The following is a 98,822-nucleotide window of genomic DNA, read 5'->3' as shown; positions in this document are numbered from 1 at the left end:
TATTTTTTCTGTGTTTTTTTTAACTGTTTTGAGGCATTTTTTGGAGCTTCTGCAGGTATGACATAAGGTTTTCCATATCCGAAGCCTAATTTTTTCATAATGCGTCGAATTTGTCTATCACTATAAACTACACCAAATTCTTCGATTATTTCATGTTTTACTTCACGAACACTTGTTAATTGTTTTTTTATAATGTTTTCTTTTAGTTGTTTGAATTGATTTTCAGTTAATTTTGTTTTTCGTCCAGATCCTTTTTTTCTGAGTAATCCATCAAATCCTTTTTCATTCCAAGCTTTTAACCATGCATGACCAGTTGGAATTGTTTTTCCACGTTTCTCTATAGCATATTTTACTGTTTCACCAGCATATATATCTTCAATGAATGTTATTTTCTCATAAAATTCTATGTAATGCTTTAAATCAGCTTTAACTTCATGAATTTTAGAAAGTGGGATATCTTTATTAATATAAGCATTTCTACTCATATTACTATTTTAGTCACATTTAATATAAATATTTTTTGTCTAAAACTATACTTCGGTTTACATTTTTTACTCATATTTATCTCACCTGCACAATGATTTCATGATAATTTGGAGACAATGCATTAGTAGTTTTAATATACAAATTTTTAGTGGTTAAATCATAATAATAAGAACCATTAACTAATTCATTTAAAGAGTTAACATTTTTATAACCACTTTTTCCATCTTCAATAACTCCAATGACTTCGTTTGGTTCATAAGAATAATAAGTGTTGTTTTCAGATTCACTCCAATCTCCTTTTAGACTACCTGTTGATAATTGAAAACCATATTCAACCCTAATATCCCCAACACTTGGATTAAGAAATGACTCATCTATTTTATCATAAACATCATGACTAATAAGAATATCACCATTACTTGTGCCTATCTCAGTAGTTCCAATCATTTCAGATACATTAAAAGAACCAATTAAAAGTATTTGCTTTTTTTGCAAATCAACTTTGGTTATGCACTTTTTCCTACTAGTTTCATGTCCTAAAGTAAAATCTGTTTTTTTAGGTTTATTTATCCCATCACCAATAACAATATATTGAATTGGAGAAAAATATTCATTTATTGCTCTGTTAAGAAAAAAAGATTCTCCTAATAAAGTTATAATATTTTCACCAGAGACAATAAATTCTTCATTTAAAAACATGTTTTGGAATTTAAAAGAAATATTATAAGTTCCTTTTATGTTAATCATATTAATTTCACCTTTTTATTATCTATTTTCAATAATGTGTGAATATCAAACACATTATTTTTTTGAATAGTTTCAGTTTCTAAATTTAAATGAATTTTCTTTGTTAAAGGCATGGTTTTTTGCAATCTATTTTTTAAATCATTCGCATTTTCTTTTGGAATGTTAGATGGTATACCAGTATAATCCATATAAATATCAAAGTTATTTGGCGTATAATCTGGTTCATGCCTAAAATATTTACAATTTTCAGTCATAAAAAAAAGAACTCCTTTTTTACATTTTTTTATTCTATTTTTTGGGTGATGCTAACCACATTACTATATGGATAATTCATAGAATTTGATGTGGCAATGAATGATAATTTACCTTCACCATAGTAATCTTTTAACGAAGTATAAGGCATTGTAACTGTAAGTTCACCATTATTATTAGTTTTACCTTCATGTATAAGTTCAGTTCCCCATAATAATAATTTCACAGTAGTATTAGGCAACTTAACAAATACATTATTCTCTAAACTTTTATAAAGAGTAATGACAAAAGTAATATTTTCTCCTTCAGATGCTTTAATAATATCCGAAGATAATTCTATTTTAGTTGCCAAATTAGAATTCAACACAACCCTTTCATGAACTTGTAAGTTCCTATTATTACATGTAACTATTGAACCCATATTCTGAATATCATGTATCACTCCACTTATCTCAGACAAACCTAAATGACTTGTCGGATCTGTTTGTTTAGGATTAACTGAAACTGGATCATAACCCTCCATCAATAAACCATAATAAGTATATGAAAAAACATGTCCTGAAAATGGAGTTAAAGTTTGATCTAATGCAGTGAAAAAAATATGAACCCTAGTATTATCTTGAGCAAATTTATTACTTCGCATATGCCAAGTAGTTAAATATCGTTCTTCATAATTAATTAGTAAATTATTACTCACAACACTCTGAAATTTAACATTAAACGAAAGATCTGCTTTAGTTGTTACTTTATAAACAAGTTTAGCTTCACCATTATCAGAAGTAGTAACATTTTTTAAAAATAGATCTTGATTATAAAATTCTAATGGAATATTTTTACAAATATTATTTTGAGTATCATAACATTTAGCAGTTAAGTAAACATTATTATTTAATAAAGCTCTTGAATTATTACTTTCTAATATTATAAAATGAGGATAATCAATTTTAAGAGAATTACTTTCTAAGTCTTCATATTTTGCAGTGATGGAAATATTTCCATTAATATTAAAGTATGTGAATAAAGCTTCACCATTATTGTCTGTAATAGTGCTTCCAAGTAATTCTTCTCCTTTATAAAATTGTATTTGTTTGCCTTGCATAACATTATTATTAGACCCTTTTAAAACTGCTTTAAATATTGTAGTTCCACTAGATGTCATATTATTACAAATATGAGTTAAAATTATATCTTGTGGAACAATAGCTGTAATAATTACTGTATTACTTGTTTTATCACCATATTTTACATGAAATTCAGAGACCTCATCAACAATAACATTATTTAATATTGCAATACCTTCAATATTAGTTCTTGAAGTTCCCAATAATGTGTTGTTTTTATAAAAATGAACTAAGTAATTATTAATAGGCAAATCTTCATTATCCGTTACTATAGCTGATAAAACATATTCTGCTCCATATTCACCTTGATTTATATTGCTTGTTAATTGAATATTATTTGGAATGATTGGAGTATTTATTGTTACATTCACCGATTTTGAATCCATAAAATACAAATCCATTCCAAGAAAATCTTGTCTGATAATGTGTTGACCTTCTTTTTTTATCTTAATTTTTTTCTCATAAGGCATTGTTTTTTCACCACATTTCTTGTAATTCATCATCCACATATGTTTTTATAACTGCATTATTAATTTCTTGATTATTTTCATCTGTTAATGTGGTATTTATTGTAATTTCTTCATCACTACTATAAGCGTCTTTGTCTAAAGTCATTGTGAGTTTTGAGTATCCTTTTAATATTTTCACGGTTTCATAATTGTATTCTTCATTATTTTGATTCGTGAAAATAACATGTTGACAAAAAAAATTGGCTGTGGAATATTTTAAATTAATATTAATTAATGATAATTGTAATTCATGAGCTCCTTGAATTTGGAAAAAAGCTGGGAATTGAGTTGTTATTTGTCCATTTGAACAACCCAAAATAGTACAGGATTTTTTAATTAAAACATCCCCCACTATATTAACATTTCCTTCAACAACAATAAGATTAGCTAAACCATTAACACTATTTATTGCTTTTTCTAATGTTTTAAACGGAGTATTTTTAGATCCATTATTATTATCATTTCCAGTTTCTTCATTAACATACCAATCTCCATTATTACAACCTTTTACTCGTATAATAATCATTTCTTCAGCTATAATCTCACCTAAACTGTTTTTAGCAATGAAATTAAAATGATTTAAATTTGCTTCATCTAAAATATCATAGTTTGCAATATAATTTTTACTATCATAATCTACTTCAATAAGATTATTATTTAAATTAATATCAATAGTGTAATCTGATTCTATCGATTCACCTAAACTATTTAAAAACATGAATGAAAAAGCAACATCTTGATTAATCACAGGATTAGTTGTGTTTGGAATGACAAAGAAATACAATCCTAAATCCAAAGCATTATCACAAAATTTATCTTTATGCTCCCATTTTTCAGCTACCCACTCATTAACTATTAATTGAGTATTTTTACCATCCGTTTCTTCATTAAAATCATGTTGTTTTATATTAAACATTTTAAGAAGTAATTTTTCACGATTAACTAATACAGCATCAATACTATAAGTTTTCCATAATTCTAAAACTGGTAATGGTATGTTGTGCAATTTAATAGTATAAGTAAGTATTCTATTCATGTAATGATAATCATCTTCAGTTAATTGTGTATTAAAAGGAGGTTCAGTATTTGGATAATAATCACTTTCTACTGTTATGTATGTTTTTCTTGGAATGTTATTAAGTAATCCAAATTTATCAAGACTATAATCATGATCAAATTCATTATTTAATTGAGTATCATTTTCGGGGAAACCTTTTTTAATAATTATTTCATTAAATGTTTCAACAATAACTATGAAAGTATCACTCGGAATTATTTCGGCTTCAACATCATCTTCTTCAATGATTGTTGTGCTTTCATAATTAAAAAAGAATGAATTATTATTAATATTTTCAGAATAAGTTTTTTCATGAATTAGAGTCTCATTTTGATAAATTTTTATTGTTTTCATTTCAGGATAATTTACAACAAAATGCATTATATAATTGTAAGGTTCAAATTGTTCTCTCCAGATTAGTACTCGTTTATTTATATGAAAACTTTCATAACATTTATTTAAATCATTGTACACATTTTTAAATTGATTATTAGTTACACTTTGACTTTTATAAAAATTTGATATTTCCCTTTTATCTAAAAAATAAGGATATTTATTCAAAAGTTTTTTTAAACTGTCTTCTGGCATTTTAAATCATCTCAATAGTTATATTGTTACTTACACCAATTTCTTCATCTAAAATTTCAATAAAATTTTCAGGAAAATCAAAAGAAATGCTTTTTAATTCATTAATTTCATTATCTAAAAAAACAGCTAATTTATGAGGAATAAAATCCTCCCCAATCAATAAACCCTGATAATATGATCCATCAGTACAATAACCTCCATCAATGAAAGTTTTGATCCCTGTTTTAATTTTTTGTGAAATAATTTCTTTTTCACTACTTGAAAATGGATTAATCCTATCAATATTCACACTAGCAACAGCATAAATATCAATATATTTTTTAGTTGGAGCAAAAACAGTTATATCCTCACTATACTGAGCAACATTAGATTGTAATTCATCATAAATTTTATTTAATAAAAAAGGAAACCCCGGATCAACAACAATTTTAATAGTTCCAGTACTATCCCAATTCGGAATTAATTTATAACCATCAATACCATCAAGATTATTAAAATAATTTTCATATGCTTCTTGTGAACCTTTTAATCGAATTTTAGTCCAATTCATTAATAATTGTCTATACTCATTATCATCATATGCTTCACTTCCACCACTACTAGATTGTGGATTAGTGCATGTTAAATTAATACTTAAATCAGAAAGAATATTGGTTAAAGTATTTTCAATAACTTTACTATCTACTCCTGGAATTACTGCTATTGCTGGAACAGTACATTCTTGACTTCCAACAGGAATATAAATTTCTTCAAGTAACTTGTATTGTATATTATTTTGAGTTGCAACTATTACCTCATCACTAATAAGAATATCTTCTTCATCAGATCCTGAAAATGTAAATAATAATTCACACATAGCATAAGTTGCTTGAGGTCGTGGAACACCAACAATAGCCCCAATATTATCTAAATCTTCCCCTTCAGCTATTTCAATATTTATACTATTATAAACATTAGTAATATCTTCATAAACAATACTAAACATTTCAGCTATCACAGATTTATCCATCACATAATAATTACTAATATCTTCTTTATTCGCAATAAATGATGGAAACTCTTCAGCATGAGAAATTAAACCTTTTTCTAATGAATCATTTAACATTTGCTCAAAAATTTCTTCATATTCTTTAGGAATATAATTCATAGAGTTACACTTCCTTCAACAAAACTATCACTAATACTTTTAACCTTAAAAATTACTTTATATTTCCCTGATTCATATTCAGTAACATTAATCCAATTGATTTCTTTTATTCTACGCATTTGTTCAAGAACATTTTCTATGAATAATTCAATTTTATATCTCACCATTTCTGATTGGTTAGCTTTAATTAGTTCATGAGCCCTACAACCAAAATTAGAATATAATGTATTCGTTAATTCTTGATAACGAGTCATTATTGCAATACAAATTGCATTAATCAAACTTTCGTTTCCAGTTACATTTTTATAGTCTTTATTTTCAAAGAGGATATCCCAACGATTGTATTCATCAGGTTTTAATTTTACATCTTCATTTAATGTTTTGAAAAATCTATAATCATCACTTTCAGTATCTATTTTTAACATGGTATTACCCCTTCATTTTTTTTTATAATTCAGTAATTATAATATTTCTAATTGCAGAAGAATTTGAAGGAATATTTAAATAAGTTAAAACATTATTTACTTCTAATTCTTTTGAATAACTCTGTCCATCATACTCAACAGTAAACAACCCATTTTCATCAATAAGATATTTAACATGCACCCATTGATTTCTAGGAATTGAAAACGGAGAAACACTATTTATACTCCAATTACCACTAAAACCTTTATAAAATTCAAATTTACCAACAGAATTCACTCCAATCATTGAATGAACACTATTATTAGCACCAAGATGAATATCAATATAACTACTATTATTATTACTTTGATACACATCAAATTCAATAGAACAACCCACAGGCAAAGAAATAGGATTCTTCAAATACATATTATTACCTGTAATACCAGTTTTACCAGCTAGAGTAACTAATTGCCCACTATTAAATAAATCAAGAGAATCACAAAGAATAACAATAGGTGGAATAGCAGGTTTACGAGGATAAAACAATGTACCATAAACAGTTGTACCACCACTAGCAGTATAAGTGCGTTGAGTTACAAAAAGTGTTAACTCTCCATTTTTATTTAATCTTATATGACCAAAAGGAACACCATTCTTCATATTATAAACAGGAACAGTAACTGCATACATAGGAACATACTTAGAAGGAATAGTGAAGACATAACTTTTTGGAAGATCTCCTGAACCAACATTAGACAACTGATGAACAACTACTTCTATAAACAAATCATTATACAAAATATCTATGCTACTATTCAATTGATAAAGTTCATAATTTCGCAAAGATAATACATACTCATCAATGTCAGACTCAGTATAATAACGCTCATCATGATTATGACTAACATCAGATTTAGTAATTAACAAATTATTAACTTCATTTTTCTTATAATAATTTTCTAAACTTATATTAAGACTATCTACTTGTTCCCATGCACCATTAACCCTTACATAAATATCAAACTTATTAGAACTAGTAGCGTTAGAATTTGGTAAGAAATACAATACTTTAGTATTAATATTAATAGTTGGCAACTCATTAACTACTTTAACTAATTCAAGATTACCTATTGCATTACTAATTACTAAATCAGTTTCACTACGATTGTAAACTTGAGATTTAACAAAGTATTTTTCATCATGACTATGGTTTAAATCAGATTTTTGATTTAATAAATTATTAGTTTCTATTTTAGTGTAAAACCATTGCCTACACAAGGTTTTTAAATGATTATACAATTCTGTTATAGTAGTCATAATTTATGCTCCATAATTTATTAATTCTTGAATAATATTATCCAGATTAGCTAAAAAATCAATATTATGTATTCCAGAATTTAGTATGTTGTCAATTTCTTTTTTTGTATAAACCTCTTCTTTATTAACATATTCTAGTTTTACAGATTCATTTTCTATTTCACCTACAATAGTTTCTGGTTTGTCTATAGAAGAAATTTTCAAGCCATCATAACCAAATTTAATGTAAAATTGATTTGTTCCACCCCTTGTTATTAGTTTCATGTTTCCTTGAGTTGCAGGACTTATTCCTATCAATTCATTTGGTTCATAGAAACCTAATAATAAATATTCTTCTGTATTGTCGTTAATATTTATTATTAAACAGTTTAGTTCTTCTCTTGGAAGTATACAAGGTTCTTTTAGTTTTATACAGTAATCTTCCTCTCCTGTAGGAGTATAATAATCAATTAATTCCCCTCCATAACGATGTAAAATTTTACAAAGAATTAATTTATCGTTTGATAATTTAACTTCTGCTTTATCCAAGTAAGGATAGAATTTAGTTATAACTCCCGTATTTATTCGTGTGTCTTTTACAATATTGTTCACTGTTTTTGAAATATCATTTTGAACTAATTTACCTAAACCTTTATCGTAAGCTTGTTTAAGTCTTCCTTGAGTTGCAGTAATATTATCTATTCTTTTCATTTAGTATTTTCCTCCCCAGACTCTTTTTTTGGTTCTCCTAAGCTTGGAGGATAATCTCTTAATGTTAAACTACAAATCCAATCACCATCACTATCTTCTTGAGACATTTTAGTAATGTACATATAATCATCAATACTAAACGACGGTAAATAAACACGACACCATGCTCCTGCTTTCCATTTTGTATGACCTATAACTTTAACTTCTAATATATGTCCATTATCTCTTCGTAATTTATTCCATTCAGTTCTAGCAAAACTTTCAGCTTCTTTCATTGATTTAACATTACTTGCACTAACTTGTGATTCTATTTTCCCAAAACGTTTCTGCAAATTTTTATCTTCAATAACAATGACCCTGTTTTTATAATTAACTTTTAAAGAATTCACAGTTGAAGGATTAACATCTGTAACACTAACAGAATCATAAATCACATTTTTCGATTCAATAATTTCTAATTTTGCAGTTGAAGGATCTTTAATTTTCCTCACATATACCGTATCTTCACGAACAAAACATTCCACATCTCCATCCCATCCTGACAACACTTCTTTTAATGCTTCTTTAATACTTGAAACTGAATCCTTATCAGAACTAGAATTAATATTGTTTGAACCTCCAATAGCTTTAACAAGATTATTTCCAATTTCTTCAGGAGTAGTGCCAAAAGTCACATTGCATTTCGATTTTATAATCTCATTCATTTGAGGAAATGTTTTTCCTGCAAGTTTATTACATGATTTACTTATACAATCACCAGGCTTATCTTTACTAATAGGTTTAGTTTTAAAATCCTTCATTGAACTCATACGAGAATTTCCTAAATCTCCTCTTATACCAAAATAAGTGTATTTAAATGAAATATTCCCATCATAAGCATCAGCAATTGATGTAATACCTGCAGCTATAAGATACACACCAATTTTACCTTTATTTGATTTTGAGTATGATGCATCTGCAAATGGTCCTGGAGCAATAGGTAAAACTTCCACAGTATGTCCTGCTTTTTTTAATATTTTTGCAACAGTATCACGACATTTTTTATCATTTACTCCATTACTGTCACAACCTAGAATTATATTTGCCAATGTTATTCCTCCCCTCATCTTTTTTTTAACAATCAGGTGTGTCTCCACATTTTTTTCCAGTGCTTAATCCTTTCCATACTTTATTGAAAGGTCTTCCATTATGAGTAGCATCAGATGCATATTCTTTACCTTTAATTGTTACAACTGTCCAAAAATGATATGCTCCATGAATTATTGTTGCATTTAAACCAGCACTTTTAAACATAGCACATGTTAATCTACTAGTATCCGCACAATTGTTTTTTAAACTTTTTAAACATTCACCTGGAGTAGATTTTTGACTACATTCATAACCTTTGTATTTATTATGAGTACTTAACCATTGATGAATTAATTTTGCTTTTTTTAACTCATCTGTTTCATTACCTATAATTTCTTTAACTTTAGCATCAATATCTGCGTCTCCACTACTTCCAGTTGAACTACTACTTGAAACATTAGTATAATCAATCACATCATCTTTCAAACCTTTAACATTAACATTTGCTTTCAAACCAGCTGTTTCAATAATTTTTTTAACAACTATGGATCGTTTAGTTTTAGTAAAATTAAATTCATATTTTTTTTCTAATAATTTAGTCATACCACTAATTTTTAATTCCACTTTATCCATTGAATATGTTTGTTCAGTGATAAAACCAGTCAAACAATTTTTTAAATCGCCCCATTTTTTAGGATTATACGCTTTCTTTAAACATACTCTTTTTCCTTTATAAAACTTAGAAGAATCCACATTTGGAAAAGAAACCTGAGCATTGCTTGAAATATCTTCATAATCATATTCAAAACTATTTTCATACATATCTGCATAATATGATATTTCTGTTGCAGTTCCATTTTGAAATACAAATCCTTCTGAATCTTCTTTTTTAGTTATTTCTTCTTTATTAGAATCTTTTGTTTTATATACTTCTAATCCTGAACGAACTATTTTAGTCATGATTTTATGACCTCTTTTTCTTTGAATTCAATTTATTTTTAGAAATAACTTTTTTACTATTTTTAACTTTAATCTTTTTAGGAGATGGAACAATGAAATTTTCACCAGGAATATTAGATTTCGATCCTGGAATTTCATTTACAGTAACATCTAACTTATAATGATTAGGTGATGCTTCTTCAAAACTTCTTTGAAAAGTTACTTCAGCTTTAAAAGTTCCACCCATATATGGGGATATTATTGTTACTGGTTTAGACATGATTTCTTTTAGTATTTTATCATGTGCATCTGGTCTTCCAGTTGGATGGTAAATAGTAGTAGTGAAACTGTAACTACGACTAATATACTTTCCTCGAGTTACATGTTCTGTTCCTGAAAGAATACTATTACGATTATATTCTCTACGATTAAAAGGTTCATCCCCTGTAATATTTTCAGCAAAAAAGGGATAACCCATTATTTCAATATTTTCACTTACACCAGTTACTATATCATCATACATCCCCATTTTATTTAACCTCCAGAGACATCTATATCTGTAATAGAATCAAAACTTTCCAATATAGCAATTCCTATTTGTTTTGCTTCTTGTTCAGTTTTATTTCTTGCATCAATAATAACTGCTCCTTCTTGAACCAATAAAGTAATTGACTTATTTATTCCACCACCAATTGGAGCATGACTAATACTTGTAGATAAACCACTTAAATTGCTTAAATTAAAAGAATCACCAACACTTAACTCAGGATTTCCAAAACTATCAACAATAGATTTAGCAAGACTGTAACTTGCATTTTTCAAAAAATATCCTGCACCTATAATAAAATCTTTTGTATATAATAATTCTTGTTCCATTGTTCTTGCAATATCTCCTGGAGAACCAACATTAATTCCACTTTTAAATGCTTCAACTACTTCTTCAGCACCATGTTCAGCTGCAGTTTTTGCAGCAGTTATTCCATTATCCACTGCGGTTTTAACATAACCCATCTCAGTAGACATTACTGTATGAAGATTTAACGTTGATTTAAAACCATTTGTTGTTGAAGTTCCAATACTTACTCCTCCAGTCCAACCAGCACTTGCTGCTGAACTAGTAGCAGTACTAACAGAAGATGTAACAGTTCCTGTTAATGGAGATAATCCTGATTTAATTCCTCCAACAATACTTGCACCAATACTAGTTGCTGGAGCAGAAAAACCCCCTGAAAAATTAGTTAAAGTATCTTTCAAACTAGTAATAGCTGAATTTATAGTGCCTAAAATTCCAGTAGCCCCCTCATCTAATGTTACTTCACTAAGTTTAGCTAATTGTTCTGCAGAAGTTCTAACATTAGTTACTGCAGTTGAAATAATAGAACTATCAAATCCTTCCATTGAAGGAAGATTCATCATTGACTTAACTGCTTCAGAAACACTTCCTAAAGCAGTAGACACCATTTTAACTTTACCCGTCGTATCTTTACTTATATCTGCAATATTAGATAATCCTGACAAATAAGTTGCAGCAGTTCTAATATCTGTTACAATTTGAGATAATGATTGACTAATATTTTGACCACCAAACAAACCTCCAACCCAATCATCCCAATTAACATCATCACGTAAACTTCTTAATGATTTCATTGCATCAGCAACACTTGTTAATGTATCAGAAGTACTTTTAATTTTAGTACTTACATCTTTAGGAATTTCAGTTAAACCAGTGAATTGTGATAAAGCAACACTTGCATCAATAATATCTTGTTTAACATTAGTTAGTGCAGTTTGAATATCTACTCCTTTACTTCTAAATAATCCTTCCATTAATTGTCCAAAAATATCATCCCAATTTTGACCATCACGAATGCTACGTAAAGCAGACATAGCATCACCCACACTTGCAAGACTATCACAAACATTTTGAATATTTTTAGCAACACTTTCATCTAAAGGAGTTAAACTAGAAAATTCTTGTAACTTTTGAGAGGATTTAATAATATCATTTTTTGCTTGATCTAAACCTTCAGTAACACTACTAAATCCAAGTGCTCCTGAAATCCAATTACTAAAACCAGTTGTGATATTAGTCCATGTTAAAGCACCCATAGCAGATGATACTGCCATTAAACTATCACTAATATTTTTAAGATTGGTAGGAATGCTTGGATCAATTGTAACAGTGCTTAACTCACTTAATAAATTAGAAGCATCTAATAATGCATCTTTAGCAATAGATAACGGACCAGTTATACCTAAAAAACCCCCAGTCATTACTGCTAAACCAGTCATAATTGAACTGAATGTCATTGAAGCCATGGCAACTCCAACCCAAGCTAAAGCTTCAGCAATAGACTTAATACCATTAACAGCACCATCTAAATTAATGTCCTCAAATTTCATTGCCTCCATAAATTCTCCCATCAATTTCAAGAAAAACATTGCTTCAGCAGCAATCACTGCAACAATCGGAATCATAATTATAATCACGGCAGAAATTGCTAATAAAGGAACAATCATTGAAGTAAAAGCAGCTGATAAACTTGTAGCTCCTGCTGCAGCTTCAGTACCTGCAGATGCTGCCGCCATTTCTGGACCTGCAGCACTAACAGATGTACCAACTTTCGCAACATCTTCAACAGCATCACCAATATCATCAGCAGCATCTAAACTTTTACTCGCCTCATTTGTTTTACTAAGCATAGATTCATAATCTTTAATATAATCTAATTTAGCATTATTAACCTTTTGATTAGAAATTTTAGCATCATCTAAAAACTTTAATGCGTCAGGTTCAATATTTTTTTGAGTTCCAGCATATTTCTCTATCTCATCTAAAGTACTAGTACCAGAATAACCAAATCCTGCTCCTGCATGAGCTGCTGCTGCACTTATCTCAGGAGTAACTTGTTGAGTTTTGAATAATTCCCCACTAATATCAGTTGTATCTCCTACAATTTGAATCCCTTCAGATACTTTTGAAGTAGTTTCAGTAGCTTTATTAAGATTATTTAACATACCCCATGCAGATTTTGCTCCATCTTTAACAGAACCAAGTGCATTAGCTAAATCTTTAATACCATTAACTGATGTAGAAATATTCCAAAAACCTTGATTCATTATTTCTATCCCACCACTTGCAGCAAGCATGGATGCAGTAAGATTCCCACCTAATTCATCATCTAAATCAAGGAATCCTTTTTTAATGTCTTTAAGTACAGGTAAAAATTCATTACCCATCTTTTTACCTGCACGACTAAATGATTTTCCAATTAATGCATCAAGACCCTGATTAGTTTCCATTAACTCTTCAGTCGAACCAGTTACATCTGAAACAGCTTTCATAAAACCTTCAACATCTTTTTCATCACCATTCCAATAACCAGTTCTTTTGAGCGATTCTTCTGTAATACCATATTGATCTAATGCTGCAAAAGCTCCACCAATACCTTTACTTAAATCCATCATAGCTCCTTGGGCTAAGTCAGTAGAGCCTGTTTGTGCTAATACAGCTGCACCAAAATTTGCCATGTCATCAGTAATGTTAATCATTTCTTTATCTGACGCTCCAGTAGCAGATTTAAATGCTTTCATTGCAGGAATTAATTCTTGCATACTAGTAAGACTAGAATCAGTTACTTTATCTACTGTATTATATAAATCTTCAGCACCTTTTTTAGTTTCAGTCATGTTATTAAGTAAAACTTTATTCGTTTCTGCTTTTGATGAAGTTCCAAAAATATTATCTAAAGCAGATTTACCACTTAATCCTTGCATAACATTATCTGAAACTTGACCTAGATTCATCATACTAGAATTAATATTAGATAACGCTGATGAAACACTACTAGCCATTCCTTTAAAATTACTATCAATTTTACCTGCAACATCAGAAGCATTATCTCTTGCTCCTAATGTGAGTAAAATTTCTTCTGTTGACGATGGCATCTTATCTCCTCATTCTTTTATTATTTTTTAAGCTTATTTTTTCGTGCTTGTTCTTTCATTTTTTTAATATTTTTTTGTTCGATTTTGATTTCTTCACCATACCTTCTCATTAGCATTATTATATCCCAATCATGTTTATAAAAACCGCGAATAACTTCTGAAATAGGAATATGTAAATGTTTACTTACTCTAAAGTAAACTTCTCCAACAAAATTATCTAATAGCTGGAAATAAATCAACTTCCAACTCCTCATCTATTTTAGCAATTTCTTTACATTTATGATAAATAAGAACACGTGTTCCAAGGTCTATGTTTTTCCAAAAAGTTTCACGTTCGTTTTTATCTAAATTTTCATCTCCTACTAATTCAACATGGTTAATTAAAAAATGAGTAATCATATCATTGTTTTTATCAACGTCTCCAAGTTTTTCAACTATTTTATCTTGAATATGTTGTTGCATTTTTTCTTCTTCAGGAGATAAGGGTATATTGTTAGCTGCTTTAGTGTAAATTACTTTTTCTGATTTAGTTAAATCACGGAATACTCTTGTTTGAGCATCTAATAATTCTATGTAATCTTTATCTGATAATGGTTTCATTCGTAGTTTTAAACGGAATAATTGTCCTTTTATTTTGTAATGCATGTCAAACCTGTAACGGTCTGGATCATCTAATAATCGTAATAATTCACGTGAAGTGTTAATAACTTTTATATTAGTGTCAATATTTTCTTCAATATTGTTAGTATTGTATCTGTTGAAAAATGGACGGTAATCTGCTAATAATTTTTTTAATTGAATTATTTCTTCATCAGTTAATGTTTCTTGATTTATACATTTATTAGCTAGTTTTTTTTCGTTTTCTGTTAAATATTCAAAAGGTAATAATTCACATTCTTGTGGAAATCTATTTTTTAGATTATGTTTATCTAAATGTTTTGTGTCCATTTGTAAACCTCCGAAAAAAAATAAATATCTTGGGATTTATTTAGGCATGTCAAAACCTAAAGCAACACCAGATATTTCAATACTTAAACCATCATCACCAAATGTTTTATTAACTTCAGTAATTTTAGCATGTTTTAAAGTTCCAGTATGAGTATAATCACCATCAGGTCCAAAATCAAAAACATCTACGGGGAATAATTTTTTCTTAAGTTTATACTCAATTAACATTTTATAATATTCTGGATCCACATCACTAGCACCCCAACTTACAGTATTTTTACTGCTCCCGTAACGTACTGGATCCATACTGTTAGTTACTGTTTTCGGATCACCACCATCTTCTCCAAGATCTACATTAAATTCATTTGAAACAAGTACTTCAGAGTCAAGTCTCATTTCAGCCATGTAATGACTGTTATCTGCTGGGTCTATTGTTATTGTCATATTATCATTCAACTCCTTATTTTTCTAATATTTTTTCTTATACATCTCCAAGATACATGTTAATACCAATACTATAAGTTGCATTAATAGGTACTGCTTCTCCAGTAATTTTCAGGTCGTATGGGTCAATGTCTGATTCTGCAACATCTAAATATGTACCTTCTTTCATTTCTCCAGCATCTTTTTTATTACTGATTAAAGTATCCACATCTGCTTGTGAATAAGATAAATATCCTTCAGTTTCGTTACGCTTTAATTGAGGATATAATGTAACATATGCATCACGAATTAACTGGTCAACATTTCTTCTTGCATGTAATAACGCATCTTTTGGTCTTGAATCCGGATCCTCTGCAAAAGCAGTGGAAGTTCCAAGACAAATTTTAGGATAAATATCTGCACCTGCCTTTTCATCTCTTCCAAAGATTATTCCACTATTTTGTAATTCTAATTCCTCTTCTTTAGATCTTTCAGTGAATTCTCCAGCTTTAACACTTCTAAATTTATAGTGTCCCGGTTCTTCAGAATATCTTGTAGTTGCAATTCTTGCTAAAATTTTTCCAAATGGTCCCGGTTCAATTAAAGCAACTCTACTGTTTTGAATATAATTTGAGTTAGAATTTTTAGTAAGTTCTTTTAATTCTGTGTCAGTTGCTTTCTCTACGGTGAAATATGCTATTCTTGGTTGGCACATTTTAACATATTCCTCTATTTTTTGATTTGCTGAAGCCATGATTCCAAGATAATCTGCTGCAGTATCTGTTGATTTGAAACCAACATAAATTTCCATAGTTGCATTTTGTACTGTTTTAGCTAATTTCATAGCATTTACCCATGGTGCAGATGAGATTGTTGCTTCACTACCACGAGCTCCTAAATCAATGACATATACATATGGAATTCCAATATCATCAGAATTAACTTTTTTAGCTTCTTCAAAGAAATCTTTAAGAGCAGCTAATAATGGATTAGTTGAAACATCTGTTCCTATACCATGTTCTGATACAGTTTTACGTGCATCCTCATACTTTTTAAATTTTTGAACTCCTGGTGTTGGATTATTGTTTCCTGAGATTCCAATAAATATTGGGATTTCTGCTCCAGTTCCATTTGCTTGTGGGTCTGTATCTACTTCAGAATATGTGGTTCCTGGTGTTTGTGTAATCGCCATAGTTTTCATTCTCCTGTATAATTTTTAATTATTTTATTTAATTCCGTGTCAGTTATTGTTGGTTTGATTTCTTCTGTTTTTGATAAATACACTTCTTTTTCATGAATGTACTGGTTAATCAAACCTGCTTTTGTTAATGCTCCAATTATAATGAAGTTTTCTGTTTTATTTTCTTGTACTGCTTCATAAAGACTCATCATTTTATTATTTTTATTTGCAGTAGTTGTTTTTTTATTTTCATTTTTCTTTGTCATATTAAATCTCCATCAATACTTATAGAGTTAAATGTTCTTCCTCCAATAGGGTAATACGAATAATATTCCATATTAAGTTTAAAAATAGTTCTTAAAACAGGTCCTGTAACATTTAAATCATCAAGATTAGTTACTCCTATGATTTTAAATGTTTGTTTTTGAATATGATTTTGTTTAAAAAAAGATTTGTAAATATTTAGATCGGGACATTGTTTTTTATTAGCTCTTCCACTAGTTGAAGTTAACGCTTCACATGTGTTTCCAGTTTCACTACATGAGGTTTTATTATAATTTGCACATGTTGTATAATGATTAGTTTCAGCTTGAAGAATGCGATTAGTCACATCCTCTATAATAGATTGTCTGTCTTCTTCATTATTTGCATAGATATTAATCCATATATCTACATCATAAAGCTTACGAAGATACTGGACACCTTCTAATGTAATATAATGTTTTCTAATAAAAGTTTCATCAACTAAATCAATTATAACTGCAGGAGTTTTATCATCTGGCGAAAACCTATTACCAATATAAACATCCGCATCTGGCACAATACTTATATTACCTCTTAGCAAATCTAAAAAACTTTTTTCTAAAACATGCAAAAATAACCTCCACAAACATTTTTTTTCTTATTCATTTATTTTGTAATACCATTTCTTTGAAATGCTTCCTTAACATATTTCAAAAATAATGGTTTAACTTTTTTAGCAGTACGTCTTACAAAAGGATTAGCAGGCCTGGCTGGAATACTTACTTCTTTAGTGTAAACTAGTTTCCCATCATGTCCTTCAAAAACCAATATTTTGCCTTTTCTTGCTTTAATCTTGTGTGCAGGAGTACCATACTCCACATAAACCCAATAATAAACATTAGTTCTTAAAATACCACTAAGTTTACCAGTTTTCACTTTACGAAAACTTCTTTGTAAATTACCAGTAGGTTCATAATATTTTCCTCTACCATGACCAGGTCTTGGAACTTCTCGTTTAATAATAGTATCTGCATCGTGTAAAGCATGATCAACAGAATCACTTAAAATATTTTCATATTCATTATTTAAACCTAATTTTTTATAATAAGAATCATTAAACTTAATATCCATACTAAAACTACTAGCCATTTTTTTAATGTTCTCCTTTACGATATTTTTGAAGTAAAATTCTTTTATGAGCTAATGGCCCAAAATTCCATTTTTCAACAGATCCTACAATTTCATAGCGAATATCGTTGATGATTATTTTATCTGTATCATAGACAGTTACATCTTTATCAATGAATACTTCAATTGTATCTTGTAATATTTTACCAAATTCTTTTAAACTAGAACTAGGTGTGTATGGTTGCATATCACAAGGTATTGTTTCACGATAAGTGTATGTGGTTTTTCTTCCATAATCATCATATTCACTTGTATTGCAAGTGTATAATTTTAATTCTTCATTAGCAAAAAATATTGACATTTATATCATTCTCACAATGCATGAATATTTATTTTTTAAATCTGTGATTAATGATTGAATTAATGCTCCTTTACTTAAGCTTGTATCATAAGTTAATGAGCGTTTACCTTCTGTGATACTTGAAACTTGTTTAGTTAAACTAGTGTCCTTTTCATATTCTACCATTAAATTAAGTAATGAATCGTATTCTTCTTCTTTTAGAGAATATGTGTATTCAACATATAATTTTCCAGCACGATTCTTGTTAAAATAGATTAATCCAACTTCTTCCATTAATTTGTAATCAGTTATATTTTTATTATCAATAGTTAATTGAGTGATAGAATTAATTGGAAAATAATCAAGAATTAAAGTATCATCGTTAAAATCTGGTTCATATTGTTTTACTGTTTTTGGGTTTAGAGGGATTCCTAATTCTAATTCTAATAGTTTTTTTAATGATTCTTTTAATTCATCTGTCATTTTTCTAGTAAACCCTCCTTTATTTTCAATTTTTAAAAAGAAAGAAAAAAAATTAAATTATTTTTTATGGTCCAGTATTCACAGCATAATACGGAGATTTAACTTCTTTAGTTGCATCAATACCTTTAATAATACCATTTTGGAACTCAGCAATATTGTTAGCAGTAGCAAATGAAACAACTGCATTTTTAGTTCCTAATTTATTAGTAGGTAAATTAGTCATTAAAGTAGGAGCTAATAGACGTTTAACCTCAATAGTAGAAGAATCAGCAAATAACATTACATCTTTATTGCTAATTTGATTTAAATTAGAATCAATAAGAATAGGGATTTCAGCACCATTAGGAGCTTCATAAGAAACAACACGATGTCCTAATCCAATATCCAATTTATCATTGAATCTTCTGTATGGAGCTACAAGTTTCTTTAATTGTTTAGCAACAGCATTAGTAGTAACTAAACAATCAACAGTTCCACCATTACCATCAATGATTTTAGTTAACATATCATCAATAGCATCTTCAGATATAGCTCCACCTGCTAAATCAGTAACATTAGTAGTTACTTGTTTAGTGAATCCTTTAAAATCTTTAGAAGAACTAGTTCCAGTACCTTGTAAAAGAGTACTGTCTAATTGATTAGTTACTTTAATGAATCCTTTATCTATTTCTCTTGCAAGAATATTAATAGCATTATTACCCATTTGAGCCATCAAAGAAACATCAATAGGATGAATCAATGTTTTCATTTTATCTACATCTTCATCATAATTAGAAGCAGTAGCTGCAGGAATATCCTCATTTTCCTCAATCCAAGAAGCCGCACTATTATCAGTTTCTTTGTAAAAACCTGCATAAGTAGAAGCAAATGTATCATCAACTTGTCCTTTAGATTCTAAGAATCTGAAGAAAGGTGCTTTTTCAAATACTTTACTTTTTAAAATAGAGGAATATGCAATTTGAGTAGATTGTGGTGCATTTCCAGTAGTCATCATGTCTTTTTTCAAATCTGCGTATGCTTTATTCAAAATAGCTAATTGTTCATTTTGAGAAGCAATTTTTGTTTCTAAATCGTTTATAGTTGTCATAAAAATTTCACCAAAAAAAAATTAATTTATTCTAATAATGATCTAATATACTCATCCTGAGATTGATTTTTAAAAAGGTTTTCAGCAATTTGTTTACTAGTTAAACCTTCCTTATCCTCATTCAATTCATTACTTCCAGTCTCTTCAGTATTGATTGATTTATCAACCTTGAATTCGGGTTCACGATTTTCTTTTAAATCTTTAAAAAGAGAATCCATAGAACCTTTTATAGCTGATTTAACAGCAGTGTCAATTAATGATTTTAAACCATTATTATCTTCATCATCTTTATTATCCACTTCTTCGTCTTCTTCATTAGTGGATTTGTTTAATTCTTCTTTTAATTTGTCCACTTGTTCTTTCACAATACTTTCTAATTCCTTACTTACTTGATCTACAGTTTCACGAGTAATTTCTGCTTGTTTATCACTCATTAACTCATTAAATAAATCTACTACATCCTCTTTAGTGAGGGTATTTTCAGAATTATTTTCTGTTTTTGTTATATTACTTTGCATATTATCACTGTTTATATTATTTTTTCGAATAACATGGCATGCACCATTTAAACATTTAGCTTTAACAATTCCTTTACTAGTAGTAACTGTTCCAAATGTATCCCAATTAGCAGGCATACCAGTTAAACTGATTTCTAAAAGAGATATGTCTTTTATTTCCCACCCATCTTTTGTAATAGTGTAGTCTTGAATAGCTCCTCCAATACTAAGACCTAGATTAATTCCAATGTCTAACATTTCTTTAATCTCTGCTGCAAATTTGGAACGGATAATTGCTTTAATTTTTAAAGCATTTTCATCACTATCCATTACTTCTGTTATTGCTCCAATGATTCCTTTGAATAAATCATACCTATGGTCTCCATGGAGATTTTTACTAGTAGATAGTAATTGCTTTTTCATAGAATTAATTGCTTCTGGAAGTACAACATCACCAGTTAGGTCTTTATTAGTAGTTGAAGCTACCCCTTCAATGGTAAGTGTTCCATCTTCGTTTAATTCATATTCTTTTTTTACGGATGGTGCATACAATGTAAATTGTTTCCTTATTGGTATTGGCATTTTTAAATCACTATCCTTTTTAAAAAGTTTTTTAGTTTTTTTTTGGAGTGGGACTAGGGATTTAAACCCTATTCTTTTAAAATGAAAAAGTAGCAATAATCTTTTTTTTATCCCACAAAATGATATATTTTTTATTTTATTCATATTTTTTTTAGAGGTAGCAGTTTAACCACAATACTTCCAGGTGGAATTTAAAGTAGCGAAATGAAAATAAATTATTAAAAACAATATAATAAAAAAAAGGAGGTGATAATTTTGGCTGATAATAAAAAATCAACATCTGATAAAAATCCTTATCCTGCTAATCCTGATGGTAAAGTTTTTATCAACAAAAGTGCTAAAAAATCTAAAAACACAAAATAGGATATAAAAAAAACTTTTTTTTATATCCTTTTAAAATCAAAGAGTACATACTAAAAAAACAAAGAAAATAAAAGTAACCCAACCACCATATCTTAAAAAAGAAAATCCTTTTTTAGCAATTTCAGTTTTATTTTCCGTGCTTTTCTCATTATCTTCTACACATGAACCATACAAACCAATCATATTTTTAACAATTTCATGTTCTGATTCGTCATTAGCTCCTAATTCCATTAAGAAACTAGGTTTAGGAGTAGCAGAAACTTTTTTAAATGTATAAGCTTTAATGAAATAGTAAATTGAGATCAGATACAATATTAAAGAAAATACAAATAAAAATATTAAACAATATTCTACTTTTGAAAAAGAAGATAATATAATTGTAAACAATGATGCTTGTAAAGTAAATATTCCGGCTAATACTGCAATCATGGAATTTATTTTTCCATCAACAGTTTGGAATCTTCTTTCTTCCTCTTCATATCTATGTTGTATGTGTTCCAAGATTATTTTATCTCTTGCTAGTTCTTCATTTATTTCAGATTTCAAGTTATTAATTGAAGGCATGATTTTATACTCCTCCATTGTTTAAAAAAAATTAGTGATGATTATTAAATTGTTCAGGGGTTAAAATTAAAACCCCATGTTTTAAAAATTAGTGTTCAAAAAATATAAGCAAACTTTATTAAAATGTTCAAATAAATAATATTATATCAATTGAATATAAAAATCATTTTAATTTAATATATCTATGGCTCCATCAAGAGTATATGCAGTTCCACCAAAACTACGTGGATTATTCTCATTAGTGAAAGTATCTTGCACTATATATTCTGAATTAAAATCAATAGTTAATGTAGATATTAATGTTGCTACTAAAACATCACCCCAATAATGACTATGTTTAACTTTGAATTCCATGAAAGTTTCATCTTTAACATATAATTCTGATTTAGAATATTTAGAAGATATTTCAATTTCTAAAATAAAATCGGGTAAATCTAAATCTAAATCATATTGTTTTAATAATTCTTTTAAAAGCATAATCTCCACTCATTATCATATTATATATTAATTTATCATGTTTAAATACCTAATGCTTTTTTAATCACTTTTACACGATTAGGAAATTTTTTACACCATTCATCATAATTTAATGTCTTCTGCTCAATATTAATTAAATTTCCCTTTTTATCATAAATAGGGTAAGTGACATGGATTAATGCAGAAGATTTGTCTTTTACATTTTTATAAGAAACCATACTTATAGCTTCCGCCACATCTTCTTCTAAAGAATTTGTATCTATATAACTCTCCAAAGCATATGTTGAAGATAATGTTGGCCCATCTTTTTTAAATGCTTCTATGTATTTTTTGTCAGTAGATAAGTGTAATCCTGTTTTATCATTTAAGTCTACTCCATGCCCCATTTCATGGAGCATTGTTCGATAAATATTATCACTTCCACCCAAATTATGGAGAAAATCAGTATTTTCATCAAAACCAGATTTCAAATAAATATCAATGAAATTATCCCCATAATATTCATATTCTGGATTAAGATACCTTCTATTTTTCCCAAGAGTTGCTCCTTTTCCAGGACCTTTCCGATTTAAGAAAGTTAAACTTTTATTATTTTTTTTCATAATGGCAGGTGCATCATAATATGTTTTAATCAATTTTTTTAAATCATATCTTAACTCCCCCGAATTATTCATACTAATTAATGCATTTTTACCTTTTGTTGCAGTTTTTGATATGAAAATAGTGAAATCATTATCTCTATCATAGAATTTAAACATTTTTTTATCATCATCATAAAATTCTAAATCAAAGAACTCTGCTGTTTCTTCAGGAGTTTTAAGATTTTTATACTTTTCATCCCTATTTAATTTATCTTTAAACTCTGTGATTTTCTCGTTTATTTTTTTAGGGATTAAATTCACCACCATAGGATTATCAGATGGTTCTCCTTTAGTTTCCCATACGCTTATATAAGTGCAGCGGCACAGGGGATGAAATGGGGGATATAATCCTCCTTTGATTAATTTAGAAATGTTATGTACTTTTTCTTCCCCCCTGTTTTCATATGTAACTTCTGATTCCTTGTTGAACTCATAAGCATATGTCAAGCAAGTGTAACAAACATTATTATCTTCAGCTGTTAAAATTTTAACTTCAGTATAACCTTCATTCACATAAGACTGTAACATTCCTGTATTTTGTGCTCTTGATACTTCTGTTTTAGCTATCATCACTGCTCTTTGTCGTGGTGTGAAAATAGAGTCTGTTAATTTTTCTTCAGCTATATTTAAAATTTTAGGAGTGATATTGTTTGGGTTTTCACCAGATAGTATTCCTGTAATTATTTTATTTTTTATTTCGTTTCTAACATCATCATCAATTCTTTGTATTAAATTAAAATTATAATCTTTGACAAATTGTAATGCTAATTTGTCTGTTTTAGTATAGTGGATATGTTCTCGCATATCCTTGTATCCTAATTCTTTACCTTTGTCATATATGGCATCTAGCAATTCATCAACATTATCATATGATCCATTTAATATGTTATCCCATGATGTTTCTAATTTATTGAAAATGTTTTCATGGTATTTTGCTTCACTAATGAAGTATTCTTTTGCTTCATTTGAATTAATCCATCGGATGCTTTCATCTAATTGACTACTAATCAAATCCATTAATTCATTATAATATTTCCTAGTTGCTTTATCATCAACACTAGTAATATCAAATTCTTTCCACAAATCAAGATACTCTAACATTAAAGCATTAGTAATATTGCGTTCATGTTGAATGTCAATCATATTAATAACCTTTTTTAAGCCTGTCAATAACTAATGATTTCATTAAAGACTTACTTTCACTTGGATCAATTGGAGTTACCTCTCCCATATCATTAGGATTACGTGCTATTCCATACTGACTATAATTCATCGGAACATTACCCCACTCCACAGGCTCCAAACCATAACCTGACCTTACTTCATTAATAAAAGTAGTACCATTACGCAATTGCTTATCTTCAATAGTTGCACGATTTAACTTATTCTCATGATCTTCACGAATAAATTCAAATATTTCCTGAAAACCACTACGACCAAGATTCTTATTAAAACCATCTTCAATACATTTACAATTACTATTAATTACTTTAGCAAAGTTTTTATCTTGAGATTCACCAGTACCTGTACCAAGACTAGCTGTTTCAATAATACCCACTTTCTGTGGAGGAACACCAAAGCAAGTTATAATACGATCACGACTATATTTTAATAATTCCAAAAACTCCATATCCTTATTACTATTATTAGTTCTTTGATAATTAGCTCCTTGAGTGATTATTGTTCCTTTTTTATGTTTTTCTCTTTTTAAACGAGTTATAGTGTCTTGAACAATTTTAGGTTTAACATCTTGCTCAAAATTAATTATTCCTCTTGGATCCAAACCATAATTATCAAATATTTCTTTATTATGATCAAGCCCTAACACTTCTAAACTAATATCCATTGCAACTGTATCAATAAGACTAGTACCCCATTTATTACCTCTTAAACTAATTTTAGGTTCATAAATATGTATGAGGTTTTCAGGTTCAAAAAGATAATTAGTGTTACGAATACACCAAGCATCTCTTTCATAATCATAACCTATTAATTCAGTAGGGATAAATTTAAATCCATTAATTACATTATCAAATATTTTATCATGATTAACTTCAATAAAAGCATCACCAGTTACTTTAAAAGAAGGAAGTACTTGTTTAATTAGTGAAGAAAATGTATCATCAACATATTTACCTGCAGGATTATTAAATAAATCAGTTAAATAATTTACTCTTTCCCAATTAACCTGGTCTGTGTGAAGATTGTTAATTTGAAATCCTTTGCTTAGCATTTCATCACATAATGCTCCACAACAACGACGCACCCAAACACAATTTTCATAAGCTTGATGATAAGTATTTAAATCTCCATTATTTTTATCAGGAGTTGTTGCAAACCATCCATAAGTATCCATGAATTGATCCATTAAACTATATCGTTCTGGTCGTCTTATTCCAGGTAATTTATGAATTGTTTTATTAATAGCGTTTATAATTCCCATCTTTATCTTTTCCCTCCCTTTTTTTATAAATCAATAATCTCTAAACTCAAAGCACCAATAAAGTTTTCTTTAATACAATTATAAGCATGAGCTGCAGCATCTACAATATCATCATGAGCACCATTAGGAAATGCTTTAAATTCATCAATGAAAATTTGTCTTAATTCATCATCTGTAATATCAACATATACTTTACCATCAAGAATCGCATTTCTTAATGGTGTTGCACGATCAGCTTTACTATTATTAGGAACAGCCATTGCTCTTTCAATAAAATAACCACTTAACTGTTCTTCCCATTCTTCAAATAATAATTTACCTGCTGCCGCCACACCAGTTTCAATAGCACTAATATTATCAACCCCATCTTCTCTGACAGTTTTTTTAATAATCGTATTCGTTTTAGAACCAAATTGACCATAAAGAAAATCAGTAATAAGAACATTATCATCTTCTAACAAGTACATAGGAACTCCCGCTGTATAATCATTTACTGATGGATCACTACTTGCAGTATCATAACCCCTAACTTTTTGTTCAACCTTGAGTTTTGGTCTTTCCCAATGAATCTTAGACAAATCAAAGAAATCACTTGACTCATCTATAGGTTTTTGTTGAAAAATAGCTTCAAATAATCTATCTCCCATTTCTTCTTTCTTCTGTAGCAAAAGCTCTACATTATATTTTTCAGGCCATAAACTAGTACCATCATCTTGTATTGCAGGTAGTTCAAGAAATTCATATCTATCTGGAAACTTTTTTTTTAAATACCCTTGCAAGTCATTTGTATGCCATCTAGTGTGAAGTATTAATAATTTACTTTCAGGTTCTAGACGCTGCAAGACAATTGTTTTAAACCATTCAATTTTCTTTTGAAGTAATGTTGGAGTTATATCCTTAAATCCTTTGTATGGATCATCAATAACTACATAACTAGCATCTTGACCGGTAATAGATCCATCTGCACCAACAAGCCGAATACTACCCTGATATAAATTTCCATCTTTATCTTCAAACTTCAAATGTGTACTTGAATGCTTTACATCAGATAAATAAACATTAAAATATTTCCCATATCTTTTCACATATTCCCTTAAACGAATACCAAAATTTTCAGATAATGAAGCTTCAGCATTGATAATGAGAATATGCTTATCAGGATCCTGAAAAATAATCCACAATGGGAAAGCTAATGTTACAATAGAAGATTTACTGAAACGCGGAGGCATTGACACATTAAGCCTCTCTATCTTACCTCGATGAATCTCTTCTAATTTTTTACTTAATTTGAAAATATGATACGCTTTCACATGAGGAGTATAATCACGAGCTACAATCTTATCATAAAATGAGTAAAGGTTATTCAGTAGTTTCTTTTTCTTCAAGGTATCTTCTTTCGAAGTCATCTAAATCAGTTAAAATTTCACTATCCTCTTCATCATCAAAAAATTCAGACAAGTCAACATTATTCACATTAACCTCAACATTTGTATCTTGTTTTTTAATGAAATCAAGATACAATTTATTTGCTTTATAACTAAGTTCAGCTACATCTTTCTCAGAAACTTTACTATCTGGATCACTAATAGCCGCCCTTACCTCTTTATAATCTCGTGGAAAATTCTTAGCTACATCTAAAATTCCTTCAAGATTCTCAGCACCTTGACTAATCACATAATTAGTAGTTTCAAAAATTTGTTCTTGAGTATCCACTTTTTCTTTAACTACTTTCTCTGTAGCTCTTCTATTAACCTCTTCAATAGTTTGCTCTTCAATATTAATGTTCTTTTTTTGATAATTGTAAATAGCACTATACCCTATGATTTCATCATATTCATTTTTCAAGTAATTAGAAATCCATCTTGGAGATTTACCTTTTAATAATAATTCATGTATTTCAACATAATGCTCTGATGATTCTACTTTCCCTCTTGGAGGCATGTTACCACCTATGTGCTATCATTTTTTTTAGTGTTTTAAAACAAGTGTTTTGTTTTATAATGTTTTGTTTTGTTTTAAAACAAAACAGTTGTTTAATTTTCTAGTTTTTTCATTGCTTCTAGTATTTTTTCTTCTGCTATTTCTGCTGCTCTTTTGTCAATGATTTCTAGTTCTTCTTTTTTCTTTTGTTCTTTCCATTTGTCTATAAGGGTTACTATGAGTATTGCGGATAGTATGCATGTGATTCCTACTATTATTCCGGTTTCTTTGTATCCATCGAATAGTGGGTGGTTGGTTATGCTGTTGAATAGTAGTACTACTCCAGTACTTATTAATGATGCTGATAATGTGGTTTTCAAGAATCCTGTCATCCAAACTGTTCTCCTGTATGGTATGAGTTCGGTTAGTTTTTTTGATTGCATTATATTTCATTCCATTATATTATCATCATCTTCTTCTTCAATGTTTTCATTGTTATTTTCTTGATAATTATTGAAGAATGTGTTTTTGTATTTTGCATCTACATGAGCTAATACGAAAAATAGTATTATACTTATAAGTTCTGTTAAGTATTGTTCTTGTCCTTGTATATTGAGTCCATGATTTGCAAGTATGGATATTGTCCATCCTGTGATTAACATGCTTGCGTATTTTATTATTGTTGAAATGTTTCCAACTGTCTCATTATTAATTGACATTATTTTCACCTTTTTTTTATATTTATTATTATAAATAGCTCTATTATCATAAAATTACACTTTAAAAAAAAGAGCTTTTTAAAAAAAAAGAAATATTCATTTTAATCTTTTTTTTGTTTTATCCCCAACAAGAAAAAAAAGTAAAAATGGAGTGAAAAAATATGTATTTGTGTTTATATATAATCGATTTCATGATAGTTTTATAATAGAAATATTTTTTTTAAGTAAACCTGATGAATTCACATTAGCAATGTTTCTTAAAACTGATAGCAGCTCTGTCAAATTTTTTTCTTGCTGAGGATAAAACAAAAAAAACCTAGTTTTTTTCATATTTTCTTTCCATAAGGAAGATTTATTTTCAGACCACCCACATAATCAAATGAAGTTCTCACTACTAATCCACATTTACTACAGTATTCTTCCCCCCAATCATTTTCAATGATTGTTTTTGTTTCACATTCTGGACACTTATATGATATGGTTTTATCTTTTAATTGTTGAATGAAATGAATTCTACAGATTTGAAGATATAAGTATGGATCACACCACCTGAGTTCAGCCATAATTTCTTGATCGTGAAAATGTTTTAAATAATAATTGATAGGGGATTCATGTTTTAATTTAGTATCATCACTAATTTTTTCATCACACAATTCAATATAATCCTCCTCTTACTATACTATAGAGGACAAGCAAGCAGAACTCATAAAAAAAAGTCATCGGAAAAATCTTTAAATTAAATTTAATTGGTTTAAAATACTTGAAAAATAAGGTTGGACTTACAAGCAAAATGCATTAATTTTAAAATAAAAAGAATAGTAAAAATATATACAATTAATCCTAAAAAAAAAAGTTGTATAAAAATTCACTTAAGTGTTTTCATCACTTAATCATCGATTATATTCCAACAATTTTTCAATTTTAATATTTCCCTCCATTTCGACTTAGTATTTCATGATTATAATTATTAGAATCAACTGGAACTATAGGAGTTCGTTTCATGAAATACTCACATAACTTACAAACAATAATTTCAAAAATATTATCAGTTAAACAATATTTAGAAACTATTTTATATTCCTTCAATTTAATTTTAGGTTGTTCATTAATTTTAATATAAAAGATAAATGCTAAAATTATTGTTTCTTTTTTAGATTTAGTATGAAACATTTTAAAATTATTACTAAAAATGTTCACTAAAAATTTAACTCTTTCTTTTTGATACTTCGTTAATTTTAATCTTTTATAATTATCACATTCAAAGAATAAATCATCACATATCTCATGTAATTCTTTTTTTCGATTTTCCCTTTTACGGATTTTATCATATTCTTTACCTCTTATTTCATAAGGGATTCTTCTTTTATCATAATGATTAATTAGAAACTCAATATTACTCATAAATATCATCATCCACATAATAAATCATACTTATAACTCGTTTTGACATCTTCTTTTAACAAATACACCAATTATTTGTCCAATACGAATCTTCTACCATCTTTAAGTAATATATATGCTTGACTATCATCCCCATGCCCACAGCAAGCTGCTGCAATATTATTCCCCAAATCCCTCAAACAATAATCATGTCCTTCTTTGGTTGGTGCATGATGACAATGGGTGCAAATATCATCTTCCAACTCAGACCATTTACCTTTCAACCAGTATATTATATTACCTCTTTTATACATTCTTGCAGCCATATTAATCACTTATTATTTTTGATTCGGCAATAGTAGTAAATGCCCTATCCTCTAAAACTATAACATCAAACACTTTCCCAGAATGTTTAAAAATCAAACAACACACATCATTGATTTTGTTTGAAGTGATTTCTACATCTTGTAAATCATAATTACAATTATACTCTTCTAATTTGTTTAATAATTCTAAAAATTTCATAAATTTTCATCCCCCATTTTTCACAATCATCATTCTTAATAAAATTTTAAAACATAACTATATAATCACCAAAAATATAGGAGGTGATTATATTATTTCAGATATTTATACCCAATTAGAAAATGGAAATCTTACTAATAAAAAACTCCTAGATTACATTATTTCAATCCAATTACAAAAAATTGAAAAATACAATAATGAAAAGATAAAACCAGGCCATAAAATAACTGAAAAAACTGAATTAGCCATGTCTAACCTTATCGAACTATTAAAAATTAGACATAACATTAATTCAGATCCAACAGATATTTCAACAGAACTAATTGACTTATGACACAATATAATTCCCTAAATAAGGCAAAGTTTTACCTTTAGAAGGCTGTGCATCTTTTCCAATTATAGTAAAATCTTTATTTTTTGTAAAATCCTCAATTGCTTCTTTGGAATTGAAAGAAACTTTAACATTTTTCTCAATGAAAATAACATAAGTTCCATCAGTTTCTAAAACAATTTGAGGATACTTTTCTTCTTTACCCATAAACTTATTCCTCCGAGTTATCTTTCAGTCCACATCACACAAGACCCAACAATTAAAATTAATTCATCTAATAAAGTACATTCATTATAACAACGATGCTTACAATTATTACATGTTTTATCCATTATATCCCCTCAATTTTTTATTTGAAGTAACACTGTTTTTGTATGAATCAACTGTTTCAAAAACATGATCCTTCTTTTACAGTAATCAATACGAAACTCTAATGATTTAATCTCTTTCACCATATCAGATAATTCATTTTTAACATGATTCTTACGAACACTTTCATTATTTTTACCGTACAATTCTTTAAAATCAGTACTTTCAATTATCTTTTCAGATAATTCATTGTACTTTTCCTTTAAATTATAATACTTAACTTCCTTATCCCCCAAGTCAGTAATAAGTTTACTCCATTCATACAAATCCCCTTCAACATCAGTCCCATTTAATTTTAACATTCTCATTTTTATCTCCTTCCTCTTGTTTTTATAACATTGTTATATTAATTCATTAATTAATTAAAAAATTATTAAATAATAATAATAATAATAATAATAATTCCCCAAATTAAATGTCATACACAAAAGTATGACAAAATAAATTTGGAATATAAGTCAAGTGTCCTACTTTATTATAAAAAAGTAGGACACCTACACAATAAACAAAATTTAAGATGTCCTACCTACAAGTATGACATCATTATAATAATCAAACAAACCCTCCATATACTCCTCCAAAGGACAATTCAATCCAGACAAATCACGAATAATACTATCCTGAACATATTTTCCCTGAACAAAATCTTCAAAAGATTCTTTAAGATTACCTGATTCATTAGCATTACCATACATACCAATAATACGTTGATAACTTTTAACACGTAATTCAGATAAATGTCCTTTATAAATTTCATCTTTATGTTTTTGAATTTCATCCAATTGCCTTTCTTTCATAATAAGATCCAACTTCAAATCTTCAATTTCTTTATTTAAAAAATACTCCTCAATACAAAGTAAATCAACTTCATTATTTGCAATCTTATTAAAATACTCAATAGCATGCCTAGCAGTATAACCACTTTTTTTAAGTTTTTCCTTTTCAGATTGATGTAACCTAGCAGATACTCTAGCATACTTATTAAATTCACTCATGATTACCACCAAACCTTTTAATGAAATCAATTAAATCTTTAAGATTTGCATCACCAGGATAATAAGAATGATACTTTTTATGACACCATTTACATAATACAATTCCATTACTTGGATCATCCCTTAACATTTCATATTTAGAATACCCAAAAATATGATGAGCTTGTAAATGTTTATCCCCACCACAACAAGCACAAACATTATCTTTCAAAACTTCATTTCTCCAACCATTCAAATATTTTCTACCTTGTTGCTTATTAGTGTAAGTCCAAATAACAGCTAAATTTAAAAAAAGCCCCATAACATCAATAATCTTAATTAAATTAGTAATGTAACTTTCACATTTTAGAAAATCTTTATCAAAACGCACAACAATATCACCAAATGTTTTAAAAGGCAATGGTGAAAATTCAAACACAATCTCATAAACACTGTATCCATCAAAAGAACCTTTATTCTTAAAAATATCATAAGCTTGATTAAGAAGAATAGAATTCCCTTTGTTAGAATGTAGATATTCTGGAATAACATACCTTCTAAAAGAACCTTTATCCATCTTTTGTATGCTTTGAAAAACAAATTTATTATCAAAATCTGTATGATTAACCAATTAAACCACCTGTAAAAACATTTTCATCAACAATATTTTCACTAACTGCAGCTGCTTTCATATGTTTACAGTAAGCTTTTCTGAAAAGGTGATGTGGGCAGTTACAAAACCACCCATCATCATGATTATATGCTACAGTATATTCAGTGTTTTCTTCACTTTCAGAAGAAACACTAAAAATATACCCTTGCGTATCCTTGATGACTGTTTTAGATGTAAGAGACATAATTTTATGCCCCCTCATCCATGTTTTTTAAGTAATGAATGCATTTTTTACGCACATCTGCACCCATACTTCCAAGATCAATGTGTCTTTCAATAGTTCTGCGATCTACCGGTACACCTTTCTTTTGTATTTTTTCTATTGCTCTTTGAATAGGAGCTGGTGTTGTTGTATCACTTGAAATAATTCTTTTTTCAGAAGATTTAGACTGGGTAAAATTTTCTTTTTTAGAAGTGATTAAAAAAGCATTTATTAATAATGCTTTTTTAAGAGTCTCATATTCAGTAATGTTTTCATGATACAGTCTAATGTTTAATTCTTTATTTTCACTTTCTAAATCACGTAACTTTAATATAGCTGTGTTTTCCACAAAAGTAAAATAAAACATTACTTTTTCCTTGACACATTCTTTAAAAATTAAAGGGATTAAAGTATCAAGAGCAGTACTCTTAATATGGATCCCCATTAAATTTTTTTGAACATTAACTAACTTCTGAGTCAACATGCTAAATCTCCTCTAAAATTTTAACACAATTAAAACCCAACTCCACTCCATCAGGTAATGTTTTAGCACCCTCAGGTAAACGACCACCCTTCAAGTACACAATATATGCAACATCCCCTACATTTAAAGTGATTGATTCACGATTATACTCTACATTTAATAATCGTGCTAGGTCTTTATGACCAATACAAGAAATCACATTATTATACCTAGTCTGCTCCAGGAATTCCTCCTCAGTTAAACTATGCCACACCAACAAACCTGATTCAGGTCTTGGCATGCTAAAACTAAAACCATTTAACAAATACTTAACCATTATCCTTAAACCTCCTCACAAATTGAATCTTCAAATTTTTCCCATAATAAACCTTTAGAAAGCACCTTTTCTTTTAATATATCAAAATTAACAGAAACAATTGATTTATGATTACCCTCATCATCATAATAACGATAATAATAAATGAATCCTTGTTTACAAGAATCACACTTTTTAATAGATACCCTTCGATACCCCGTATTGTTTCTTGCAAGACAAATTTTCCTATGTTTAGCATCATTTCCTTTATCATGATGAATTATATGTTCCCTTAAACTAAGCAATTCTAAATTCAAAATACAATTATTGAATTTATCACCATCTTTATGATGAACAATATAACCTTCAGGTATACCCCCATGAAATTTCTCAAAAATTAAACGATGTAATAACTTAAGATGATTACCTTCTCTACGAGAAGTAATACGATAATAACCACTAGTATCAACTTTCGCCCTACCAAAAGTAGTAATTAATAAAGGAGGATTCAATATAACTCCTCCTTTTCCCGTCTCCATTTAGTACATTCCACTTTAAAAGCAGACCCATTACGATAACACCTAAATTTCCAATCCACCATATTATTAATCATTTCTGCAAATTTAGATGAATCATTTTCCTCAGTAACAATTAAATCCTTTTGACCTATAAAAATAATATTAATATCACTATTTAACATACATTTCCAAATTTTTTTAAAGTTTTGAGTACGTAACAAATAAGCCCTTTGAGATTCTTTTATTGGTGGAATTAAAAGATTAGATAATGTTCCACAACCATCAATAATTAAAGTATCAAAATGTTCATCTCTTTGAATATCCCTGATGATTTCCTTCATTCCATTAACTACATCCCTATCCTGTTTCCAATCAACATCCACTCTAGGAACATCCGTATAATTCGTATCATCCATATCAACACATACAGGATGCAAATCCCTTTTCTTACAATATAATTCCGCCGCCGTAGATTTACCCGCACCATCAAGACCATAAATTAATGTTTTTAATTTACGTTCACCAGGTTTATCCATTTTAAAACTCAACATTTTTAACTACCCCCTAAATGGTAGTAATAAGTATTAGATTCAGTAGCACCAACACCAGTAACCACCATAACTAAAATAATTAAAAAAATAACAAAAACCAACACTACAGCAGGTAACAAATCCTTATTACTTGCTACAATATCTTTCCATGAATATTTACGATGTGTTAACGGTGCTTTAAGAACAGAAACATGATTACTATAAAAAATATAAAACACCACTGCAAAAATTCCCAAAAATACTAAACCTAAAAAGAAAGCAATCATACAATCACTCCTTCAACATCTACATAATCAGAAATAATCCCATTAGTAGTTAATTCCATAAGCCCCAACTGGTACTTATGATTTAACACATTAATGATCCCAATATCATTATCAATACCCATATTTAATAAGTCCTGAATATCATGAGGATAATGTAATTTCAACCAAACTTTAACATCTTCAATTGATTTAACACCATCCATTTTAGGATCTTCACCTTTGTTAGTGATTTGATCCACATATTCAACTACTTTAGAAATATTCCTGTTTAAATTAATTCCAGGAACACCCATAGTATAAGAATCTTTAATAGGCAATACTCCTACACCCAAATAATTGAACTTCTGAACTAACTCAGTAACACCCTCAAGACAATACAAAACTATAAAAGGATGTTCATTAATCCAGTCCAATTTAATGTTACATGGACCATAACCCTTATCATCTAAAGTTTTGATGACATAATCCATCTCAGAATCACCAGTACTAATCATATTAAACCCCCATCCTCTAAAAAATTAGGATCCTCTAATAACTTCTGAGTCAAAGTCAAAGTGTTCAAACCATGACTTAACAACCATTTACTAGACTCCTCAAAAGCCATACTATCTAGAAAATCATAAGTTTTCTTACAAGCAGAATGATAATCCAAACGACCATCATGCACACACTCAGCCTCGTGTAACTCCCAATAAGCCTCACGAGACTCATTATATGTTTTTGTTAATTCTAAAATTAGTTCTGGATCTAATTTTTTTAAATAAACTGGATCCACATTTTTCAACTCTACAGGCGTAATTTCATAAAAACTAGTCCAACCTAAAGCATCAGCAACTTTTCTCTGAGTCTGCTCATACTTATAATTACGACCCCTATAACGTGTTTTTAACTGTTCAACATTAACAGTTTGAGAATTAGAAAGTACACGATGTACTTTCCAATAATCATACCCATAACAACCACCATTACATGACTTTTCAGGGATGTATTCAGAATAATCTTCACCAATGTGTTCAACAAGTACATTTACACCAGTAGTAGCACTTTTATCAAAAACATGAGTAACACCATTAAAATCAAACTCACTAGTGGTGGTTGCCACTATTTGTCCCATTTGGATCTCATCAAAATCAGGATTAATCCAAACAGTAATTTCCTTAAGTTCAGTGTCATTACTCATTAATGACACCACCCTTAATTTTAGAATCCAAGTTCTTTTTAATTCTACTAAACTCATGACAAATAGCTTTGTATTCGTCACGTTCCAAGACTAAACGTTCATAGTCTTCTTTTTTGAGAGTAACAGTACCCTCACCCATTTCTACTATATCTAACATTTCTATTCATCCCGTTAGGACTTTTTTTAAGAGATTAACATTGAGCTCCAACTCTTTGTTAATTCTTTAATATATATTGTTGTATTAACTTATATATAAATATTTCTATTAATAAATATTTATATAGTTATCACTACTTTTTATATTTTTAATTACATATTATATATCTACCCAATAAAAAGGAGGTGAAAAAATGATTATGACACCAGTAAGTTCAAGTAATTTAGAATCTGTAGGCTATGATCCTTCAACAGAAACATTGAGAATTAAATTCTTAAAAAGTGGCCTTTATGAATATTACAATGTTCCTCAAGATGTTTATGATGGATTAATGGCTGCTAGTTCAAAAGGCAAATATTTCCATAATAACATTAAGGACAAATATCCATATACTAAATTAGAATGAACTCAATTGGAGGATCTCATTTTTGAGTCTCCAATTCTTTTATTTTTTCATTTATCATTTTTATTAATTCATTATAATCTAATTGGAAACTTTCATTAAATTCTAGATTATCTGCTGCATATAAACCTGTAATACATGTTAGTTCATGTTCTATTTTTTTTAATAAATTGACTGTCATAATTATTCACCTCCTATTTTAATTAAATTTTTATTCTTTAAAGAATAATATAAAGATAAGTTTAAATAAAAATTAAAACATATATATTTTAATAAAAATAAGGAGAATTTTGATATGAAATATGAAACAAAAATCCAAAAGGTTGCTGGGTCTTTAACAACCACAATTCCATCAACTGCACGTGACTTTTTCAATTTAAAAAAAGGAGACACATTAATTTGGGAAATTGATTTTAAAAATGATACTATGACAGTGTGTAAAAAAGAATAATTCTTTTTTATATTTTTTTGTAAAAAGTAATAAAATTTGTTTATAGCTTCCGCTAAGTATTTTAAACTTCGCTTTTCGTCAGCGACTATATAACAAAAAGTTATATAGTATTTTGACCATAAATTAATATTGGTTACTGAAATCATTTCATCCCGTTAGGTGTTCTGTTTTTTTGTAACCTGTGGTTTTGAGAAGGTGAGGTGCTCCAACACCAATGATCCTACTCATAATCACGAATGTTACATATTGCTAATTTTGTTCTTTCAAATATTTAATATTTATACTAATAATTATCTCCAAAAAGTTATATAGTATTTTAACCATAAATTAATATTGGTTACTTGAACTCATTTTATCCCTTGTAGGTAACTTGTTTTTTAAGTAACTGTACGAGGGCGAGGTATGCCAGTACCTACGACCCCTCGTATCATAATTACATTTATTTTTTCAGATATTTATAATATTTCAATTTCTCTTAAAAATTCTAACAATTTTATGCAACGTATCCCTTTTTTACTACAGACATAAGGTATTTTTCGTTGAGGTTTATTTCGTGAACTTTCTTCAGATATAATCACTAAATTAGAATCTTCCATTGCACATGCTACTAAATGTGGATCCGCCCAATGCCCATCATTTTCTTTTAATCCCCAATTTACAAAAACTGAAAATTCTTCTGAATCTAAAATTTCAGTAACATTTTCAGATTCTTTTTCAGTTAATTCTCTAAAACATTCTTCATAATCATCCCAATATTCTTGTGAATCTCTTAATTCTTCATAAACTTCTCTAATTGAAAATAGATTTCCATTTTCAAACATTTGATTTAGTTTAGAATAAATTGGTTCAAAAACAGAAATATCCATTGGATATTTATCTTCTAATTCATCTAACGAGGATGAATCAATGATATATTTACTCATTGTTCTCCTCCAAATAAAATCTCTTGTAATTTTGGGATTTGTTTTTGACCAAGATTAGTATATTTTGAGAATTCTAATGAACTTATAATCCCATAATCATAAGCCTCTAAAACTAACGAATAAAAAGGTCTTCCATTATATTTAACCATATTATAAAGGTAAAATCCTTTGGATTCGTCATCTGTATTAGTATTGAAATTAATGTAGTGGTCGATTTTAGAATCATATTCAGTTTTAGTAATCTTATTAAGGTCAAATAATCTTCTTAATATTACATATTCACTAACTCCATATGTATTATATAATCCTTTTAATGATTCATCAGATAAATCAGAGTTGTTAATATTTTCTAGTAAATCATGTTCAGGTACAAGGAATTCTCCTGCTACTGAATTGCAGAAGATTTCAATTGATTTATTCATATCATCTCCACAAATTGCACTTTCTCCAAGTAGCAAATGTGTTAATTCATGGAATAATGTGAATATTCTACCATTAGGTTCATCTTTACCATTTAACAATATAATTGGGATTTTATCATGTAGTATGCATAATCCTCTCATTTCTTCAATTTCCACACCTTCAGTTTCAAATATTAATATTCCTAATTTGTTTGTGATTATTTCTTTCCAATTATTTAAGAAAGAATAATGTTTTTTTTCTTTCATCCATGATTTTTGAGTTTCTATAGAAACATCTAAAATTTCACGAATGTATTCTGAAAATGCTTTTTTATTATGAGCTAATACAGGAACATTAAAACTGGATATATCTTCACCTAATTCTTCGGATAGTTCCATGAATATTAATCTCCTTGTTTCTGATTTATGAATATTTTCAATTAATGCTGGAGAATTTGATTGATAAATAGAATCTATGTCTAACTTTCTATAATTTATTAAATTAGGCGAATCATCAAACATGGGTGGATTTTTCATGAAAAAGAATGCTGTAGGTAAATTAAACTTTTTACTTGCAGTTCTTAATTGTTTCCATGTTGGTGAAACATCACCATTTTCCCATTTTTCATATCTATTTTTTATTTCAAGTGGTAGAACCTCTTCATAGCCATTTGTAAATCCTGCATGAAGTCTAGCCCATTCCATCATTTTTGGATTTATTTTCGCTCTGGCAATCATATTTCTCAACTCTCATAATATCTTAAGTATTTTTATTATTACTCTACATTGGATATTTATATATTTAAATTATATTAAATATATCTAAATTATCAAAATTTATAAATATCTTGCTTTGTATTTACGATGACCAATAACACTTCGCCCTCCATAATGACCAAAGTCATAATGTGATCTGTTCCATGACATATGGTAATCTCGCTAGATTAATCTTGGGATTGGTGCTTTTTTGTGGTTATCATAACTTGCAAAAATATATTTTGACATAGGCTTTTTCTTCCTTGATTAGTATATTAGTTAATTAAATATTTAAACCTTTTCTTTTAATTATTTTAAACATTATTCAATAAAATAAAATAAAAAATAGTTAATTGTATAGTGAAAAGTCCAAAAACACATGGTACAACAATTTAAAAAAAAGTATAAAAAATACTAAACTGTACAAAAAATGATAAAAAAAATAAAAGGAAAATATATTAGTGTAAATAAATAAAACTTCAAAAATAGTAATATTAATAATTCAATGAGAATGTAAGTATGGTTAATGAAAAAAATACTGATTTATTTATAGCAAGATTATTAGATAGTGCAAAAATAAATTTTAAAGCCAATGAAAGCAATATAAAAGAAATTAATGAAGCATTAAAAACAGCATCTAAAAAAGGCACTAACTCCGTAGGATTTCCAGAATTTGTTGGAAAATCCAATGATTTTATAATAGTTATTGAAGACAAAGCTGAAACAAATAAACAAGCATTATATTGTGAAAAAAATCCAAATAAATTAGATTTAAGAACAAAAGCAATAAATGATTATGCTGAAAATGGTGCAGTACATTATGCTAAACATATAATCAAAAATACCAATTTTAAAAAGATTTTTGCTTTTGGTTGTAGTGGTGATGAAAAACACCACATAATAAGACCCATATTTTTAGATGAACATGATTATCAATTACTTGATGAAGTTGAAAACTTTGAAAACTTTAATGAAAATAATATAGACAAATACTATAAAGAGATTATATTAAATGAAACTCCAGCAGAAGTTATAGAAATAGAAGAAGTGTTAGAAAAATCAAAAGAATTAAATGAACTTCTAACATCTAGAGGTAGTATAAGTGATTCAGAAAAACCATTAGTTGTTTCAGCAATATTACTCGCATTGAATGAAAATAAAAACATAGATCAATCACTTAATGCTGATGAAATTAATAATGATGGAAAAATAATAAACGATGCAGTATGTTGTAATCTACAAAGAATAAAAGTAGAAACAAAAATAGAAGCTATAATGCACCAATTTAATTTTATTAAAGATAGACCCAATCTTAATGAAATTGATGAAACATTAGGTAAAACACCTTTAAAGTATTTTACAGAATATATTAAAGATAAAATTTTTCCAGCAATCTCAACAATCCATGAAGACATATTAGGGTTTTTTTATGAAGAATTCATTAAATATAGTGGAGGTGATGGACAAACATTAGGAATTGTACTCACTCCAAAACATATTACAGAATTATTTTGTGAAATATTAGAAATAACTCCTAAAGATAAAGTTTTAGATCCATGTGCCGGTACAGGAAGCTTTTTAATCTCAGCAATGAATCGGATGTTAGAGGCAGTTGAAACTAATGATGATCGTGATTATATAAAACAAAATAATCTCCATGGTATTGAAATAAGAGAAAATATGTTTTCAATAGCAACTACAAATATGGTGTTAAGAGGTGATGGTAAAACAAACTTAATTTGTGCAGATTTCCTAAAACAAGATTCTCAAAAGTTAAAAGAAAATAAATATACAGTAGGTATGATGAATCCTCCATATTCACTAAGAAAAAATAAAGAGACTGCACATTTATCTGAAATAAACTTTGTTAAACATTTGCTTGATTCATTAGATGATAATGCACGTTGTGCCGTGATAGTGCCTCAATCTGCCATGGTTGGTAAAAATAAAGAAGATAGATCCATTAAAAAAGAAATACTTAAAAAACATACTTTGGAAGGAGTTATAAGTCTCGATGGAGACACTACATTTTATAGAATTGGGACTATACCCTGCATTGCAATATTCACTGCAAATAAAGCACATCCAATTGATAAAAGATGTAAGTTCATTAATTTTGAAGATGATGGCTACGAATTAAGTAAACATGTGGGAATTATAAAAACAGAAAGAGCTATCGAAAGAAAAGAACATTTATTGCAATGTTGGAGAGATCAAATTGATGCGCCAACTAAATTCATGGTAAAATCTACAATAGAACCAACTGATGAATGGTTACATTCATTTTATTATTTCAATGACAATATTCCCTCACAAAATTTTTTCAAAGAAACAATGCATGAATATCTAACTTTTGAATTTGAAATGATATTAAAAGAAAAAGATTATTTATTTAAGGAGTAACTATAATATGATTAAAGAACTAAAAGATAAAACATGGGGAGAATACCAATTAAATGACTTATTTGAAGTAACTGGAACTAAAACTACACCATTAAACGAACTCCAAACTAAAAATGAAACAATGTTTCCATATCCATATATAACTACAAAATCTAATTTCATGGGCGTGGATGGATTTTACAAATATTATACTGAAGAAGAAAATGTTATAGTTATTGATAGTGCTACTAATGGACATGTTCATTATCAATGGACTAAGTTTTCTGCATCAGATCATGTTGAAAAATTAATCCCGAAATTTAAAATGAATAAATATACTGGATTTTTTATTGTTGCATCTATAAAATCCGCAACAAATAATAAATTCAATTATGGTTACAAATTTAGTCAAGCTAGAATAAAAAAACAAAAAATACAACTACCAACTAATTCTAAAGGAGTGCCTGATTTTGAGTTTATGGAAAACTATATGCGCAATATTGAAAAAAAATTAATAAATAAATATAATGAATTTATCAATGAGAAAATTAATAAATTAGAAATTTCTGTTGAGGAAAAGGGGGGGGGGTGAAAAAATAGAAACACTTTGTAATAAAAAATGGGGTGTTTTTGTTCTTTCAGAAATATTTGAAATAAAATCCACATCTAGTGGAATTGATAAAAATAAACTCATAAATAAAAAAGGAAGAATACCATATATTACAAGAACAGATGAAAATAATGGTATAACTGATTTTATAGATAAACAAAGTGAAAAATATATTATAAATGAATGTAATGTTATTACTATTGGTTTAGATACTCAGACAGCTTTTTATCAAGGAAATAAATTTTATACAGGTCAAAATATACAAATTATTTATAATAAACAATTAAATAAATATAATGCATTGTTTTTAATCCATTTATTAAAAAAACTAATGGAAAAATTTAATTGGGGTGGAAATGGAGCCACATTAAATAGGTTAAATAAAAGTAAGATATTATTACCATTAGACTCTAAAAAAACCCCCGATTGGAATTTTATGGAAAAATATATGAAAAATTTAGAATACAAAAAAATTAATAAATATCTAGATTATATTAAAAATAGGATATAACTTAATTACAGTATTATGTTTTTAATCATATACAAAATTTAAAAAAAATATCAAACCAACAAATTATGGGGAAGTTTCATGGAAAATTAATTTTTGTAGAATTAATTTAGAATAAAAAAATCACATATATCTATTAAATAGGTCTTACAGGATTTCTATAAAATTCATCTAAAAGTTTAAGAATTAATTTAGCATTATTCCTAGAATTATTAACATCATATCTTTTTAATTTTACCCCATAATCTGCACGATTTCTAGAATTCCTTAATTTATGAAGATACTCCCCTAATTCTTGTTCTTCTTCATAAATTGAGTTTTCCAATGTGGCTATTAATATACTATGAGAATCCTTTGAAGGTAAAACACTCAAAAAAGCTTTTTCATAATATAATCTAGACTCGCCAAAACATGCATAATATAAACGTCCAATTCCTGAACGTTGATATTCCTCTTTATCAGAATAATCTAATAAAAAAATCCCAACATCATAAAATTTATTCCAATCAAAACCCATAAACTACCACAAATCCACTGAAAGCAATCTTTTCAACTGGGATGGAAACTCACCAATGTTTATAATTTCTTTATTAAGTTGTCTCAATAAAGCCCAATTTTCATCAAAAGAAGATTGTCCAATATGGATATAAATAACAACTTGATTTAAATATTGAAATTCCGGATCTTGGTTAAAATCTAAAATATAAACAAAATTGGGAAAAATTTTTTTAAGTAAGGGATTAATTTTATCAATTAATAATAATAAATCATCATGACTCTTAATAAATTCTTTTAATTCAGTATTATTTAACACAAGAAAATGATCATACAATTCATCGAATTTTTTATCAAAAAATCTATCATATTCCATTATAGATTCCTTGTATGAAATATCCTCTTGTGATGATGGGGATTGGAAATATTCCTCAACAAAAGAATTTTCTTTAATTTTATGTAAACTCATAATAAAATCTTCCTTAATAACTCTATTATAACAGGTCTAAAAATTTATATAAATTCGCTTCAGTTTCTGCATTAATTGTTAAAATATCATTTTTAAAATCATCAGATGAAGTGTGACCTAAAGAAATAAGATTTGAAGGTTTATCTCCTCCTATAGTTAATGCAAGCGTGATTAATGAAAAGTCATCGAAATTGGATTCTAATTTATCTAAAAATTCAGGATTTAATAAATCTTTGATTCCTATATTTTCAATAGAAATTTTTTTAATTTTAATCTTTTCATTATTTCTTATATTTTTATCCATAGTATCCCCTTTAAAAAATGTTGCATACAATAGTTAAATAAATATTATATAAATAATTATTATATAATACTTTTCAAATGTTCCATTATATTAGGAAAAATTTTATTTTAAATACTTTTCAAAGTAGTAATATATTTTATATCTAAGTTTTTTAAATCATTATTAAAATCATTTTCCAGTTTTTCCAAATTTTCATCAGAATCACTAATTAAATTCAAATCTAATTGATTAATATTTCCATAATTATTAGATAAACCCGATAAACTCATGCCACATTCAATGCGTCCAAATTGTCTTTTTTTATTAACAATATCCATAACCTTTTTTGAAGATTCATCATCTAACAAATAATTATTAGAAATAGATAATTTAATAGTTTTTTTAATAAACATGAATTTGCCTCCACTCATTTATATTTATTAAATTAGAAATCATCATATTAGTTTATATGTTTATATAATTAGTTTTTATGTTTTCAGCCATATATAAAATTATAGTACTTTTCAAATGCTCGCTTATATATTAAAAAAATTATTCAGAAAAAATTTTATTTAAGTCTTTTCTGAAATTTATTATGGATTCTTCAGCTAAACGTTTAGCTAAATCTTCATAATATTTTTCATCATAAACAATATTTTCATCAGTTTTTTCAGATAGATACGCCATCATTTTAATTAATCCTCCCTCAATATTATTTGTAATATAGTGGAATATTACATTTGGGACATCTTGCATGTTTTCCTGTGAATTTAGTTTTACAATAAGTGCATTCATATCTATTTGTGTCACAATTAATATTATTCCCACAATATGGACATTTATTTGTTGCGCCTTTAAATTGTTTTTGACAATACAGGCAAGTATATATTTGGTTTTTAGCTTTATTTTTATTATTGAATCCTTTAATAATATAATATAAAATAATTAAAGGGATACTGAATAATGCTAACATGAATGATACTGTCATTGTGGGTATTGCTAAAACTGTTCCTAGAAACATTATTATGATAATTGTTGCAAAAGCACTTGCAAACATGCTTTCTCTTTTAGCTTCAAATTTAACATTTCCTTGTTCGGCTGCACGTTTTTTTCTTTCAAGTTCTTCTTGTTCTTCTCTACGATGCCTTCTAGAAGCATACATTGTTGTCAGTTGTTGTCTACTATCCATTGTAAAAAAACACCTTCTCATCAATTAATAATTGGAATACTTTATTAATTATATTTATAATTGTTACTACTTTATAACAATTATTATAACATTATTGTTTCATGATTAACAATTGAAGATTTTAGTTATATTTTCTTTAATATTTAATCCATAACTTTTTCATTTAATTTTGTTGTTCTAGTTTAGTTAATCTTGCCATTATTTCATCCATTTTATTTAATTCTGATTTTAATGTGTGATTTTCAGTTTCAAGTTTAGTATACTCTGGACTTTTAATATTCAAATTATTCACATCTAAATTTATAGTTAAACAATCCATATGTTGAATATATTTTTCACGGAGTTTGTTTGGATCTTCAAAGAAATATGATTCATCTGTTGCATTTTGTGATTTACCTTGCATACTGTTTATATCTTCTTTGTTCATTCCATTATTTTGTAATGCACTTGCATGAAATTTGCGTAACATATGGCTACGGAAGCGAATATATGTTCCTTTTTTCCCTAAATCTAATTTATTGTTGATTTCGTTGAAGTAATTAATAAGTGTTACAGGATGTACTGTGAATAAAAAATCGTTGTTTTTAATATTTTTATTAATTGTTAGTAAGTAGTTTATTATTTCGGTTACTGCTTCTGGACTGCAAAAAGTATGATAATACTTATTTGTTTTAACACGTCTTATCTTAAAAGTAGGGATTATATCATCCCTATTTTTTAAAATGTTGATTACTTCATAAATATTATTACTGTTATGATAATCACTAGTTGCATTTAAGAAATCTTGAATAGTGATGTTTAATGTTTCTCTCCTAGCACAGCCACTGCTGGACATGAATAATATTATTGCTCTCATTAATGGATTAGCTATTTTTAAAGATTGTTTAATAATTTTTTTGTCAGGTAAATCTTTAAAAGTAATGGGTACTGGTTCTGTTAGATTTTTGTTGCTTTGTAAAGGTAGGTTGTGTATTTCTATTTCGTAGTGTTTATAGATGGATATTATTCTACCTAATGTTGATTTAACATAGCTTTTTAGGTAGTTTTCTGTTAAGAATATTCTGAATTCGATTAGTCTTTTTTTTATTTTTCTGTGTTTCCATCTTATGCCTTTTTCTTCTTCTGTTTCAGCTTCTTGTATTAGTTCTACCATGGTTTTTTCATTGTATTTTGCATATAATTCTATTGATGCTTGGTATATTCTTTTGGTGGTGTTTTTGATGTTTCTTGTTCTTGCGAAGTCCTCTAATAGTTCTTTGTCTGTTTCCATATTCATTATTTCTACCTTTATTTTTATTTTTTATTGTTGGTAGAGTGATTGAAAAGTATTAGTATAATGATAATGTTAATTATTTAAAGTCATTAATAAAATTAATGTTAAATAATTCCTCTTGAAGTAATTTTAAAAGCAACTTGTTTTCCTTCTGCTAAACTTCTGTGGCGAATTAAGGTAGCTACTCTCTCATTAATATTTTCACTTTTTTCTAATTGAATTATTACTTTACTCCAATATTGTAAAATAGTACCACCAACAGCTTTAATATCATTGTTGCCTTCATTATCAAAAGAACTATAAATTTGATTTGTTAAAAGAACTGCTACATCATATTTACGAGCAATACCAGATAATATTCCCATCTGCCTACCTAAAACTTTATTTAACTTCGAAGATTTCATATCATCTACCCTGTAAAGTGCAACAGCAGAATCCAAAACAACTAGATCTACTTGATTATTATTCCTTCTAAACCATGTTTCAATAGTTTTTAAGTCATTATCTTGTTCTAAAAAATTAGTTGGTTCAAAAACCATTATATTACTAGCTACCTTGTCAAAATCATAATTAGCTATTTGTTTAATCCTATTAATTGAAATACCACCTTCAGTATCAATATAAATGACTTTTCTACCACTTTTAGCTACATTAACAGCTAATGTTAAAGCAATGTTACTTTTACCCGAGCTTGGAGGTCCAAAAATCTGAGTTATAATACCTTTTTCAATTCCTCCATCTAATATTTCGTCTAAAGAGGAGTTAGATGGAATTTTAGAATTATCTTCAAAATTAGCTAATACTTTCATATGTAGTTATATTGTAATTAATAATATATAATTATAAATTTTTTAAATCATGCTTTCAAATCATTTAAATAATCACAAAATTATATTATAACTAACAATTAGGAGATAATTATGACTAAAAAAATTATTACATTATTTCTCGTGATAATCATATTAATGTGTTATTTAAGCTTTGTTTATGCTGATAATTTGAATGAAACAGATGATGATTATATAATTGCAAATTCAGGAGGTTCTAATGGTATTGAATTTAGTGATGGATATACCGGTTTTTTAATTGATTTATCAAAATTATCTACTGAAAAAGGTGAAAAATTCACAACCAGTTCAACTAGTGAATTACCCTCCGACTTTGAAAATTACTTAAAACTTGCAATAATTGAATGTTACAAAGCAGATGAAATAAATGAAATTGGAAATGTGATAAACATATTATCAGGTGATGATTATCAAAACAGTGATAATGAAATTGTTCAAAATGTCATTAATTCTGAAAAAAACATAGGAAATACTGCAATTGTAAATATAAACAATAAAACAGAAGCAACATTTAATTTTAAACTTTTAAAATCTAATGATAAACAAATATCGAATTATTTCGCATATACAGTATCATTTAAAACAATATACGCTCCTCAAGATGATAAAGAGGAACTTGATAACAACACTAATTTAAATAATAATGAAAATACCTCTTCAAAAGATAATACAATCATAAAAACAAATACCATCAAAAACACTAGTAAAAAAGTTAAAAATCAAAAAAACAACACCACAACCAATCCAAATAGAAATATTGAAAATAACACTACTACTAAAAATCAAAATGCCACAATTGTTCATAACCCCCTTAATAATACTACAAAAGAACACAACGCAACAATGACACACAACCCCACAAATAAAACCCAAGATCCAATATTGGAAAAACTTCTACAGAATACAGGTAATCCAACAATTATGTTAATTGGTGTAATTGTTATTATTTCAATTGTAGTAATTGTTAAAAGTAAAAAATAATTAGAGATTAATCTCTTTTTATATAATTCATCTTATTAGAAGTTAAATCAATAATTGTAGATGCTTTTGATTCGATTGGTCCTACATCAATGACCAAATCAACATCACAATTTAATTGTTTTAAAATATCTTTAGGATCATCTAAGACCTGTTCATTAGAAATATTAGCACTAGTAGTTGTTATTGGAAATAAACTAGCTAATTTACAAGCTATTTCATTTTTTGGAACTCTAACTCCAACAGTAGCTCTCCCTCCAGTTACATAAAGTGGAACAATCTTAGATTTATATAAAATAAAAGTATAAGGTCCAGGCAAATATTTATTTAAAACTTTTTTTTGAAGAATAGACACATTAGCCACCAAATCAATAGATTTAGTATTAGAAATTAAAATTGAAAGAGGTTTAAGAAAATTCCTATTTTTAATATCAAAAACTTTTCTAACAGCAGTATTATCAAAAATATTAGCTCCTAATCCATAAACAGTGTCTGTTGGATATAAAATAACACCACCATTAGCTAAAACTTCAATAGATTCATTAATAACATTTTCATCTAAATTATCATTTGTAGTTTTTAATATTTTCATTAATATTACCTAACAATTATATATGGATAAAAACTTTATATAAAAGTATGCTCGAAAGTCTAAGACCATTTTTAACAAAAATATTGAATCCAATTGCTCAAAATCTTAATATAAATCCAAACATTATAACTATTATCTCACCATTCGTAGCAATAATAGCTGCTTATGGATTTGCAAATCATATGTTAATCTTAGCTACAACAGCTATTTTAGCTAGTGGATTTTTAGATGTTATGGATGGAGCCATTGCAAGATATCATAATAAGTCATCTAAATTTGGAGCATTTCTAGATTCAACAATGGATAGATTTGCAGATGCAATAATATATATTGGAATCATATTCGGAGGATATTGTGATTGGTTTATTGGCATATTAGCTATTCATTCTGCAATAACAGTAAGTTATGTAAAAGCAAGAGCAGAATCACAAGGTGCAACATGTAATGTTGGAATAGCTGAAAGAGCAGTCCGTATGATTATTTTAATGATAGGTGCTTTAGTCGGATATTTCACTCAATCAATTTACTTTACATATATAATTATGATTTTAGTGATATTATCCTACATTACAGTATTTCAAAGAGTTTACCATGTTTGGAGGCAATTAAAATGAGTGAATTAAAAAGTCCAGAGAAGATAGCTATTGATATTAAAAAATTAGAGAGAAACTTAAAGCAAGTTGAAAATATTGAATTTATTGGAAAAGAAAAAGAAGTTTATGATAGAGCTATTGATTATTGGAATGATTCTAAGTATTATCTTAAAAAAGAGGATATGCGAACAGCATTTGGATGTATTGAATACTCACATGGACTACTTGATGCTTTAAGGATGATTCATAGTATTATATAAAAAAAATAGATTAGTGAATATTAATTTCACTATCCAATAAAGATTCATCATTATTTTCTAAAATTTGACCATCTAAAACTTCAATTACACGATCAGCTAATCTTGCAACATTCATATCATGAGTAACTACAATTAATGTAACATTATTTTCTTTATGTAACTTGTCAAGCTCTTTTAAAATTTTATTACTAGTTTTAGAGTCTAAAGAACCAGTGGGTTCATCTGCAAGAATGATTGATGGATTATTAGCTAAAGCTCTTGCAATAGCCACTCTTTGTCGTTCACCACCAGATAACTTATTTGGCATTTGATTAGCTTTATTTCTAAGACCAACAGCGTCTAATAATCCTAATGCTCTTTTAGTCATTTGTTGATTAGACCATTTTTTAGTGAACATTGGAATTTTAACATTTTCAACAACTGAAATATTTGGAATTAAATTATGAAGCTGAAAGATAAAACCTATTTTATCTCCTCTAAATTCACTTAATTTTTTATTTTTAAGTAAATTATATCCTGCAACTGATATTGAACCACTATCTGGCAAATCAAGAGCCCCTAACATGTTTAATAATGTAGATTTACCTGATCCAGAAGGACCTATTATCGATACAAATTCACCTTCTTCAATTGTTAGGGATATTCCATTTAAAGCTTTAATATGTCCATTTTCATAGCTTTTCTTTAAATCTTTAATTTCAACTACATTTTCCATATTATCACCTATTCATACCTCAATGCTTCGGTTGGTGGTAATTTAATTGCTTTAATAGCAGGATAAATCCCTCCAATAATACCAACAATAAGAGCTACAATGAATGCTTCTGCAAATATACCAAGTGTAAATACAGGAGTCATTCCACCTAAAAATTCCATTTGAGTTAATAGTTCAACTCCAATGACTCCAACAAGAGATCCAACAATTCCTGCAGTAATCGTAATTACAATAGATTCACCAACAATCATTAAAAGTATTCTTAAATCTGACCATCCAACAGCTTTTAACACTCCAATTTCACGAGTTCTCTCAAATACTGACATAAGCATTGTATTAATTATTCCAATTCCACCAATTACAATAGCCAAAAGTGAAATACCCCAACTAGCCCCATTGAGCATATCAACCATATCTTTAGCCATTGATACATCAGCTAAAGAAGTAATAACACTTAAATTATCACCATATTTATTTTCAAGCTCACGAGCTACATTATCAACATCAGCATCCTTATTAACTTTTACAAAGATAGATGAAATATTTTCGTCATCATCTACAATATCACGAACATTATCTAAAGTCATGAAAACTGACATGTCCTGAAATGAAGTACCAGATTCAAAAATACCTACAATCTTGAAGTTTTCATTATTAATTTTGATTTTATCTCCTACATCCACTCCTTCATATTGACTAGCAGTTACCTTTCCAACAATTACTTCTTTATCATCATTATCATTTGAAAAAAGTCTTCCTTCAGTTATTGTTAAATCTGCATAATTAACAGATTCTGGATGAATTCCAATAACCGTTAACATCGGAATATTTTCTGTCATGACTGTTGTTGAATAAATACCAATAGCATCCTGAACACCATCTTGCGACTTTATCTTATTTATCCAACTTTCATTAAAAGACGATGAGCCCATCATTGATGATGAAGAAGATGAAGTATTAGAACTTATAATCGTGATGTCTGTACCTCCAGCATGAAGTGTATCTTCAGCTGAAGTTATCAAACCTTCAGTTATACCACCTAATGCAACAATAGTAGCTATTCCTATCCCTATTCCTATAATAGCCAAAATTGCTCTACTTTTATTTCTAAAAGGATTCTTAATAATCAACGAAAAAAATGACATAAACTTAATTATTATTAAACTTTATATTAACTTTATGGATTTTAAAAATGAACTATTGGAAAATGTTGATAAAATTCACACGACAAAGCTTGGTATTGAAGGTGTTAAAAAGAATTTAGGAATCAATTGTAATAATGTAGTTGAATATTGTATTGATTTAATTGAAGATAATAACTCATTAATTACTCAAAAAGGTAAAAATTATTATGTAGAAATAGATAATAAAATAATCACAGTAAATAAAAGCAGTTTTACAATAATAACTGCACATAAAATAAAAAAAATAGAGATTAAAAATCTCCACGATTATTCCATATCTTCAAACCTATTTTCAAGTTTGCTCATTACACCAGGAAGTGAAGTATATTCCATTTCTTCAGCAGGTAATCTGTGAGGTTCAAATGGACCGTGTCTTCTAATGTAAGATGCAATTTTAGCAGCTTGTTCTCTAGTTGGGTCAAATGCAGGGTCATCGAATAAATCCACAGGACCAATTAATTCACCATTAGATACCTGGAAACCTAAACCAATTACTCTTGGTGGTCCATCAAATCTAATTGGATTTGCTTCTTCTTCAGAAACAGGCATCATTGGACCATTGTGAGATCCTCTCATCCATCCACTTACCATATGAGGAAATGCAAATGGATCTACACATTCACCATTAGCAGGAAATCCAGATTGAGCTCTTACAATACATGCAGGATCGTCTTTACCGACATATTCCCCCGCCATCAAGTTTAATCTTTCAGTACTGATAGATGCTGCGATTTCACCATTTTTTTTCCATACTCTTTTAATTACATATCTTCCAGTAGAACCGATTAAAGCAAGCAAATCATACATCTCTTCAGGACAGTTTAAGATAACTTTTTTATGTTCAATTACATCAAATACTTCAAATTTAAATCCATCATGTAAACTTGGGTCAATAACAAGCCCTGCAGTATTAAATGGGTCTGCAAACATTCTAAATACTGGTAAGTTAAATGCACCAGGTTCTGTTTTATCACAGCAGAATACTAAAACGGGATCAGAGGGTCTTTCTTTAAATTCCATTTCAGCTACACCAGGACCCATACCTTTGATGTTTCCAGAGAAAGTGTCACTTAATAAATCTTGACCTGCACCATATAATTTTAATTCACGTGCTCTTTCAGTAGCTTTCATAAATGCATCATATGCAGTTTTATGTACTTCTTCGTTTTCTTCACCATTATGATGAGTCATGATTAAATCAATGTCATCTCCACAACGGGAGATGTAATAATCAGATAAGATATTGCTTTCTAAAGCTTCATTTAAAACTTCATCACAAATATCCATTAATTCAGGGTGTGCTACACAGTGTCCAGACACACTTCCAATATCAGCTTTAATTACACTAACAGTAGTTTTCATTTTAATAACCTCAATTAGTAAATTAAATATTTACTATACAATAATAGTTTTTGATTTGTATACTATTTAATAATTATGATTTATTAAAAAACAAGGAAAATCAATTATTTAATTAACCTTTTCAAAAGCTTTTTGAATATACTTCTCTTGATTCATATCATCAATTGCCTTTTTAACTCTTTCTAAATCTGCCCTAGTTTCAGGATATTTTGGAACTGCTTTACAACCTCCATCATCAATTTTAGAAATTTCAAATGTTCCAATCTTACTTGCAATATCAGAAATCTCGGTTTTGTCCAAACCAATTAACGGAGATAAAATCGGCATTTCAACCCCATAACGAGTAGCTAAAATATTATTAAGTGTTTGAGAAGCTACTTGACCTACGCTACTTCCATCAACAATAGCCAGTGCTCCATATTTTTTAGCAACTCTTTCCGCTATTTTATACATTCCAGATTTACATAAAACACAAGTCATTTTCTCAGGAGCATAATCCTTTGTTGCTTGTAAGTATTCTCCATAATCAACAATGTACATTTTAATAGGGACTCCTTTCGCGTAATTTTGAAGTTTATCAACCAATTTACAAGCTAAATGAGTAACTTGAGATCCTGAAAATGGAGATGCATTAAAATGAAGTGCAATCACCTCACATCCCCTTTTCATCATCATATAAGCAGCAACTGGAGAATCAATGCCACTGGATAATAATACAACAACTTTTCCTTGTGTTCCTAATGGAAGACCCCCAGAACCTTGAATTTTTTCATGATAAATATAAGCATCATCATCCCTTATTTCGACAAATATTGTTAAATCAGGATTTGATAAATCAACTGGAGATTTTATTTGTCTTTTAACAACACCTCCACAATAACCAGCCATTTCTTGAGATGAAAAATCGTGTTTTCCAACTCTACGACATCTAATTGCAAATTTTGTATTTTCATCTAAAATTCCATCATTAATAAGAGTTTTAGTATATTTGCTTAAAACTTTATCAATATCTTCAAAAGTAGAATATGTTGAAACAGCAGGAGAATAAGAAACAACACCAAAAACCATTTTAAGCTTTTCTAAAGCATCAAAAAAATCCTTTGGAAAAATATAAATTCTTCCTTGATTTCGATCAACATCACAATCAGTTGCTGCTTTAATGTTCTTAATCAACTTTTTTTCAAATTTAGACCTTATTTTTGAACTTTTAAGTCCGATTTCCCCATATCTAACTATTATTAAATCATAATTCATTTAAAACCTCACTTAATAAAATTTAACTGTTAAAAAAATAATAAGAAAACTATAATAATTTTAAGCTTTATACTAATTAAAACTTTGTTTCATTATTCTAAACACCCAATCGGAATAACTTTAACTCTGTCTTTTCTTGTGTAAGCATATTTCCCACCAGTTAAAATAGCTAAAAATTTTGGTTCAGGAATTTAAACCTCATTTTTTTCTTTTGCTTCTTTAATTAGCTTATCCAATCTTAATAAATTTTTTGCAGCCTTTTTTCCTCAAGATTTCCTAATTTAAATTCTATTAATGCATGATCCCCATTACTTAATGTTAAAACACAATCTACTTCTAACCCATATCGATCACAATAATAACTAACTCTCCCATCATGCCCCATAGGCTTTAAAAGAATTTTAACTTTATCAGGATTTCTTTTAACACCATCTACACTAGACATGCCACTTTCACAAATAATATTAAAATAAGATTTGGCAATGAATAATTGTTGTTCAGTAGTTTTCTTATTCAAACTTTCTGGCCATCCTCCACGACAAGAAGCAAAAACCAAATCTTCAACCGGCAATTCAGAACTGATTCCATTAATATTTAAATTTGGATTCTCATAGTTCAATTAAAGATATTTTTCCATTAGATTCACCACTTTCATATAGAAACAAGATTAGACCAAATAGCTAGGATGAATGACATGGAAAAAATACAAGAATACATTAAAGACAACGAATTAGTAAATAAATATGATTTATCAGAAAAAGTCTTTGAGCTATACCAAAATGATATTAATAATGGTAAAAATCCATTTGTTGATAAAAATTATATGGAAACACTTGTCTATAGAACATATAATCACAAAATAAATGAAGGATACATCCCTAATGGAGTAGAAATCGAACCTGAAATATATGATGATAAATACAAAGAAATTACTCATAAAATTGATGAAGAATAGGATTATATAATGCAACCCAATTACAAATTATCAAAATCTCAATCTGACAAAATTAATAAAGCTCTTAAAGAATATACTGATAATATATGGCTTAATAAAGAAGAATTTGATGATTATAAAGTTAGAAAAATAATCTGGGATATTATAGAAAACGGATAGTCATATAATTAACAACCACTTATGATAAGAAAGTTTTTAACTTAACAAAACAAAAATAATATATGGATTATGTATATATAGATGAATCAGGAGAACTAGCAAAACAAACAAAATACTTTGTCATTGGAGCCATCATAGTAAAAAACCCAAACATATTAGATAGATTGATTAAAAAAGCTAGAATAATACATAAGAAGAAGATAGGTGGTTCTAATGAGCTTAAAGGAAATAGAACAGACAATGCAATCTTAAAAAAGCTATTAAAAAAACTCAACAAAAAAGATTATAAGGCTATAGTAATTACATTGGATAAAACAAACATTTATAAAATTTCTAATACTTATGATTATAATAAATTATATGATACAATAGCTTCACAACTAGCTAAGGAATTAAATATTACAGATTCGACTAATATTATAATAGATAAATGTAAACCAAAGGAAAAATATGTGAATAATTTCAATAAGATGTTTTTAGATAATTTGAATAATCCTAATGGTTGCAATGTTGACATTAAACATGAAGATTCAGTAAATCACAAAGGTTTACAAATTATTGATATAATTGCATGGTCTGTATTTCAATGTATGGAGCATGACAATTCTGAATTTATTGATTTACTTGATAATTTAATTGTAAAAAAAGTTTTTGAAGATTGAAGAACCCCCTCGCCGTAATATAGTCGTCGCCTGTGGCGACGAAGCTAAAGGAGGCTGAACTTCTTTTATATAAAAAAGAAATTTTTACCTTCTAAATCTTTCAATTATAATTTATATGCAAAACCTATATTTAAATGTATGTATACAATATTAATATTAAAAAAATCACCAAAATTCTCAAATTTAGTAACTATAGTAAATTACAAAACTTTTTTTAAAAATGTTTCACTCCACCAATTAAAGAAATTACATTCATTAACTACTTTAAAATATGTTTCAACAAAAAATTCTTCTAATTTTTCTTTACAATCATGATATTTTCTTTTAACATATATTTTACATGTTCTCCATGTTTGTTCAATAGGATTAAATTGTGGGGAATAAGGAGGCAAATATATTAAATTCATATTTAAAATTTCACATATTTTTTTAATTAATTCAGTTTTATGAACGCTATAATTATCTAAAATAATATGAATTGTTGGTTCTGAATAAGAATATTGTTTAATTTCTTCTTTAATATTTTCAAATAGAATTTCACGTTTTGTTAAATCAATTCTTCTTTTATTGTCTAAACTTTCTTTTTTACTTTGTTTTTCCAATTTTGATGCTAATTCAACAGTTGTTAATTGATTATTTTTAATGTTTTTCATTATTTTATTTATAAAATCTTTTTTATTAGAATTTTTTTCTAAAAATTTTTTGTTGAATTTGATTTGAAGATAAATCAGAGTCTAGCAAGACTTTATTTAATAAAGATTTTAAAAGTGGTATTTCAGTATTTGCTATCTTAATTTCAATTAAAGCCTTTGCTATATCATGAGCTTTAGATGTTTCTGAAATAGTTAAACTATGATTTCCTATTAATGCAATAGAACCTAAAGCATTGACTTTAAATTTATAAGGATTTTTCTTTGCTATATTTTTTGAACCTTTTTTTACATACTGATTTTGAAGAATTATGGTTGATTTTGAATTGATGAACCATCAAAAAAGACTATTTTTTCATTTTTAGTTAAATCAATAACTTTTAATCTTTCTTTTAAAATTTCTTTTAGCATTTTCAGGTTGCTTTGTAAAGAAAGGGATAAGCTTTATTATAATTAAATCCACACTTTCTAATTATCTCACCTACCCTTTTTAAGCTATAATCTACATTAAATTCTTCTATAATTAACTTATGAACATCTTTTCTTGATAATTTCTCACCATTATCTACCTTTTCTTCAATTAATTCTTTTAATTTTAAAAATTGTTCAGTAGATAATTTAGAAGGACGTCCTCCAGCAAACTTAGGTTTTAAACCCTCAAATCCACCTTCATTGTACGCATTTAACCAATTATAACCTGTTGGAATAGTTATATCAAGTAATTCACAAACATAATCTAATTTTTCACCTTTATCAATCATGCGAATAAATAAAAGCCTTAAATAAATTTTATAATAATAATTGTATTCGTTGAGTAAATCTTCTATTTCTTTAGTGCTTAAATGTTGTTTTAAATGTATTTGTTTTCTTCCTACCATAAATTATTATTTATAATTTATTATTTAAAAAAGTTTCGTAATTTACTAGAATATCCAAATATTTATCCATCATGATCACTTCACAAACTTTAGTAATTCCATCATGATGGATAAAAAATTAAAAAAAGAATGGTTTAAACATCCTTAAATTAAATCAACAGCTGTTTTAATAGCTTCTTGCATTTTAGAAGTGTCTTTACCAGCACCTTGTGCTAAAGTTAAACGGCCTCCACCGCCTCCACCTAAAACGCCAGCTGCTATTTTAATAATTTCATTGATTTTAACTTCATTATCAATAGCTTTTTTAGATGCTGCTCCAACGATTTTACCATCATTATTACCCATAATAACAACGTCTGCTTTTCCATTATCTGTAAAGTCAGTTGCAATTTTTTGAAGTTCTTTAAAATCACCATCAATTAATTCTGATACAACTTTAAGATCTTTAATTTCAACATAATCATCTGCAAGGGAGTTCATTTTTAAACTAGCTATTTCAGATTTTAACTTGTCAATCTCATTTTTCTGTACTTTCCATTCAGAGAAAAACCTATCACAAGTTTTTGGAAGTTGTGAACCTTCAACTTTAAATACTTTTGAACTGTCAGATAATAATTTATTATCTTTTTGAATTGAATCAACAGCTGCAAGACCCGCTGAAAAATCAATTCTTTCAACACCATCTTGAACTCTTTCTGTTTTGTTGATTTTAATAGCTCCAATATCACCAGTTCTTAAAACATGTGTTCCTGCACAAGCTTGAACATCAATTTCAGGGATTTTAACTACACGAATAATTTTACCTGGAACAATACCTCCTTGATAAAGTTTAAAACCATATAATGCTTCTGCTTCATCTCTTGAGTGTAATTGAATATCCAAATCAATATTATTCATTACATATTCATTAGCCAATCTTTCAATTTGATTAAGTTCCTTAGGAGTTATACGTTTGTAGTGTGATAAATCTATACGAGTTCTTTTAATTCCTTTTTGAGCTCCTGCTTGCCAAATGTGTTGTCCTAAGATTTTACGAGCTGCAGCTACGATTAAATGAGTTGCAGTATGATGACGGGCTAAAGTGATTCTTCTATCCCAATCAATAATTCCACTAACATTTTTACCTTCTAAATCACATACATCCCCATTAACATAGTGTAAAACAACATTATTAATTTTTTCAGCATGATTTACTTCATATGTAACTTCATCAACAGTTATTTGACCAATATCTGAAGGTTGACCTCCCCCTTCTGGATAAAATATTGTTTTATCAAAAACTAATGCTTTACGACCATCTTTTTCAACAATTCCTAAAACATTAGCAACAAATTCTTTTTGGTAGAAATCTTTATAGAATAACAGATCTGTTTCAGGATAATCAAGGTCAAATGTAGATTTTTTATTAGAATCATCTTTTTCATGAGCTCCTGCTACTAAAGTAAAGAAATTGTCTGGAACATTTACTTTAAAATCCTTATCTGCTAATTCTTCAACACTTTCTGGAGGAATTCCATGTGCATCATATAAATCTATTAACATTTCAAGAGGCATTTCGTTTTTACATTCTTTTTTAAGTCTTTTAATAGATCTTTTAACAATGCTTTTTCCTTTTTTAATAGTAGAATCATATCTTTCTTCCTCTAATTTAATTATATTCATAATATGTTCTTCAGAATCTTTAATTTCAGGATAGAACTCAGATAAGAAGTCAAGTTGAATATACATTATATCAGCTAGAGATTCCTTCATATTTAAATCTTTCATAAATCTAACAGTTCTTCTTAAAACTAAACGTGCTAAATAACCTTCTTTTACATTAGAAGGAATGATTCCATCAGCTAACATGAATGCAAGGCAACGAGTATGATCTGCAATAATATAAATAGCTTCCATTGGTTCAGCAGCTTTTAAATATTCTTCAAGAGAAACACCTAAACTATTAGCCACCTGTTGACGGAGTTCTTTTAAATCCCCAATATCCTCAATATCCATCATTCCAGCTATTTGAGCATTACGACCTTGAATTTCTTCGTTTATCTCCACACCAGTTAACTTTTTAAGTTTATCAACCACTGGTTTAAAACAAGCATCGTATGCTGTTGGTGTTCCTTGTGAAATCCAAGCAATTCTTTCAAGACCATAACCTGTATCTACCACTTTAATTGGAATTTCTTTTTTACCACCATCTTCTAAAGTTTCGTATTGGATAAAAACTAAAGTAGCTAGTTCTACTCCTCTACAACACACTTCATAACATGGTCCTTCATTACCACCACCACTCCACCAAGATTTGATGAATGTAATTTCTTCGGTATTAATCCCTATATATTCAAAGAACTTATGGCAAAGTTCTATTGTTCTATCTTCCCAATAAATAAAATTATCTTCAGTATTAATTACAGTATGAGATCCCATTGTAAAACAAGTCATGTGCCTTCCAGTTCGCCCTACATTATCAACATCATTAAGACGAACAGAAGGTTGTGCAATTTCAAGAGGATTGGCTGGAGGTTTAACTAAACCAGAAGTTACCCATGGCTGGAAACAAAATATTGAAGCTCCAACTAAAAATACATCATCTCTCCATCGTTTAGCTAAAATCGGGTATCTAGGTATAGCTACATGGCCTTCATTTTCTAAAAATTCTTTGAAAACTTGTTGAATCTCATACAGATTATAAGGTTTATCTGTTGCAGGATTGTTGATAAATTCATATTCATCACAAGGTGCATCCCCACAAGTGTCCCTATCAACTTGTGAATAAAACTCCTGCCCACAAGTCTTACAATTTTGTTTTTTATAATTAAGTTCATTAAATATTTCTACCATTCAAATCAGTCAAATTATTTATTAGTAAAATTTCTGTTTTTTATTAAATAAATAATTATCAAAAATTAGCGCTAAAAACTGATTGTAAAATATATTTAAAATTTATTAAAACCCTTAAAAATAGTTTGAAAAAAAGAAAGGTGATAGATTAAAAAATCTATCCGAATAATGCTCCTAAACCAGCTGCTGCCTCTTCTTCAGAAGCACCTTCGTCTTCTTCTTCCTCTTCTTCAATAGCTTCTTCATCTGCTACTTCTACTGGAGCTGCTGCAGGAGCCGCTGTTGCAAAAGCTGCAGTTTCGATAGCTTCATCAATATCCACATCTTCTAAAGCTGCAATTAAAGCTTTTACTCTTGCTTCATCAGCTTCAATACCAGCTGCTTCGATAATACTTTTAACATTTTCTTCGTTAATATCTTTTTCTGCACTGTGCAAAATCATTGCCGCATATATATATTCCATGTTATCACCATATAATTTTTAAATGTAGGGTTATCATAATAAAAAATTTTAATTAATTATTTTAACCGAAGAGTGCGCCTAACCCAGCTGCTGCTGCCTCTTCTTGATTTTCTTCTTCCTCTTCCTCCTCTTCTTCAACAGCTTCTTCTTCAACTACTGGTGCAGAAGATACTGCAACATTAGCTAGTTTTTTAGCTAACTCATCATCGATTGCACCTTCTTTATCAACAACTGCAGAAGCAATAGCTAACATTCTGGATTGTACAAGACCAATGAGTGGTTCAGAAGTTTTAGAAGTCATTATAGCTCCTTCTACACCAACACTAACTGCTTTGTTGTATGCGAGAGATATAATTGCGGAAATTGTTTCATCAGTAGGTATCGCTGCATTAACAGACAAGTTGAATGCATTTGAAAATGCTCTTTGAACATCTGCTAATGTTTGTTCTTCGTCGATTGCAAGTACGTCAGAAGTATAAACAGATTCATCTTCATATACTGCTTTTAAATCGATTCCCACTTCCATTGGATTAATATCCATTCTTGATAAAGTAGCTGCAACATCCTTAGATACTTCTTCACCAGCTGCTACAACAACAGTTTCTTTTGAAACAACAATTTTACCTTTATCTATTCTTGCAGGAATTCCAACTTGTTGTAATTCACCTAAAAATGGACCTGGTTCAAATCCAGTGTCACCTTCAGGTACAATAATATCTTCAGGAGCAATTGATCCAGCTTTAGCAGGAGCTGAAGTTTTACTGTCTTCTAATATTTTGTACAATTTAAAAGGATTCATTTCAGTTGCAATAACTGCAACTTGACCATCCATATAATCAGATAATTCAACAATATTATTTTTATCACTATTACAATCTTCGAGAGCTAAATTAATAAGGTTAATTTTAGACATTCTAATAACAGCATTACCTTTGAGAGTTTTTCTCATTTCTTGGAGCTGTTTTGCTGGAATATTCATTAAATCAACGATTCCAACAACATCATATTGGTCAATAATACCTTTAAGCTCGGTAACTTCTTCTTTTTTCCATTCAGCAACATGAGCCATTAGATCACCCTCACTACTGGTCCCATAGTTGTTTTAATAAACATGGATTTTATTTGACTTCTTCCTTTTTCTAAATGACGGTCTAAGACTGTAAGAACAGTTTCAACATTTTCAGCAACTTCTTCAACTGGCATGTCTTGGCTTCCAACAACAATTTGGATAGTAGGTTGTTGTTTTATACCAACTTTAACAGTACTTCGTAATCTTTCTAAAAGAGGATCTAATTTGATAGTAGCGGGCACTGGTTTTGGCATTTTATTACGAGGCCCAAGCACTGGACCTAAAAATCTACCAACAAGTGGCATCATATCAGCTTGAGCTATAAAGAAATCTACAGAATTTGCAGCTTTTTTAGCAGCTTTTCTGTCTTTTCCCAACTCCTCTAAATCCTGTTTATTGATTACAAGACTTAAGCCAGCGTCTTTAGCTTGAACAATAAGTTCACCGTCAGCAATGACTCCGATTTTTACATCTTTGCCACGACCGTTAGGAAGAGTAACTTCCTCATTAAACCTATTTTCTGGCTTTTTGACATCTAAGTCACGGATATTAATAATAATATCTACGGACTCAGTGAAGTTTCTCGGCTTTGATTGTTCTTTCGCCTCCTTCACCGCGTTTATTACATCTTGTGTCATATTATCCCCCATGAACATTTGTTCATTGGTTATTCATTTGGTTTCATGAGTATCGAATACAAGAAAAATTATTTCTAAACGATTGCATGAAAAAACAGTATATCAATTATAATAAATTATTATAACATCATATACACTGCATGATTAACTTAAATTTTAATGATCATACTTATTATACTAAGATATCATCATATTTTCCAGCATCAACATCTTTTTGTGCTTCTCTTGGGTCTTTACCATCTACAGATAATCCCATACTTACACAGGTCCCCATTACTTCTTTGACACCTGCTTTATAATCATTAGCAAGTAATGAATCAAATTTCATTCTAGCTATTTTTAAAGCCTTGTCTATTGGTAAATCGTTAACAATATCTAAACCTGGTTCATGAGAAGCTTTTTCGATGCCTAGTTCTTCCATGATAAGTGAAGTAGTTGGTGGAGTACCAATTTCAATTTCAAAATCTTTTGTATCTCTATCAATGTTAACAATAACAGGTACTTTCATTCCTGCAAAGTCTGCACTTTTTTTGTTGATTTCTTCAACTACTTGCATCATGTTAATACCGAAAGGTCCTAAAGCTGGGCCTAATGGAGGTCCAGGAGTAGCGCTGCCACCTTCGATAAGAACTTCGACTGTATCTTTAGCCATCAGTCAGCCTCCTTTTGAATTATTCTAATTTGATCAGCTTTAACAGTAACCGGAATAGGTACTGCTGCTTCTATTAACTCAAGAACGACTTCTTCACGTGATTCATCAATACGAACCACTTTTGCCCTTTCACCTTTAAACGGACCAGACACCAATTCAACAATGCTTCCTTTCTGTATAGAGGAAATAATAGGTTCTGGTTTTAAGAATCTTTTTACTTCATCAAAAGTAATAAAACTACTACCTTCGACAACACCTCTTAAATGTTGTATTTTCATGTCAGGATTTCTTAAATCTATTTTAGTTGAAGATTCAACCAAAATATATCCTTTTAAAGATTCTGGAACAAGAATTGCTGAAACACCTATACCAGCAATTTTAGCTTTACGAGCTAAAAGCCTTGCAACATTTCTTTCTTGACCCGCTGAGGTCTTAAGAGCATATATGGAACTATTAGTATCTTCCATAAAAAATTCACCTATTTCTAATAATTTATACTGGTTAATGAACCTCTTCAATTTATTGAAATTGAATATTCTTAGGTAATTCGATCTTAATCGAAAATTTACTAAGCTATCCCCTATGTCCTATAGGTTCAGATACAAATAATATCCAACTTAATGAAGTTAAAGTATTATTGTACATTTAAGATAAAATCATACATTAAGTTAAAAGTTATTATAAAATCATAATTATCAAGAAGTAAAAACCTGAAAATAAGATTTTTATAATATTAATATTTGTATTAATTATAGTATATAAAGTTTTCAAAAATTAGTTGTTAAATAAAACTAAAATATTATTATTAAAAATTTTGGGTAAAAAGTAATATGATATAAACTTAATTATAGACCAATAAGTTGACCTAATAAAACCAATATAAAACCAATTACACCAATAACAGCTACTCCAATTGCTGAAACTTTAGCGAGATCCAAATATTCTGGCCAATCAGGTTTTCTTGAAACTTTTAATACTCTTTTACTATCTTTAATAAATTTGCTAAATTTTTCTTCTACATTCATTTAAATACCCAAAATAAAAACTAATAATAGAAAGTATTTTTAATTTAAACATTAATAAACTTTTCTATCAATAATAAAAATAAATTAGAAGATTCCATCAATGAAATCATCTAATTGATCATCAGTTGAAGCATTTTCATTTGATTCATCATCTGCTTCTTCAATTGAATCTGAAGTTGAAGCATAATTTGATTTAATACCTGAAACAACAACAGTAGTTCTAACAACATTTTGGAGACTTTCATCAATTTGAGTACCCCAAATAATATTAGCTTCAGGATCTAATTTATCAGCAACAACTTGAACAATCTTTTCTGCTTCATGTAATGTTAAATCTGAACTACCAGATATGTTGATTAATGCACCTTTAGCATTTGAAATATCAATATCTAATAACGGACTGCTTAATGCTTCATGGACAGATTCTAAAGCCCTATCTCCAGAGTCAGATTCGCCCATACCTATCATTGCCATACCAGATCCACCCATGATGCTTCTAATATCAGCAAAGTCTAAACTTACAAGACCTTTTTTAGTAATTAATTCTGTGATTCCTTTAACAGCCCTACCTAATATTTCATCAGAAACCATAAATGCTTTGTTTAAAGGTAAATTTGGTGCTACTTCTAATAACTTATCGTTTGGAATAACAATAACAGTATCAGCTGCATCTTGTAATTTTTCTAAACCTTGCTCAGCATTTTCTCTTCTTATAATTCCTTCAGCAGAAAATGGCATGGTAGCAACAGCAACAGTTAATGCACCTAATTTTTTAGATAATTTAGAAATAATAGGAGCTGAACCAGTACCAGTTCCTCCACCAAGACCACAGGTAACAAATACCATATCGGCACCTTCTAATTGTTTTCTAATTTCATCTTCGCTTTCTTCAGCACATTCTTCACCGATTGCTGGATCTCCACCAGCACCTAATCCTTTAGAAGTTTGCCTACCTAAAAGAATTTTTTTACTAGATTGACTATAAAATAAATCTTGAGCATCAGTATTAACAGAAATTGTTGTTGCTCCTTCAATTCCCATTTCGTTTAATCTTGAAATAGTATTATTTCCTGCTCCACCTGCACCAACAACAAAAATGTTAGTTTTAGCATTATTAATCATACCTATAAGTTCCTCATCTATATCAGAGGAAAATGATTCAGGTGATGTTTCTTCCATTCTTTCTTCGGATTCTTTTATTGCATCATCTATAAATTTCACAAGTTAACCCCACAAATTCTGCTTATATAATTGTTAAATATTTCTATATTAACTAATATTTAAATGCAACTATATTTAAAATTTAGTTTGAAAAATAGAAAATAAAATAAAAAATTTAATAAACGTAGATGTGAAAATTTAATTTTCTAATAAATAATATTCTCATTAGAGAATATTTTTAAATTTATAATTAATAGATTCCAACAAATGGTTAAATCACATATCTAACCCTCTTAAAAGATTATTTAAAAGTTAAATTAATAAAATTTAAAATTTACTTTAAATATCAAACAAAATATTAATTATATACTCTTAAATTAAAAAATAAGGATGAATTTTAAAATAATCTATAAAAATCATGATTAAATATTAACAAATAAAAATTTTATAATAAATAAAAAGAAAAGAACTAAAAATAATAAAAATAAGCTTGTTTCACCTATGAATAAAATAAAAATTATTATATTCTAAAATAAATCTAAACATTTGCAATAAGAAGAGATAAACTGTTCTTAATTGTTTTAAAAACACCTTAAAACACTGGGAAAAGCTTTATATACTATTAAATAAAATATTATCAATCATCCCGAATAATAAATTCTTTAAATAGAAATAAATAGCATATATTTAAAAATTATTCATAAAATACAATTTATAAACAACTATTCTTCAAAAATTTTGATGAATAAAATAATATAAATTAAGCTTAATGGATAATAAATAAATAATTCTTAAAATAAGAATTAATGTTCGGGTGTGTTAATATTAAAGAGGTTTAATATAAATGTTTAAATTTGATAAAGAGCAAACAGTATTTGATTTTGCTGGCGTAAAAATGGGCGGTCAACCAGGAGAATACCCTACTGTATTAGCAGGAACTATCTTTTATGGTGGACACAACATCATCAATGATGAATTAACTGGAGATTTTGATCCAGCTAGAGCGGAAACCTTACTTAACGATATGATTACTATCTCAGAAACAACTGGAAATCCATGTATTGCGCAAGTATTCGGACAAACTGAAGAAGCAATTGTAAAATACATTGAGTTTGTTGGAGAACAATGTGAATTACCATTTCTCATAGATTCCACATCTGGAGATGCTCGGGTTGCAGGTGCACAATATACTGATGAAGTTGGTTTAACTGAAAGAGCTATTTACAACTCAATCAATATGGCAGCTGACAAATCTGAATTAGAAGCACTTAAAGAAACTAATATTGATGCATCTATTCTTTTAGGATTCAATCCGATGAACGCTACAGTTGAAGGAAAAATAGCAATGTGGGAAAATGGAGACGATGGTGCTTACGAAAAAGGATTACTTGAAGTAGCTGATGAATGTGGTATTAATAAATTTATGATGGATACGGCAGTAACCCCACTCGGACAAGGTGCTGGTGTTGCAGGAAGAACCTCATTTGCTGAGAAAGCTAAATGGGGGTATCCAGTTGGATCAGGTATTCATAATGTGCCATCTGCATGGGACTGGTTAAGAGATTATAAAAAAGAAGGCCATAAAGATGCATTTACTGTTTGTGATATCGGTGCAAACATCCTTCAAGTAATGTGTGGAGGAGATTTTGTTCTATTTGGACCTATTGATAATGCTTCTATTGCTTTTCCTGCAATTGCACAAACAGACATGTTCATAGCCGAAGCAGCTGCAGATTTAGGTACTGAAGCAGTAGAAAGCCACCCAATGAATAATTTATTGTAAATTTCTTTAATGAATCTTTAATATTTTGAAATCAAAAAAAAAACTACAAATCTAAACATAAGCAAATATTGAAGAGAGATAAAAGGGATTAGCCACCCTTTTATCCACACATTGAGTGTTGGCAGATATTATTTAATTTTGAATATTTTTCATTTTAAGTATATCTATTTTTTTTAAGTTAATGATACGAACTTTATTGAATTAATTACTGAATGTAAATCCATATTTTTTTCTTTAATTAAATTTTATAATCTTATTAGGTTGTATGATGACGCAATTATGAACATTAGGTTTTGAACTCTTTTTAAAACCTTTTAATGGTATATCATTATAATGGTATATTCTTTTAAATGTGCTGTTGTGTGCTTCTACTGTTTTTGAACATAATTTCTATATTCTTCTATTCCTTCTTCTGAAGACATTAAGCGTTCAGTTTTGTAGGAAACTTCGTTGAGATATCCGCGTTATTGTTCTGTGATTGGTGTTATAACATGTTTTCCTGAATATTCACATTTTTTTACATTCATCATAATTACGAATAAAATAATTTAACTTTATTATCCACCTCCTATTCTCCATTGGTGCAGGGTTATGTGCTATCGAGCGTTGATTCTTTTTTCATTGGATAAATGAAAACATTTTTATAATTCATCAAAAACAAAACAATACAAATAGCAAATTATGATTTTTCATGGATAATTTTCCTGATTTTTTTTCTAATCTTTGCTGTAGATGTTGGAATATTAGAGCATTTTTATACCCTAAGTTATTTTATGTAATTCAAGTTGACTAATGTTGAATATTGATTGTATCTGCACTAATTATTTTTGTGGTTTTAGGTTTAAATTAGTAGAGTATTTGATTTCATTAAATTACTGGAATTTGATAAATGATCATGATGGGGATTTTGAACTACATTAACAACCACATTAATCCATAACTTAGACTGGGATATCTCTTCCCAACTGAACAATTTATAATAAATAATTTTGGAATATCTTTGTCATTTTATCATTTAGTTTTCATCAAATATAGTATTCATTATCCATTTAAAGCCAAAAACTTTTTTGACCCGGACTAATCCAAGCAAATAGCCACCAATAAAAAAAAGTAATATACAACTTTTTCATCATCCTGATAATAGATTCATTACATATGATTTCTTTGCACTTCGCCTAAACCCCTTAATTTCATTTTTAGACAATTCCTCAACCAGATTTTAATAACTTTAATTAAAAATAATAAATTATTAACAATTAATATAATAAAACAATGAAAATAATAAATAATAATTGAAAATATATTTGAATTTAACTATTGAATTAAAAAAAGAAGCTAAATTCGCATGAAAAAAAATAATAAAATATGAAAATGAATAATATTAAAAAAATAGTATAAAAACAGGATGAAAAATGAAGATTAATTAAAACTCAATAATTTCTGCCAACACTAACATTTATAAAAAAAAATGTTAATCATTGCCTCGGCATTGCAATAATTTCATGAATTTCTAAATCAAATAAATCTTTAGAATTAACTGGAGTTAATATTACTGCAGTATCAACACCATGACCTTTACCACCAATAGCTAAAATTTCTTCACCAACAGGCACTAATCCTGCATCAGCAGCCATTATAGAAATTTCAGCCGCTACTTTAACACCATGAGAAAACATTCTTAATGTATCAGCAACTATGTCTAATGGAGCATGACCACCATATTTGTTTGTAACACCCCTATTTGCACCACTAAATGCATGAGATCCAAAATAAGTTTCAATACCTAAATTACTTAACTTAGAAATCATTTCATCAGAAATATCTTTTTCATTTGGAGCAGTAAATCCTACATTATGAGAAACATTAATTATTTTTATATTATCCCCCAAGGCTTCATAAAGCTTCAATGCAGAATCTCCAGATGCAGATGCAATAACAACATATTTAATATTATCCATATTGTCTAATCGATCTTGAACAACACTAATTAAATCTTCAGTATAATTTTTACCTTCATTTTCAAAATATGTAATAAATTTTCTTATCATTATATCAACCTTAAATTATAATAATATATAGTTATCATATATTTATTGTGACTAATTTTTATTAAAGATTATTATGACAACACAATTAGATAATATAAAACACATGATTCATGACAACTACATTGTAATTCCAATTGAAACAGGTTACATAAAACCTCATGAAAATTTAAATCAAATTATCAATCCGGCAAAAGAAATAATGGAAGATGGGGATTACTTAGTTATTGCTGAAACACCAATATCTGTTTCACAAGGTCGTTTAATTGATGAATCTAAATATAAAGCATCACTTAAAGCTAAATTTCTAACAACAGTTTGGAGCAAATATTTGTGGGGATATATTTTTGGACCAATTTTAGGAATTAAAAAAAGAACAATTAAAAACTTAAGAAAGCTTCCCAAAGAAACAAAAGCACATAAAGAAGTTATTCTCCAATTATATGGATTAAAACATGCATTAAAACCAGCATCAGAAGCAGGTGTAGATTTAAGTAATGCACCTGGAAGTTTTGTTTCACTTCTTCCTAAAAACCCCGAAAAAGTAGCTATTGAAATAAAAAAAGAAATAGGGAAAGATGTTTTTGTAATGATTATAGATACTGATGCGACATATATGAAAAATAACAAATATTTCACAGGTCTGCCAATAGCTATTGAGGGCATTGAAGCAGACAAAGGTTTTTTTGGATATGTTAAAGGACAACTATCTGAAAATATGGGATCAACACCTTTAGGATGTAGTGATAAAATAGATGTTGAAACTGCATTAAAATTTGCAAATATTGCTGAAGATTATCAGAAATCATTAGCTAATGAAATGAAAACTATACATAGTGTAAAATCTGTTTTAAATGTAGATATTGATGAAATTACAATTGAAACTCTTGATTCTATAACACATACTCCTGCAGTAATAATTAGAAAAAAGTAGTTTGTTATAAAAAAGGAATTATTACTAAAACTAAAAAATAGTTTGAATAATGCCCAATAATTAAAATTAACGAACATTAATAAAATTTTTATACAATTAAAAAAAACATATAATATTATAACACATTAATGAGGGTGAAAATTGATTAACTTAAACCCATTTTCACGATATAGAAACATCCTAATACCCCTAGCGGATGTTATCTGTATTATAATCGGATATATATTTACATTTTACTTAATTATTGATGCAGAACTATTCTTTAGTCCAGAATTACAATTAAGCATTGTTTTATCAATAATCATTTATCAAATTGTATTTAGATTAACTGGAAGATATAATACAATAATACGATATGAAACCGAACAAGATTATATTACTTACATCTTACTTTGTTTTATATCTTCAATTCTAGTTTCACTTAGTGGAGAATTATTATTTCACTTTTCAGAAGTTTCAGTAAAACAAAGTGTTGGTAGTGGATTAATAATTGGTGTTTTAATTGTAACTTATCATTTAACAATCAGATATTCATTCATGTCAAATATGTCAGGTAGTAATGATAATAGTAATAATGAAAAACAAAAGAATTTGTTAATTATTGGAGGAGGATACGCTGCTAACGATATTATAACAACAATAAGATCAACACTGAAAGGAAAATACAATATTGTTGGAATTATTGATGACAATCATGCCCGTTCAGGATATTATGTTTCAAGAATTAAAATACTTGGAGATAGACATGATATTATCAAAATTTGTGAATTATATGATGTTGATTTAATATTTTTCTCAATAGTTAATATCGATAATCAAAATAAAAAAGAAATATTAAATATTTGTAGAAAAACAAATGCAAAAGTTAAAATTTTACCTGGATTAAGAGAATTAATCACTGAAAAAGACTTGTACAACACCTTAAGAGATGTCGAAGCAAAAGATTTACTTGGACGTGAACCTGTTCAATTAGACAATAATAATATCCACAGTTTAATAAAAAATAAGGTTGTTTTAGTTACTGGTGGAGGGGGATCTATTGGTGAAGAACTTTGTAAACAAATAATGCTTTATGAACCTAAACAACTACTTATGTTAGATATTTATGAAAATAATTTATATAATATTGAATTAGAACTTAAGGATAAATATCCTACAAGAGATATCAAAGCAATAATAGCTACAATAAGAGATGAAAATAGATTAAAAGCTATTTTTAAAGAATATTCTCCTGAAATTGTTTTTCACGCTGCAGCACACAAACATGTGCCTTTAATGGAAAATAATCCCACTGAAGCTATAAAAAATAATGTATTTGGGACTTATAATTTAGTAAAAGTTTGTGATGAGTTTAAAACAAAAAGATTCATATTAATTTCAACAGACAAAGCAGTTAATCCAACAAACATAATGGGTGCTAGTAAAAGATTATGTGAAATGATTATACAAGCTAAAAACAAAGAAAGTGAAACTGAATTCGTTGCTGTGCGATTTGGAAATGTTTTAGGAAGTAATGGATCTGTAATTCCATTATTTAAAAAACAAATTTCAGAAGGTGGACCTGTAACTGTAACCCACAAAGACATTACTCGATTCTTCATGACAATTCCAGAAGCAGTTTCATTAGTTCTTCAAGCAGTTACCTATGCTGAAGGTGGAGAAATATTCGTATTAGATATGGGAAAGCCCGTTAAAATATATGATCTTGCAAAAAGCCTTATTGAACTGTCTGGATTAAAATTAGGTGAAGATATAAATATTAAAATTACAGGATTAAGGCCTGGAGAAAAACTATATGAAGAATTATTAATGGCTGAAGAAAATCTAGAAAAAACAAAACATGAAAAAATATTTATAACTGAACCTATGAATTTCACAAGCCAAGATATCGAAGATAAATTAGATTTATTTAGAAATCTACTTAAAAATGAAAGTGTTTCTAAAAAAGAAATTAAAAAAACAATGGAACAGTGCGTTCCAACTTATAAAGATCCTGAAAAATAAAATGGAGATAATTTATGAATATACCCTTTTCACCACCCGATATTAGTGAAAAAGAAATAAACTATGTGATGGACGCATTAAAATCTGGATGGATTACAACTGGACCAAAAACTAAAGAATTTGAAAAAAAAATAACTGAATACTGTGGTAGTTCAAAAACTGTTTGTTTAAGTGCGGCTACAACATCTCTTGAAATGACTTTACGTTTATTAGGTATAGGAAAAGGAGATGAAGTTATTGTTCCTGCATATACATATACCGCATCCTGTAGTGTAATTTGTCATGTTGGTGCAACTCCTGTGATGGTAGATAGTCAAATTGACAGGGAAGAAATGGATTATGAACAAATGCAAGATGCGATAACTGAAAAAACAAAAGCTATTATCCCAGTTGATATTGCAGGAATCTTATGTGATTATGAAAAAATCTTTGAAATAATTGAAGAAAAAAAAGATTTATTTAATGCTAATAGTGAACTTCAAGAAGCATTTAATAGAGTTATTGTAATTGCCGATTGTGCACATGGTTTTGGTGCTATTCAAAATGATAAAAAAGCAGGAAATATAGCTGATTTTACTTGTTTTTCATTTCATGCAGTTAAGAACTTAACAACCGCAGAAGGTGGAGCTGTAAGTTGGAAAAATAATAAAAATATCAATGATGATAAAATCTACAAAGAATACCAAATTCTTTCACTTCATGGTCAAACAAAAGATGCCCTAGAAAAAACACAAAAAGGTTCTTGGGAATATGATATTTTAATTCCTGCTTACAAATGCAATATGACCGATGTTCAAGCAGCTATCGGGCTTGGACAACTTGAAAGATATGAAAAAATGTTAAATAGAAGACATGAAATCATAAAAAAATATGATGAAGCTTTTAAAGGAAGTAAAATCATAACTCAAAAACATTCATCTAACAATTATACTTCATCAGGACACCTATATTTAACCAGAATAAAAGATATTACTCCTAAAGAGAGAAATGAGATTATTGTTAAAATGGAAGAAAAAGGAATAAGTGTTAATGTCCATTATAAACCATTACCTTTATTAACTGCATATAAAAACCTTGGATATGATATTAAAAATTACCCAAATGCATATAATCTTTTTAAAAACGAAATAAGTATTCCTATATATTCATCATTAAATGATAGAGAAGTTGACTACATTACTAAAAATTTATTAGAAATTTTAGAAGAATATTAGTTATGTTTTTATAATAAAAATAATATATCTAATAATAATATTAATATCTTATAATATAATTTTTTTATTTTATAAAGTTTCCATAAATTGATTATAAGTAATTCAGGGGAAATTAAATGATAGATGATCCATTAGTAAAGACTTTATTAACCAATGTTGTCGAAGATGAAAATAATTTACAAATTATAAAAGCACTGCTTGATGGTATTGAAACAGACGAAGAAATTGCTGAAAAAACTGAAATTAGACTGAATATTGTAAGGAAAATATTATATAAACTTTATGATGTGGGTTTCGCTAGTTACAAAAGAAGTAAAGACCCTGAAACTCAATGGTATACTTATACATGGAAATTTGAAGAAAACGCTATAATTGAGCATATTACTAAAGATTCCGAAAAATATTTAAAAATGTTAAATGATGAATTAGAAAAAGAAAAAAATAATATGTATTTTGTATGTCCTCATGGACATTTAAGACTAAATTTTGATATGGCAACAGATTATCAATTTATGTGCCCAGATTGTGGTGAAGAACTAACATTCCATGACAACAAACAAATAATTAAACAAATAGAAGAGGATATTAAAATGGTGCAAAGTAATTATGATTCATTTAACAAAAAAGTTAAAAAATAGATAATATGGAAATCAAATTACTTTATAAAGAAAAAACACCTGAAAATATTATAGCACACTCAAAAGCAGTATGTAATAAAGCTATGGAAATAGCTTCTCATTTTGAAAATGTTGATAAAGACCTTATCAAAAAAGGTGCTTTATTACACGATATTGGAAGATCAAAAAGTCATGGAATCAATCATGCAATAAAAGGAGTAGAAATAGCTAAAAAATATGGATACCCCCAAGATGTTTTAAATATTATCGAAAGACATGTTGGGGCAGGAATTACTGAAAATGAAGCTATTAAACTTGGACTTCCTAAAAAATCTTATATGCCTCAAACTTTAGAGGAAAAAATTGTAGCTCATGCTGATAATCTAATAACAGGAGATAAAGAAGTGGGTGTTGATTTTGTTATAAACAAATGGAAATATAAAATCAAAAACCCTGATGAAAATATTAAAAGATTAATTAAACTTAATGAAGAATTAATAAAACCTTTCGAGGAATAATATGAAAGTAATTTGTTCAAGTGAGGAATCCCTTTATCGTCCTGAAGCAGTCCGTTGGAGAAATAGAATGGAAATAATGAAACCACTAGGTGATGTGGTTGTTTTATTACCATGCAGTATGAAAAAACCTTATTCTAATTCTAAATCACATCAAAAATTTAGAAAAGCTAGTAGATCCTATCAAGAACTTATTGTAACATCCCCATTTGGAATTTGCCCAAGAGAATTAGAAAATACATTTCCAATTCAATCATATGATGTAAGTACAACAGGTTTCTGGTCACAAGACGAAATTGATACTACTGGAAAATTAATAGAAAAATATACTGAAGGTAAAACAGTAATAGCTAATCTTAGTGGAGGATATCTTGAATCTTGTAGCCAGTATGTTGATGATTTTATAAATGTTTGTGAAAATGGAAAACCAACATCCCCTGATTCAATATATAATTTAAGAATGGAATTAAAAAAACATGATAAAATTCCAAGAAGAGAAAGACTATTACATGAACTTAGATCAATAGCTATGTATCAGTTTGGACCTGAAGGATATAATTTTATTCCAGATGATGTTAAAACAAAAGGAATGTATCATAAAAAGATTCTTTCAAATAATAAACAATTAGCTCTTTTAAATAAAGATTATGGTTTATATAGATTGAATTTAGCTGGTGGAAAAGTTTTAAAAGATTTAAATATTAATATTGTGAACATTGATTTTAACTTAGAAACTAATACTGTTTTTGCACCAGGAATACAAAAAGCATCCCCTAATATAATTCCAAATGATGAAGTTGTTGTTATTAGAAATGACGAAGTTGTTGGTGTCGGAAAAGCTATTTTAACTGGTCGAGAAATGGAAGAGTGTAGTAATGGTATCGGAGTTAAAATAAAACATAGAGTAAAATAAATTAACCTCTGATTTAAATAATCATGTATAAATATAATAACTTAATATAAAATAATACAATAAAATATAGGAGACTTAATATGTCAGAAGATTTAGTGAATGATATTAAAAATGCGATTTCTATTATAAATGACCCGCATATGGGAATTAGTATTGTAGAGATGGGTATTGTACAAAATATTACTACTAACGGTAATGAAGCTGAAATCATACTTAAACCAACCAATCCAGGATGTATGAGTATCACTCGTATCGCTGCTGATGCAAAACAATTAGCAGAAAAAGTTGATGGTGTCGAAAAAGCTAAAGTTACTGTTGAAGGTCATGCTATGGCTGATGCCATAAATGAAATGATAAATAAATAGAATTTTTTAAATCTTATATAAAAAACCATGTATGACCACAACAGTTATATATGGTTAACAATATAAGTATAAGTGTTGACAATTACAAACAGCTCGTTTTTTTATAGGCTAGTGGCACAGCTTGGTTAGCGCGCTCGGCTGATAACCGGGAGGTCATGGGTTCGAATCCCATCTAGCCTACTTAACTATATTTTTATAATAAATATATATTCTAATTATTAAGATAAGCATTATATACCATGTTCCACATATATCTTCTACAATGTACAAAAATGAGTAGTAGTGATAATAATGTGGGAAAAAATAAATGAAAAATTCAAAAAATATCCTGCAAGAATCAGAGTTGCAGAAAAAATGATTGAACTTGGACTCTCTTTAAGTGAAGATGGAAAAGTATATTGTGGAAATCTAAAAATAAATGATAAATCATTAGCTAATGCTGCAAATGTTGATAGAAGAGTTATTAAATCAACAATTGAAGTGATAAAAAATGATGAAGAGTTACATAACATATTTTACAATATTATTCCTGCTGGAACCCTTTTAAAAAATATAGCTAAAAACTTAAACTTAGGAGTTATTGAAATCGAAGTAGGATCTAAAAGTGAAGGTATACTCGGATCTACTGCAAATTTAATATCAAAAAAAGGTATTGGTATACGACAAGCCTATGCTGAAGATACAGAATTACAAGAAACCCCTATATTAACAATAATTACAGAAGAACCCGTTGGTGGTGAAATAATAAGTGAATTTTTAAAAATAAAAGGAGTAACAAGAGTATCGATTTATTAATTTAAATCGTTCATCATTGCTTCTCTTTCTTTGTCTTCTTCTTCAAGAACCTCTAAAAGTTCTTCCCAAGCTTCTAAAGATTCTTTAGCAGCTTCTTCTGTTAATTTTTCAATTGCATAACCTGCATGGATAAGAACATAATCTCCAATTTCTACATCATGTAAAAGATCCATTTTCGCCTCTTGTCTAGCCCCTCCAAAATCAGCGAACAATTTATTTTCCTCTTTATTAATCTCAACAATTTGAGCTGGTGCTGCAATACACATATACAATCTCTCCAAAATTTAATATATACAATACTTAATAAATTAATATATATAAAATTATCTAAAGGTGAATAAATGAAAAATATTGTAATTGGATCAGGCCCGGCTGGAAGATTAGCTTCCCTACAGCTAGGAAAACTTGGTGAAGATGTTAAATTAATTGAAAAAAATCATATTGCAGGTACCTGCTTAAATGAAGGTTGTATGGTTATTTGTGCTTTAACTGACGTGACCAAATTTATAGAAACAAACAATAGGTTTAACTCTTATGGATTTATTAAAAGCCAACTTGATATTAGTTATGATAAAATAGTAGAAAAAATAATTGAAACACAAAAAATACTTAGAAAAATAAATCAAGAAGAAAACGAAAATGTTGGAAACGATATTATCTATGGCGAAGCAAAACTTGAAGGCAATGAAGTTAAAGTTAATGGCGAAAGCCTTGAATATGAAAAATTATTAATAGCTACTGGAGCACGCCCATTTATCCCAAATATTAAAGGAAGTAAGTACGTATTAACTAATAAAGACATTTTAAAACTTGATAAGATTCCTGAAAAGCTAAATATATATGGTGGTGGAATATTAGCTGCTGAAGTTGCTAATATATATTCCTCATTAGGTAGTGAAGTTAATATAATCACTAGAAGTAAATTTTTAAAAGAAATAGAAAATGAAACTAAAGAATATATTCTAAAACATATAATGCCAGATATAACCCTCTATGAAAACACTACTATCATCGAAGCTTTTAAAAATAAAGTTTTAATCGATAGCGATAAAGAAATAGAAGGCATTCCATTTTTTGCAACTGGAAGAAGACCAAACAGTGAAATAGTTGATGGTTTTGTTGAATTGAATCCAAACAAAAGCATCAAAGTTAATGAAATGATGCAGACTAGTGTAGAAAATGTATATGCTGCAGGAGATGTTACAGGTAATTATCAATTAACACCAGTAGCGAGAATGGAAGGTATTGTGGCTGCAAGAAATATGGCTGACTATCCAAATAAAATAAGCTATAATTGCATTCCTCAATCAATAAGTTTAAACATGGATGTAAGTTTTGTGGAAAATGAAAAAAATAATTGTAGTGACAATGAAAAAGCAAGTATTGCAATACCTGGAATTGCAGGAAGTGGTGCTTTTTGGAAAATATTAACTGGTGATACCGGCCATACAAAAATTGAGTTTGATAAAAAGAAAAATAAAATAAATAAAATAAATTCAATATCTCCATCATCTGCTAGTGATATTGCATACATATCCTATTTAATGAGAAAAGATTATGATTTAGATGATTATTCTGACTTTTTAGAAGTGCACCCCTCAACCGATGCAAACTATAAAATTATAAAAAATATGTGGTTATAAAACCACTATTTTAAACCCTTTAACATTTTATCTGCTAAATCATCACTGGCATTCGAACAAATATCTGCATAATAAAGAGCACGTTCTTGAAGACTATCCATAGTATCAAAAGCTTTATTAACATTTTCAACAACATCTTCAACTTCAGATTCTATTATAGCTCCCTTAAATACATCTGCCATATTATGATATCTACCCCACTTTACTCTTGTTAAAGCTACAATAGGAGTTTTGCAAGTTAATGCTTCAGCTAATATCACACCATCATCTGTTAAAACAGATAAATCAGCATATGTAAATAAATGATTAATCCAATTTATATATCCTGCAAAAATAACTTTATTTTCATCAACTAAATCCAAATATTCTTCTTTTAATGGACGTCCAACTAAAACAAGATTATATTCATCTGTATAATCAGAAAATATTTTAAGACCATTTAATACTCCTTTAAAAATAGATGAGCCTGATGAGAAGACAATAGTCTTCTTATTTTCATCAAAAATAGGATATTCTTTTAGCTTTTCTAATGCTATTTTAGCATCCCCACTACCAACATCCTCAGCTAATGGGTAAAATGATTTATCTGTATTTTTTGGAATTTTGTCCCATTTAAAGATATTGAGTTCTGGTAAAATATAACATTTATTTAATTTTGGACAAACAAAAGAATCAAGAGGTGTTGAAATTAGAGAATATGCTGGTTTTCTAGCTAATTTAGCACCTACAGATCCAACAATTGCTCCTCCTCCCAAAACACCAACGACAAAATCAACATCAAGCTTTTTAATAAGACTTCTAGCTTTAAAACTAGCTTTGATCAATCTAAATGCCGCTTTAATAGTTGATATTTTTGTAGCAGCATGACCTCCTGCTTGTGGAACTGAAATTCTATGCCAGTTATATCCTTTATCATCAAACATAGTATCATGAGCAGCAGAATCTAAAGCTACCTCACATTTTACTCCTTTTTTTTCTAATGCTTTTATAGTATTAAGAGAAATCATAGAGTCTCCTCCGATTCCCCTACCTGTAATAATAAATAAACACTTCATTAATTTATTCTCCTAGTTTTAATTTTGGCTTATTTGAAATATATGACCTAGGATGAGGTGCATATGGATTAAAAAGAAGTCTTCTAAAACCTAATGAAACTAATAATGGATTTGTAACATTGTATTGTTTATCTTTTAATATTAACCTTCTAAATAAATCTCCTAAACCCCCTCCAGTTAAAACATCCATGACAAAATCTCCAAATGCTGGATCAAGTAATCTAAGTTGTTGTCTAAAGAATACTTTAAGAGTGCTTCTTCTAACAAATGCTGTTAACAATGTAGTTAATATAAAAAATAAAATTAACCACCAAGTTCCTCCAATTAAATAAAATGATATTCCTAATGCTACACCAAATGTATGATTTCCAACTTCACCTAACATGATTTTACCAAGAAAATCAAGTGGGGAATAAGCTAAACATACAACAAATACCAATAGTGGCGTATACTCAGCAGGTATCCCATATATTGGAGCAACGCCCACAAAAATCATGACAATAGCTGTTAAAATAGACATTATCATTGTAACCATGCATGCAGAACCTGGTTGCATATCAGCAATATTTAATGGTTGAACTAAAAGTGCAATAAAAATTGAAGAAATTCCTAATCCTTCAATGAAACCTGCAGCAATAACTATTAATATTCCTAATCCTCTTGAAAGCTGACCCCATTCTATACCTAAGGAATGAATTTTTCTTCTCCCAACAATATCATCAATAAATGCAAAAATACCAATGATTAAAACCAATGTGTTGTACCCTGGTAAGAGATAAAATGATAAAATTATAAAAGGCACTAAACCTACAGCACGAGGAATTCCACCACGTACATTAGGATATAAATTACCTAAAAACCCTCTTTTACCTAGAAATCTAAATACAATATCTAATATAGCTGTACTTATCGCAGATAAAAGAAATACAAAAACAAATGCCAAAATTATCGATGAATAATACATAAAAACCACAAATTCAAATTTAAAAATAAACAATTTTTTTATTACTACTTATAACTTATAATAATTTATTCTATATAAAATTAATTTATAGGATACCTTAAAATAGCTGCCATACCACCTAAACTTTCTAACTGCTTACCCCCATCATGTTCACTACTGATTACAATAACTTCCCCTTTCATATTTTCAACCATGTCCATTGCATCACCCATATTATGACTTGCAACGACATTATCTAATATTAATAGTCTCTCAACAGCACCCATACTAATTGCATTTTTTGTTTCTTTTAAACCATAAGCTATTTTTGAAGAGTTTTTTCCTATTTCTTCTAAAAGCTGATTTACTGCTAATATTTCACTAGCAACCCTATGTTCTGAGGTTAATTTTTCAACAGTTCCTTTTTTTATAACTTCATGAATTCCTACTCTTCCACCAGATCCAGTATTTTCAATAATAACCTTTTTTGCTAAATTCTTATGTTTATTTTTAATATAGTCATAAAAATCATTTTTAACAAAGCCTGGTCCTGCAACGATGATGTTTTGAATTCCATCAAATTTAATAATAGATTCAATTACTTTTTCATAAAATTGGATAATATTTTTTTGTCTGTTTTTATCAATTAAACGTTTTCCTGAAATATTTCCTTTAATAGGACCATAATATTCAAGACCAAATTGTCGAATTAAGCCTAATGTAGCAATGTCATCTTCAATTGCAACAATAATAACAGATAACTTTTTGGAAGCTTTAATAGCTTGATTTAATCTTTTAATTGCCCATTTAGGCCATTTTTCTTTTTTAATTGATAATGGAACATTCAATTTTACTTCTAATGTGTGATGAGAACCTAATGGAATTAAATCTTCAGGACCTCTACTAATAACTCCAGTTAATCTTAATTTTCCTGTAAAAAGATGAAAACTTATATTTTCAACATCTAAACCTAAATAAAATGTTTTTTTAACTCCCCTATCACTACGTAACTTATCACCAGTAGTATCTTGAACACGGCGAGTTGTCATAGAAGAAGCATTATCCCCCACCTCAACAATATGAGATAAATGCCATAAATCATCTAATGTTTCTGGAATTACTTCAATTATTCCATCTTTTGTATCTTGCTTTATAATTTTCATGCTTTCACTGATTATTTCTCTTATTAATTATTTATATATACCTGCTAATTTAAAAAATATTAATGATTTATATGAAAATTGGGATTATTGGAGGTAGTGATGGTTTAGGAAAAACTCTCAATTACTACTTTAAAGATGAATTTGATGTGTATATAACTGGAAGAGATCATAATAAAGGTCAAAAAGTAGCTAATGATATTGGTGTAAATTATATTGAATCTAATAAAGAATTAGCTAAAATAAGTGACATACTAATTATATCAGTACCTATTCATCATACTTCTAATGTTATACGCGAAGTAGCCCCCTTTATGAAAAAAAATTCATTGCTTATGGATGTGACTTCTGTAAAAGAAGAACCTTCAAAAGTAATGGCTGAAGTATTAAGAGATGATGTTGACTATATTCCAAGCCACCCCATTTTTGGTCCAAGAACTAGTGATTTAGCTAATCAAGTGATTGTTTTAACCCCCCATAAGAAAGGAAAATGGTATGATAAAGTTTATAATTATTTAAATAATAAAAATATGAGAATAATTGAAACTACAGCTCAAAAACATGATTATATGATGAGTATTGTACAAGTTTTAACTCATTTTTCATTTATTTCTACTGCTTCAACAATTGAAAAGTTAAAAGTAGACTTATCTGAAACTGAAGACTATGAAAGTCCAATTTATAATCTTATGATTGATATGATTGCACGTATTGTAGCTCAAAACCCATATTTAACTTATTATATTCAATCAATGAACAAAAATGGACATCATATCAGAAACACATTTAGTGAAGCCGTTACTGAGCTTAGAGATGTAATTAACAATGGTGATGATGAAAAATTCATTGAAATTGCAATTAATGCAACTAAACACATGGACGATATAACAAATGCATTGGGCAGAAGTGACAAAGCTATTAATTCACTTAATCAAGAATATTCCCTGCTAACAAAATCAATTGGTCATGAAATAGCTTTAAGACATATTTACTCTGGAAAAGTTCATGTGGGAATACTTGAAAGTGTTGACAATAAAACAACTACATTAAAAAAAGGCAATGAAATTAAAAGATTAAGATTAGCTAATATTGAAGTGTTATCTGCTGAAGAACTTAAATTATGGAAAATTGAAAATTATAATAGAAAAACAGAATCAATAAGCTGTGTATTTAAAAACAATATTAATGAAAAAATTATTTTAAAAACAATTGCAAATATTGAAGACATTATTGATGTAAAACTTACAGAAAAATATAGTGGGCCACAAATTGCAGAGGATTCTATAAGTTTAACTTTTAAAATTGAAAGTATTTCAAAATATGCTATTTTAAATGTTAAAGAATTACTTAGGGGATTTGGTGGAATCATAAGATAAAATGTTTTGATTTATACGAACAAATATTAAAGTAATAAAAAGTAATTAAAATTTATTTTTAGCAATAACTATAAATAATAAATTATTTTTTAAAAATTATATGTATAAAAGAATAATATAAAAAATTAAATTGATTTAACTATTTTTAAGTAAAATAGCATATTTTAACAATTATCTAGAAAAAACATGTAATCGAAATATTTATATAGTAAAACATATACACTTATATTTGTCAAACATTAAACATACAAAAAGAAACTTTAATATTTTTTTATTTTTTTTGATGAATTTAAAATTAATAAACAATTATAAAAAGCCATTAAGGAGATGATATTATGGCAAACGAAGAAATTACTCTAAAAGTTGCAGAAGCAATATCACAAAAAGATATTGGACAAGGAATTGCAAGAATCGACCCAAAAATAATGGATGAATTAAACTTACACGAAAGAGATTTAATTGAAATTAATGGTGAGAAAAAAACAGTGGCAATTGCTCTTCCATCCCAAACTGATATAGGGCTTGGAGTTATAAGAATTGACGGATTAGTTCGTAAAAATTCAGGAGCAACAATCGGTGGTGAAGTAACTATTAAAAAAACAAAAGCTATTGAAGCTAAAAAAGTTGTTTTAGCACCAACTGAACACAATGTACATGTTCAAGGAGATGTTCGTGGATTATTCCAAGGAAAAGTAATTATGCAAGGAGATATTATTGGAACTCAAGTAAGAGCACCAAGATCCAGTATGGGATTCAATAGTATATTTGACGATTTAATGGAATTCTCACCAATGAGAGAAATTAAATTTGCAGTTGTATCCACCCAACCAAAGGATATTGTCATTATTGGACAAAATACAGAAGTTCAAGTACATGAAAATCCTGTTGATGTATCAAAAATCGAAGGTGTAACAAACTTAGTAGATGTAAGCTATGAAGATATTGGTGGTTTAAAAGAAGAAGTTAAAAAAGTAAGAGAAATGATTGAAATTCCTCTTAAAAGACCAGAACTCTTTGAAAAATTAGGTATTGCCCCTCCAAAAGGAGTTTTAATGCATGGACCCCCTGGAACTGGTAAAACATTACTAGCAAAAGCAGTAGCTAGTGAAAGTGATGCCCATTTCATTGCAATAAACGGACCGGAAATTATGAGTAAATATGTTGGTGGATCTGAAGAAAACTTAAGAGAATACTTTGAAGAAGCTGAAGAAAACGCCCCATCAATCATATTCATAGATGAATTAGATGCAATAGCTCCAAAAAGAGAAGAAACCAATGGTGAAGTTGAAAGAAGAACTGTAGCACAACTTTTAACTTTAATGGATGGTCTTAAATCAAGAGGCCAAGTTGTAGTTATTGGTGCAACAAATAGACCAGACTCTTTAGACCCAGCCCTCAGAAGACCTGGAAGATTTGACCGTGAAATTGAAATTGGAGTTCCTGATGCTGAAGAAAGACAAGAAGTCCTTGAAATTCACACAAGGAACATGCCCCTAGCAGAAGATGTTAACTTAGAAAAAATAGCTAGTAACACACATGGATTTGTAGGTGCAGATCTTGAATCATTATGTAAAGAAGCAGCAATGAGAGTAGTAAGAAGAATACTTCCTGAAATACAAAATGATGAAGAAATTCCAGAAGAAGTTCTCAAAAAAATAGTAGTTACTGGAAATGACTTTAAATCTGCTCAAAAAGAAATTCAGCCTTCTGCATTAAGAGAAGTTTTAGTTCAAATTCCAAATATCAAATGGGATGATGTAGGTGGTCTTAATGAAGTAAAACAAGGACTAAAAGAAGCGGTTGAATGGCCATTAAAACATCCTGAAACATTTAAACGTTTAGGTGTAAGACCTCCAAAAGGAACTTTACTTTACGGAATTCCTGGAACTGGTAAAACATTGCTAGCAAAAGCAGTAGCTAGTGAAAGTGAAGCTAACTTCATTTCAGTAAAAGGTCCTGAGCTCTTATCAAAATGGGTTGGAGAATCTGAAAAAGGAGTTCGTGAAATATTTAGAAAAGCTAAACAAGCATCTCCTACTGTAATCTTTTTTGATGAAATAGATGCAATAGCTGGAGCTCGTAGTGGTAATGATACTGATAGCGGTGTAACAAAAAGAGTCGTTAATCAACTATTAACTGAAATGGATGGTTTAGAAGAACTTCAAGACGTATCCATTATTGCAGCTACTAACAGACCAGACATGTTAGATGCGGGTTTAATGAGACCTGGAAGATTTGACAGACACATTAAAGTTGATGTTCCAGATGAAGAAGCTAGAATTGCAATATTTGAAGTTCACACAAAAGGTATGCCTCTAGCTGAAGATGTTAACCTTAAAAAATTAGCTAAAAATACTGAAGGATATGTTGGAGCTGACATTGAAGCAGTGTGTCGTGAAGCTGCAATGTTTACACTAAGAGATGATATCGAAGCCAATGAAATCCCAAATAAATATTTTAAAGAAGCTATTGAAAAAGTTAAACCTGGAAATCAATCTGGCGAAGAACAACTTGTTCAATATATGTAAATAGGAAGAAAATACCAAATTCTTCCTATCTTTCTAAAGAATAATCTCCTATTTTATAAACTTAATGTTTTTCAGACTTTGTTGAAATCCTATATTTTCAGTCGAAATTTAACATCGAGTTTATTTTTTTCTATTTTAAACTCTTATTTTTGGTGTTTTATAATATATTTATTTTTATTTTATTTACATTTGAAGTATTAAGTGGTATTTTATTAAAAAAAGTCTTTAAAAAGTTATTTATAGTAAAATGGAGAATATATATTTATATGAAACTAAAAAATAAACATTCTCCAAGTATTAGTTATGTTTTCTGAGCATGAAAAGTCTTTTGGATTTTGGCTTTAAAAGACAAACAAAAAAAATTTTTAAAAAGTATAAAAAGCAATTATTAAGTAAAACTGGTGAAATTCATTGAATTTAATTATAGTTATTACGTGGTAGAGAAGATTAAGCATAAAAAACCTTTGATGAAGAAATATGCTCCAAACAAATATAAAGTATTTTTAGCCCAATAAAAAGAAAATTTTCAAAATAAATAAAAGTAAACTCACAAGACTGCAAAACAGAGAAACAATACTCAAAACAACAGTATACAACATCAAAAGAGTAGTAAAAATTTTAAATTAGAATTTCCAAAGCTCAAAAAAATAATTCTATATACTTAAAGAAACTAATATTATAACTGATTTGTCAAATTATAGAGGGATATATTGACTCAAAAAAGTGAAGCTCAAAAAGGTAATATAACACCTGAAATGGAATATGTTGCAGAAAAAGAAAATATAGATGTTAAAAGACTAGCTAGATTAATAGATATTGGACGTGTTGTAATTCCAAAAAATGTTGCAAGTAATATAACACCCTGTGGAATTGGTGATGGACTTAAAACTAAAATTAATGCAAATATTGGATCTTCTTCAAAAATTGATGATTTAGATTTAGAAATTAAAAAAGCTAAATTAGCCCAAGAATATGGTGCAGATGCGATAATGGATTTGTCCACAGGTTCTGATTTAAAATTATTTAGAAAAAAAATAATGGATGCAATTGATGTATGTATTGGTACGGTTCCTATTTATGAAGCAGGAGTAATTACCCTTTCTAAAAATAAAGATATCATAGAAATGGATCCTGATGATATTTTTAAAGCTATTGAAAATCAAGCAAAAGAAGGAGTAGACTTTATGACCTTACATTGTGGTATTACAATAGATTTAGTCGAAAAACTAGAGAAAACTAATAGAATGATGGGAGTTGTAAGTCGTGGAGGAACTTTTTTAGCTTCATGGATTAAAAGTAATGGTCAGGAAAATCCATTATACGAAAATTATGATTATCTTTTAGAATTAGCATATGAACACGATATTACCTTATCTTTAGGTGATGGGCTTAGACCTGGATGTTTGTCTGATGCAAGTGATATCCCTCAAATCCAAGAACTTGTTAATTTAGGAACTTTAGTTAAAAGAGCTCAAAATGCAAATGTTCAAGTAATGGTAGAAGGTCCTGGACATATGCCATTAAATCAAATTAAAGCTAATATGGAAATTCAAAAAACAATATGCTATGGGGCACCATTTTATGTGCTTGGACCAATCGTAACAGATTTAGCACCTGGTTATGATCATATAACTGGAGCTATTGGAGGAGCTATTGCAGCTGCATCTGGAGCTAACTTTTTGTGTTATGTAACCCCAGCTGAACATTTAACATTGCCTTCACTAGAAGATGTAAAAGAGGGAGTTGTTGCTTCAAAAATAGCTGCAGAAGCAGCAGATGTTGCAAATGGACTTGAATCTGCATGGAAAAAAGAACAAGAAATGGGCAAAGCTCGTAAAGAATTTGATTGGGAAAAACAATTTTCATTAGCATTCGACAAATCCAAACCCAGAGCATATCGGAATAAGTGTGAATTAGATGATAATGAAATGTGTGCAATGTGTGGAGAATATTGCTCTGTTAAAATATCAAAAGGAGATTTTTAATGAAATATCAAGAATTAGTAGATGTTTATGAAGCATTAGAATCTACAACAAAAAGATTAGAAAAAACAGAAATCATATCTAATTTTTTAAAAGAATTAGATTCACAAACTACTGAAAAAGTAGGACTACTTATATTAGGAGTTGTATTTCCAGCATGGAGTTCTGAAGAAATTGGAATTGGGGCTAAATTGGTTGAGAGAGCTGTTGCAGAAGCTGTTGGAACTAGTCAAAATGCAGTAGAAGATGCTGTTCGAGACGAAGGTGATATTGGTCTTGCTTGTATTAAATTATACTCAAAAAAAGCTCAAATGACCTTTTTTTCAAAAGCTTTAACAATTGATTTTGTATTTGACAGTTTACGTAAATTATCCAAAATAAGTGGATCTAGATCTACCAATCGTAAAATAGCTATCATATTGGAATTATTATCACAAGCTAGTCCAACCGAAGCTAAATATTTAACTCGAACAATATTAGAAGAACTTAGAATTGGTGTTGGAGATGGTGTTGTTAGAGATGCCATAGCACAAGCATATAACATTGATAAAAAAGTCGTTGAAAGAGCACAAATGCTTACTAACGATTTTGCAGTTGTTGCAAGAACTGCTAAAGATGAGGGAGTAAATGGATTAGAAAAACTTAATTTAACACCTGGAACACCCGTTAAACCAATGCTAGCTCAACTTGCTCCTCCTCTTGATGAAATCATACCTGAAATGGGTGTTGCTATTTGTGAGACAAAATATGATGGAATTAGACTTCAAGTTCACAGAAATGAAGATGAAATCAAGATATTTACTAGAAGATTAGAAAATATCACCCATGCACTCCCAGAAATTGTTGAACTATTCGATGAATTCTTACCTCATGAAAATTACATCGTAGAAGGAGAAGTAATAGCTACAAGAAATGGAAAACCATTATCATTCCAAAATATATTACATAGAGTTAGAAGAAAATACAATGTAGAAGAAGCAATTGAAAATGTACCTTTAAAATTATACTTATTTGATGTTTTATTCTATAAAGTTCCAATGATAGATGAACCTTTGAGTATTAGAAGAAAAATCTTAGAGGATATTGTTAATACAACATCTGAAGAGATGAATTTAAGTACAATGCTTGTAGGAACACCGGAAAATATCGATGAAATTCAAGCACTATTTGAAAAGTCCATTAAACAAAACCACGAAGGAATCATGATAAAAAATGCATCAGAACCCTATATCCCAGGTTTAAGAGGTAAAAAAATGCTTAAATACAAAGCTGAGCCTGAAACATTAGATATGATGGTTGTTGGTGGGACCTATGGTATTGGTAAAAGAGGAGACTTTGTTGGATCTTATTTAGTAGCTTTAAGAGATGAAAATGATGAATTTAAAACTGTTGCATATGCAGCAACAGGTCTGGATGATGCTACATTAGAATATTTAACAGTTAAAATGAAAGAACTTGAAATTTCAACAAAAGGAAGAGAAATAATAGTAGAACCAAAAATTGTTTTAGAAATCGCATTTTCAGAAATTGTTGAAAGCCCCGAATATGAAGCAGGATATTCATTAAGATTCCCTGTTGTTAAAAATATAAGAAAAGATAAAGGTCCAATGGATGTGGATAGCATTGAACGCTTAATTTCAATGTATAATGAGAAAAATTGAACCTTAAATCAATTGGGCAAACATCATAAAATGCTAATAAAATTTGATGAAATACATCTGAAAATAATTTAATTTTATGTTTTTTTAAATAAATTTTACAAATTAAAATCCTATAATCTATTTTAAAATTAAAAAATAATAGAAAAATATGGAAATTACAGATGAAAAATTATTAAGAATAGCCCTTATAACTTGCCTCATTGGAATTATTGGATTAATCCTATTAACTCCATCTGTAGAAGTTAAAAAAGTTACAATTAAAGACATTACAAAAGCTATGATTGATGAAGAAGTAAGTATCGATTGTGTAGTAACTGATGTTTCCCAATCAAATTCAAAAAACAGTTATTTTTTAACAATTAATGATGGAACAGACAAAATTTCTTTAATAATATTTGAAAGTCAAGTCAATGAAATTCAATCACAAGGTTTAAAAATAGAAGACTTTAAAGATAAAAAAGTTAATGTAGTTGGAAAAATTACCCAATATAAATCCCAACTCGAAGTAATCCTTTCAAACGGAAACTGTTTAAAAATAATTCATTAATTATTTATTATTCAAAAATAAAACATAATACAAACTAATTTATAGGAATTTAAAACATGACTGATAAAAAAAGATTATTCGGAACTTTCGGTGTTAGAAGAACTGCTAATGATGTTTTGACACCTGAATTTGCATCAAGACTTGCAGCTTGCTATGGTACTCAAATTCAGGGAAAAGTAGCAGTTGGAGGAGATCCAAGAACTACAAGTCCAATGCTAATGGAAGCTGTTAAATCCGGACTACTCTCATCCGGTTGTGATGTAGTTGATTTAGGAATCTTACCAACACCAGGAGTTCAATATGCCGTTCGTAAATATTATGACGGTGGAGTAATGATTACTGCTTCACATAACCCTCCTGAATATAATGGAATTAAATTTTTAGATGAATATGGAATTGGAATTCCTGAAGATATAGAATTAGCTATTGAAAAATTATACTTTGATGAAGAACCAAAAAGAGCTAACTGGTCTGAAATTGGTCGAATATACACTAATGATAAAATAATTGATGAATATGTTGATGAAGCTATCTCTAAAGTAGATAGTGAAGTTATTAAAAATGCCAATTTAAAAGTAGTTCTCGATTGTGGATCTGGTGCTGGATGTTACACTGCACCATACTTAATCAGAAAATTAGGATGTGAACTAACAACCCTCAATGCACAAGCAGATGGTTTTTTCCCAGGACGTGACCCAGAGCCAATTGAAGAAAATTTACAAGAATTAATTAGTGTTGTAAAAGAGTTAAATGCAGATATTGGTCTTGCACATGATGGAGATGCTGATAGAACCATTTGTATTGATGAAAATGGAAATTTTGTCTTAGGAGATAAAACATTCACATTAGTTGAAAGAGAAATGCTTAAAGAAAATGGTGGTGGAACCATTGTAACAACAGTAGCCACATCCCAAGCAATTTATGATATTGCAAATGAATATAATGGAAAAGTAATAGCTACTGCTGTTGGTGATTTACTTGTAGCTCGTGAACTTAAAGATACTAATGGATTATTTGGTGGAGAGGAAAATGGAGGATTAATTTTCCCAGAATTTGTTTATGGAAGAGATGCAGTAATGACTGTAGCTAAAATATTAGAAATAATTGCTAAAGAGAAAAAAACATTATCACAATTAGTTTCAGAATTACCAACTTATTATTCCTCTAAAATGAAAACAGAATGTAGTGATGATATAAAAGAAGAAGTGATGTCTAAAATAGCTAATGAAGTTAAAAATACAACTGATTTTGAAATTGATACAACAGATGGAGTTAAAATTTTAAAAGATGATGGTTGGGTAATTATAAGGCCTTCTGGAACAGAACCAATATTTAGAAGTTATTCAGAGGGAAACACACAGGAAAAAGCTAATGAAATGGCCGAATGGGGAATAAATTTAATTGAAAAACATAAAAAATAAACACTGCAAAATCCATTACCATTAACCTATCAATTATTTAAAAAATACGAATGATTAAAATAAAAAGATTGAAATAAATTTAATAAAAATAATAGCTGTTTTTAAAATAAATCTAATCATAATATAAACAAACAAATTACAATTAATTAATGTTATTCTATTAGTTATTATTTATAAATATTCTAAACATTCTTCTTTTAAGAAAAATGCATCTTCATTATCCGGATTAATAAGTAATACTCGATTAAAACTATCAACAGCTTCTTTAAAGTTGCCCAATTCCATTAAAACTACTCCTTTATTTAATAAAAAGTCAATATTATTTTTTTCTAAAGAAATAGCCTTATTAAAACAATCCAACGCATCATCAAGTTTACCTAAATCAATATATGCATTACCCATTCGATTAATAGCTCCAGAATCCATTTCTGAATCATCTAAACAAACTTCGACTGCTTTATCAAATGATTTAACAGCTTCTTCTAACATTCCCATATCTGATAATAAATTACCTCTAGAGTTCCAGACTTCAGGATTTTCACTATCAATAATAATAAGCTTATCATAAACTTTCAATGCATCATCATACCTACCAAGCATTGCTAAAATAAATCCTCTCCAATAAAGTACAATAGGACTACTAGGACTATAGTTATAAGCAATATTGCTTATTTTTAATGCTTCTTCAATTTGACCAGAGTTAAGTAGTGCAATAGCTTTATTGTTTAAGATATACTCATTATCAGGCTCTATTTTTAGTGCATTATCATAACATTCAATAGCTTTACTAAACTCTCCTAACCTTGAAAGATTATCTCCTTGTTTATTTAATAAATAAACATCTTTAGGATCAATTTTTAAAGCTGCATCATAACACATTGTAGATTTATCGAACTTACCTGTGTCAAATAAAATATCTGCTCTTTTAGTAATCATTGCTTTTTCATCTATTTTATCGCCTTTCCACTCATCAATAGCTAATTTTTCAAAATAGATTACTTGAAATTTATCAGAATTACCAACACGACCCCCATACATTTTTTTAAATTCTCTAAACATGTCTTTTGAGTCTTTAAACCCTTCCTTTCTTGCCAATTCATCATTATCTTTAATATCTTCAAAAGAAATATCTTCAACATCACTAACAATTGCTTCAAAAATTTTCATTTTTTCTTTTGAAACTAAATTCCAATAACAATATAACCTATCCCCTTTTTTAAGTGGATTTTTCCATGCTTTACGGATAGTCCTTGTTTTTTTACCAGTAATAACATCTATATCATTACTTGAAAATGATAAAATTGGCATCTAATTCACCACATTCATTATTTAATTTTTTCTTCACCGAATTCGGCTGTTTTTAACCTAACCTCACCATCGAATGAATCTTTAATATCTTTAGCTAATTTTTTTAAATAATGAGGATTAGGAACTTCAACTTTTTCAAGAGCTGGATCTAAAACATTTTTATTCCTAAATTGTTGTATTGTGTAAACATCCCCTTCAATTTCATCAACAAGATTATGAATATCTTTTAATGTGTGTAATGTTGGAACAAATGTAGTTCTAATCTCTAGATGAACATTAGGATCATTATTAATTAATTTCATTGATTTTTTAACTTTAGATCCAACATTAGAACCAGTTATTTTTTTATATTTAGCAAAAGGTGCTTTAACATCTAAAGAAACATAATCCAAAAGATTTAAAGACAATAATTCTTCAATTTTATCTGGATAAATTCCACTTGTATCTAATTTAGTTTTTAAACCGATTTTGCGAACATATGATAATATTTCTATAACTGCATCAGTTTGAAGTAATGGTTCCCCACCAGATATTACAATTGCATCTAAAAAATCAGATGAAGAGTCAATTTCCTGTTTAATTTCTTCAAATGATTTTTCAGTATTATCCTCTAAAAGTTCTACATTATGACAGTATCTGCAAGTAAGTGGACATTTAGACATAAATATGACTAAAGACATATTTTTATGAAATTCAACTGAAGATATTACACTTCCACCTACGTACATTATCCTATTACCTCTTTCATAGCATTAATAAATCTTTTATCCTCTTCAAGAGTACAAATACTAATTCTAATCCAATATTCATCCAATCCTTTAAAGGAAGTACAATCTCTTACTATTATTCCTTTTTTCATTAGCTCATAAGAAAGTTGTGAAGCTGTAAAACCAGTATCTTTTATACCAATTAAGATGAAATTTGATTTAGACGGGAATACATTAAGAGATTTGATTTTTGATAATTCACCATAAAGATATTCTCTACTTTCAATACCTCTTTTAATAGATTCCTCAATATAATCTTTATCTCTAAGAGTATTAAGAGCAGCTACAAAAGACAATCTTGTTAGAGAAAATACTGGTTTAATCCTATGCATATATTCAATTATTGAAGAACATGCCAAACCATAACCAATCCTCATCCCTGCAAGGCCTAAAACTTTAGATAAAGTACGTATAATAAAAATATTATCGTATTCATTGATTAAATCCCTATTTGTAACTTCAGAATATTCAAAATATGCTTCGTCAATAACAATCAAAATTCCAGGATTTTTACTTGCAATTTTACAAATAACATCTTTTTCAATTAAAGTTCCTGTTGGATTATTTGGACTACACAAGAAAATCATTTTAGTTTTTTCACTAATACAACTAAAAATAGAATTTGTATCTAGCTTATTTTCATTTAAATCCCATTTTGCATATACTGGCCTTGCACCATATTGTTGTAATAAATATTCATAATACATGTAGGATGGTAAGGGAACAATAAACTCATCACCAGCATCTATAAATGTTTTAGCTAAGACATCAATGATTTCATCAGCTCCATCCCCTCCAACAATAACTTGAGAATCTTCAACACAAGAATAATTAGCTATTTCATGAACAAGTTCCTTTAACTGAGATTCAGGGTAACGATTAATATTATTAACTTCCTTTTTAATTGCTTCAATAGCTTTTGGAGAAGGCCCCCAAGGATTTTCATTAGATCCTAATTTAATAATCTCATCTTTATTAAGTCCAAATTCTAAAGCAATCTCATCTTGAGACCTTCCTGGGACATAAGAGTCCATTTCATCAACTATTCTTCTTGGTTTCATTTTATTCTTCCACATATTGTTTAGCAAGTTCACGATAATTATCTGCGTTCTCTTGAATGTGTTTGATTTGCTCTTGAGATAACTGTTTAACCACTTTTGCAGGAACCCCTAAAATTAAACTACCTTCGGGGAATTCTTTTCCTTCACTTACAACAGCTCCAGCTCCAACTATAGAATTTTTAGAAATATGGGCACCGTTTAAAACTGTAGCGTTCATCCCAATTAAAACATTATCTTCTAAAGTACACCCATGAATAATAGCACCATGACCGATAGACACATTATCTTTAATAACAACGGGAAAATCATTAGAACAATGAATTACACAGTTATCTTGAACATTTGAATTATTTCCAATAGTTATAGATTCTATATCCCCTCTTACAACTGCATTAAACCATATAGAAACATCACTACCAAATTCAACATTACCTAACACACGTGCACCTGGACATATTACAATAGAGTCTTTTTTATTTTCCATAATATCGCCATTTATTTCTTTTTATTTTTATCTTGAATGATATGATTTTGTTTTACTAACACCCGAGTATCAGAAGGTACATCATCATATAATAAAACCCCTGAACCAATAGTAGAATTATGACCTACTTTAACACCTGGTGAAAAACTTGAATTAATTCCAGTTTTAACAGAATCTCCAATAATAGCTCCAAGTTTACGTCTTCCACTATCAATCATTTGATTTTTAATTTTAGTTTTTACAGATCCATTATCAAAACGTAAATTAGCTATATTAGTTCCTGCAGCTATATTACAGTTTGATCCAATGACTGAGTCTCCTACATAACTTAAATGACTAACATTAGTATTTTCCATGATAATTGAATTTTTAATTTCCACAGCATTTCCAACATGGACATTATCTCCTAAGTAAGAATTACCTCGAATATAAGAGTTAGGACCAATATCACAATTTCTACCAATGTAAACATTTCCTTCAATATAAACACCCGCCCTAATGATACTTCCTTCATCTAAGTAAATCTCACCATGAATATGAGCTCCGTCTTCAACACGACCCTTAATCTGAGTTTTTAAACCACCAATTAATTCTTCATTAACTTCAATTAATTCCCATGGTCTTCCAACGTCAATCCAATTTTTACTAGTTTTATGACCATTAACTATCTTTCCATCTTCAATTTGGAGAGTTAAAGAATCAGTAATCTCATATTCCCCCCTTTGAGAAATTTCAGTTTTTTCGATTTTATTAAAAATATCCTTATTAAATATGTAAATACCAGTATTAATTAAATTGCTTGGAGCCTCTTCTTTTTTAGGTTTCTCTACAATACTTTTAATGTTTCCATCTTCAATTTCAACAACACCAAAAGCAGAAGGGTCCTCTACTTCTGTTAAAACCATTAATGTATCTGGTTTTAAATCATCATACTTTTCAATGATTTCTTTAATAATTTCATTGTCTAAAATAAGATCTCCATTTAAAACTATTAAACTATCATCTATGAAATCTTTACCATAATAAATAGCATTAGCAGTTCCTAAAAAGTCTTTTTGAGTTTTATAAGTTATATTAACACCTAATTCGCTTCCATCACCAAAATAATCCCTAACCATTTCCTCTTTATAACGTACAATAAGTAAAATATCTGTTATTCCATTATCACGCAATGATTCAATAATATAACGAATAATTGGCTTTCCAGCAACTGGCAACATTGTTTTAGGTTTAGTAAGTGTTAGTGGCCTCATTCTAGAACCTTCACCAGCACTTAAAATTATTGCTTTCATGTTTACTACCCCAAAAAAATTATATATAGTATTAATTATTAATTAACTTCAATAAATAAATAACTAATTTTAAATATTAGTTTTAATATAGTGGAATTATACTTAGTTATAGTAATAACTAACAAAAAAAGGAGATAAAAAAAATGACAATATATGTGTGTTTACATTGTGAATATAGATTCGATTCAGAAAAAGGTGACCCTGCATACAATATCCCGCCAGGTGCAACTCCTGCAGATATGCCAGATGATTGGGTTTGCCCTGAATGTGCTGCTCTAGGAATTGACGCATTTATAGCAGAAGATGATTAATTTCATCTTCTACATTATTTTTTAGATATTTTCATTAATAATTTTAACACATATCTCTTTTATTTCATCTGCTCTTTTTGCATTTTTTGATTCTAAAGTTATTCTAACATAGTCTTCAGTTCCAGACGGTCTAACTAATACCCAACTATCATCTTTAAATGTTAATCTAACTCCATCAATAGAATTAATGTCAACAATATCATCAAAAGCATTGACTAATAATTCTTCCATGTTTTCCATTATTTTAACTTTAGCATCCTTAGAACAATTAATTTTTTCACGAATATTTGGATATGATGGAATGCCTTCAAGTAATTTAGACAATTTACCATCACGAGAAACAATTTCAGCCATTCTTAAACCAGATAAAATTCCATCAGGACACATACAAAAATCTGGATGTAACCAAGTTCCAGAAGGTTCTCCTCCAAAACTAGCATTTTTTTCAAGAATGACCTCAGCAACATTAACATCCCCTACTTTTGTTCTTAAAACCTTACCTTTTACAGATTCATCCATACATAAACCCGCATCAACTGTTGTAACTATATCTCCATCAAATTCTTTTGAAATCAAAGCAAGTAAACTATCAAATGGAGAAACAACACCCTTTTCATCAACAGTAATCATTCTATCAGCATCCCCATCATGAGCAATTCCTAAATCAGCGCCAATAGCTACAACTGTTTTCATTAATGTTTGTAGGTTTTCTTCATTAGGTTCTGGATTTCTACCTGGGAAAAATCCATCAACTTGAGAATTCAGAGCAGTTACAATACAGCCAGCTTTTCTAAATACTAAAGGTGATATTTCACTTCCTGCTCCTGATGCACAATCAATAACTACTTTTAAACCAGGTTTAATATTAACCAAATCAACTAAATCATCAATGTATTGCCCTTTAATCTCTTCATTATAGCTTAGTTTGCCAATTTTATCCCAAGCAACAGATTTATAAGATTTATTTTCATAAATTTCTTCAATTTCACTTTCTTGTCTAGAAGTATATGCCATCCCGTTTTTATTCCATAATTTAATTCCATTATATTGAGAAGGATTATGAGATGCTGTAAGCATTATACCTGCATCAGCACCTAATTTTTCAGTAGCATAACCAACTAATGGTGTTGGAACCATACCTATTTTAATTACATTAATTCCACTTTCAAGTAAACCTGCACAAATTGTTTGATCAAGCATTATATTTGTGGTTCTAGCATCATATCCTACAACAACACTGCCCACATTTCCCAAATATTTAGCTAGAGATTTAGCTACATTTAATGCAAGTTCACAAGTAATTTCAGAATTTATTTTTCCTCTAATTCCAGATGTACCAAAAAGTTTTTTAGCTACCATAAAATTACCTCTAAGCTCCAAATTTATGTGAATAATTCATTAAATCCATCATAATATTCATTACATCTGATCCACGAATTCTACAAAGCCCACCTTTAGCAGCATCAACTTCAGAGAATTTTTCCACATCATCAACCCTTACCTCAGGTCCTTTAATAATAACTGGCACAGGATCACCTGAATGATTCATTACAGAAATTGGAGTTGAATGATCGGCAGTTAAGAAAATATAAACATCATCAAGTTTTTTAAGTTCACTCATAACAACCCTATCAACTTTTTCTATAAATTCTAATTTTTCTCTAGCATTACCATCATGACCTGCTTCATCAGCACCATCAATATTTATTAAGAAAAAGTCATGTTCAGAGTTTTTGACTTGATCTAATATAGTATCACGAATATTATCTAAATTAGTATCAACACCACCAGTTACATCTTCCATTTCAATAATATCCATTCCTGCAAATCTTGCAATACCCATAATAAGTCCAGTTTCAGCAATACATGCAGAGTTAATCTCATATTTATCATTAATTGCTTCTACAACAGGAACTGCACCAGCTCCACGAGGAATAATAATATTTGCTGGAGGTTCATTGTTTTCCATTCTTTCTAAATTAATAGGATGATCTTTAACCATTTCATAAGATTTAACCACTAATTTATTTAAAATATCGGCAGTTTTTTTAGCTTCCGGTGAAGCATCTAAAGCTTCTACTTCTTTTGGTTTATTCCCTTCAACCTTAGGATCAGCATCACTGACTTTATCAGAAAGACCTTCACCCCTTAAAACTAAAACTGCCCTATGACCAGTGGATTCTTTAAAAATAATTTTAATATCAGGATAATCTTCTAAAACCATTGTATTTAACACTTCAACAATGTCCTTAGTTCCATCCCTTATTCTTCCAGCACGCCTATCAGTAATAATTCCATTTTCATCAGAAGTTGAAAAATTACATCTAAATGCAATGTCTCCAGGAATAACATCTACTCCAACACCAGAAGCCTCAAAAGGTCCTCTACCAGTATATACTTCATATGGATTATATCCTAAAATTGAAATGTGAGCTGTATCACTACCAGGAATAATACCTGGTGCAATTGAATCCATTATACCATTAATTCCTTCACGAGCCATTTGATCCATATTTGGTGTATTAGCTGCTTCAAGAGGAGTTTGGTTATTAAATTCTTTTAAAGGACGGTCTCCCATACCATCCATAATCAATACAAGTCCTTTCATAACATCACCTTATAAAAATTACACTATTATAATTATTATTTTTAATTAAGTATATAGTTTTAGATATAAAGGGACTGTCAATTTGTTAGCTCTTGTTTTCGTTTTTCGATCCAGCCATCTTTTTGGTGCATTATTTGATTGAATATTCCTTCTAATGTTCTGAATTTCTTTTTGTGTGCTTTGGGCATTGTATTTCC

Annotated in this window: 117 protein-coding genes and 1 tRNA gene; 30 read left to right on the top strand and 88 right to left on the bottom strand. The window is 28.6% G+C overall.

Annotated features, from left to right (window positions below; genetic code table 11):
• From MBORA_RS08085 to MBORA_RS10670, 49 genes are all read right to left on the bottom strand, one after another.
• Positions 1–485 (bottom strand): helix-turn-helix domain-containing protein (locus tag MBORA_RS08085; RefSeq protein WP_063720519.1); only part of this gene is annotated, 485 nt, incomplete at its 3' end.
• A 76-nt stretch (positions 486–561) separates the two neighbouring features.
• A complete protein-coding gene (locus MBORA_RS08080) occupies positions 562–1,233 on the bottom strand; it encodes a hypothetical protein (RefSeq protein WP_063720518.1) in 672 nt (223 codons plus the stop codon).
• Complete coding sequence (locus MBORA_RS08075; RefSeq protein ID WP_042693415.1) at positions 1,230–1,487, bottom strand: hypothetical protein; 258 nt, start codon at positions 1,485–1,487, stop codon at positions 1,230–1,232. Before MBORA_RS08075 ends, MBORA_RS08080 begins: the two co-directional genes overlap by 4 nt.
• 29 nt (positions 1,488–1,516) lie before the next feature.
• Positions 1,517–3,076: a hypothetical protein gene (locus MBORA_RS08070; protein WP_156482710.1), complete on the bottom strand. Its 1,560-nt coding sequence runs from the start codon at positions 3,074–3,076 to the stop codon at positions 1,517–1,519.
• A 7-nt stretch (positions 3,077–3,083) separates the two neighbouring features.
• Positions 3,084–4,760, bottom strand: coding sequence for a DUF1565 domain-containing protein (locus MBORA_RS08065; RefSeq protein ID WP_042693418.1), 1,677 nt, complete (start codon positions 4,758–4,760; stop codon positions 3,084–3,086).
• A gap of 1 nt (position 4,761) precedes the next feature.
• The gene (locus tag MBORA_RS08060; protein ID WP_063720516.1) at positions 4,762–5,907 is read right to left on the bottom strand and encodes a baseplate J/gp47 family protein; all 1,146 of its coding nucleotides are present in this window, start codon (positions 5,905–5,907) and stop codon (positions 4,762–4,764) included.
• Positions 5,904–6,332 (bottom strand): GPW/gp25 family protein, encoded by a 429-nt coding sequence (locus MBORA_RS08055; RefSeq protein ID WP_042693422.1) that lies wholly within the window; start codon positions 6,330–6,332, stop codon positions 5,904–5,906. Before MBORA_RS08055 ends, MBORA_RS08060 begins: the two co-directional genes overlap by 4 nt.
• Before the next feature lie 22 nt (positions 6,333–6,354).
• Complete coding sequence (locus MBORA_RS08050) at positions 6,355–7,632, bottom strand: hypothetical protein (protein WP_042693423.1); 1,278 nt, start codon at positions 7,630–7,632, stop codon at positions 6,355–6,357.
• A 3-nt stretch (positions 7,633–7,635) separates the two neighbouring features.
• The gene (locus tag MBORA_RS08045) at positions 7,636–8,322 is read right to left on the bottom strand and encodes a hypothetical protein (protein ID WP_042693425.1); all 687 of its coding nucleotides are present in this window, start codon (positions 8,320–8,322) and stop codon (positions 7,636–7,638) included.
• On the bottom strand, positions 8,319–9,410 hold the full coding sequence (locus MBORA_RS08040; protein ID WP_042693427.1) for an XkdQ/YqbQ family protein: 1,092 nt from the start codon (positions 9,408–9,410) through the stop codon (positions 8,319–8,321). The genes MBORA_RS08045 and MBORA_RS08040 overlap by 4 nt, the downstream gene beginning before the upstream one ends.
• A gap of 25 nt (positions 9,411–9,435) precedes the next feature.
• Positions 9,436–10,350, bottom strand: coding sequence for a transglutaminase-like domain-containing protein (locus MBORA_RS08035; RefSeq protein WP_063720514.1), 915 nt, complete (start codon positions 10,348–10,350; stop codon positions 9,436–9,438).
• A gap of 4 nt (positions 10,351–10,354) precedes the next feature.
• On the bottom strand, positions 10,355–10,852 hold the full coding sequence (locus MBORA_RS08030; RefSeq protein ID WP_147659490.1) for a hypothetical protein: 498 nt from the start codon (positions 10,850–10,852) through the stop codon (positions 10,355–10,357).
• Between the two features lie 11 nt (positions 10,853–10,863).
• Positions 10,864–14,277 (bottom strand): hypothetical protein, encoded by a 3,414-nt coding sequence (locus MBORA_RS08025; RefSeq protein ID WP_042693432.1) that lies wholly within the window; start codon positions 14,275–14,277, stop codon positions 10,864–10,866.
• A 20-nt stretch (positions 14,278–14,297) separates the two neighbouring features.
• A complete protein-coding gene (locus MBORA_RS08020; protein ID WP_042693434.1) occupies positions 14,298–14,516 on the bottom strand; it encodes a hypothetical protein in 219 nt (72 codons plus the stop codon).
• Positions 14,491–15,225 (bottom strand): hypothetical protein, encoded by a 735-nt coding sequence (locus MBORA_RS08015; RefSeq protein WP_063720513.1) that lies wholly within the window; start codon positions 15,223–15,225, stop codon positions 14,491–14,493. The genes MBORA_RS08020 and MBORA_RS08015 overlap by 26 nt, the downstream gene beginning before the upstream one ends.
• Before the next feature lie 36 nt (positions 15,226–15,261).
• Positions 15,262–15,669, bottom strand: coding sequence for a hypothetical protein (locus MBORA_RS08010; protein ID WP_063720512.1), 408 nt, complete (start codon positions 15,667–15,669; stop codon positions 15,262–15,264).
• A gap of 37 nt (positions 15,670–15,706) precedes the next feature.
• Entirely contained in the window at positions 15,707–16,840 is a 1,134-nt protein-coding gene (locus MBORA_RS08005) for a hypothetical protein (protein WP_042693438.1), read from the bottom strand.
• A gap of 5 nt (positions 16,841–16,845) precedes the next feature.
• Positions 16,846–17,094, bottom strand: coding sequence for a hypothetical protein (locus MBORA_RS08000; protein WP_063720510.1), 249 nt, complete (start codon positions 17,092–17,094; stop codon positions 16,846–16,848).
• Positions 17,091–17,702 (bottom strand): hypothetical protein, encoded by a 612-nt coding sequence (locus tag MBORA_RS07995; protein ID WP_042693442.1) that lies wholly within the window; start codon positions 17,700–17,702, stop codon positions 17,091–17,093. Before MBORA_RS07995 ends, MBORA_RS08000 begins: the two co-directional genes overlap by 4 nt.
• 35 nt (positions 17,703–17,737) lie before the next feature.
• Positions 17,738–18,220: an HK97 gp10 family phage protein gene (locus MBORA_RS07990; RefSeq protein ID WP_052331810.1), complete on the bottom strand. Its 483-nt coding sequence runs from the start codon at positions 18,218–18,220 to the stop codon at positions 17,738–17,740.
• A gap of 4 nt (positions 18,221–18,224) precedes the next feature.
• On the bottom strand, positions 18,225–18,560 hold the full coding sequence (locus tag MBORA_RS07985; RefSeq protein WP_042693443.1) for a hypothetical protein: 336 nt from the start codon (positions 18,558–18,560) through the stop codon (positions 18,225–18,227).
• Entirely contained in the window at positions 18,561–19,022 is a 462-nt protein-coding gene (locus MBORA_RS07980; protein WP_042693445.1) for a hypothetical protein, read from the bottom strand.
• A 64-nt stretch (positions 19,023–19,086) separates the two neighbouring features.
• Complete coding sequence (locus MBORA_RS07975) at positions 19,087–20,109, bottom strand: SU10 major capsid protein (RefSeq protein WP_042693446.1); 1,023 nt, start codon at positions 20,107–20,109, stop codon at positions 19,087–19,089.
• A gap of 26 nt (positions 20,110–20,135) precedes the next feature.
• A complete protein-coding gene (locus MBORA_RS07970) occupies positions 20,136–21,188 on the bottom strand; it encodes an HK97 family phage prohead protease (protein WP_042693447.1) in 1,053 nt (350 codons plus the stop codon).
• Positions 21,189–21,587: 399 nt separating this feature from the next.
• Positions 21,588–22,115 (bottom strand): hypothetical protein, encoded by a 528-nt coding sequence (locus MBORA_RS07965; protein ID WP_042693449.1) that lies wholly within the window; start codon positions 22,113–22,115, stop codon positions 21,588–21,590.
• Positions 22,116–22,283: 168 nt separating this feature from the next.
• The gene (locus MBORA_RS07960) at positions 22,284–22,592 is read right to left on the bottom strand and encodes a hypothetical protein (RefSeq protein ID WP_042693451.1); all 309 of its coding nucleotides are present in this window, start codon (positions 22,590–22,592) and stop codon (positions 22,284–22,286) included.
• Between the two features lie 41 nt (positions 22,593–22,633).
• A complete protein-coding gene (locus MBORA_RS07955; protein ID WP_063720508.1) occupies positions 22,634–24,376 on the bottom strand; it encodes a phage minor head protein in 1,743 nt (580 codons plus the stop codon).
• 1 nt (position 24,377) lies between these two features.
• On the bottom strand, positions 24,378–25,676 hold the full coding sequence (locus MBORA_RS07950; protein ID WP_042693457.1) for a phage portal protein: 1,299 nt from the start codon (positions 25,674–25,676) through the stop codon (positions 24,378–24,380).
• Positions 25,677–25,699: 23 nt separating this feature from the next.
• Positions 25,700–27,061 (bottom strand): phage terminase large subunit family protein, encoded by a 1,362-nt coding sequence (locus MBORA_RS07945; protein WP_063720507.1) that lies wholly within the window; start codon positions 27,059–27,061, stop codon positions 25,700–25,702.
• Positions 27,036–27,617, bottom strand: a complete 582-nt coding sequence (locus tag MBORA_RS07940) for a hypothetical protein (RefSeq protein ID WP_042693462.1) — start codon at positions 27,615–27,617, stop codon at positions 27,036–27,038. Before MBORA_RS07940 ends, MBORA_RS07945 begins: the two co-directional genes overlap by 26 nt.
• A 92-nt stretch (positions 27,618–27,709) precedes the next feature.
• Positions 27,710–27,988, bottom strand: a complete 279-nt coding sequence (locus tag MBORA_RS07935; protein ID WP_042693463.1) for a hypothetical protein — start codon at positions 27,986–27,988, stop codon at positions 27,710–27,712.
• A 57-nt stretch (positions 27,989–28,045) separates the two neighbouring features.
• Positions 28,046–28,315, bottom strand: coding sequence for a hypothetical protein (locus tag MBORA_RS07930; protein WP_042693465.1), 270 nt, complete (start codon positions 28,313–28,315; stop codon positions 28,046–28,048).
• 326 nt (positions 28,316–28,641) lie between these two features.
• Complete coding sequence (locus MBORA_RS07925; protein WP_042693467.1) at positions 28,642–28,968, bottom strand: hypothetical protein; 327 nt, start codon at positions 28,966–28,968, stop codon at positions 28,642–28,644.
• 268 nt (positions 28,969–29,236) lie between these two features.
• Positions 29,237–29,716 (bottom strand): hypothetical protein, encoded by a 480-nt coding sequence (locus tag MBORA_RS07920; protein WP_042693469.1) that lies wholly within the window; start codon positions 29,714–29,716, stop codon positions 29,237–29,239.
• Positions 29,717–29,787: 71 nt separating this feature from the next.
• Positions 29,788–30,021 (bottom strand): hypothetical protein, encoded by a 234-nt coding sequence (locus MBORA_RS07915; protein WP_042693470.1) that lies wholly within the window; start codon positions 30,019–30,021, stop codon positions 29,788–29,790.
• Position 30,022: 1 nt separating this feature from the next.
• Positions 30,023–30,220, bottom strand: a complete 198-nt coding sequence (locus tag MBORA_RS07910; protein WP_042693471.1) for a hypothetical protein — start codon at positions 30,218–30,220, stop codon at positions 30,023–30,025.
• Between the two features lie 328 nt (positions 30,221–30,548).
• Positions 30,549–30,758, bottom strand: coding sequence for a hypothetical protein (locus MBORA_RS07900; protein WP_063720505.1), 210 nt, complete (start codon positions 30,756–30,758; stop codon positions 30,549–30,551).
• A 134-nt stretch (positions 30,759–30,892) separates the two neighbouring features.
• Complete coding sequence (locus MBORA_RS07895) at positions 30,893–31,228, bottom strand: hypothetical protein (RefSeq protein WP_042693473.1); 336 nt, start codon at positions 31,226–31,228, stop codon at positions 30,893–30,895.
• Between the two features lie 204 nt (positions 31,229–31,432).
• On the bottom strand, positions 31,433–31,915 hold the full coding sequence (locus MBORA_RS07890; RefSeq protein ID WP_063720504.1) for a hypothetical protein: 483 nt from the start codon (positions 31,913–31,915) through the stop codon (positions 31,433–31,435).
• On the bottom strand, positions 31,908–32,525 hold the full coding sequence (locus MBORA_RS07885; RefSeq protein ID WP_042693477.1) for an HNH endonuclease: 618 nt from the start codon (positions 32,523–32,525) through the stop codon (positions 31,908–31,910). The genes MBORA_RS07890 and MBORA_RS07885 overlap by 8 nt, the downstream gene beginning before the upstream one ends.
• A complete protein-coding gene (locus MBORA_RS07880) occupies positions 32,518–32,751 on the bottom strand; it encodes an SWIM zinc finger family protein (protein WP_042693479.1) in 234 nt (77 codons plus the stop codon). The genes MBORA_RS07885 and MBORA_RS07880 overlap by 8 nt, the downstream gene beginning before the upstream one ends.
• Positions 32,752–32,755: 4 nt before the next feature.
• Positions 32,756–33,253 (bottom strand): hypothetical protein, encoded by a 498-nt coding sequence (locus tag MBORA_RS07875; RefSeq protein ID WP_042693481.1) that lies wholly within the window; start codon positions 33,251–33,253, stop codon positions 32,756–32,758.
• A 1-nt stretch (position 33,254) separates the two neighbouring features.
• The gene (locus MBORA_RS07870; protein ID WP_042693482.1) at positions 33,255–33,569 is read right to left on the bottom strand and encodes an STIV orfB116 family protein; all 315 of its coding nucleotides are present in this window, start codon (positions 33,567–33,569) and stop codon (positions 33,255–33,257) included.
• A gap of 5 nt (positions 33,570–33,574) precedes the next feature.
• Positions 33,575–34,060 carry an HNH endonuclease signature motif containing protein gene (locus tag MBORA_RS07865; RefSeq protein WP_052331812.1) on the bottom strand — a complete coding sequence of 162 codons (486 nt, stop codon included), beginning with the start codon at positions 34,058–34,060 and terminating at the stop codon, positions 33,575–33,577.
• Positions 34,057–34,617: an AAA family ATPase gene (locus MBORA_RS07860; protein ID WP_042693484.1), complete on the bottom strand. Its 561-nt coding sequence runs from the start codon at positions 34,615–34,617 to the stop codon at positions 34,057–34,059. The genes MBORA_RS07865 and MBORA_RS07860 overlap by 4 nt, the downstream gene beginning before the upstream one ends.
• Before the next feature lie 2 nt (positions 34,618–34,619).
• Positions 34,620–34,883 carry a hypothetical protein gene (locus MBORA_RS07855; protein WP_042693486.1) on the bottom strand — a complete coding sequence of 88 codons (264 nt, stop codon included), beginning with the start codon at positions 34,881–34,883 and terminating at the stop codon, positions 34,620–34,622.
• Positions 34,880–35,377: a hypothetical protein gene (locus MBORA_RS07850; RefSeq protein ID WP_042693488.1), complete on the bottom strand. Its 498-nt coding sequence runs from the start codon at positions 35,375–35,377 to the stop codon at positions 34,880–34,882. The genes MBORA_RS07855 and MBORA_RS07850 overlap by 4 nt, the downstream gene beginning before the upstream one ends.
• Positions 35,374–36,063 carry a hypothetical protein gene (locus tag MBORA_RS07845; protein WP_042693490.1) on the bottom strand — a complete coding sequence of 230 codons (690 nt, stop codon included), beginning with the start codon at positions 36,061–36,063 and terminating at the stop codon, positions 35,374–35,376. The genes MBORA_RS07850 and MBORA_RS07845 overlap by 4 nt, the downstream gene beginning before the upstream one ends.
• Positions 36,056–36,220: a hypothetical protein gene (locus tag MBORA_RS10670; protein WP_155930813.1), complete on the bottom strand. Its 165-nt coding sequence runs from the start codon at positions 36,218–36,220 to the stop codon at positions 36,056–36,058. The genes MBORA_RS07845 and MBORA_RS10670 overlap by 8 nt, the downstream gene beginning before the upstream one ends.
• Before the next feature lie 193 nt (positions 36,221–36,413).
• On the opposite strand from MBORA_RS10670, the gene MBORA_RS07840 reads away from it, so the two are divergent.
• Positions 36,414–36,626, top strand: coding sequence for a KTSC domain-containing protein (locus MBORA_RS07840; RefSeq protein ID WP_042693491.1), 213 nt, complete (start codon positions 36,414–36,416; stop codon positions 36,624–36,626).
• 16 nt (positions 36,627–36,642) lie between these two features.
• Here the strand turns inward: MBORA_RS07840 and MBORA_RS10665 are convergent, their stop codons facing one another.
• The gene (locus tag MBORA_RS10665; RefSeq protein ID WP_155930814.1) at positions 36,643–36,804 is read right to left on the bottom strand and encodes a hypothetical protein; all 162 of its coding nucleotides are present in this window, start codon (positions 36,802–36,804) and stop codon (positions 36,643–36,645) included.
• Between the two features lie 114 nt (positions 36,805–36,918).
• Between MBORA_RS10665 and MBORA_RS10660 the strand changes: the two genes are divergently transcribed.
• Positions 36,919–37,074 carry an AbrB/MazE/SpoVT family DNA-binding domain-containing protein gene (locus MBORA_RS10660; RefSeq protein WP_106787290.1) on the top strand — a complete coding sequence of 52 codons (156 nt, stop codon included), beginning with the start codon at positions 36,919–36,921 and terminating at the stop codon, positions 37,072–37,074.
• Positions 37,075–37,529: 455 nt separating this feature from the next.
• Here MBORA_RS10660 and MBORA_RS07835 read toward each other — a convergent pair whose 3' ends face one another.
• Both MBORA_RS07835 and MBORA_RS07830 read right to left on the bottom strand, forming a co-directional pair.
• Positions 37,530–37,997 (bottom strand): DUF4411 family protein, encoded by a 468-nt coding sequence (locus tag MBORA_RS07835; protein ID WP_042693492.1) that lies wholly within the window; start codon positions 37,995–37,997, stop codon positions 37,530–37,532.
• Entirely contained in the window at positions 37,994–39,136 is a 1,143-nt protein-coding gene (locus MBORA_RS07830) for an ImmA/IrrE family metallo-endopeptidase (RefSeq protein ID WP_063720503.1), read from the bottom strand. The genes MBORA_RS07835 and MBORA_RS07830 overlap by 4 nt, the downstream gene beginning before the upstream one ends.
• 537 nt (positions 39,137–39,673) lie before the next feature.
• On the opposite strand from MBORA_RS07830, the gene MBORA_RS07825 reads away from it, so the two are divergent.
• Genes MBORA_RS07825 through MBORA_RS07815 form a run of 3 tightly spaced genes read left to right on the top strand, consistent with a single transcriptional unit; the run spans position 39,674 to position 42,657 of the window.
• On the top strand, positions 39,674–41,557 hold the full coding sequence (locus tag MBORA_RS07825) for an HsdM family class I SAM-dependent methyltransferase (RefSeq protein WP_063720502.1): 1,884 nt from the start codon (positions 39,674–39,676) through the stop codon (positions 41,555–41,557).
• A 7-nt stretch (positions 41,558–41,564) separates the two neighbouring features.
• On the top strand, positions 41,565–42,128 hold the full coding sequence (locus MBORA_RS07820; RefSeq protein WP_063720501.1) for a restriction endonuclease subunit S: 564 nt from the start codon (positions 41,565–41,567) through the stop codon (positions 42,126–42,128).
• Positions 42,106–42,657 (top strand): restriction endonuclease subunit S, encoded by a 552-nt coding sequence (locus MBORA_RS07815; RefSeq protein WP_063720500.1) that lies wholly within the window; start codon positions 42,106–42,108, stop codon positions 42,655–42,657. Before MBORA_RS07820 ends, MBORA_RS07815 begins: the two co-directional genes overlap by 23 nt.
• Positions 42,658–42,790: 133 nt before the next feature.
• On the opposite strand, the gene MBORA_RS07810 is transcribed toward MBORA_RS07815, so the two are convergent.
• The 8 genes from MBORA_RS07810 to radB form a co-directional block, all read right to left on the bottom strand.
• Positions 42,791–43,171, bottom strand: a complete 381-nt coding sequence (locus MBORA_RS07810) for a hypothetical protein (protein WP_042693498.1) — start codon at positions 43,169–43,171, stop codon at positions 42,791–42,793.
• 3 nt (positions 43,172–43,174) lie between these two features.
• Complete coding sequence (locus MBORA_RS07805) at positions 43,175–43,618, bottom strand: hypothetical protein (protein WP_042693500.1); 444 nt, start codon at positions 43,616–43,618, stop codon at positions 43,175–43,177.
• A 25-nt stretch (positions 43,619–43,643) separates the two neighbouring features.
• A complete protein-coding gene (locus MBORA_RS07800) occupies positions 43,644–43,922 on the bottom strand; it encodes a hypothetical protein (protein WP_042693502.1) in 279 nt (92 codons plus the stop codon).
• A gap of 107 nt (positions 43,923–44,029) precedes the next feature.
• Positions 44,030–44,314 (bottom strand): hypothetical protein, encoded by a 285-nt coding sequence (locus MBORA_RS07795; protein WP_042693504.1) that lies wholly within the window; start codon positions 44,312–44,314, stop codon positions 44,030–44,032.
• Positions 44,315–44,453: 139 nt separating this feature from the next.
• Positions 44,454–44,591, bottom strand: a complete 138-nt coding sequence (locus tag MBORA_RS10655) for a hypothetical protein (RefSeq protein ID WP_156482709.1) — start codon at positions 44,589–44,591, stop codon at positions 44,454–44,456.
• Between the two features lie 22 nt (positions 44,592–44,613).
• On the bottom strand, positions 44,614–45,090 hold the full coding sequence (locus tag MBORA_RS07790) for a hypothetical protein (RefSeq protein WP_042693505.1): 477 nt from the start codon (positions 45,088–45,090) through the stop codon (positions 44,614–44,616).
• Between the two features lie 163 nt (positions 45,091–45,253).
• Positions 45,254–46,366, bottom strand: coding sequence for a tyrosine-type recombinase/integrase (locus MBORA_RS07785; RefSeq protein WP_063720499.1), 1,113 nt, complete (start codon positions 46,364–46,366; stop codon positions 45,254–45,256).
• A gap of 101 nt (positions 46,367–46,467) precedes the next feature.
• Positions 46,468–47,172 (bottom strand): DNA repair and recombination protein RadB, encoded by a 705-nt coding sequence (gene radB, locus MBORA_RS07780; RefSeq protein WP_042693508.1) that lies wholly within the window; start codon positions 47,170–47,172, stop codon positions 46,468–46,470.
• A 111-nt stretch (positions 47,173–47,283) separates the two neighbouring features.
• Here radB and MBORA_RS07775 point away from each other — a divergent pair, with 111 nt between their 5' ends.
• Positions 47,284–48,192: a hypothetical protein gene (locus MBORA_RS07775; RefSeq protein ID WP_042693510.1), complete on the top strand. Its 909-nt coding sequence runs from the start codon at positions 47,284–47,286 to the stop codon at positions 48,190–48,192.
• A 7-nt stretch (positions 48,193–48,199) separates the two neighbouring features.
• Here the strand turns inward: MBORA_RS07775 and MBORA_RS07770 are convergent, their stop codons facing one another.
• Positions 48,200–48,781 carry an L-threonylcarbamoyladenylate synthase gene (locus MBORA_RS07770; RefSeq protein ID WP_063720498.1) on the bottom strand — a complete coding sequence of 194 codons (582 nt, stop codon included), beginning with the start codon at positions 48,779–48,781 and terminating at the stop codon, positions 48,200–48,202.
• 47 nt (positions 48,782–48,828) lie between these two features.
• On the opposite strand from MBORA_RS07770, the gene pgsA reads away from it, so the two are divergent.
• Together pgsA and MBORA_RS07760 are read left to right on the top strand one after the other, a co-directional pair.
• Entirely contained in the window at positions 48,829–49,395 is a 567-nt protein-coding gene (gene pgsA / locus MBORA_RS07765) for an archaetidylinositol phosphate synthase (protein ID WP_042693511.1), read from the top strand.
• Positions 49,392–49,634: a DUF357 domain-containing protein gene (locus MBORA_RS07760; RefSeq protein ID WP_042693512.1), complete on the top strand. Its 243-nt coding sequence runs from the start codon at positions 49,392–49,394 to the stop codon at positions 49,632–49,634. The genes pgsA and MBORA_RS07760 overlap by 4 nt, the downstream gene beginning before the upstream one ends.
• A gap of 10 nt (positions 49,635–49,644) precedes the next feature.
• Here the strand turns inward: MBORA_RS07760 and MBORA_RS07755 are convergent, their stop codons facing one another.
• Together MBORA_RS07755 and MBORA_RS07750 are read right to left on the bottom strand one after the other, a co-directional pair.
• Complete coding sequence (locus MBORA_RS07755) at positions 49,645–50,349, bottom strand: ABC transporter ATP-binding protein (RefSeq protein ID WP_063720497.1); 705 nt, start codon at positions 50,347–50,349, stop codon at positions 49,645–49,647.
• 8 nt (positions 50,350–50,357) lie between these two features.
• Positions 50,358–51,479 (bottom strand): ABC transporter permease, encoded by a 1,122-nt coding sequence (locus MBORA_RS07750; RefSeq protein WP_232817577.1) that lies wholly within the window; start codon positions 51,477–51,479, stop codon positions 50,358–50,360.
• Positions 51,480–51,528: 49 nt separating this feature from the next.
• On the opposite strand from MBORA_RS07750, the gene MBORA_RS07745 reads away from it, so the two are divergent.
• Positions 51,529–51,888: a DUF3781 domain-containing protein gene (locus MBORA_RS07745; RefSeq protein ID WP_063720496.1), complete on the top strand. Its 360-nt coding sequence runs from the start codon at positions 51,529–51,531 to the stop codon at positions 51,886–51,888.
• Here the strand turns inward: MBORA_RS07745 and fbp are convergent.
• From fbp to MBORA_RS07730, 3 genes are all read right to left on the bottom strand, one after another.
• Positions 51,801–52,895: a fructose-1,6-bisphosphate aldolase/phosphatase gene (gene fbp, locus MBORA_RS07740; RefSeq protein WP_063720495.1), complete on the bottom strand. Its 1,095-nt coding sequence runs from the start codon at positions 52,893–52,895 to the stop codon at positions 51,801–51,803. The two genes, MBORA_RS07745 and fbp, sit on opposite strands and share 88 nt — an antisense overlap.
• A 108-nt stretch (positions 52,896–53,003) precedes the next feature.
• The gene (gene thiI, locus MBORA_RS07735) at positions 53,004–54,149 is read right to left on the bottom strand and encodes a tRNA uracil 4-sulfurtransferase ThiI (protein WP_042693516.1); all 1,146 of its coding nucleotides are present in this window, start codon (positions 54,147–54,149) and stop codon (positions 53,004–53,006) included.
• A 238-nt stretch (positions 54,150–54,387) separates the two neighbouring features.
• Positions 54,388–54,768 carry a hypothetical protein gene (locus MBORA_RS07730; protein WP_052331815.1) on the bottom strand — a complete coding sequence of 127 codons (381 nt, stop codon included), beginning with the start codon at positions 54,766–54,768 and terminating at the stop codon, positions 54,388–54,390.
• A 75-nt stretch (positions 54,769–54,843) separates the two neighbouring features.
• On the opposite strand from MBORA_RS07730, the gene MBORA_RS07725 reads away from it, so the two are divergent.
• From MBORA_RS07725 to MBORA_RS07720, 3 genes are all read left to right on the top strand, one after another.
• Positions 54,844–55,104 carry a hypothetical protein gene (locus tag MBORA_RS07725; RefSeq protein WP_042693517.1) on the top strand — a complete coding sequence of 87 codons (261 nt, stop codon included), beginning with the start codon at positions 54,844–54,846 and terminating at the stop codon, positions 55,102–55,104.
• A 9-nt stretch (positions 55,105–55,113) separates the two neighbouring features.
• Positions 55,114–55,263, top strand: a complete 150-nt coding sequence (locus tag MBORA_RS10650) for a hypothetical protein (protein WP_155930816.1) — start codon at positions 55,114–55,116, stop codon at positions 55,261–55,263.
• 62 nt (positions 55,264–55,325) lie between these two features.
• Positions 55,326–55,925, top strand: a complete 600-nt coding sequence (locus MBORA_RS07720; RefSeq protein WP_042693519.1) for a DUF3800 domain-containing protein — start codon at positions 55,326–55,328, stop codon at positions 55,923–55,925.
• Positions 55,926–56,125: 200 nt separating this feature from the next.
• On the opposite strand, the gene MBORA_RS07715 is transcribed toward MBORA_RS07720, so the two are convergent.
• From MBORA_RS07715 to ftsZ, 10 genes are all read right to left on the bottom strand, one after another.
• On the bottom strand, positions 56,126–56,578 hold the full coding sequence (locus MBORA_RS07715) for a transposase (RefSeq protein WP_063720494.1): 453 nt from the start codon (positions 56,576–56,578) through the stop codon (positions 56,126–56,128).
• A gap of 410 nt (positions 56,579–56,988) precedes the next feature.
• Positions 56,989–57,453 (bottom strand): helix-turn-helix domain-containing protein, encoded by a 465-nt coding sequence (locus MBORA_RS07710; protein WP_042693521.1) that lies wholly within the window; start codon positions 57,451–57,453, stop codon positions 56,989–56,991.
• A gap of 144 nt (positions 57,454–57,597) precedes the next feature.
• Positions 57,598–60,285 (bottom strand): alanine--tRNA ligase, encoded by a 2,688-nt coding sequence (gene alaS / locus MBORA_RS07705; RefSeq protein ID WP_042693523.1) that lies wholly within the window; start codon positions 60,283–60,285, stop codon positions 57,598–57,600.
• Between the two features lie 157 nt (positions 60,286–60,442).
• On the bottom strand, positions 60,443–60,748 hold the full coding sequence (rpl12p, locus tag MBORA_RS07700; RefSeq protein WP_042693525.1) for a 50S ribosomal protein P1: 306 nt from the start codon (positions 60,746–60,748) through the stop codon (positions 60,443–60,445).
• A 61-nt stretch (positions 60,749–60,809) separates the two neighbouring features.
• Complete coding sequence (locus MBORA_RS07695) at positions 60,810–61,817, bottom strand: 50S ribosomal protein L10 (protein WP_042693527.1); 1,008 nt, start codon at positions 61,815–61,817, stop codon at positions 60,810–60,812.
• Positions 61,817–62,467: a 50S ribosomal protein L1 gene (locus MBORA_RS07690; protein WP_042693811.1), complete on the bottom strand. Its 651-nt coding sequence runs from the start codon at positions 62,465–62,467 to the stop codon at positions 61,817–61,819. The genes MBORA_RS07695 and MBORA_RS07690 overlap by 1 nt, the downstream gene beginning before the upstream one ends.
• Before the next feature lie 160 nt (positions 62,468–62,627).
• Entirely contained in the window at positions 62,628–63,107 is a 480-nt protein-coding gene (locus MBORA_RS07685; RefSeq protein ID WP_042693528.1) for a 50S ribosomal protein L11, read from the bottom strand.
• Positions 63,107–63,574 carry a transcription elongation factor Spt5 gene (locus MBORA_RS07680; RefSeq protein ID WP_042693529.1) on the bottom strand — a complete coding sequence of 156 codons (468 nt, stop codon included), beginning with the start codon at positions 63,572–63,574 and terminating at the stop codon, positions 63,107–63,109. Before MBORA_RS07680 ends, MBORA_RS07685 begins: the two co-directional genes overlap by 1 nt.
• A 378-nt stretch (positions 63,575–63,952) precedes the next feature.
• On the bottom strand, positions 63,953–64,132 hold the full coding sequence (locus tag MBORA_RS07675; RefSeq protein ID WP_042693531.1) for a protein translocase SEC61 complex subunit gamma: 180 nt from the start codon (positions 64,130–64,132) through the stop codon (positions 63,953–63,955).
• Positions 64,133–64,216: 84 nt separating this feature from the next.
• Positions 64,217–65,353: a cell division protein FtsZ gene (gene ftsZ, locus MBORA_RS07670; protein ID WP_042693532.1), complete on the bottom strand. Its 1,137-nt coding sequence runs from the start codon at positions 65,351–65,353 to the stop codon at positions 64,217–64,219.
• A 784-nt stretch (positions 65,354–66,137) separates the two neighbouring features.
• Here ftsZ and mtrH point away from each other — a divergent pair.
• The gene (gene mtrH / locus MBORA_RS07665; RefSeq protein WP_063720493.1) at positions 66,138–67,076 is read left to right on the top strand and encodes a tetrahydromethanopterin S-methyltransferase subunit H; all 939 of its coding nucleotides are present in this window, start codon (positions 66,138–66,140) and stop codon (positions 67,074–67,076) included.
• Positions 67,077–68,551: 1,475 nt separating this feature from the next.
• On the opposite strand, the gene MBORA_RS07660 is transcribed toward mtrH, so the two are convergent.
• Positions 68,552–69,121: a pyruvate kinase alpha/beta domain-containing protein gene (locus MBORA_RS07660; protein ID WP_042693812.1), complete on the bottom strand. Its 570-nt coding sequence runs from the start codon at positions 69,119–69,121 to the stop codon at positions 68,552–68,554.
• Positions 69,122–69,197: 76 nt separating this feature from the next.
• Here MBORA_RS07660 and MBORA_RS07655 point away from each other — a divergent pair, with 76 nt between their 5' ends.
• The 9 genes from MBORA_RS07655 (at position 69,198) to MBORA_RS07615 (ending at position 76,478) form a co-directional block, all read left to right on the top strand.
• On the top strand, positions 69,198–70,055 hold the full coding sequence (locus tag MBORA_RS07655) for a coenzyme F420-0:L-glutamate ligase (RefSeq protein ID WP_042693534.1): 858 nt from the start codon (positions 69,198–69,200) through the stop codon (positions 70,053–70,055).
• 141 nt (positions 70,056–70,196) lie between these two features.
• On the top strand, positions 70,197–72,059 hold the full coding sequence (locus MBORA_RS07650) for a polysaccharide biosynthesis protein (RefSeq protein WP_063720492.1): 1,863 nt from the start codon (positions 70,197–70,199) through the stop codon (positions 72,057–72,059).
• A 14-nt stretch (positions 72,060–72,073) separates the two neighbouring features.
• On the top strand, positions 72,074–73,273 hold the full coding sequence (locus MBORA_RS07645; RefSeq protein WP_063720491.1) for a DegT/DnrJ/EryC1/StrS family aminotransferase: 1,200 nt from the start codon (positions 72,074–72,076) through the stop codon (positions 73,271–73,273).
• 116 nt (positions 73,274–73,389) lie between these two features.
• The gene (gene tfe / locus MBORA_RS07640) at positions 73,390–73,911 is read left to right on the top strand and encodes a transcription factor E (RefSeq protein WP_063720490.1); all 522 of its coding nucleotides are present in this window, start codon (positions 73,390–73,392) and stop codon (positions 73,909–73,911) included.
• Positions 73,912–73,916: 5 nt separating this feature from the next.
• Complete coding sequence (locus tag MBORA_RS07635) at positions 73,917–74,408, top strand: TIGR00295 family protein (RefSeq protein ID WP_042693536.1); 492 nt, start codon at positions 73,917–73,919, stop codon at positions 74,406–74,408.
• Position 74,409: 1 nt separating this feature from the next.
• Positions 74,410–75,318, top strand: a complete 909-nt coding sequence (locus tag MBORA_RS07630; RefSeq protein WP_042693538.1) for a DUF5591 domain-containing protein — start codon at positions 74,410–74,412, stop codon at positions 75,316–75,318.
• Positions 75,319–75,398: 80 nt separating this feature from the next.
• On the top strand, positions 75,399–75,683 hold the full coding sequence (locus MBORA_RS07625; RefSeq protein WP_042693539.1) for an iron-sulfur cluster assembly protein: 285 nt from the start codon (positions 75,399–75,401) through the stop codon (positions 75,681–75,683).
• A 105-nt stretch (positions 75,684–75,788) separates the two neighbouring features.
• A tRNA-Ile gene (locus MBORA_RS07620) sits at positions 75,789–75,863 on the top strand.
• A gap of 111 nt (positions 75,864–75,974) precedes the next feature.
• A complete protein-coding gene (locus MBORA_RS07615; RefSeq protein ID WP_042693541.1) occupies positions 75,975–76,478 on the top strand; it encodes an amino acid-binding protein in 504 nt (167 codons plus the stop codon).
• On the opposite strand, the gene MBORA_RS07610 is transcribed toward MBORA_RS07615, so the two are convergent.
• Positions 76,475–76,744, bottom strand: coding sequence for a HypC/HybG/HupF family hydrogenase formation chaperone (locus tag MBORA_RS07610; protein WP_042693543.1), 270 nt, complete (start codon positions 76,742–76,744; stop codon positions 76,475–76,477). The genes MBORA_RS07615 and MBORA_RS07610 overlap by 4 nt on opposite strands.
• Before the next feature lie 75 nt (positions 76,745–76,819).
• Between MBORA_RS07610 and MBORA_RS07605 the strand changes: the two genes are divergently transcribed.
• Positions 76,820–78,121 carry an FAD-dependent oxidoreductase gene (locus MBORA_RS07605; protein ID WP_042693545.1) on the top strand — a complete coding sequence of 434 codons (1,302 nt, stop codon included), beginning with the start codon at positions 76,820–76,822 and terminating at the stop codon, positions 78,119–78,121.
• 5 nt (positions 78,122–78,126) lie between these two features.
• Here MBORA_RS07605 and MBORA_RS07600 read toward each other — a convergent pair whose 3' ends face one another.
• From MBORA_RS07600 to MBORA_RS07590, 3 genes are all read right to left on the bottom strand, one after another.
• A complete protein-coding gene (locus MBORA_RS07600) occupies positions 78,127–79,176 on the bottom strand; it encodes a glycosyltransferase (protein ID WP_042693546.1) in 1,050 nt (349 codons plus the stop codon).
• A 4-nt stretch (positions 79,177–79,180) separates the two neighbouring features.
• Positions 79,181–80,140, bottom strand: coding sequence for a hypothetical protein (locus MBORA_RS07595; protein ID WP_042693548.1), 960 nt, complete (start codon positions 80,138–80,140; stop codon positions 79,181–79,183).
• Positions 80,141–80,220: 80 nt separating this feature from the next.
• Positions 80,221–81,282 carry an mRNA surveillance protein pelota gene (locus tag MBORA_RS07590; protein ID WP_063720489.1) on the bottom strand — a complete coding sequence of 354 codons (1,062 nt, stop codon included), beginning with the start codon at positions 81,280–81,282 and terminating at the stop codon, positions 80,221–80,223.
• Between the two features lie 62 nt (positions 81,283–81,344).
• Between MBORA_RS07590 and MBORA_RS07585 the strand changes: the two genes are divergently transcribed.
• The 6 genes from MBORA_RS07585 to glmM (MBORA_RS07560) all read left to right on the top strand — a co-directional run bounded on the left by MBORA_RS07585 (position 81,345) and on the right by glmM (MBORA_RS07560) (position 90,794).
• Complete coding sequence (locus MBORA_RS07585; RefSeq protein WP_042693550.1) at positions 81,345–82,655, top strand: prephenate dehydrogenase; 1,311 nt, start codon at positions 81,345–81,347, stop codon at positions 82,653–82,655.
• A 335-nt stretch (positions 82,656–82,990) separates the two neighbouring features.
• Positions 82,991–85,183, top strand: coding sequence for a CDC48 family AAA ATPase (locus MBORA_RS07580; RefSeq protein ID WP_063720488.1), 2,193 nt, complete (start codon positions 82,991–82,993; stop codon positions 85,181–85,183).
• Between the two features lie 710 nt (positions 85,184–85,893).
• A complete protein-coding gene (thiC, locus tag MBORA_RS07575; RefSeq protein ID WP_063720487.1) occupies positions 85,894–87,168 on the top strand; it encodes a phosphomethylpyrimidine synthase in 1,275 nt (424 codons plus the stop codon).
• The gene (locus MBORA_RS07570; protein WP_042693552.1) at positions 87,168–88,826 is read left to right on the top strand and encodes an ATP-dependent DNA ligase; all 1,659 of its coding nucleotides are present in this window, start codon (positions 87,168–87,170) and stop codon (positions 88,824–88,826) included. The genes thiC and MBORA_RS07570 overlap by 1 nt, the downstream gene beginning before the upstream one ends.
• A gap of 148 nt (positions 88,827–88,974) precedes the next feature.
• Complete coding sequence (locus MBORA_RS07565; protein ID WP_042693554.1) at positions 88,975–89,373, top strand: exodeoxyribonuclease VII large subunit; 399 nt, start codon at positions 88,975–88,977, stop codon at positions 89,371–89,373.
• Positions 89,374–89,429: 56 nt separating this feature from the next.
• A complete protein-coding gene (gene glmM / locus MBORA_RS07560) occupies positions 89,430–90,794 on the top strand; it encodes a phosphoglucosamine mutase (protein WP_042693556.1) in 1,365 nt (454 codons plus the stop codon).
• 171 nt (positions 90,795–90,965) lie between these two features.
• On the opposite strand, the gene MBORA_RS07555 is transcribed toward glmM (MBORA_RS07560), so the two are convergent.
• Genes MBORA_RS07555 through glmU form a run of 5 tightly spaced genes read right to left on the bottom strand, consistent with a single transcriptional unit; the run spans position 90,966 to position 95,706 of the window.
• A complete protein-coding gene (locus MBORA_RS07555; RefSeq protein WP_063720486.1) occupies positions 90,966–92,102 on the bottom strand; it encodes a tetratricopeptide repeat protein in 1,137 nt (378 codons plus the stop codon).
• Between the two features lie 17 nt (positions 92,103–92,119).
• Positions 92,120–92,830 (bottom strand): anaerobic ribonucleoside-triphosphate reductase activating protein, encoded by a 711-nt coding sequence (locus tag MBORA_RS07550; RefSeq protein WP_042693557.1) that lies wholly within the window; start codon positions 92,828–92,830, stop codon positions 92,120–92,122.
• Positions 92,830–93,930: a histidinol-phosphate transaminase gene (gene hisC / locus MBORA_RS07545; protein ID WP_042693559.1), complete on the bottom strand. Its 1,101-nt coding sequence runs from the start codon at positions 93,928–93,930 to the stop codon at positions 92,830–92,832. The genes MBORA_RS07550 and hisC overlap by 1 nt, the downstream gene beginning before the upstream one ends.
• 1 nt (position 93,931) lies before the next feature.
• The gene (locus tag MBORA_RS07540; protein WP_042693560.1) at positions 93,932–94,414 is read right to left on the bottom strand and encodes a gamma carbonic anhydrase family protein; all 483 of its coding nucleotides are present in this window, start codon (positions 94,412–94,414) and stop codon (positions 93,932–93,934) included.
• A gap of 11 nt (positions 94,415–94,425) precedes the next feature.
• On the bottom strand, positions 94,426–95,706 hold the full coding sequence (glmU, locus tag MBORA_RS07535) for a bifunctional sugar-1-phosphate nucleotidylyltransferase/acetyltransferase (protein WP_042693561.1): 1,281 nt from the start codon (positions 95,704–95,706) through the stop codon (positions 94,426–94,428).
• Between the two features lie 143 nt (positions 95,707–95,849).
• Between glmU and MBORA_RS07530 the strand changes: the two genes are divergently transcribed.
• Positions 95,850–96,017, top strand: coding sequence for a rubredoxin (locus MBORA_RS07530; protein WP_063720485.1), 168 nt, complete (start codon positions 95,850–95,852; stop codon positions 96,015–96,017).
• Between the two features lie 21 nt (positions 96,018–96,038).
• On the opposite strand, the gene glmM (MBORA_RS07525) is transcribed toward MBORA_RS07530, so the two are convergent.
• Positions 96,039–97,409 (bottom strand): phosphoglucosamine mutase, encoded by a 1,371-nt coding sequence (glmM, locus tag MBORA_RS07525; RefSeq protein WP_042693563.1) that lies wholly within the window; start codon positions 97,407–97,409, stop codon positions 96,039–96,041.
• A complete protein-coding gene (locus MBORA_RS07520) occupies positions 97,387–98,625 on the bottom strand; it encodes a 2,3-bisphosphoglycerate-independent phosphoglycerate mutase (RefSeq protein ID WP_042693565.1) in 1,239 nt (412 codons plus the stop codon). The genes glmM (MBORA_RS07525) and MBORA_RS07520 overlap by 23 nt, the downstream gene beginning before the upstream one ends.
• Positions 98,626–98,822 lie beyond the last annotated feature (197 nt).

This window comes from Methanobrevibacter oralis, assembly GCF_001639275.1.
Classification (GTDB): domain Archaea; phylum Methanobacteriota; class Methanobacteria; order Methanobacteriales; family Methanobacteriaceae; genus Methanocatella; species Methanocatella oralis.
Note: the sequence above shows the minus strand (reverse complement) of the source record. Positions and strands in the feature narration are given on the sequence as shown.

Coding starts and splice junctions, on each gene's coding strand:
- MBORA_RS07675 (WP_042693531.1), bottom strand. CDS start 64,132: ATGAATGTAGAAGAAAAATTTAGCAAATTTATTAAAGATAGTAAAAGA.
- MBORA_RS08025 (WP_042693432.1), bottom strand. CDS start 14,277: ATGCCATCGTCAACAGAAGAAATTTTACTCACATTAGGAGCAAGAGAT.
- MBORA_RS10655 (WP_156482709.1), bottom strand. CDS start 44,591: ATGATGGCGTATCTATCTGAAAAAACTGATGAAAATATTGTTTATGAT.
- MBORA_RS07950 (WP_042693457.1), bottom strand. CDS start 25,676: ATGGGAATTATAAACGCTATTAATAAAACAATTCATAAATTACCTGGA.
- MBORA_RS08045 (WP_042693425.1), bottom strand. CDS start 8,322: ATGAAAAGAATAGATAATATTACTGCAACTCAAGGAAGACTTAAACAA.
- MBORA_RS07915 (WP_042693470.1), bottom strand. CDS start 30,021: ATGGCTGCAAGAATGTATAAAAGAGGTAATATAATATACTGGTTGAAA.
- MBORA_RS07655 (WP_042693534.1), top strand. CDS start 69,198: ATGACAACACAATTAGATAATATAAAACACATGATTCATGACAACTAC.
- tfe (WP_063720490.1), top strand. CDS start 73,390: ATGATAGATGATCCATTAGTAAAGACTTTATTAACCAATGTTGTCGAA.
- MBORA_RS07775 (WP_042693510.1), top strand. CDS start 47,284: ATGACTAAAAAAATTATTACATTATTTCTCGTGATAATCATATTAATG.
- MBORA_RS07760 (WP_042693512.1), top strand. CDS start 49,392: ATGAGTGAATTAAAAAGTCCAGAGAAGATAGCTATTGATATTAAAAAA.
- glmM (WP_042693556.1), top strand. CDS start 89,430: ATGACTGATAAAAAAAGATTATTCGGAACTTTCGGTGTTAGAAGAACT.
- mtrH (WP_063720493.1), top strand. CDS start 66,138: ATGTTTAAATTTGATAAAGAGCAAACAGTATTTGATTTTGCTGGCGTA.
- MBORA_RS07755 (WP_063720497.1), bottom strand. CDS start 50,349: ATGGAAAATGTAGTTGAAATTAAAGATTTAAAGAAAAGCTATGAAAAT.
- MBORA_RS10665 (WP_155930814.1), bottom strand. CDS start 36,804: ATGACAGTCAATTTATTAAAAAAAATAGAACATGAACTAACATGTATT.
- MBORA_RS10650 (WP_155930816.1), top strand. CDS start 55,114: ATGCAACCCAATTACAAATTATCAAAATCTCAATCTGACAAAATTAAT.
- MBORA_RS07715 (WP_063720494.1), bottom strand. CDS start 56,578: ATGAAAAACATTAAAAATAATCAATTAACAACTGTTGAATTAGCATCA.
- MBORA_RS10660 (WP_106787290.1), top strand. CDS start 36,919: ATGAAATATGAAACAAAAATCCAAAAGGTTGCTGGGTCTTTAACAACC.
- MBORA_RS08075 (WP_042693415.1), bottom strand. CDS start 1,487: ATGACTGAAAATTGTAAATATTTTAGGCATGAACCAGATTATACGCCA.
- MBORA_RS07565 (WP_042693554.1), top strand. CDS start 88,975: ATGGAAATTACAGATGAAAAATTATTAAGAATAGCCCTTATAACTTGC.
- MBORA_RS10670 (WP_155930813.1), bottom strand. CDS start 36,220: ATGTTAGATATAGTAGAAATGGGTGAGGGTACTGTTACTCTCAAAAAA.
- MBORA_RS07975 (WP_042693446.1), bottom strand. CDS start 20,109: ATGACAACTATAAACGATTTAGAAACAAAAATTGCTTCTCAAAATGAA.
- fbp (WP_063720495.1), bottom strand. CDS start 52,895: ATGAAAACTACTGTTAGTGTAATTAAAGCTGATATTGGAAGTGTGTCT.
- MBORA_RS07625 (WP_042693539.1), top strand. CDS start 75,399: ATGTCAGAAGATTTAGTGAATGATATTAAAAATGCGATTTCTATTATA.
- alaS (WP_042693523.1), bottom strand. CDS start 60,285: ATGGTAGAAATATTTAATGAACTTAATTATAAAAAACAAAATTGTAAG.
- MBORA_RS07930 (WP_042693465.1), bottom strand. CDS start 28,315: ATGTCAATTAATAATGAGACAGTTGGAAACATTTCAACAATAATAAAA.
- hisC (WP_042693559.1), bottom strand. CDS start 93,930: ATGAAACCAAGAAGAATAGTTGATGAAATGGACTCTTATGTCCCAGGA.
- MBORA_RS07830 (WP_063720503.1), bottom strand. CDS start 39,136: ATGATTGCCAGAGCGAAAATAAATCCAAAAATGATGGAATGGGCTAGA.
- MBORA_RS08060 (WP_063720516.1), bottom strand. CDS start 5,907: ATGAATTATATTCCTAAAGAATATGAAGAAATTTTTGAGCAAATGTTA.
- MBORA_RS08035 (WP_063720514.1), bottom strand. CDS start 10,350: ATGACTAAAATAGTTCGTTCAGGATTAGAAGTATATAAAACAAAAGAT.
- MBORA_RS07710 (WP_042693521.1), bottom strand. CDS start 57,453: ATGGTAGGAAGAAAACAAATACATTTAAAACAACATTTAAGCACTAAA.
- MBORA_RS07585 (WP_042693550.1), top strand. CDS start 81,345: ATGATTTATATGAAAATTGGGATTATTGGAGGTAGTGATGGTTTAGGA.
- MBORA_RS07980 (WP_042693445.1), bottom strand. CDS start 19,022: ATGACAGATGAATTAAAAGAATCATTAAAAAAACTATTAGAATTAGAA.
- MBORA_RS08005 (WP_042693438.1), bottom strand. CDS start 16,840: ATGGCGATTACACAAACACCAGGAACCACATATTCTGAAGTAGATACA.
- MBORA_RS07530 (WP_063720485.1), top strand. CDS start 95,850: ATGACAATATATGTGTGTTTACATTGTGAATATAGATTCGATTCAGAA.
- MBORA_RS08010 (WP_063720512.1), bottom strand. CDS start 15,669: ATGACAATAACAATAGACCCAGCAGATAACAGTCATTACATGGCTGAA.
- glmU (WP_042693561.1), bottom strand. CDS start 95,706: ATGAAAGCAATAATTTTAAGTGCTGGTGAAGGTTCTAGAATGAGGCCA.
- MBORA_RS07645 (WP_063720491.1), top strand. CDS start 72,074: ATGAATATACCCTTTTCACCACCCGATATTAGTGAAAAAGAAATAAAC.
- MBORA_RS07590 (WP_063720489.1), bottom strand. CDS start 81,282: ATGAAAATTATAAAGCAAGATACAAAAGATGGAATAATTGAAGTAATT.
- MBORA_RS07870 (WP_042693482.1), bottom strand. CDS start 33,569: ATGGTTAAGTATTTGTTAAATGGTTTTAGTTTTAGCATGCCAAGACCT.
- MBORA_RS07935 (WP_042693463.1), bottom strand. CDS start 27,988: ATGACAGGATTCTTGAAAACCACATTATCAGCATCATTAATAAGTACT.
- MBORA_RS07690 (WP_042693811.1), bottom strand. CDS start 62,467: ATGGGGGATAATATGACACAAGATGTAATAAACGCGGTGAAGGAGGCG.
- MBORA_RS07835 (WP_042693492.1), bottom strand. CDS start 37,997: ATGAGTAAATATATCATTGATTCATCCTCGTTAGATGAATTAGAAGAT.
- MBORA_RS07965 (WP_042693449.1), bottom strand. CDS start 22,115: ATGCCTTCAATTAATAACTTGAAATCTGAAATAAATGAAGAACTAGCA.
- MBORA_RS07605 (WP_042693545.1), top strand. CDS start 76,820: ATGAAAAATATTGTAATTGGATCAGGCCCGGCTGGAAGATTAGCTTCC.
- MBORA_RS07790 (WP_042693505.1), bottom strand. CDS start 45,090: ATGGATAGTAGACAACAACTGACAACAATGTATGCTTCTAGAAGGCAT.
- MBORA_RS07745 (WP_063720496.1), top strand. CDS start 51,529: ATGGATTTTAAAAATGAACTATTGGAAAATGTTGATAAAATTCACACG.
- MBORA_RS07820 (WP_063720501.1), top strand. CDS start 41,565: ATGATTAAAGAACTAAAAGATAAAACATGGGGAGAATACCAATTAAAT.
- MBORA_RS07955 (WP_063720508.1), bottom strand. CDS start 24,376: ATGATTGACATTCAACATGAACGCAATATTACTAATGCTTTAATGTTA.
- MBORA_RS07615 (WP_042693541.1), top strand. CDS start 75,975: ATGTGGGAAAAAATAAATGAAAAATTCAAAAAATATCCTGCAAGAATC.
- thiI (WP_042693516.1), bottom strand. CDS start 54,149: ATGAATTATGATTTAATAATAGTTAGATATGGGGAAATCGGACTTAAA.
- MBORA_RS07630 (WP_042693538.1), top strand. CDS start 74,410: ATGAAAGTAATTTGTTCAAGTGAGGAATCCCTTTATCGTCCTGAAGCA.
- MBORA_RS08055 (WP_042693422.1), bottom strand. CDS start 6,332: ATGTTAAAAATAGATACTGAAAGTGATGATTATAGATTTTTCAAAACA.
- MBORA_RS08080 (WP_063720518.1), bottom strand. CDS start 1,233: ATGATTAACATAAAAGGAACTTATAATATTTCTTTTAAATTCCAAAAC.
- MBORA_RS07900 (WP_063720505.1), bottom strand. CDS start 30,758: ATGGGTAAAGAAGAAAAGTATCCTCAAATTGTTTTAGAAACTGATGGA.
- MBORA_RS07770 (WP_063720498.1), bottom strand. CDS start 48,781: ATGAAAATATTAAAAACTACAAATGATAATTTAGATGAAAATGTTATT.
- MBORA_RS07920 (WP_042693469.1), bottom strand. CDS start 29,716: ATGAGTAATATTGAGTTTCTAATTAATCATTATGATAAAAGAAGAATC.
- MBORA_RS07695 (WP_042693527.1), bottom strand. CDS start 61,817: ATGGCTCATGTTGCTGAATGGAAAAAAGAAGAAGTTACCGAGCTTAAA.
- MBORA_RS07890 (WP_063720504.1), bottom strand. CDS start 31,915: ATGAGTGAATTTAATAAGTATGCTAGAGTATCTGCTAGGTTACATCAA.
- MBORA_RS07570 (WP_042693552.1), top strand. CDS start 87,168: ATGAAATATCAAGAATTAGTAGATGTTTATGAAGCATTAGAATCTACA.
- MBORA_RS08050 (WP_042693423.1), bottom strand. CDS start 7,632: ATGACTACTATAACAGAATTGTATAATCATTTAAAAACCTTGTGTAGG.
- MBORA_RS07990 (WP_052331810.1), bottom strand. CDS start 18,220: ATGGCTAGTAGTTTTAGTATGGATATTAAGTTTAATGATTCTTATTAT.
- MBORA_RS07940 (WP_042693462.1), bottom strand. CDS start 27,617: ATGCCTCCAAGAGGGAAAGTAGAATCATCAGAGCATTATGTTGAAATA.
- MBORA_RS07550 (WP_042693557.1), bottom strand. CDS start 92,830: ATGTACGTAGGTGGAAGTGTAATATCTTCAGTTGAATTTCATAAAAAT.
- MBORA_RS07810 (WP_042693498.1), bottom strand. CDS start 43,171: ATGGGTTTTGATTGGAATAAATTTTATGATGTTGGGATTTTTTTATTA.
- MBORA_RS07985 (WP_042693443.1), bottom strand. CDS start 18,560: ATGTCAATATTTTTTGCTAATGAAGAATTAAAATTATACACTTGCAAT.
- MBORA_RS07580 (WP_063720488.1), top strand. CDS start 82,991: ATGGCAAACGAAGAAATTACTCTAAAAGTTGCAGAAGCAATATCACAA.
- MBORA_RS07795 (WP_042693504.1), bottom strand. CDS start 44,314: ATGTTTATTAAAAAAACTATTAAATTATCTATTTCTAATAATTATTTG.
- MBORA_RS07785 (WP_063720499.1), bottom strand. CDS start 46,366: ATGAATATGGAAACAGACAAAGAACTATTAGAGGACTTCGCAAGAACA.
- MBORA_RS07595 (WP_042693548.1), bottom strand. CDS start 80,140: ATGTATTATTCATCGATAATTTTGGCATTTGTTTTTGTATTTCTTTTA.
- MBORA_RS07520 (WP_042693565.1), bottom strand. CDS start 98,625: ATGAAAGGACTTGTATTGATTATGGATGGTATGGGAGACCGTCCTTTA.
- MBORA_RS07910 (WP_042693471.1), bottom strand. CDS start 30,220: ATGAAATTTTTAGAATTATTAAACAAATTAGAAGAGTATAATTGTAAT.
- MBORA_RS07960 (WP_042693451.1), bottom strand. CDS start 22,592: ATGCTTTTAAAAGAATTATTAAAACAATATGATTTAGATTTAGATTTA.
- radB (WP_042693508.1), bottom strand. CDS start 47,172: ATGAAAGTATTAGCTAATTTTGAAGATAATTCTAAAATTCCATCTAAC.
- MBORA_RS07880 (WP_042693479.1), bottom strand. CDS start 32,751: ATGTCTCTTACATCTAAAACAGTCATCAAGGATACGCAAGGGTATATT.
- MBORA_RS07720 (WP_042693519.1), top strand. CDS start 55,326: ATGGATTATGTATATATAGATGAATCAGGAGAACTAGCAAAACAAACA.
- MBORA_RS07680 (WP_042693529.1), bottom strand. CDS start 63,574: ATGGAAGATACTAATAGTTCCATATATGCTCTTAAGACCTCAGCGGGT.
- MBORA_RS07685 (WP_042693528.1), bottom strand. CDS start 63,107: ATGGCTAAAGATACAGTCGAAGTTCTTATCGAAGGTGGCAGCGCTACT.
- MBORA_RS08015 (WP_063720513.1), bottom strand. CDS start 15,225: ATGGACACAAAACATTTAGATAAACATAATCTAAAAAATAGATTTCCA.
- MBORA_RS08070 (WP_156482710.1), bottom strand. CDS start 3,076: ATGCCTTATGAGAAAAAAATTAAGATAAAAAAAGAAGGTCAACACATT.
- MBORA_RS07855 (WP_042693486.1), bottom strand. CDS start 34,883: ATGATTGCTTTCTTTTTAGGTTTAGTATTTTTGGGAATTTTTGCAGTG.
- MBORA_RS07860 (WP_042693484.1), bottom strand. CDS start 34,617: ATGTTGAGTTTTAAAATGGATAAACCTGGTGAACGTAAATTAAAAACA.
- MBORA_RS08000 (WP_063720510.1), bottom strand. CDS start 17,094: ATGACAAAGAAAAATGAAAATAAAAAAACAACTACTGCAAATAAAAAT.
- MBORA_RS07555 (WP_063720486.1), bottom strand. CDS start 92,102: ATGCCAATTTTATCATTTTCAAGTAATGATATAGATGTTATTACTGGT.
- MBORA_RS07800 (WP_042693502.1), bottom strand. CDS start 43,922: ATGGATAAAAATATAAGAAATAATGAAAAGATTAAAATTAAAAAAATT.
- MBORA_RS07600 (WP_042693546.1), bottom strand. CDS start 79,176: ATGAAGTGTTTATTTATTATTACAGGTAGGGGAATCGGAGGAGACTCT.
- MBORA_RS07635 (WP_042693536.1), top strand. CDS start 73,917: ATGGAAATCAAATTACTTTATAAAGAAAAAACACCTGAAAATATTATA.
- MBORA_RS07850 (WP_042693488.1), bottom strand. CDS start 35,377: ATGATTAGTACTGGTGATTCTGAGATGGATTATGTCATCAAAACTTTA.
- MBORA_RS07610 (WP_042693543.1), bottom strand. CDS start 76,744: ATGTGTATTGCAGCACCAGCTCAAATTGTTGAGATTAATAAAGAGGAA.
- MBORA_RS07825 (WP_063720502.1), top strand. CDS start 39,674: ATGGTTAATGAAAAAAATACTGATTTATTTATAGCAAGATTATTAGAT.
- MBORA_RS08030 (WP_147659490.1), bottom strand. CDS start 10,852: ATGTATGATGATATAGTAACTGGTGTAAGTGAAAATATTGAAATAATG.
- MBORA_RS07725 (WP_042693517.1), top strand. CDS start 54,844: ATGGAAAAAATACAAGAATACATTAAAGACAACGAATTAGTAAATAAA.
- MBORA_RS07805 (WP_042693500.1), bottom strand. CDS start 43,618: ATGAGTTTACATAAAATTAAAGAAAATTCTTTTGTTGAGGAATATTTC.
- MBORA_RS07540 (WP_042693560.1), bottom strand. CDS start 94,414: ATGGAAAATAAAAAAGACTCTATTGTAATATGTCCAGGTGCACGTGTG.
- MBORA_RS07840 (WP_042693491.1), top strand. CDS start 36,414: ATGATTATGACACCAGTAAGTTCAAGTAATTTAGAATCTGTAGGCTAT.
- MBORA_RS07875 (WP_042693481.1), bottom strand. CDS start 33,253: ATGTTGACTCAGAAGTTAGTTAATGTTCAAAAAAATTTAATGGGGATC.
- MBORA_RS07970 (WP_042693447.1), bottom strand. CDS start 21,188: ATGCCAATACCAATAAGGAAACAATTTACATTGTATGCACCATCCGTA.
- pgsA (WP_042693511.1), top strand. CDS start 48,829: ATGCTCGAAAGTCTAAGACCATTTTTAACAAAAATATTGAATCCAATT.
- rpl12p (WP_042693525.1), bottom strand. CDS start 60,748: ATGGAATATATATATGCGGCAATGATTTTGCACAGTGCAGAAAAAGAT.
- MBORA_RS08065 (WP_042693418.1), bottom strand. CDS start 4,760: ATGCCAGAAGACAGTTTAAAAAAACTTTTGAATAAATATCCTTATTTT.
- MBORA_RS07895 (WP_042693473.1), bottom strand. CDS start 31,228: ATGAGAATGTTAAAATTAAATGGGACTGATGTTGAAGGGGATTTGTAT.
- MBORA_RS07845 (WP_042693490.1), bottom strand. CDS start 36,063: ATGAGTAATGACACTGAACTTAAGGAAATTACTGTTTGGATTAATCCT.